The sequence below is a fragment of the Microbacterium sp. LKL04 genome (assembly GCF_900102005.1).
GTDB lineage: Bacteria > Actinomycetota > Actinomycetes > Actinomycetales > Microbacteriaceae > Microbacterium.
The window spans coordinates 1-112929 of the sequence record NZ_LT627736.1 but is presented as its reverse complement, the minus strand read 5'-3'; the positions used below and the strand labels follow the sequence as shown (position 1 = coordinate 112929).

109 protein-coding genes and 3 tRNA genes (1 of these 112 only partly in view) are annotated in these 112929 nt (G+C 69.7%); 36 read left to right on the top strand and 76 right to left on the bottom strand.

Annotation, left to right across the window (positions count from 1 at the left end):
- On the top strand, nucleotides 1–747 hold the 3' portion of the coding sequence (locus BLP38_RS00550; RefSeq protein ID WP_091351725.1) for a hypothetical protein. The gene continues 111 nt to the left of window position 1, outside the view; only the last 747 of its 858 coding nucleotides appear in the window; the start codon falls outside the window, past its left edge; its stop codon occupies nucleotides 745–747.
- 86 nt (nucleotides 748–833) lie between these two features.
- On the opposite strand, the gene aztD is transcribed toward BLP38_RS00550, so the two are convergent.
- The 4 genes from aztD to aztB are packed head-to-tail and all read right to left on the bottom strand — an operon-like array spanning nucleotide 834 to nucleotide 4955.
- On the bottom strand, nucleotides 834–2012 hold the full coding sequence (gene aztD, locus BLP38_RS00545) for a zinc metallochaperone AztD (protein ID WP_091351724.1): 1179 nt from the start codon (nucleotides 2010–2012) through the stop codon (nucleotides 834–836).
- A 23-nt stretch (nucleotides 2013–2035) separates the two neighbouring features.
- Nucleotides 2036–2932 (bottom strand): metal ABC transporter substrate-binding protein, encoded by an 897-nt coding sequence (locus BLP38_RS00540; RefSeq protein ID WP_091351723.1) that lies wholly within the window; start codon nucleotides 2930–2932, stop codon nucleotides 2036–2038.
- Nucleotides 2929–4119, bottom strand: a complete 1191-nt coding sequence (locus tag BLP38_RS00535; RefSeq protein WP_091351722.1) for a hypothetical protein — start codon at nucleotides 4117–4119, stop codon at nucleotides 2929–2931. Before BLP38_RS00535 ends, BLP38_RS00540 begins: the two co-directional genes overlap by 4 nt.
- Nucleotides 4116–4955: a zinc ABC transporter permease AztB gene (gene aztB / locus BLP38_RS00530; protein ID WP_091351721.1), complete on the bottom strand. Its 840-nt coding sequence runs from the start codon at nucleotides 4953–4955 to the stop codon at nucleotides 4116–4118. The genes BLP38_RS00535 and aztB overlap by 4 nt, the downstream gene beginning before the upstream one ends.
- 54 nt (nucleotides 4956–5009) lie before the next feature.
- On the opposite strand from aztB, the gene aztA reads away from it, so the two are divergent.
- The 3 genes from aztA to BLP38_RS00515 all read left to right on the top strand — a co-directional run bounded on the left by aztA (nucleotide 5010) and on the right by BLP38_RS00515 (nucleotide 7729).
- A complete protein-coding gene (gene aztA, locus BLP38_RS00525; RefSeq protein WP_091351720.1) occupies nucleotides 5010–5711 on the top strand; it encodes a zinc ABC transporter ATP-binding protein AztA in 702 nt (233 codons plus the stop codon).
- Nucleotides 5708–7390: a glucose-6-phosphate isomerase gene (pgi, locus tag BLP38_RS00520; RefSeq protein ID WP_091351719.1), complete on the top strand. Its 1683-nt coding sequence runs from the start codon at nucleotides 5708–5710 to the stop codon at nucleotides 7388–7390. Before aztA ends, pgi begins: the two co-directional genes overlap by 4 nt.
- Nucleotides 7391–7501: 111 nt before the next feature.
- On the top strand, nucleotides 7502–7729 hold the full coding sequence (locus BLP38_RS00515) for a hypothetical protein (RefSeq protein ID WP_157681058.1): 228 nt from the start codon (nucleotides 7502–7504) through the stop codon (nucleotides 7727–7729).
- A 7-nt stretch (nucleotides 7730–7736) separates the two neighbouring features.
- On the opposite strand, the gene BLP38_RS00510 is transcribed toward BLP38_RS00515, so the two are convergent.
- Nucleotides 7737–8960 carry an HNH endonuclease signature motif containing protein gene (locus BLP38_RS00510; RefSeq protein ID WP_231916531.1) on the bottom strand — a complete coding sequence of 408 codons (1224 nt, stop codon included), beginning with the start codon at nucleotides 8958–8960 and terminating at the stop codon, nucleotides 7737–7739.
- 154 nt (nucleotides 8961–9114) lie between these two features.
- Between BLP38_RS00510 and BLP38_RS00505 the strand changes: the two genes are divergently transcribed.
- Complete coding sequence (locus BLP38_RS00505) at nucleotides 9115–9747, top strand: hypothetical protein (RefSeq protein WP_091351717.1); 633 nt, start codon at nucleotides 9115–9117, stop codon at nucleotides 9745–9747.
- A 320-nt stretch (nucleotides 9748–10067) separates the two neighbouring features.
- Entirely contained in the window at nucleotides 10068–10439 is a 372-nt protein-coding gene (locus tag BLP38_RS00500) for a VOC family protein (protein WP_091351716.1), read from the top strand.
- Nucleotides 10440–10442: 3 nt separating this feature from the next.
- On the opposite strand, the gene BLP38_RS00495 is transcribed toward BLP38_RS00500, so the two are convergent.
- Both BLP38_RS00495 and BLP38_RS00490 read right to left on the bottom strand, forming a co-directional pair.
- Nucleotides 10443–11024, bottom strand: coding sequence for a hypothetical protein (locus BLP38_RS00495; protein ID WP_091351715.1), 582 nt, complete (start codon nucleotides 11022–11024; stop codon nucleotides 10443–10445).
- Between the two features lie 31 nt (nucleotides 11025–11055).
- Nucleotides 11056–11607 (bottom strand): helix-turn-helix domain-containing protein, encoded by a 552-nt coding sequence (locus BLP38_RS00490; protein ID WP_091351714.1) that lies wholly within the window; start codon nucleotides 11605–11607, stop codon nucleotides 11056–11058.
- A gap of 67 nt (nucleotides 11608–11674) precedes the next feature.
- Here BLP38_RS00490 and BLP38_RS00485 point away from each other — a divergent pair, with 67 nt between their 5' ends.
- Complete coding sequence (locus BLP38_RS00485) at nucleotides 11675–12598, top strand: NAD(P)/FAD-dependent oxidoreductase (RefSeq protein WP_091351713.1); 924 nt, start codon at nucleotides 11675–11677, stop codon at nucleotides 12596–12598.
- On the opposite strand, the gene BLP38_RS00480 is transcribed toward BLP38_RS00485, so the two are convergent.
- Both BLP38_RS00480 and BLP38_RS00475 read right to left on the bottom strand, forming a co-directional pair.
- The gene (locus BLP38_RS00480) at nucleotides 12581–13276 is read right to left on the bottom strand and encodes a YdeI/OmpD-associated family protein (protein ID WP_231916530.1); all 696 of its coding nucleotides are present in this window, start codon (nucleotides 13274–13276) and stop codon (nucleotides 12581–12583) included. The genes BLP38_RS00485 and BLP38_RS00480 overlap by 18 nt on opposite strands.
- Complete coding sequence (locus tag BLP38_RS00475; RefSeq protein ID WP_172824628.1) at nucleotides 13252–13953, bottom strand: NRDE family protein; 702 nt, start codon at nucleotides 13951–13953, stop codon at nucleotides 13252–13254. Before BLP38_RS00475 ends, BLP38_RS00480 begins: the two co-directional genes overlap by 25 nt.
- Nucleotides 13954–13995: 42 nt before the next feature.
- Between BLP38_RS00475 and coaBC the strand changes: the two genes are divergently transcribed.
- The 3 genes from coaBC (at nucleotide 13996) to BLP38_RS00460 (ending at nucleotide 17985) form a co-directional block, all read left to right on the top strand.
- Nucleotides 13996–15201 carry a bifunctional phosphopantothenoylcysteine decarboxylase/phosphopantothenate--cysteine ligase CoaBC gene (gene coaBC, locus BLP38_RS00470; protein ID WP_091351712.1) on the top strand — a complete coding sequence of 402 codons (1206 nt, stop codon included), beginning with the start codon at nucleotides 13996–13998 and terminating at the stop codon, nucleotides 15199–15201.
- Between the two features lie 95 nt (nucleotides 15202–15296).
- Nucleotides 15297–17066, top strand: coding sequence for an AMP-dependent synthetase/ligase (locus BLP38_RS00465; RefSeq protein ID WP_231916529.1), 1770 nt, complete (start codon nucleotides 15297–15299; stop codon nucleotides 17064–17066).
- Nucleotides 17067–17088: 22 nt separating this feature from the next.
- Entirely contained in the window at nucleotides 17089–17985 is an 897-nt protein-coding gene (locus BLP38_RS00460) for a DUF1295 domain-containing protein (RefSeq protein WP_091351710.1), read from the top strand.
- A gap of 72 nt (nucleotides 17986–18057) precedes the next feature.
- On the opposite strand, the gene BLP38_RS00455 is transcribed toward BLP38_RS00460, so the two are convergent.
- The 4 genes from BLP38_RS00455 to BLP38_RS00440 form a co-directional block, all read right to left on the bottom strand.
- Nucleotides 18058–20142, bottom strand: coding sequence for a S9 family peptidase (locus BLP38_RS00455; protein ID WP_091351709.1), 2085 nt, complete (start codon nucleotides 20140–20142; stop codon nucleotides 18058–18060).
- Between the two features lie 44 nt (nucleotides 20143–20186).
- Nucleotides 20187–20759 (bottom strand): cysteine hydrolase family protein, encoded by a 573-nt coding sequence (locus BLP38_RS00450; RefSeq protein ID WP_091351708.1) that lies wholly within the window; start codon nucleotides 20757–20759, stop codon nucleotides 20187–20189.
- A 67-nt stretch (nucleotides 20760–20826) separates the two neighbouring features.
- The gene (locus BLP38_RS14185; protein WP_157681057.1) at nucleotides 20827–21165 is read right to left on the bottom strand and encodes a DUF3885 domain-containing protein; all 339 of its coding nucleotides are present in this window, start codon (nucleotides 21163–21165) and stop codon (nucleotides 20827–20829) included.
- 320 nt (nucleotides 21166–21485) lie between these two features.
- Entirely contained in the window at nucleotides 21486–24371 is a 2886-nt protein-coding gene (locus tag BLP38_RS00440) for a carboxypeptidase regulatory-like domain-containing protein (RefSeq protein WP_091351706.1), read from the bottom strand.
- 102 nt (nucleotides 24372–24473) lie between these two features.
- On the opposite strand from BLP38_RS00440, the gene BLP38_RS00435 reads away from it, so the two are divergent.
- Nucleotides 24474–26129 (top strand): RecQ family ATP-dependent DNA helicase, encoded by a 1656-nt coding sequence (locus BLP38_RS00435; protein ID WP_091351705.1) that lies wholly within the window; start codon nucleotides 24474–24476, stop codon nucleotides 26127–26129.
- 239 nt (nucleotides 26130–26368) lie between these two features.
- On the opposite strand, the gene BLP38_RS00430 is transcribed toward BLP38_RS00435, so the two are convergent.
- From BLP38_RS00430 to BLP38_RS00420, 3 genes are all read right to left on the bottom strand, one after another.
- Nucleotides 26369–27253 carry an aldo/keto reductase gene (locus tag BLP38_RS00430; RefSeq protein ID WP_091351704.1) on the bottom strand — a complete coding sequence of 295 codons (885 nt, stop codon included), beginning with the start codon at nucleotides 27251–27253 and terminating at the stop codon, nucleotides 26369–26371.
- A 76-nt stretch (nucleotides 27254–27329) separates the two neighbouring features.
- Nucleotides 27330–29039: a long-chain-fatty-acid--CoA ligase gene (locus BLP38_RS00425; protein WP_091351703.1), complete on the bottom strand. Its 1710-nt coding sequence runs from the start codon at nucleotides 29037–29039 to the stop codon at nucleotides 27330–27332.
- Nucleotides 29040–29106: 67 nt separating this feature from the next.
- Nucleotides 29107–29721: a TetR/AcrR family transcriptional regulator gene (locus BLP38_RS00420; RefSeq protein WP_091351702.1), complete on the bottom strand. Its 615-nt coding sequence runs from the start codon at nucleotides 29719–29721 to the stop codon at nucleotides 29107–29109.
- Between the two features lie 74 nt (nucleotides 29722–29795).
- On the opposite strand from BLP38_RS00420, the gene BLP38_RS00415 reads away from it, so the two are divergent.
- The 3 genes from BLP38_RS00415 to BLP38_RS00405 all read left to right on the top strand — a co-directional run bounded on the left by BLP38_RS00415 (nucleotide 29796) and on the right by BLP38_RS00405 (nucleotide 32061).
- Nucleotides 29796–30407, top strand: coding sequence for a GNAT family N-acetyltransferase (locus BLP38_RS00415; RefSeq protein WP_091351701.1), 612 nt, complete (start codon nucleotides 29796–29798; stop codon nucleotides 30405–30407).
- 9 nt (nucleotides 30408–30416) lie between these two features.
- On the top strand, nucleotides 30417–30929 hold the full coding sequence (locus BLP38_RS00410; RefSeq protein WP_091351700.1) for a DUF2087 domain-containing protein: 513 nt from the start codon (nucleotides 30417–30419) through the stop codon (nucleotides 30927–30929).
- A gap of 64 nt (nucleotides 30930–30993) precedes the next feature.
- Complete coding sequence (locus BLP38_RS00405; RefSeq protein WP_091351699.1) at nucleotides 30994–32061, top strand: sodium:calcium antiporter; 1068 nt, start codon at nucleotides 30994–30996, stop codon at nucleotides 32059–32061.
- 10 nt (nucleotides 32062–32071) lie between these two features.
- Here BLP38_RS00405 and BLP38_RS00400 read toward each other — a convergent pair whose 3' ends face one another.
- Nucleotides 32072–33118 carry an LD-carboxypeptidase gene (locus tag BLP38_RS00400; protein ID WP_091359360.1) on the bottom strand — a complete coding sequence of 349 codons (1047 nt, stop codon included), beginning with the start codon at nucleotides 33116–33118 and terminating at the stop codon, nucleotides 32072–32074.
- A gap of 108 nt (nucleotides 33119–33226) precedes the next feature.
- Between BLP38_RS00400 and BLP38_RS00395 the strand changes: the two genes are divergently transcribed.
- Entirely contained in the window at nucleotides 33227–35293 is a 2067-nt protein-coding gene (locus BLP38_RS00395; protein WP_091351698.1) for a PhoX family protein, read from the top strand.
- Between the two features lie 13 nt (nucleotides 35294–35306).
- Here BLP38_RS00395 and BLP38_RS00390 read toward each other — a convergent pair whose 3' ends face one another.
- Nucleotides 35307–36188, bottom strand: coding sequence for a helix-turn-helix transcriptional regulator (locus BLP38_RS00390; protein ID WP_091351697.1), 882 nt, complete (start codon nucleotides 36186–36188; stop codon nucleotides 35307–35309).
- Nucleotides 36189–36289: 101 nt separating this feature from the next.
- Here BLP38_RS00390 and BLP38_RS00385 point away from each other — a divergent pair, with 101 nt between their 5' ends.
- Genes BLP38_RS00385 through BLP38_RS00375 form a run of 3 tightly spaced genes read left to right on the top strand, consistent with a single transcriptional unit; the run spans nucleotide 36290 to nucleotide 39114 of the window.
- Entirely contained in the window at nucleotides 36290–37531 is a 1242-nt protein-coding gene (locus tag BLP38_RS00385) for a multidrug effflux MFS transporter (RefSeq protein WP_018185501.1), read from the top strand.
- On the top strand, nucleotides 37528–38055 hold the full coding sequence (locus BLP38_RS00380; RefSeq protein ID WP_018185502.1) for a cyclophilin-like fold protein: 528 nt from the start codon (nucleotides 37528–37530) through the stop codon (nucleotides 38053–38055). Before BLP38_RS00385 ends, BLP38_RS00380 begins: the two co-directional genes overlap by 4 nt.
- 24 nt (nucleotides 38056–38079) lie before the next feature.
- A complete protein-coding gene (locus BLP38_RS00375; protein WP_091351696.1) occupies nucleotides 38080–39114 on the top strand; it encodes a zinc-binding dehydrogenase in 1035 nt (344 codons plus the stop codon).
- On the opposite strand, the gene sfnG is transcribed toward BLP38_RS00375, so the two are convergent.
- A complete protein-coding gene (gene sfnG, locus BLP38_RS00370) occupies nucleotides 39115–40263 on the bottom strand; it encodes a dimethylsulfone monooxygenase SfnG (RefSeq protein WP_091351695.1) in 1149 nt (382 codons plus the stop codon).
- Nucleotides 40264–40498: 235 nt separating this feature from the next.
- On the opposite strand from sfnG, the gene BLP38_RS00365 reads away from it, so the two are divergent.
- Entirely contained in the window at nucleotides 40499–41755 is a 1257-nt protein-coding gene (locus tag BLP38_RS00365) for an acyl-CoA dehydrogenase family protein (protein WP_091351694.1), read from the top strand.
- A 161-nt stretch (nucleotides 41756–41916) separates the two neighbouring features.
- Here the strand turns inward: BLP38_RS00365 and BLP38_RS00360 are convergent, their stop codons facing one another.
- The gene (locus BLP38_RS00360) at nucleotides 41917–43668 is read right to left on the bottom strand and encodes an acid phosphatase (RefSeq protein WP_231916528.1); all 1752 of its coding nucleotides are present in this window, start codon (nucleotides 43666–43668) and stop codon (nucleotides 41917–41919) included.
- 175 nt (nucleotides 43669–43843) lie between these two features.
- Between BLP38_RS00360 and BLP38_RS00355 the strand changes: the two genes are divergently transcribed.
- Complete coding sequence (locus BLP38_RS00355; RefSeq protein ID WP_091359351.1) at nucleotides 43844–44272, top strand: MarR family winged helix-turn-helix transcriptional regulator; 429 nt, start codon at nucleotides 43844–43846, stop codon at nucleotides 44270–44272.
- A gap of 70 nt (nucleotides 44273–44342) precedes the next feature.
- On the opposite strand, the gene BLP38_RS00350 is transcribed toward BLP38_RS00355, so the two are convergent.
- Entirely contained in the window at nucleotides 44343–44792 is a 450-nt protein-coding gene (locus tag BLP38_RS00350; protein WP_091351693.1) for an Hsp20/alpha crystallin family protein, read from the bottom strand.
- Between the two features lie 139 nt (nucleotides 44793–44931).
- Between BLP38_RS00350 and BLP38_RS00345 the strand changes: the two genes are divergently transcribed.
- The gene (locus BLP38_RS00345; protein WP_091351692.1) at nucleotides 44932–46983 is read left to right on the top strand and encodes a prolyl oligopeptidase family serine peptidase; all 2052 of its coding nucleotides are present in this window, start codon (nucleotides 44932–44934) and stop codon (nucleotides 46981–46983) included.
- Nucleotides 46984–47028: 45 nt separating this feature from the next.
- Nucleotides 47029–48459 carry a DUF3459 domain-containing protein gene (locus tag BLP38_RS00340; protein ID WP_091351691.1) on the top strand — a complete coding sequence of 477 codons (1431 nt, stop codon included), beginning with the start codon at nucleotides 47029–47031 and terminating at the stop codon, nucleotides 48457–48459.
- Nucleotides 48460–48471: 12 nt separating this feature from the next.
- Here the strand turns inward: BLP38_RS00340 and BLP38_RS00335 are convergent, their stop codons facing one another.
- On the bottom strand, nucleotides 48472–48894 hold the full coding sequence (locus BLP38_RS00335) for an organic hydroperoxide resistance protein (protein ID WP_020097977.1): 423 nt from the start codon (nucleotides 48892–48894) through the stop codon (nucleotides 48472–48474).
- A gap of 13 nt (nucleotides 48895–48907) precedes the next feature.
- The gene (locus tag BLP38_RS00330) at nucleotides 48908–49330 is read right to left on the bottom strand and encodes a MarR family winged helix-turn-helix transcriptional regulator (RefSeq protein WP_020097976.1); all 423 of its coding nucleotides are present in this window, start codon (nucleotides 49328–49330) and stop codon (nucleotides 48908–48910) included.
- Between the two features lie 100 nt (nucleotides 49331–49430).
- Between BLP38_RS00330 and BLP38_RS00325 the strand changes: the two genes are divergently transcribed.
- On the top strand, nucleotides 49431–50063 hold the full coding sequence (locus tag BLP38_RS00325; protein WP_091351690.1) for a ThuA domain-containing protein: 633 nt from the start codon (nucleotides 49431–49433) through the stop codon (nucleotides 50061–50063).
- Nucleotides 50064–50374: 311 nt separating this feature from the next.
- Here the strand turns inward: BLP38_RS00325 and BLP38_RS00320 are convergent, their stop codons facing one another.
- From BLP38_RS00320 to BLP38_RS00310, 3 genes are all read right to left on the bottom strand, one after another.
- Nucleotides 50375–50761 carry a hypothetical protein gene (locus BLP38_RS00320; protein ID WP_091351689.1) on the bottom strand — a complete coding sequence of 129 codons (387 nt, stop codon included), beginning with the start codon at nucleotides 50759–50761 and terminating at the stop codon, nucleotides 50375–50377.
- Entirely contained in the window at nucleotides 50751–51122 is a 372-nt protein-coding gene (locus BLP38_RS00315) for a hypothetical protein (RefSeq protein WP_091351688.1), read from the bottom strand. Before BLP38_RS00315 ends, BLP38_RS00320 begins: the two co-directional genes overlap by 11 nt.
- A gap of 334 nt (nucleotides 51123–51456) precedes the next feature.
- On the bottom strand, nucleotides 51457–51999 hold the full coding sequence (locus BLP38_RS00310) for a hypothetical protein (protein WP_157681056.1): 543 nt from the start codon (nucleotides 51997–51999) through the stop codon (nucleotides 51457–51459).
- A 1017-nt stretch (nucleotides 52000–53016) separates the two neighbouring features.
- Here BLP38_RS00310 and BLP38_RS14180 point away from each other — a divergent pair.
- A complete protein-coding gene (locus tag BLP38_RS14180; protein ID WP_157681055.1) occupies nucleotides 53017–53505 on the top strand; it encodes a hypothetical protein in 489 nt (162 codons plus the stop codon).
- A 256-nt stretch (nucleotides 53506–53761) separates the two neighbouring features.
- Nucleotides 53762–54907: a hypothetical protein gene (locus tag BLP38_RS00305; protein ID WP_157681054.1), complete on the top strand. Its 1146-nt coding sequence runs from the start codon at nucleotides 53762–53764 to the stop codon at nucleotides 54905–54907.
- Nucleotides 54908–55545: 638 nt separating this feature from the next.
- Here the strand turns inward: BLP38_RS00305 and BLP38_RS00295 are convergent.
- From BLP38_RS00295 to BLP38_RS00260, 8 genes are all read right to left on the bottom strand, one after another.
- Nucleotides 55546–55920 (bottom strand): hypothetical protein, encoded by a 375-nt coding sequence (locus tag BLP38_RS00295; protein ID WP_091351684.1) that lies wholly within the window; start codon nucleotides 55918–55920, stop codon nucleotides 55546–55548.
- A gap of 379 nt (nucleotides 55921–56299) precedes the next feature.
- On the bottom strand, nucleotides 56300–58630 hold the full coding sequence (locus BLP38_RS00290; RefSeq protein WP_091351683.1) for a hypothetical protein: 2331 nt from the start codon (nucleotides 58628–58630) through the stop codon (nucleotides 56300–56302).
- A 402-nt stretch (nucleotides 58631–59032) separates the two neighbouring features.
- Entirely contained in the window at nucleotides 59033–61000 is a 1968-nt protein-coding gene (locus tag BLP38_RS00285) for a hypothetical protein (protein ID WP_197672423.1), read from the bottom strand.
- Nucleotides 61001–61448: 448 nt separating this feature from the next.
- A tRNA-Arg gene (locus BLP38_RS00280) sits at nucleotides 61449–61521 on the bottom strand.
- Between the two features lie 64 nt (nucleotides 61522–61585).
- Nucleotides 61586–62230 carry an asparagine synthase gene (locus BLP38_RS00275; RefSeq protein ID WP_091359345.1) on the bottom strand — a complete coding sequence of 215 codons (645 nt, stop codon included), beginning with the start codon at nucleotides 62228–62230 and terminating at the stop codon, nucleotides 61586–61588.
- 49 nt (nucleotides 62231–62279) lie between these two features.
- Nucleotides 62280–63755, bottom strand: a complete 1476-nt coding sequence (locus tag BLP38_RS00270; protein ID WP_091351682.1) for a serine hydrolase domain-containing protein — start codon at nucleotides 63753–63755, stop codon at nucleotides 62280–62282.
- 25 nt (nucleotides 63756–63780) lie between these two features.
- Nucleotides 63781–64737 (bottom strand): aldose 1-epimerase family protein, encoded by a 957-nt coding sequence (locus BLP38_RS00265; RefSeq protein ID WP_091351681.1) that lies wholly within the window; start codon nucleotides 64735–64737, stop codon nucleotides 63781–63783.
- Complete coding sequence (locus tag BLP38_RS00260) at nucleotides 64734–65768, bottom strand: zinc-binding dehydrogenase (RefSeq protein ID WP_172824626.1); 1035 nt, start codon at nucleotides 65766–65768, stop codon at nucleotides 64734–64736. Before BLP38_RS00260 ends, BLP38_RS00265 begins: the two co-directional genes overlap by 4 nt.
- Nucleotides 65769–65820: 52 nt before the next feature.
- Here BLP38_RS00260 and BLP38_RS00255 point away from each other — a divergent pair, with 52 nt between their 5' ends.
- Nucleotides 65821–67059 carry an NAD(P)/FAD-dependent oxidoreductase gene (locus BLP38_RS00255; RefSeq protein WP_091351679.1) on the top strand — a complete coding sequence of 413 codons (1239 nt, stop codon included), beginning with the start codon at nucleotides 65821–65823 and terminating at the stop codon, nucleotides 67057–67059.
- Here BLP38_RS00255 and BLP38_RS00250 read toward each other — a convergent pair.
- The 3 genes from BLP38_RS00250 to BLP38_RS00240 form a co-directional block, all read right to left on the bottom strand.
- Nucleotides 67050–67892 carry a sulfurtransferase gene (locus tag BLP38_RS00250; RefSeq protein WP_091351678.1) on the bottom strand — a complete coding sequence of 281 codons (843 nt, stop codon included), beginning with the start codon at nucleotides 67890–67892 and terminating at the stop codon, nucleotides 67050–67052. The genes BLP38_RS00255 and BLP38_RS00250 overlap by 10 nt on opposite strands.
- A gap of 376 nt (nucleotides 67893–68268) precedes the next feature.
- Nucleotides 68269–68814, bottom strand: a complete 546-nt coding sequence (locus BLP38_RS00245; RefSeq protein ID WP_091351677.1) for a hypothetical protein — start codon at nucleotides 68812–68814, stop codon at nucleotides 68269–68271.
- A 295-nt stretch (nucleotides 68815–69109) separates the two neighbouring features.
- Nucleotides 69110–69733, bottom strand: coding sequence for a TetR/AcrR family transcriptional regulator (locus BLP38_RS00240; RefSeq protein ID WP_091359342.1), 624 nt, complete (start codon nucleotides 69731–69733; stop codon nucleotides 69110–69112).
- Between the two features lie 67 nt (nucleotides 69734–69800).
- Between BLP38_RS00240 and BLP38_RS00235 the strand changes: the two genes are divergently transcribed.
- The 3 genes from BLP38_RS00235 to BLP38_RS00225 are packed head-to-tail and all read left to right on the top strand — an operon-like array spanning nucleotide 69801 to nucleotide 73902.
- Nucleotides 69801–70835 (top strand): agmatine deiminase family protein, encoded by a 1035-nt coding sequence (locus BLP38_RS00235; protein ID WP_091351676.1) that lies wholly within the window; start codon nucleotides 69801–69803, stop codon nucleotides 70833–70835.
- On the top strand, nucleotides 70832–72544 hold the full coding sequence (locus tag BLP38_RS00230; protein WP_091351675.1) for an amidase: 1713 nt from the start codon (nucleotides 70832–70834) through the stop codon (nucleotides 72542–72544). The genes BLP38_RS00235 and BLP38_RS00230 overlap by 4 nt, the downstream gene beginning before the upstream one ends.
- Nucleotides 72541–73902 carry a pyridoxal phosphate-dependent decarboxylase family protein gene (locus BLP38_RS00225; RefSeq protein ID WP_091351674.1) on the top strand — a complete coding sequence of 454 codons (1362 nt, stop codon included), beginning with the start codon at nucleotides 72541–72543 and terminating at the stop codon, nucleotides 73900–73902. The genes BLP38_RS00230 and BLP38_RS00225 overlap by 4 nt, the downstream gene beginning before the upstream one ends.
- A 15-nt stretch (nucleotides 73903–73917) precedes the next feature.
- Here BLP38_RS00225 and BLP38_RS00220 read toward each other — a convergent pair whose 3' ends face one another.
- The 3 genes from BLP38_RS00220 to BLP38_RS00210 are packed head-to-tail and all read right to left on the bottom strand — an operon-like array spanning nucleotide 73918 to nucleotide 78106.
- Entirely contained in the window at nucleotides 73918–76776 is a 2859-nt protein-coding gene (locus BLP38_RS00220; RefSeq protein ID WP_091351673.1) for an ABC transporter permease, read from the bottom strand.
- Nucleotides 76773–77492 carry an ABC transporter ATP-binding protein gene (locus BLP38_RS00215; protein ID WP_091351672.1) on the bottom strand — a complete coding sequence of 240 codons (720 nt, stop codon included), beginning with the start codon at nucleotides 77490–77492 and terminating at the stop codon, nucleotides 76773–76775. The genes BLP38_RS00220 and BLP38_RS00215 overlap by 4 nt, the downstream gene beginning before the upstream one ends.
- A complete protein-coding gene (locus tag BLP38_RS00210) occupies nucleotides 77489–78106 on the bottom strand; it encodes a PadR family transcriptional regulator (RefSeq protein WP_091351671.1) in 618 nt (205 codons plus the stop codon). The genes BLP38_RS00215 and BLP38_RS00210 overlap by 4 nt, the downstream gene beginning before the upstream one ends.
- 93 nt (nucleotides 78107–78199) lie before the next feature.
- On the opposite strand from BLP38_RS00210, the gene BLP38_RS00205 reads away from it, so the two are divergent.
- Nucleotides 78200–78769, top strand: a complete 570-nt coding sequence (locus BLP38_RS00205) for a J-domain-containing protein (RefSeq protein ID WP_091351670.1) — start codon at nucleotides 78200–78202, stop codon at nucleotides 78767–78769.
- A gap of 3 nt (nucleotides 78770–78772) precedes the next feature.
- On the opposite strand, the gene BLP38_RS00200 is transcribed toward BLP38_RS00205, so the two are convergent.
- From BLP38_RS00200 to BLP38_RS00190, 3 genes are all read right to left on the bottom strand, one after another.
- Nucleotides 78773–79756, bottom strand: coding sequence for a Gfo/Idh/MocA family protein (locus BLP38_RS00200; RefSeq protein ID WP_091351669.1), 984 nt, complete (start codon nucleotides 79754–79756; stop codon nucleotides 78773–78775).
- Nucleotides 79757–79881: 125 nt separating this feature from the next.
- On the bottom strand, nucleotides 79882–81039 hold the full coding sequence (locus BLP38_RS00195) for a cystathionine gamma-synthase (protein ID WP_091351668.1): 1158 nt from the start codon (nucleotides 81037–81039) through the stop codon (nucleotides 79882–79884).
- Nucleotides 81036–82025, bottom strand: coding sequence for a pyridoxal-phosphate dependent enzyme (locus BLP38_RS00190; RefSeq protein WP_091351667.1), 990 nt, complete (start codon nucleotides 82023–82025; stop codon nucleotides 81036–81038). The genes BLP38_RS00195 and BLP38_RS00190 overlap by 4 nt, the downstream gene beginning before the upstream one ends.
- Before the next feature lie 223 nt (nucleotides 82026–82248).
- Here BLP38_RS00190 and BLP38_RS00185 point away from each other — a divergent pair, with 223 nt between their 5' ends.
- Nucleotides 82249–82794, top strand: a complete 546-nt coding sequence (locus BLP38_RS00185; protein WP_091351666.1) for a flavin reductase family protein — start codon at nucleotides 82249–82251, stop codon at nucleotides 82792–82794.
- A 20-nt stretch (nucleotides 82795–82814) separates the two neighbouring features.
- Here BLP38_RS00185 and BLP38_RS00180 read toward each other — a convergent pair whose 3' ends face one another.
- Nucleotides 82815–83321 carry a MarR family winged helix-turn-helix transcriptional regulator gene (locus BLP38_RS00180; RefSeq protein ID WP_091351665.1) on the bottom strand — a complete coding sequence of 169 codons (507 nt, stop codon included), beginning with the start codon at nucleotides 83319–83321 and terminating at the stop codon, nucleotides 82815–82817.
- 33 nt (nucleotides 83322–83354) lie between these two features.
- A complete protein-coding gene (locus tag BLP38_RS00175) occupies nucleotides 83355–83579 on the bottom strand; it encodes a hypothetical protein (RefSeq protein WP_091351664.1) in 225 nt (74 codons plus the stop codon).
- Between the two features lie 110 nt (nucleotides 83580–83689).
- Between BLP38_RS00175 and BLP38_RS14175 the strand changes: the two genes are divergently transcribed.
- Entirely contained in the window at nucleotides 83690–83845 is a 156-nt protein-coding gene (locus tag BLP38_RS14175; protein ID WP_157681053.1) for a hypothetical protein, read from the top strand.
- Nucleotides 83846–83880: 35 nt separating this feature from the next.
- The gene (locus tag BLP38_RS00170; RefSeq protein ID WP_091351663.1) at nucleotides 83881–84234 is read left to right on the top strand and encodes a DUF7882 family protein; all 354 of its coding nucleotides are present in this window, start codon (nucleotides 83881–83883) and stop codon (nucleotides 84232–84234) included.
- Between the two features lie 187 nt (nucleotides 84235–84421).
- Here BLP38_RS00170 and BLP38_RS00165 read toward each other — a convergent pair whose 3' ends face one another.
- Nucleotides 84422–84745, bottom strand: coding sequence for a DUF7882 family protein (locus BLP38_RS00165; RefSeq protein WP_065571547.1), 324 nt, complete (start codon nucleotides 84743–84745; stop codon nucleotides 84422–84424).
- 60 nt (nucleotides 84746–84805) lie between these two features.
- On the opposite strand from BLP38_RS00165, the gene BLP38_RS00160 reads away from it, so the two are divergent.
- A complete protein-coding gene (locus tag BLP38_RS00160) occupies nucleotides 84806–85135 on the top strand; it encodes a DUF7882 family protein (RefSeq protein WP_091351662.1) in 330 nt (109 codons plus the stop codon).
- A 60-nt stretch (nucleotides 85136–85195) separates the two neighbouring features.
- Here the strand turns inward: BLP38_RS00160 and BLP38_RS00155 are convergent, their stop codons facing one another.
- The 4 genes from BLP38_RS00155 to BLP38_RS00140 form a co-directional block, all read right to left on the bottom strand.
- Entirely contained in the window at nucleotides 85196–85744 is a 549-nt protein-coding gene (locus BLP38_RS00155; RefSeq protein ID WP_065571549.1) for a Dps family protein, read from the bottom strand.
- 109 nt (nucleotides 85745–85853) lie between these two features.
- The gene (locus BLP38_RS00150; protein ID WP_091351661.1) at nucleotides 85854–86093 is read right to left on the bottom strand and encodes a hypothetical protein; all 240 of its coding nucleotides are present in this window, start codon (nucleotides 86091–86093) and stop codon (nucleotides 85854–85856) included.
- Nucleotides 86094–86162: 69 nt separating this feature from the next.
- Nucleotides 86163–86480 (bottom strand): hypothetical protein, encoded by a 318-nt coding sequence (locus BLP38_RS00145; protein ID WP_091351660.1) that lies wholly within the window; start codon nucleotides 86478–86480, stop codon nucleotides 86163–86165.
- Nucleotides 86481–86583: 103 nt separating this feature from the next.
- On the bottom strand, nucleotides 86584–86874 hold the full coding sequence (locus BLP38_RS00140; protein ID WP_091351659.1) for a hypothetical protein: 291 nt from the start codon (nucleotides 86872–86874) through the stop codon (nucleotides 86584–86586).
- A 381-nt stretch (nucleotides 86875–87255) separates the two neighbouring features.
- Here BLP38_RS00140 and BLP38_RS00135 point away from each other — a divergent pair, with 381 nt between their 5' ends.
- On the top strand, nucleotides 87256–87447 hold the full coding sequence (locus tag BLP38_RS00135; RefSeq protein ID WP_091351658.1) for a hypothetical protein: 192 nt from the start codon (nucleotides 87256–87258) through the stop codon (nucleotides 87445–87447).
- Nucleotides 87448–87498: 51 nt separating this feature from the next.
- Here BLP38_RS00135 and BLP38_RS00130 read toward each other — a convergent pair whose 3' ends face one another.
- The 21 genes from BLP38_RS00130 to BLP38_RS00035 all read right to left on the bottom strand — a co-directional run bounded on the left by BLP38_RS00130 (nucleotide 87499) and on the right by BLP38_RS00035 (nucleotide 108746).
- Complete coding sequence (locus tag BLP38_RS00130; protein ID WP_091351657.1) at nucleotides 87499–88308, bottom strand: lytic transglycosylase domain-containing protein; 810 nt, start codon at nucleotides 88306–88308, stop codon at nucleotides 87499–87501.
- Nucleotides 88309–88399: 91 nt separating this feature from the next.
- Complete coding sequence (locus BLP38_RS00125; protein ID WP_091351656.1) at nucleotides 88400–88729, bottom strand: DUF7882 family protein; 330 nt, start codon at nucleotides 88727–88729, stop codon at nucleotides 88400–88402.
- Between the two features lie 187 nt (nucleotides 88730–88916).
- Nucleotides 88917–89492 (bottom strand): hypothetical protein, encoded by a 576-nt coding sequence (locus tag BLP38_RS00120; RefSeq protein ID WP_091351655.1) that lies wholly within the window; start codon nucleotides 89490–89492, stop codon nucleotides 88917–88919.
- A 20-nt stretch (nucleotides 89493–89512) separates the two neighbouring features.
- The gene (locus BLP38_RS00115; protein WP_091351654.1) at nucleotides 89513–90658 is read right to left on the bottom strand and encodes a zinc-dependent alcohol dehydrogenase; all 1146 of its coding nucleotides are present in this window, start codon (nucleotides 90656–90658) and stop codon (nucleotides 89513–89515) included.
- A 79-nt stretch (nucleotides 90659–90737) separates the two neighbouring features.
- Nucleotides 90738–91439 carry a response regulator gene (locus tag BLP38_RS00110; RefSeq protein ID WP_091351653.1) on the bottom strand — a complete coding sequence of 234 codons (702 nt, stop codon included), beginning with the start codon at nucleotides 91437–91439 and terminating at the stop codon, nucleotides 90738–90740.
- Nucleotides 91436–93919, bottom strand: coding sequence for a sensor histidine kinase (locus BLP38_RS00105; protein ID WP_091351652.1), 2484 nt, complete (start codon nucleotides 93917–93919; stop codon nucleotides 91436–91438). Before BLP38_RS00105 ends, BLP38_RS00110 begins: the two co-directional genes overlap by 4 nt.
- A gap of 2 nt (nucleotides 93920–93921) precedes the next feature.
- The gene (gene kdpC / locus BLP38_RS00100; RefSeq protein ID WP_091351651.1) at nucleotides 93922–94536 is read right to left on the bottom strand and encodes a K(+)-transporting ATPase subunit C; all 615 of its coding nucleotides are present in this window, start codon (nucleotides 94534–94536) and stop codon (nucleotides 93922–93924) included.
- Between the two features lie 17 nt (nucleotides 94537–94553).
- Entirely contained in the window at nucleotides 94554–96695 is a 2142-nt protein-coding gene (gene kdpB / locus BLP38_RS00095) for a potassium-transporting ATPase subunit KdpB (protein WP_091351650.1), read from the bottom strand.
- A 2-nt stretch (nucleotides 96696–96697) separates the two neighbouring features.
- Nucleotides 96698–98371 carry a potassium-transporting ATPase subunit KdpA gene (kdpA, locus tag BLP38_RS00090; protein WP_091351649.1) on the bottom strand — a complete coding sequence of 558 codons (1674 nt, stop codon included), beginning with the start codon at nucleotides 98369–98371 and terminating at the stop codon, nucleotides 96698–96700.
- Entirely contained in the window at nucleotides 98371–98460 is a 90-nt protein-coding gene (kdpF, locus tag BLP38_RS00085; protein WP_091351648.1) for a K(+)-transporting ATPase subunit F, read from the bottom strand. Before kdpF ends, kdpA begins: the two co-directional genes overlap by 1 nt.
- Nucleotides 98457–98603: a hypothetical protein gene (locus tag BLP38_RS14280; protein WP_165971305.1), complete on the bottom strand. Its 147-nt coding sequence runs from the start codon at nucleotides 98601–98603 to the stop codon at nucleotides 98457–98459. Before BLP38_RS14280 ends, kdpF begins: the two co-directional genes overlap by 4 nt.
- Nucleotides 98604–98686: 83 nt before the next feature.
- On the bottom strand, nucleotides 98687–99733 hold the full coding sequence (locus tag BLP38_RS00080; protein WP_157681052.1) for an acyltransferase family protein: 1047 nt from the start codon (nucleotides 99731–99733) through the stop codon (nucleotides 98687–98689).
- Nucleotides 99734–99850: 117 nt separating this feature from the next.
- On the bottom strand, nucleotides 99851–100828 hold the full coding sequence (locus BLP38_RS00075; protein WP_091351646.1) for a Gfo/Idh/MocA family protein: 978 nt from the start codon (nucleotides 100826–100828) through the stop codon (nucleotides 99851–99853).
- Between the two features lies 1 nt (nucleotide 100829).
- On the bottom strand, nucleotides 100830–101216 hold the full coding sequence (locus tag BLP38_RS00070; protein ID WP_091351645.1) for a DUF1304 domain-containing protein: 387 nt from the start codon (nucleotides 101214–101216) through the stop codon (nucleotides 100830–100832).
- Between the two features lie 86 nt (nucleotides 101217–101302).
- Entirely contained in the window at nucleotides 101303–102691 is a 1389-nt protein-coding gene (locus BLP38_RS00065) for an NtaA/DmoA family FMN-dependent monooxygenase (protein ID WP_091351644.1), read from the bottom strand.
- A 38-nt stretch (nucleotides 102692–102729) separates the two neighbouring features.
- Nucleotides 102730–103923, bottom strand: coding sequence for an acyl-CoA dehydrogenase family protein (locus BLP38_RS00060; RefSeq protein WP_091351643.1), 1194 nt, complete (start codon nucleotides 103921–103923; stop codon nucleotides 102730–102732).
- On the bottom strand, nucleotides 103920–105101 hold the full coding sequence (locus BLP38_RS00055; protein WP_091351642.1) for a hypothetical protein: 1182 nt from the start codon (nucleotides 105099–105101) through the stop codon (nucleotides 103920–103922). Before BLP38_RS00055 ends, BLP38_RS00060 begins: the two co-directional genes overlap by 4 nt.
- A complete protein-coding gene (locus tag BLP38_RS00050; RefSeq protein WP_091351641.1) occupies nucleotides 105098–105763 on the bottom strand; it encodes a methionine ABC transporter permease in 666 nt (221 codons plus the stop codon). Before BLP38_RS00050 ends, BLP38_RS00055 begins: the two co-directional genes overlap by 4 nt.
- The gene (locus BLP38_RS00045; protein ID WP_091351640.1) at nucleotides 105756–106820 is read right to left on the bottom strand and encodes a methionine ABC transporter ATP-binding protein; all 1065 of its coding nucleotides are present in this window, start codon (nucleotides 106818–106820) and stop codon (nucleotides 105756–105758) included. The genes BLP38_RS00050 and BLP38_RS00045 overlap by 8 nt, the downstream gene beginning before the upstream one ends.
- Nucleotides 106821–106863: 43 nt before the next feature.
- Nucleotides 106864–107850 carry a MetQ/NlpA family ABC transporter substrate-binding protein gene (locus BLP38_RS00040; RefSeq protein WP_091351639.1) on the bottom strand — a complete coding sequence of 329 codons (987 nt, stop codon included), beginning with the start codon at nucleotides 107848–107850 and terminating at the stop codon, nucleotides 106864–106866.
- Between the two features lie 191 nt (nucleotides 107851–108041).
- Nucleotides 108042–108746 (bottom strand): TetR family transcriptional regulator, encoded by a 705-nt coding sequence (locus BLP38_RS00035; protein WP_091359339.1) that lies wholly within the window; start codon nucleotides 108744–108746, stop codon nucleotides 108042–108044.
- Nucleotides 108747–108814: 68 nt separating this feature from the next.
- On the opposite strand from BLP38_RS00035, the gene BLP38_RS00030 reads away from it, so the two are divergent.
- The gene (locus BLP38_RS00030; protein WP_091351638.1) at nucleotides 108815–109129 is read left to right on the top strand and encodes a DUF7882 family protein; all 315 of its coding nucleotides are present in this window, start codon (nucleotides 108815–108817) and stop codon (nucleotides 109127–109129) included.
- A gap of 56 nt (nucleotides 109130–109185) precedes the next feature.
- Here BLP38_RS00030 and BLP38_RS00025 read toward each other — a convergent pair.
- From BLP38_RS00025 to serS, 5 genes are all read right to left on the bottom strand, one after another.
- Nucleotides 109186–109277, bottom strand: a tRNA-Ser gene (locus tag BLP38_RS00025).
- Nucleotides 109278–109350: 73 nt separating this feature from the next.
- Nucleotides 109351–110673: an LCP family protein gene (locus tag BLP38_RS00020; protein ID WP_091351637.1), complete on the bottom strand. Its 1323-nt coding sequence runs from the start codon at nucleotides 110671–110673 to the stop codon at nucleotides 109351–109353.
- A gap of 20 nt (nucleotides 110674–110693) precedes the next feature.
- Nucleotides 110694–110778, bottom strand: a tRNA-Ser gene (locus tag BLP38_RS00015).
- Nucleotides 110779–110878: 100 nt separating this feature from the next.
- Nucleotides 110879–111787 carry an HAD-IIB family hydrolase gene (locus BLP38_RS00010; protein ID WP_172824624.1) on the bottom strand — a complete coding sequence of 303 codons (909 nt, stop codon included), beginning with the start codon at nucleotides 111785–111787 and terminating at the stop codon, nucleotides 110879–110881.
- Nucleotides 111784–112929, bottom strand: a 1146-nt coding sequence (gene serS / locus BLP38_RS00005) for a serine--tRNA ligase (protein ID WP_091351636.1), incomplete at its 5' end; no start/stop codon positions are given. The genes serS and BLP38_RS00010, both read right to left, overlap by 4 nt.

The following is a 112929-nucleotide window of genomic DNA, read 5'->3' as shown; positions in this document are numbered from 1 at the left end:
GTCGGCGGCCTGCTTCTCCTCGGCACGCTCGTCTCGGGCGTCGGCTCGATCGCCTGGGCGGCCACCGATCGCGGCGAGGGCGGCCGCACGGCCGACGCGGCGGGGGTCACGGGCCTGTCGCTCGACGTCTCGGCCGGCCACCTCGTGGTCGAGTACGCCGACGTCGACGAGGCGATCCTCACCGTCGACGGGAACCGCGACTGGACGCTCGAACGACGCGGCGAGACCCTCTCGCTCTCGAACTCGCGCCCGTGGTGGGCACTGCAGGTGGGCTTCGATCCGACGGAGAACCGGGCCACGCTGACCCTCCCCGCGGCGATGGCGGACGAGAAGCTGGCTGCCGACTTCGACGTCGCCGCGGGATCGATCACGGCCGACGGGACGTACGGCCGCCTCGACGTCTCGGTCGGTGCGGGTGACGCCACCGTGACGGGCACCGCCGACGATGTGTCGGTCGATGTCAGCGCGGGCGATGCCGACGTCACGATCGACGGCGCGCAGCGCGCGAACCTGACGATCGGCGCGGGTCAGATCACTGCCGACCTCCGCGGCGACTCCCTCGACGCCGTCCGTGTGGACGTCAGCGCGGGCACCCTCCTGGCATCGCTCCCCGACGAGGCCTACCGCGTGACGTCCGACGTCTCCGTCGGGACGTTCGACAACCGCCTGCAGACCTCGACGAGCGCCGGCCGCACCATCGACGCCCAGGTCTCCGCCGGCACGGCCACCCTCCGCCCCGGCGAGTAGCCGTCACGCACCGCGAGCCGACGCGAAGTGCGCTCCCGAAAGCAGGGAGACAGCACTTCGCGTCGGCTCGACGACGTGCGGGGGTGTCAGCCGACGACGGCGATCTCGTTCGGGACGTGGTCGAGCTTGACGGTCTTCGCGATCTCGTCGCTCGTCAGGTCGACGACGACGATCTCACTGTCGGCTGGGTCGGTGACGTACGCGAAGTCGCCCGCGACCTTGACCGACGGGTGCGGGTCCTGCCACTCGGCCGGGCCCTCCCACGGGTCGACGACGGACAGGGACGAGACGACCTCACCCGTGGCCGGGTCGATCGAGTGCAGCTTGCCGTCGGTCCCGATCAGGACCGCCTCGGCGTCCGGACCGCGACCGACACCCCGGTAGGTGTACTCGACACCGTCGGGCAGCGCGACTTTCTCGAGGGTGTTCGCCTCGGTGTCGATCAGGGTGATGTTGCGCAGGAGGTACCCCTCGGCATCCGGATCGTCCTTGTAGTCCATGACCACCAGCGGGCTGTTCTCGGAGACGTAGGCATTGCCCATGCGGCCGTACTCGTCGGGCGAGGTGAGCTTGGTGATCTCGCCGTTCTTCACGACGAGCGCGCCGTTCTCGCAGCCGAACACGAGGGTCTCCTCCTTCGCAGTCCCCTCGCCGTGGACGCCGGGGCACTCGTCGTTCGACGCGATCTCGTTGCGGTCCTCGTCGAGGACGCGGATGCCGGTGCGCCCCGACTCGTCGCCGACGGTCGTGACCATGGTGCCGTCCTCGAGCTCGACCGAGACGCCGTGGTGAGCGGTGACGCCGGGGATGACCTCGGCCTCCGGAAGCGCATCCGTGGCCTTCGCCAGTTCGGCGGAGTCGAAGATCGTCGTGTCGCTCGTCGCGTCGTCGTACAGAACGGTCCTGCCCGCGTGCGACACGACGTGACCCGCGGCAGCGGCAGGAACGACGAGGTCGGTGAGCTCGGGCTGTTGCACGTCGAGCATCTGGAAGCCCTTCGACGTGGTGACCATCACGTGGCGACCGTCGCCGGCGGAGTTCAGGCGGATGAAGTCCTCGGAGTCGAATTCGCCGAGGTTCTCGTAGTCGTCGCCGCCGAGGACGAGCACGCCGCCCTCATAGGCGACCGCGACACGGGGCCCAGCAGGTGCGGTCTGCGCGGCGCTGTCAGCGGGGTCGGATGCCGGCTGCTCTGCGGACGCGCAGCCGGCGAGGATCAGGGCAGCGCCGCCCGCCAGGGCGGCGAACTGCAGGGTCTTCTTCATGGGTTTCCTTTCCAGGGAATGCCTCATGGGGTGAGGCCGTCGGCGATGCTCTGCAGGTTGCGTCGCATCATGTCGAGGTAGGTGCCGCCCGGCGAGCCTTCGGGGGCGAGGGATTCGGTGAACAGCGAGACGACGTCGACGTCGCGGCCGGCTTCGTCGGCGAGCACCTGCATGAGCCGGTCGGGCTGCGAGGAGTCGGCGAAGATCGTCGTCACCCCGGCCTCGTCGATCGCGTCGACGAGGCCCTGCAGGTCGGCGGCGCTGGGAGCGGCGAGGGTCGTGCCCCCGGGGATCGCGGCGCCGAGGATCCGCACGTCGTAGCGCCGCGCGAGGTAGCCGAAGACGTGATGGTTCGTGACGAGCGCGCGGTGCTCGGCGGGGATCGCGCCGAGGGTGTCCGCCATGTCGGCATCCAACGCGTCGAGCTCGTCGAGATACGTCGCGGCCGCGTCGTCGACGACGGATGCCTCGACCCCGTCGATGCGCGCGAGTTCGGGCGCGAGCGCCTCGACGACCCGGGCCGTCTGCGTGGGGTCCGTCCAGAAGTGCGGGTCGACGGCATCCGTGTCGACGTAGTCGAGCGGGTCGATGTGGGCTCCCGCGACGAACGAGGCGACCCCGTCCGCGACCGCGGCGTCGACGTGGTGCTGCACGCCCTCTTCGAGCCCGAGCCCGTTGGAGACGAGGAGGTCGGCGGTGCGGATGGTCGCCGCCTCGCGGGCCGACAGCTCGAACGAGTGTGGGTCGCTGCCGCGGGGCATGAGCGTGACGACATCGACCTGGTCGCCGACGAGGTTCGCCGTGATGTCGCCGAGCAGGTCCGTCGTGACGACGACGGTCGGTCGGTCGGGACCTGCGGCGGCGCAGCCGGTCAGGGCGGCGACGGCCGCGAGCACGACCGCGGCGAGCGCCCGCCTCATCGGCCGGTCTCCGCGACGAAGGCGGGCGCGTCGGCCTCGAACGTGCGCGCGATGCGCGCGGAATCGGCGTGGTCGATCTCGAACATCACGTTCTCGGCGGGTCCGTTCAGGTAGGTGCGGTTCGCGTCGATCTGCAGGGTCACGCCCGCCGCGAGGACGGGATCTGCGAGGGATGCCGCCACGAGCGGCTCCGTGCGGGCGAGAGCCTTGCCGCTCTCGCCGTCGATCACGAGGACCTCGCCCTTCTCCGTGAGAGCGACCACGTGCTGGTCGGCATCGTCGACCGCCGCGACACGGGCGAGAGGTTCGCCGGCGTCGATCCGGGTCCACGTGCGTTCGCGGGTGTCGAGCAGCCAGAACGCGTCGCCGTCCGTGGCGCCGGCGACGGTGGGACGGCTCTCGCGTGCCGCGAACGACAGCGCGCGGGCCTGGGCGCCGTCGGGGTACGGGATCCGCTCGAAGGCGGTGCCGTCGGCATCCGTCACCGCCAGGATCGCGCCGTCGGCGCACCCGACGACGACGCCGACGTTCGTGGCGATCGAGCCCGCGGGGTCGGTGCAGGGCACGGTCTCGATCTCGGCGCCCGCCGCATCGACGTGTCGGAGACGGTCGGCATCCGTCACGAGGGCGCCCGTCGGGAGGGGGACGACCATGCCGAGGCCTGCGGGAACGTCGAGGCGGAAGCGCTCTTCGATGCGTCCCTTCTTGAGCGCGTCGAGGTCGAGGAGCACGGCCTCTCCCCCGTCGAACCAGACGCCGGCGCCGAGGTCGCTCGCGACGACGGTCGGCTCGCCGTCACCGGCGAGGTCGCCGAGCACGGCCGCGGGAGCCTCGTAGTAGTGGAAGTGGTCGACGTGGTTCCACGTCCAGACGCCGCTGTCGACGATCCCCACGCCGCCGTCCCGGCCCGCGTAGAGGAAGCGGCCGTCCGTCTCGAGCGAGGTCGGCGGGGCGATCTCACCGAGGGTCTCGTTCGTCTCGTCGAGGAGGTCGAGGTGGTGCACCTCGCCGGCCGGGGTGACGCTCGTGAGGTGCAGCGCGGGTTCGGCGAGCTCGGCCGCGCCCGCGATGGCGCCATGGCCGTCGCCTGTCGGTTCCGGGGCGGTGGCAGGGGCCGGGGCCGACTGGCAGCCGGCGAGGGAGAGCGCGAGTACGGGCACGAGGGCGATCGGGACGCGGCGGTTCATGCGGTCCTTTCGTCGAGGGCGGGGCGGGTGGGACGGACGCGGATGCCAGTGGACACCGCGCCGGAGCAGATCGCCGTGAAGGCGACGGTGGCTCCCGCGGCGGTGCCGAGGTGCCACGAGAGGACGAGCCCGACGGCGACGGCAGCGGTGCCGATGAGCGCTGCGAGCGCCATGGTCGGCACGATGCGTCGTGTCCAGGCGCCGGCAGCGACCGCGGGACCGAGGAGCATGCCGACCACGAGGAGCGATCCGACCGCCTGATAGGCCGAGACGACCGCGAGGGTGACGAGCCCGACGAGCAGGATGTGCGCGAGGCGGGGCCGGAGGCCGAGCAGCTGCGCCTGTCGAGGGTCGACGGCGAGGGCGACGAAGGAGCGGTGGCCCGCGGCGGCGACCAGCAGGGTCACGACTGCCGCGAGGGCGAGGAGCACGAGGTCGCCCCGCTCGATCGCCAGGATGTCGCCGAAGAGGATGGCCGAGGCATCCGTCGCGAAGCTGCGCGAGGCCGAGATGACGATGACCCCGAGCGAGAGACTCGCGACGAAGAGCAGGCCGATGCTCGTGTCGGCCGACAGCCGCCCGCGGCGTTGGAGCGCGCCGACACCGACGGACATGACGGCGGCGCTCACGGCGGCGCCCGCGACGGGCGGGAAGCCGGTGAGGGTGGCGATTGCGATTCCGGGCAGCATGCCGTGCGCCATCGCTTCGCCGAGGAAGGCCATGCCGCGGAGGACGACCCAGGTGCCGACGACGGCGCAGACCACGGCGACCAGAGCACCGCCGAGGAGGGCGCGCTGGACGAAGGCGACGGCGAACGGGTCGAGAAGGACGGACACGGTGCCCGACTGTACACGTAATTGAGAACGGTTTTCATTTGCAATACTGGTGGGATGCACAGCTCAGGGGTCGTCGTCCGGTTGAGTGAGGTCTGCGTCGACATCGACGGGCACCGCGCCCTCGACGGCGTCGATCTCGACGTTCGCGCCGGCGTGCTCACCGCTGTGGTGGGCGCGAACGGGTCGGGGAAGTCGACGCTCGTCTCGGTCCTCGCGGGGCTGCGGCAACCGACATCGGGCACCGCAGAGATGCGCCACGGCACCGCGATCGCGCTCCTGTCGCAGCACACTGCCGACAGCGCGCGACTGCCGTTGACGGTCACGGATCTCGTGTCGATGGGTCGCTGGCGCGAGCGCGGTGCATTCCGGCCGCTGCGGCGGAGCGACCGGACGATCGTTGCCGAGGCCGTGGCAGCGGTCGGACTGTCGGCGCACGCTTCCCGTCCGCTCGGCGCCCTCTCGGGAGGCCAGCGTCAGCGGGCGTTCCTCGCACAGGCCCTCGCGCAGCATGCGGATCTTCTCCTTCTCGACGAGCCGACGAGCGGTCTCGACGACGCGTCGCGGCGAGCCGCGGCATCCGCTCTGCGCGTCGCGACCGACCGCGGCGCGGCGGTCGTCGTCGTGACGCACGATCTCGGCGAGCTCGGAGACGTCGACGCCGTCGTGACGCTCGCGGCGGGTCGGATCGTGGATGCGCCGACCGCGCAGGACACGCGGGCGCGGAGGGGGTGGAACGTGAGTAGCGTTGAGGGGTGACCAACGCTCCGATCGATGCCACCACCACGTCCGCCTGGGCTGAACTCGAGTCGCTGAAAGCCGGCTTCACCCCCGATCTGCGCGGCTGGTTCGCGGCTGACCCGGAGCGCGTCGCCAAACTGACGCACGACGTCGCCGACCTGCACGTCGACCTGTCGAAAAACCTCGTGACTGACGAGATCGTCGCCGCACTCGTGCGCCTCGCCGAGCAGACCGGCGTCGCCGAGCGGTACGCCGCGATGCTCGCGGGCGAGCACATCAACACGACCGAGGACCGAGCCGTGCTGCATACGGCGCTCCGCCGTCCCGCCGACGCGACGCCGAAGCTGACGGTCGACGGCCAGGATGTCGACGCCGATGTGCAGGGCGTGCTCGACGCGATGGCCGAGTTCGCCGGCCGGGTGCGCAAGGGCGATTTCACCGGCATCACCGGCAAGAAGGTCGAGACGGTCGTCAACATCGGCATCGGCGGATCGGACCTCGGCCCCGTGATGATCTCGGCGGCGCTGGAGCCGTACGCGGATGCCGGCATCTCGGCGCGCTTCGTCTCGAACATCGACCCCTTCGACATCGCGTCGAAGACGAAGGACCTCGACCCCGAGACGACGCTGTTCATCGTCGCCTCGAAGACCTTCACGACGCTCGAGACGCTGACCAACGCGCGCCTCGCCCGTGACTGGCTGTGGGAGGGCCTCGCGTCGGCGGGGGCCATCGACGGCAGCGACGAGCAGAAGAAGGATGCCGTCGCCCACCACTTCGTCGCGGTGTCTACGGCACTCGACAAGGTCGCGGACTTCGGCATCGACACCGCGAACGCGTTCGGCTTCTGGGATTGGGTGGGCGGCCGGTACTCGGTCGACTCGGCGATCGGACTGTCGCTCGTGATCGAGTTCGGGCCCGACACGTTCCGCGAGCTGCTGGCCGGATTCCACGCGGTGGACGAGCACGTGCGAACGACGCCGCTCGCTCAGAACGTGCCTGTCCTGATGGGCCTGCTGAACGTCTGGTACACGAACTTCCTCGGCGCGCAGTCGCACGCGGTGCTGCCGTACGCGCAGCAGCTGAGCCGGTTCGCCGCGTACCTGCAGCAGCTGACGATGGAGTCGAACGGCAAGTCGGTGCGGTGGGACGGCTCCCCCGTCACGACCGACACCGGAGAGGTGTTCTGGGGTGAGCCGGGCACGAACGGGCAGCACGCGTTCTACCAGTTGATCCACCAGGGCACGCGGCTGATCCCGGCGGACTTCATCGCGTTCGCGAACCCCGCCTACGCGCTGACCGACGGCGACCGGGATGTGCACGGCCTGTTCCTCGCGAACTTCCTGGCGCAGACGAAGGCACTGGCGTTCGGCAAGACGGCCGAGGAGGTCGAGGCCGAGGGCACGACCGGTGCGCTGGTCGCGGCACGGACGTTCCCTGGCAACCGTCCGACGACGTCGATCTTCGCGCCGTCGCTGACGCCGACGGTGCTCGGCGAACTGGTCGCCCTGTACGAGCACATCACGTTCACGCAGGGTGCGATCTGGGGCATCAACTCGTTCGACCAGTGGGGCGTCGAGCTCGGCAAGCAGCTCGCCATGCAGATCGCTCCGGCGATCGAGGGCGACAGCGACGCGTTCGAGTCGCAGGATGCCTCGACCAAGGCGCTGCTCGAGTACTACCGCGACCACCGCGCCTAGGCCGGCGGCTGGGAGCATGATTGCTGCGGCCCTGAGCTTTCGCGGTTCACGAGCGTGAAGTGGACGGTCATCCCCGTGGCTCACGGTCGCTTCGTCGAGACGCATCACGGCTTGGATGATTCTGAAGGCCTGAAGGTCGTCGAAGTCGTAGGCACGGTCGTGGAGCTGGAGGCCACCGAACGTGACGGCTCGCGCACGCCGATCACACGTATCCCCAGCGGGCGCGCCCAGCGCGGGATGGACGGAGAAGACGCGGGCGACGTCATCGGGATGCACACCGACCGCGTCGTCGTCGTGTCGGACGACGGTTTCATCGTGACCGTCGAGGTGCGGGACTGACCGTCGGCTAGAACGGTGGCGGGTCGGTGGTGAAGTGCGGGATGCGTCGTTCGGGGTGGACGAGGTAGACCCGGCCTGCGGGTGAGGTCCATTCGAGTGCGCCGCCGGGTCTTGCTGTGACCTGCCAGTCGGTGTGGTGTTTGAGGGTGTGATGGCCTCGGCACAGCGGTGCGAGGTTGGTCGCGTCGGTGTGTCCGCCGTGATGCCAGTCGACGGTGTGGTCGATGTCGCACCGATCCGCCGGGATTCCGCATCCCGGTGCCATGCGTCGTGCCGCCCGCCAGGTCACGAGGCGGCGCAGGTCCGCGGGCGGTCGGTACTGCTCGCGTCCGACGGAGAGGACGACCCCGGTTTCGGGGTGGGTGAGGACCCGCATCCACCCGGATGCCGCCCCGCACAACTCCCGGGCACGGTCCAGGGGGATGGGTCCGACGCCGTCGACCTGCGCGGCAGGGCCATCGCCGGTGAGGAGGGTCGGGGCGGGCACGGTGATCGCGACCGTCGGACGGATCCCTCGTGCGGCGTCGGGGAGGGACGATGTCTCGCCGTCGATGAGGAGGTCGCCGAACACGTCGGCACGCTTCTGGTCGATCGTGCGCTCATCGTCGAGAGTTTTCGCAATAGCGGTCAGCCGCCCGTGGATCGCGTGGGCCTCCACGGCCGGGAGGTGGGCGGTCAGCCACGCCATCCCATCCACGCCGGGCTCCACACGCACATGCCGGTGGGTGACGGCATCCGCGTGCCGTTCCGCGATGGTCACCTCACGTTCCCGGTCGACAAGACGTCGCACCGCCCGCCGGAACGGCCCCGTCGGCATCTCCTCAGCCAGAGTGAGCACCTCCGACGTCAGCTCATCCCGGACGGTCTCGAGTTCGTCGAGGCCGTCGACGATGATCGTCGCGTGCGTGTCGGTGATCGCGGCGCGGCTCATCGCCTCCCACACGGCCGGGTACCGCTTCACCAACGCGCGTCCGAGGCCCATCAACCGGCCGGCGGCGTGCTCGGTGACCCGGAGCGCCGCCGCGACCTCCAGGCGCACCGACCGTTCCACGAGCAACGACGCACCCTCATCCCGGTTCGCGGCGCGGATCGCGTCATCCCACAACTCGACGATGCACCGGTAGCGCTGCGCCGCGTGGATGGTGGCCATGTCCGCGCTCATCACGACCCAGTCCAGGGTCGTCGGGATCCCCTCGGGAACCTCGTCGATGAAGGGAGCTGAACTGGACATAGTCCCAGACTAGAGGGGGGTTCCGACATCGCTTTTCGACGCCCGGCGACCACCGGCATCCACTCTCCTCGCCTGACACGAAGGACCGAAGTCCACATATTCTCCGACCGGCGAGCGCCCCGTCGCTGACCAGGCGACCCGGTAGCGTGCAAGCATGCGCGGACGCAGACTGACCTGGACCATAGGCGGCACCGGACTGATCGCATGCGGCGTGGCGGGCATCCTGCTGAGCGCGACCCTGGGCACATCGCTGACTGACGTGCTGGCGTTCTCGGTCGACCTGCTCTGGGCGGCAGCGGTCCTCGTCTTCGCGATCGGCACCTCCTCGCACGACAGCGTCGTCGCTCGTCGTCCGCTCGGGATGATCACGCTCGCGCTCGTCGCCATCTGCCCCCTCCTGGTGCGGGGCGTCGGCCTCTTCCAGAACCCGGACGACCCCGCGCCCCTGATCCCGTGGGAGGTCACGACGTTCGTCCCGCTCGCACTCAGCCTCATCGCCGTCGTGCAGATCGGCCGCGCGGACGTGGCGCCGAAACGCTGGCGCTGGGCTCCCGCCGTAGCCCTCGCCGTCTCGCTCGCATGCGACGCGCTGAGCATGATCATCGTCGCGGGTGCGGACCAAGCCACGGCGGTCCAGTTCGTCGGACTCTCATCCGCACTCGGCGTGATTGGATTCCTCGTCCGCACTCTCGGGCTCGGGGTCGTCGCCCTCCTCGCCGTCGCTTCGGAGCGACCGGCATCCGTTCCCGTCTTCTCGTCGCCCTCGGACCCCGCGCCGGGCGCCTGACCCTTCGCCTGCCGTCACGCGGAGATCCGCGTTCGCGAGGACGGCGAGACTGCACGTGGGGCTCGAGACCGCGGCCCCGCATCGCGGTCTCGCCGCATACGTGCAGTCTCGCCGCCCGATGGGCTCGCCCACCCGGACCGCCCGCCGCCGAGCGGAGATCCGCGTTCCCGAGGACGTTCGGAGCGCACAACCTCCGCTCGAACGCAGATCTCCGCGCGAGCGCAGCCCCGTGCGAGAACAGCATGGCCCGGCACCGTCCCCCTGGACAACCGCCGCCGAGAGCGCGACCCTGGTCGCATCCCCGGACGAAGGAGACGGCCATGTTCCAGAACGACGGCGCGTACAGCGGCTTCGCGGTCGACGACCTCGATGCGGCGCGAGCGTTCTACGCCGACACTCTCGGCCTCGAGGTGTCGACACTCGACAGCGGCTTTCTGCAGCTGCACCTCGCCTCAGGCGCGACAGTGCTCGTTTACGGCAAGCCGCACCATGAACCCGCGAGCTTCACGATCCTGAACTTCCCGGTCGACGACGTCGATGCCGCGGTCGACGACCTGAACGCGAAGGGCGTCGAGACCGCGATCTACGACGACATGCCCACCGACTCGAAGGGCGTCATGCGGGGCCACGGCCCGACCATCGCGTGGTTCCGCGACCCCGCTGGCAACGTCCTCGCCGTGCACGAGCGCTGAGAATCAGGGCTCCCAGAACCCGACCGCGCAGAGCAGCCGCGTCTCGTCGTCGGCACCCGCCGGCGGATCGATGGCGGGGGGGAACACGCCCCACTGGCGCCACTCGTCGGCGTGCGGCACGACGTTCTCGTTCAGCCCAGCGATGAGCTCGGGAGACAGGTGGAACGGGATGCCGAGATGCTTGGCGATCAGCCACGCCTGGAACGCGCGATACGTCGCCAGGTGCGCGAACCCCTCCTCGGCGGAGTAGTCGCCGTACTGGAACCGGAACACGGTCCCCGGCTCGACGCCGTCGCGCACCGCAGCCGCCGCGGTGTCATTCAGACGGCCGTAAGACGCGATCGGATCCTCGCCGAGAAGGTCGGCGTTCCGGAACTCGTCGCCGTCGGCGGGCGACTTCCCGGCGAGCACGTCGGGGATCCACGCCTCGTCGTACGCGTGGGCGAAGACGATGTCGCGGAACGTGGGATCGGGAGTGGACGTCCACTCCTTCGGGGCCGGCTTCGACAGGTCGGCCGGGTCGATGCGATCGATGACGGAGCGCAGCGCGGCATCCGCTTCGAGAAACAGTTCATCGGTTCTCATGCCGACACCGTACGACCGCCCGCCGACACTGTCACGAGCCGTGCACGTGGATGCGCTCGCCCGATGCGCTGAAGATGCTCACCACCTCGGCCGGACCGTCGTCGGTGGCGCTGATGCTGTGCGGCAAGCCCGTGTCGAACTCCGCCGCCTCCCCCGCGCCGATCCGGTGCTCCTCGCCGTCGAGCATCAGCCGGATCGTGCCGCTCAGCACGTAGAACCACTCGACCCCGTCGTGCACCTTCGGCGCCGGAGCGGCGGATGCCGCGGCGTAGCGGATCTTGTAGGTCTGCACCGGCGAGTGCTCGAGGGTCAGCGGCGCGACGACCATGCCGTGCCGACGCTCGGTCGCACGGCGCACCCGCGGGTCGACGGGCTCGCCGCGCACGAGGTCATCGAGACGCAGATCGAGGACCGACACGAGCGGCAGGAGCAGTTCGAGGGATGCCTGTCGTCGCCCCGCCTCGAGACGGGACAGCGTGCTGATCGACATCCCCGCCTTCTGCGCGAGGTCGGCCAGCGTCCAGCCGCGCTGCTGGCGCGCCGCGCGCAACCGCGGCCCCACTCGGGTCAGATCCGTCGTCATGACCTCGAGTTTGCCATTTCCGCAAAGACATTTGCCGTGATGACGACCGGCGAGGCACCGTGGAGCCATGACAGACACCCTTTACGACGCCGTCATCGTGGGCGGCGGCACCGCCGGACTCAGCGCCGCGCTGATGCTCGGGCGCGCACGCCGCCGCGTGCTCGTGATCGATGCCGGCGCTCCCCGCAATCGCTTCGCCGCGCACATGCACGGCGTGCTCGGCCACGACGGGCGCTCCCCCGCCGAGCTCCTGCGCATCGGCAGGACCGAGGCGGAGGCGTACGACGTCGAGTTCCTCGACACGACCGTCACCTCGATCGACGATGCCGGCGACCACCTCGCCGTCACCTACGACGGCGGCACGCTCGCCGCACGCGGCGCGGTCCTCACGACCGGCGTCGTCGACGACCTCCCCGACGTCCCGGGCCTGCGCGAGCAGTGGGGCCGCGGCGTGATCCACTGTCCGTACTGTCACGGTTACGAGGTCGCCGGGCGCCGTCTCGGCGTGCTCGCCACCTCACCCGCGAGCCTGCATCAGATCGAGCTCGTTCGACAGTGGAGCGACGACGTCACAGCCTTCACCGCAGGTCTCGGCGAGATCGACGACACGGTCACCGCACGCCTGGCGAGCCGCGGCATCCGCCTCGTCGACAGGCCGGTCACAGAGCTTCGCGCCGAGGACGACGTGGTGTCCGCAGCGATCACGGCGGACGGCACCGCGCACCCGATCGACGCGCTGTTCACCGCGCCGACGCCGCGCCTGCACCTGGACTACGCGGCGAACCTCGACCTCGCCGTGTCGACCGAGCCCGGCGAAGGCCTCCGCGTCGACATGCGCGGCGCAACGAGCCATCCGCGCGTCTTCGCCGCCGGCAACGTCGTGACCCCGTTCGGCAACGTCCCGCTCTCGATGGGCCAGGGCTCGATGGCCGGCGCCGGCCTCAACGCGGCGCTCGTGATGGAGGACGCCGCGTCAGCCCTGCGCAGCTGAGGCGGCCGCCGCGGCGCGGGCGAGCCACGCCGGCGGTTCGCCGTACCGCTGGAACGGCACGAGCCTGCCCGCCGCGCAGTCCTCGACCAGCGTCGCGAGCCGGTCGATGCGGGTCTGCTCGCGCTTGGCGCTCTGCAGCCAGTTCGCCACGGCACGGCGGTACGACGGGGTCGCTTCGTCCCAGAACGCCCGAGCGGCCGGGTTCGCGGCGAGGGATGCCGCCTGCTCGGGCGTGAGCTCGTTCCGCTGCTCGTGCGAATAAACGCCTGTCAGATCGGGGGTCCGCCGCTCGAAGGCGGCTAGCCCGGCGGGATGCATCCGCCCCTCGGTCTGCAGCCGCTCGATGTGCGCGATGTTGACGGCGCTCCAGATCGACCGGGACTTCCGCGGCGTCCAGCGCTGGATGCGGGCGCCGTCGCCGATGCCGCGGCTGATCGAGTCGATCCACCCGAACCGCAGCGCCTCGGGCACCGCGTCGGCCCACGTCAGACCGAGGCGCGGGTCGCCCTTCCGGTAGAAGACGGTCCAGACCTCGGGCGCCGTCGCGTGGTGCGCTTCGAGCCAGTCGCCGAACTCCGCCGCCGAGGCGAAGAAGATCGGGTCGGATGCCGGTTCCACCATGGTCGCGACGGTACCACCGGCATCCGACGCGGTCAGCGCAGCTGCAGGCTGTTCCACGCCCCGGGCTCGTCGAACTCGCCGTACACGACCTCGGCACCTTCGGCGGAGACCGATCCCGCGCAGACGAGGAGTGACAGCGTCGGGTAGCCGTGGGGGCGGTTGTCGCGGATGATGGCGCGGTCGTCGGTCGGTTCCAGCGCCGTGGTGCGTTCGAGCGCGCCGAGCCATTCCGCGATCCAGTCGTCTCCCGACGGCGCCGCGAACGCGTCGTGCCAGGCGACGATGCGCGCCGTCTTCGGGTCGTCGACGTCGTCGTGCGCGATCATGTGGACGCCCGGTGCGAGATCGACTGCGCGTACCGACTCGCCGTCCCACATCGAGACGCGGGCGCGACCCGGCGTGACCGTCAGCAGGTTGAAGCCGTGCGTCGGCGGCGCGTCGGACAGCCCGCGTCCGGCCGCCGCGTCGAGCACGATGTGCCCGCGGGAGCCGGTCGCGAGCGAGTCGTCGATGAGGTCGGCCCGGTTGAGCACGACGGCGAGGCGGGATGCCGACGGGTCCGCCGCCAGCCACGCGCCGCCCGCGCGGGTGTCGCGCACGCCGATCACCCCGGGAAGGTCGGGCCACCACGGCCCGAGCGGATCCCACGCACGGGCGGGATCCTCGTCGCGGACGGCCAGGACGCGGATCGCCGCCGTGGTGTCCTCGGGAACGTGGACGATCACGGTGCACATCGGGGTGGCCTTTCGCGTCCGACCCCGTGGGAGGATCGGACCATGTTCGTCGTCGTGGGCGTCTCGGGCGGCATCGCCGCGTACAAAACGGTGCAGGTGGTCCGCGCACTGGTGACGAACGGGCACGAGGTGCACGTTGTTCCCACGGAGGACTCGCTGCGCTTCGTCGGGACCGCCACATGGGAGGCGATCAGCCGCCATCCTGTCACGACGAGCGTGCACGACGACGTCGCCGAAGTCCGCCACGTCGCCCTCGGCACGCAGGCCGATCTCGTGATCGTCGCGCCGGCGACCGCGAACACGCTCGCCAAGATGGCCGCCGGCATCTCCGACAACCTCCTCGGCGTGACCCTCCTCGCCACGACCGCGCCCGTCGTCGTCGCACCCGCCATGCATACCGCCATGTGGGACCACGCCGCGACGCAGGCCAACATCTCGACGCTCCGCTCGCGCGGCGTGCACATCGTCGGCCCTGCGGACGGCCCGCTGACCGGCGGCGACAGCGGACCCGGGCGCATGGTCGAGCCCGACGAGATCGTCGCGGCCGCCCTCGATGTCGCCGGCGCCCCGGCATCCGATCTCGCCGCCCTCCGCGTCGCGGTGTCGACCGGCGGCACGCGCGAACCCATCGACCCCGTCCGCTTCCTCGGCAACCGGTCCAGCGGAAAGCAGGGGGCGGCCGTCGCCCTCGCCGCCGCCGACCGCGGCGCGTTCGTCCACCTCGTCGCGGCTCACGTCGACGAGGGTGTGCTCGACAAGGCTCTCCACCACCCGCGGATCGCCGTCGAACGTGCGTCGACCGCCGTCGAGATGGATGCCGCGATGCGCGCCGCGAGCACCGAGGCCGACGTCGTCGTGATGGCCGCCGCGGTCGCCGACTTCTCGGTCCCCGAGGTCTCGGACGTCAAGATCCGCAAGGAGGACGGCACCGTCACCCTCGATCTCGTCGAGAACCCCGACGTGCTCATCGGGCTCGTCCAGGCGCGCCGTCCGGGTCAGACGATCGTCGGTTTCGCGGCCGAGACGGCCGCCGACGACGCGGAGCTGCGCGAACGCGGCATCCGCAAACGCGCGCGCAAAGGCGTCGATCTGCTCGCCGTGAACCGCGTCGGCTGGCAGGAGGGCTTCGAGACGGCCGAGAACCGCGTGCTCTTCGTCGACGCCACCGACGAGGTCGCATCGCAGGCGGCGGGTACCAAGCGCGTCGTCGCCGACGCCCTGTGGGACGCGGTCCTGCGCCTGCGCTGACCCTCTCGCGCTCGCGCGGAAGATAGCGGCATCCGATCCGGTTCGGGCTCCGAATCATCTGTGTGCCGCAGATACACACTCCTCTTCTCGCGCCCGTGGACGGGCATCGCAACGTCACGGACCTCCTCGTCCAGCGTGCCGAGAAGGCTCCCCACCACGCCGCGTTCGACGTCGCCATCGGCGACGGTTCGTGGAGGCAGATATCCACCGTCCGATTCCTCGGCGAGGTCCGCCGGCTCGCGAAGGGCTTCATCGCCGCGGGTGTCGCCCCCGGCGACGCTCTCGCGATCATGGCTTCGACCCGCTACGAGTGGGCCGTCACCGACCTCGCCGCCTGGTTCGCCGGTGCCGTCGTCGTGCCGGTCTACGAGACGTCGTCGCCCGTCCAGATCGCCGGTATCGTCAGTGACGCCGGCGTCGTGCTCGGCGTCGGGGGCGCCGAGGCCCAGACCCGCCGTCTCGCCGACGCCTTCGCCGAGACCGGGGCCGGACGCCTCGGCGCCTACGCGATGGACCGGGCCGACCGGGTGGCCGGCGGCATCCGGACCCTCGACGACCTGCGCTCGCGGGCCGACGACGTGACGGATGCCGACCTCGAGCGCCACCGCACGGCGGCCGACCTCGATTCACCCGCGACGATCGTCTACACCTCCGGCACGACCGGCGAGCCCAAGGGCGCCGTGCTCACGCACCGGAACTTCCTCGGCCAGGTGCTGAACATCGCCGCCGCGTACGGCGAGGTCGTCCACGAAAAGGGCAACACGATCATCTTCCTGCCCCTCGCGCACGTCCTCGCGCGCGGACTGCAGCTCATCTGCCTCGCGAACGGCATGCGCATCGCGCACCTCAGCGAGCCGAGCACCGTCGTCGAGACGCTGTCGGTCCTCCGGCCGACCTTCCTCGTCGTCGTCCCCCGCGTTCTGGAGCGCATCCAGGCAGCCGCCGCGCAGAAGGCGGATGCCGCGCACCTCGGCCGCGTGTGGCGCGCCGCCGTCGCGACCGCCGTCTCGGGTGGACGCGCGGCCGAGCAGAGCACGGACGGGCGGGCACCGGCATCCGTTCGTCAGCGCCTGTTCGAGGCGCTGTTCTTCCGCAGGCTGCGCGCGGTCATGGGCGGACGCGTCGACTACATCCTGTCGGGCGGCGCCCGGCTCGACCCCGAGGTGTCGCTGTTCTTCCGCGGCATCGGGGTTCCCGTCATCGAGGGCTACGGCCTCACCGAGACGACCGCGCCGCTCACCGGCAACCTGCCGGGCGACATCCGCGCCGGAACGGTCGGGCGCCCGCTGCCCGGCTCGACGGTGCGCATCGGCGAGGACGGCGAGATCCTCGCGAAGGGGATCGGCGTCTTCTGCGGCTATCGCGACCCCGCGCACGACGCCGACGCATTCGTCGACGGGTTCTTCCGCACCGGCGACCTCGGCCGCTTCGACGCCGACGGCAGGCTCATCATCGAGGGCCGCTCGAAGGACGTGATCGTCACCTCGACCGGCAAGACCGTCGTCCCGGCGCCGTGGGAGTTCGCGGTCGAGACCGACCCGCTCGTGTCGCACGCCGTCATGGTCGGCGAGGGGCGGTCGTACCTGAGCGCGTTGATCGTCCTCGACCCCGAGGAGGTCGCGCGGCAGGGCGATGCGCCCGTCGCCGGCCAGCTGCGCGAGATCGCGGACGAAAGCCTGCGGGCACGGATCCAGCGGAGCATCGACGCGGCCAACGCGCTCGTCTCGCGCAGCGAGCAGGTGCGCCGCTTCACGCTCATCGCCGCCGATCTCGCCGACACGACCATCATCACGCCGACGCTCAAGATCAAGCGCCGCGTGCTCCTCGAGCGCGGCTCCGACGTCGTCGCCGCCCTCTACCGCTGACTCCCCGCCTCGAAAGGCCCCCATGTCTTCGCAGAACCGTTCCGCCCTCATCACCGTCGTCGTCGGGCTCATCGTCGGGGCGCTCGTCGCGCTCGCGGGCAGCCAGGGAGGCGCCACCGTCGGCGGCTTCCCCGTGTTCGCCCTCGCCGTCGCCGCCGCGTTCGCCGTGCAGGTGCTGGTCTACATCCCGTCTGCGATCGCTCGCACCGAGCGCTTCTTCGACGCCACCGGAAGCGCGACCTTCATCCTCGTCACGCTCGGCGTGGTGCTGCTCTCCCCGTCGCCCGACGCCCGCTCGCTCGCCCTGGCGGCGATGGTGATCATCTGGGCCGTCCGCCTCGGCTCGTTCCTCTTCATCCGCATCCACCGCTCCGGCAGCGACGACCGCTTCGACGACATCAAGGTCAACCCGCTGTCGTTCCTGCGCGTCTGGATCATGCAGGGTCTCTGGGTCAGCATCACCGCGGCCGCGGCATGGATCGCGATCGCGACCGAACCCGCCGACCGCGTCTCGTTCGACGTGTTCGCCGGCGTCGGCATCGCGCTCTGGATCATCGGCATGCTCTTCGAGGTCGTCGCCGACCTGCAGAAGAACGCCTTCAAGGCCGACCCCGCCAACAAGGGCCGCTTCATCCGCACGGGCCTGTGGTCCCGCTCGCGCCACCCCAACTACTTCGGCGAGATCCTCGCCTGGGTCGGCGTCGCGATCGTCGCCGCTCCCGTCTTCGACGGCTGGCAGTGGATCGGTCTGCTCTCGCCCGTGTTCGTGCTCCTGCTGCTGACCCGGGTCAGCGGCATCCCGCTCCTCGAGAAGAAGGCCGACAAGCGCTGGGGAGGCGACGCCGACTACGAGGCGTACAAGACCGCGACGCCCGTGCTCGTGCCGACGCTCGGGCGGGTCAGGGTCACCGCGCGCTGAGGCGGCTTCCGGGGACGCGGGATGCCGCGGCGCGGCATCCGTCGCGACGCATCGCGTCCCCGGAACGGGACCTCAGCCGAGCCCTGTGACCTTCGGCGCGGGCTCACCGTGCACGTGCTCGCCGAGGAAGCCGAACACCGTCTCGTACCAGACGACGGCGTGCTGGGGCTTCAGCACCCAGTGGTTCTCGTCGGGGAAGTACAGGAACCGGTGCACGGTCGACCCGTCGTCCTCGCCGAAGTGCTCGTTGAGCTCCGACCACAGCCGCAGGCTCTCGCCGATCGGCACGCGGTAATCGCGGTCGCCGTGGATGACGAGCAGCGGTGTGGAGATGTTCTCGACGTAGCGGTGCGGTGAGTTCTCCACCATCGCCTCGGGCGTGAAGATCTCCTGCCAATAGGACGACGCGTCCGTGGTCCCGGCGAACTGGTCGAGCGCCCACAGGCTCGCGTGGGTCACGATCGCGCGGAACCGGTCGGTGTGCCCGGCGACCCAGTTCGCCATGTAGCCGCCGAACGAGCCGCCCATCGCGGCTGTCTTGGTCTCGTCGATGTCCGCGCGCGCGACGACCTCGTCGGTGATCGACATGAGGTCGGTGTAGGGCTTCTCGCCCCAGCTGTTCCACCCGCGGGCGATGAACTCGAGCCCATAGCCGGTCGACAGCGCCGGGTCGGGCAGCAGCACGGCGTAGCCGCGGGCGAGCGCGAGCTGCGGACTCCAGCGCCAGCTCCAGGCGTTCCAGCTGTTCAGGGGCCCGCCGTGGATCCAGAGCAGCAGAGGAGCGGGGGATGCCGCGTCCGCGCCTTCCGGCAGCAGCAGCCAGCCGCGCACCCGCGCACCGTCCTCGGCCGTCGTCTCGACCTCGGCCATCGTGCCGGCCGGTGTCGGCAGCGGAGCCGGCGTCGCGAGAGCGGTCACGGTGCCGTCGGGGTCGATGCGGACCGGGTGCGGCGGCACCATCCACGACGAGCGAAGCGCGACGAGCGCGCCCGTCGCGCGGTCGACCGATACGTTCGAGTACGCGTGGTCGTCGGTCGTCAGCTGCACGGGCGCGCCGCCGTCGAGAGGCACGCGGAACACCGGACCGCGCCCGTCCTGGTCGGCGGTCACGATGAGCGCGGTGTCGTCGTGCGCGAAAGCGATGCTCGTCGGCCAGCGGTCCCAGCCCTGCGCGAGCCGGCGCGGCTCGGAGCCGTCGATCCCGGCGATCCAGAGCTCCTGATCAGCGGGACCGGTGGGGTCCGAAAATGCCGCCCGGCCGTACGCGATCGACCGGCCGTCGTGACTGATCGCGGGCGACTCGAAGTACGTCGACCGCTCCTCGAACAGGGTCGTGTGAGCGCCCGAGGCGACGTCGATCGAGACGATCGCGAACCGCTCCGCGCGGCCCTGCGGCAAGCGCATCGCGGCGATGAGGGTGCGTCCGTCAGGGGTGAGCGCCGCGCCGGCGGTGTCGGCCGTCCGGCCGGGCGCGGGTGTCAGGTCGCGCGGGCGCGGAAGCGACGCGGGGTAGGGGGTCGTGGCATCCGGTTCGTCCTCCGCCGTGTCCGAGGCGGCGAGCGACCCGATCGTGTCGGCGAGCGCGTCGAGGTCGAGCGAGAGCAGGTGCGGCTCGGCGGGTCCGAGATCGTGGTCCCAGTAGCGGACCGGGTAGGTCGTGTGCAGGATCGCGGACAGCTTGCGCTTCTTCCGCTCGGCGCGCAGCTTCGCGTCGGCCTCGAACGAGTCCGCGGACGGCAGCAGATCGGCGGCGAGGACGGCGACGGATGCCGCGTCCGCGACGGCGGCGATGCCCGACACTCCCCCGGCCAGGCGCGTGATGGCGCGCGCGTCGCCGCCGTTCGCGGGTAACAGCCAGAGCTGCGCCGACTCGTCCTCGCCGTCACCCTCCGCGTCGGGACGGGCGCTGACGAACAGCAGGTCGCCGTCCGCCGTGAACGCGGCGCCCTGCTCGCCCTTCGCCGAGCGGGTCAGACGACGGGGCGTGCCGCCGCCGGTCGCCGGGACCTCCCAGAGCGCCCGGTCGTACCCGGTCTTATCCTTATTCAGCGTCGCGACCGTGAGGACGGCTCGCGTGCCGTCGGGCGAGAGTGCGACGGCGTCGATGCGGGGCAGGGCGATGTAGTCCTCGAGCGAGGCGAAGGGGTTCTGCGGCATCCCTCCACGCTAACCGCGGACCCCGCCGCGGCGACAGGGCGCGTTCAGCGGAGGATGTCGGCCGTCGAGCAGACGGTGGCGAACTCGCCGTCGAGGTTCGTCGCCGTGATCGCTGCAAGGGTCGCCGCGGGGATGACGGTGCCGTCGGGCGCCGTCCGGTCGAACGAGTGGGTCGCGTCGAGGGCGAAGTACACGTCGTAGCCGAGGTTGCCGCCCACCCGGGCGGTCGTCTCGCAGCAGTGGTTCGTCGAGATTCCGGTGACGACGATCCGCCTTATGTCATTCGCGCGCAACCACGCGTCGAGGTCAGGCGAGCCGTGGAACGACGAGTTCACGCTCTTCGTGACGAGAAGGTCCGGGATGCCGGTGACCTCGGGTTTGAGGTCGTTGCCCGCCTGGCCGGGACGCAGCGGTGAGGCATCCGAGGTCGAATCGTGCCGGACGAACACGACCGGCCACCCGCGCTCGCGCCAGCGGTCGAGGAGTGCGGCGATGTTCGCCTCGCAGTCGGGGTTGTCGCGCTCGCCCCAGTGCGCGGTGTCGTCGAACCCGCGCTGCACGTCGATCACGACGAGCGCAGCGCGGCCGAGGGCGAGGTCTCGCGGCGGGATCTGCACGCATCGAGCCTGGCACGCGGCACTCCCCCGCGACGGTCAGGGAGCGGCGGGATCCTGCCAGGTGGCGTCAGAGGTCGGACGGATGCGGCGCCAGCAGGTCGCGATGGGCGTTCACGAACTCGTCGCGCTCCTGCGACGACGGGAAGATGATGTCGACTCCGGCCCAGTACGGGACGAACGCCCAGGTCACCTCCTTGTCCGTGAAGACGGCGTACCCCTCCTCCGCCACGATCTTCAGGAAGGCCTGGTTGACGGCTTGCGGGGACGGCCACTCACTGGCCCAGTAGTAGGCGACGGCGATCCCGTCCTCGTCGACGGGCAACTTCCGCCAAGCGAAGCTGTCAACCGGTACCGACTTCGACCATCCACCGGCCATGTCCAGGACGCCGTAGTCTTCCACGATCATCCGCAGATCCGAGTGGCCTTCCCAGGGCAGATCATCGAGCAACCCGCGCAACGTCTTGGCTGCGTCGATGTCGAACGCGGCGTCCGCGGGACCGCGCGTGTGGAATCGAGCCCAACGGTCCGGGAAGAGGTCTCGAAGCAGACCGGTGGGCGGCGCGTCTCCGAAAGCGCGCGTCCAGAGCTCGTCCAGCTCCCTGCGACGAGGGCTCGATTCAGGTACTCGGAACGTGCGGTGGCGGCCTCGTGCGGATCGAACGGCGAGACGCGTGAGATGCAGAGGATTCGGGATGTACACGGTGCAGGTCCTATGACCATGATGCCTTATCGACGCACGCGGGCGGTGGCCGCGCTGGACCGCGAATGCGTGGCGTACCCGCTCTTGCTGCCCGTCACCTTCACCGAGATCTTGTCCCCGACGAGGCCGGAGGTGAGCGTCAGCGACGAGCGAGTCGCTCCCTTGATCCGAACTCCGTCGGCATACCACTGGTACGTGAGCGACGTCCCACGCGTCCAGGCGCCGGGCTGGACGGTCAACGTCTTGCCGCGAGCGGTCGCCCCGGTGATCCGCGGGGTCGACGAGGTCAGGGTGCCGTAACCGACCGCCTTCGCCGCGCTCGTGCGGGACGCAGTGGCGTAGCCCGCCTTCTTCCCTGTCACCGTGACGGTCAGCTTCGCACCACGGTCGGCTGCGACCGGCGTGTAGGACGACTTCGTGGCCGAGGCGATCGGCTTTCCGTTCCGGCGCCATTGATACGTGACGGTTGTCCCGGACGTCCAGCCGGTGGTCCTCGCGGTCACGGAGCGTCCGACGGTCGGCGCCGCGGAAAGGGTCGGTGTCGGCGTCGCGAGCACCCGCGTGAGGGCTACGTCCAGCGTCGAGATCCGGCGGTTCACACCGGTCACTTGCGTCGAGTACTTCACCGTCGTGGTTCGGGCGGCGACCTCGACCGTCGTCTTGTGCCCGCCTTCGAGCCACGCCTCGAACCGTCCGGATGAATCCGTGCGCACCGTCACGGTCTCGGTGCGACCCCTCACAGTCACGACGGCCCCCGGAACGGGAGCACCGCTCTCCCTGACGATCCCGCGCAGGGTCGCGTGGTTCGGCTGATCCGTCTCGTCCGGCATCTTCTCGTCGACCCGGACGGTCTGCCCCTCGGCGAGGGTGAACACGCGCGAGGTCCTCCAGTCACCCTCCGAAGCCAGCCACACGGGGGCCACACCGTCCGTCCAGCGGGGATGATCGTCCATCTGCAGGTGGTACCGGCCGGGGAGCAGGCCGACTATCTGGAAACGTCCCTTGGCATCGACGATGCCGGTGCCGGCCCGTGCGACGGAGTTCCTGGTCTCCGCCCACGCGATGACTCGCGCGCCCTCGAACAATTCAGGCAGCTTCGAAGAGAGGGTGCCGACGATCGTTGCCGACTCCGACGGGAGCGTGCGCGCAAGCGTCGGCCTGACAGCCGTCGTCTTGCCGGCGTCGACGTGGATGAGGATGGCATCCGCGAGGTCGCTGCCGCCCCACCAGGTCGTCGTGTAGCGGTAACGATGTTCCGACGTGCTGTCCGCGAAGCGCAGGCGATAGTCGCCGGGCGGCAGGGCGGGGAACGTGACCGGGTCGACCTGCAGAAGATCGCGCCCACGAACCACACCGTCCGCGTCGTACAGCCAGACGGCCGAGCCTGTCACCGGTTCGCCCCGCGGGCCGACAGCGGCGACGGAGATGCTTCCGCTGTTCGCCGCCGTCGCCACACTGAGCCGGTAGTCGACCGGCGTGACCTCTCCGGGCACAACGGTCACGGTCCGCGCTCCCGCGCTGGTCGATGCGCCGTCGTACCAGCCGCCCAGGATGTCGCTGCTTCCGTCCGCGCCCAAGAAGTACTCGCCGGCGTCGAGGTCGTCGAACGTCACTGTCTCAGACAGGCCACGCTCACTGAGCTGCCGCTTGGCGATGAGTTTCAGGTCGCCGTCGTAGAGCGACACGGTCCGGCCGACGATCATCTCGTCAGCGCTAACGGTCACGGACAGAGCACCCCGCGGCGAGAGGGCGATGTCGAGGGGCGTCGTCTCGCCGAGCTGAACCCGCGCGGTCGTCGACAGACGTGAGTGGCCATTGCCCGACGACGTGATCCGGTACTCACCCGACCGCAGAGCGAGGATCCGATACCGGCCGTCACCGTCCGCCTGCGCCCATCCCGCTTCGACACCCGCGCTCGTGTATGCCGTGACGTAGGCTCCCGCAACCGGTGCGCTCGTTCCTGCGGATACGACCCTGCCCTCCACGACGCCACCCCGAACGAGGTCGGCCGTGATCTCGGTCGTCTGCCGAGAACGGATCGTGATGATCCCGGCATCAGCCCGCGTTTCGCCGGCGGGCCACCAGGTCTCGACGAAATCGTGCACGCCGCGCTCGGGGCTGATGCGCAGGTGATAGTCGCCTGGCGGGAGGTCCTCGGCGTTGACGACGTTGCTGCCGGTAGGTGCGTGGATCTCCCGCTCCTCGCCCACGGGGATCAGATCGGCCCGTACCGAGGAGTATCGCCCCGTGGTCACACGCAAGGTGCCCGTGGGCTCGGCGGAGACGGACCACGTCGTGAAACCTTCCGACACGGTGAGCGACGTGGTCGCGACGACGTAATCGCCGTCAGAGGGAGAGTCGACCCTGACGTCGTACTCTCCGGGCGGCAGCATCGAGAACCGGTAGCGGCCGTCACGGTTCGTGGTCTCCCATGTACGAAGAGGCCCGTCCAGCGAGACGCTCGCCCCCGCGACCGGCTGTCCCGTCAGCGCATCGGTCACGATTCCTGTGACCCCCGGGCCGACGGCTCCGAGCTGCCACGACGTATCGACCGTGCGGCCCTCCGTGAGAGACACGATCTGAGCCTCTCCCGCGGTCCCCACGCCCGGGTACCACAGGGCGCCGTACGCCTCGCGCGCCGGATCTTGATGCGAGGACGCGGACACCCGATAATCGCCCGCGGGCAGAGTGCTGCCGAACCTCCCGTCGACGTCAGGGGACGTGTCCGACACGCGCCCGGTGTCGACGTTCTCGAACCGGACGGTCACGTTCCGGACCACGTCGCCGTCGATGTTGGTGAGCACCCCGGTGATACGCGTCGGTGCAATCTCGGCGGCCTGAGCGGGGAGACCGGTGAACACGAGCGCCACGACGGCGATCAGCGCGCCGACGAACCGAAACTGAAACCGCATGCGTCCCCCAGGATGACGTGCCGAACCCCTCGACCGGCATCTGAATACTACGGGCGTGTCAAGGGTGTCCGCGGATGCCGTTTCCTCGACGACCGTGGAGGGATGCCACGCCGCTCCACCCCTGCATCGTCCGCCCCCGATCGCGCCGAGGTCGAGCGCGTCGCCGCCGAGCGATTCGGCCTGACGCACCTACGACCGGCGCAGCTCGACGCGATCGAAGCGGCAGCCGGTGGGCGCGATGTGCTCGTCGTCTGGGCGACGGGATCGGGCAAGTCCGCCGTGTATCAGGTGACCGCGGCCCTGCGGCCGGGCGTCACCGTCGTGGTCTCTCCGCTGATCGCGCTGCAAGAGGACCAGCTCGCCGGTCTCGAGCACGCCCCCGATGCGCCGAAGGCCGTGGCCCTCAACTCCGGGCGGGGCGAGAAGGCCCGCGCCGAGGCGTGGCGCCGCCTGCGCGAGGGCGAGGCGACCTACGTGCTCCTCGCACCCGAGCAACTGGCCAACGACGAGGTCGTCGCCGACCTCGCCACCCTCGACATCGCGCTCCTCGCCGTCGACGAGGCGCACTGCATCGCCTCGTGGGGGCACGACTTCCGTCCCGATTACCTCGGTCTCGGCGAGGTCGCCGAGCGCCTCGGGCGACCACCGATCCTCGCGCTGACCGCGACGGCATCCACCCCCGTCCGCGAGGAGATCGCGGCCCGCCTCGGACTCGACGACCCCTCCATCCACATCGGCGACGTCGACCGACCGTCGATCCGCCTCGGCGTCCGACGGCACGGCGACGACCGCGAGAAGCGCGCCGCCGTGGTCGACGAGGTCGCCTCGCTTCCCGTCCCGGGGCTCCTCTACACATCGACGCGGCGCTCGGCGGAGCAGTACGCCGACGACCTGACCGAGCGCGGCAAGCGGGCGCGGGCGTACCACGCCGGTCTCCCGTCGAAGGAGCGGGCGGAGGTGCACCGGCAGTTCCTCTGCGACGAGCTCGACGTCGTCGTCGCGACGAGCGCGTTCGGCATGGGCATCGACAAGGAGAACGTGCGATTCGTCATCCACGCCGACGTCCCCGAGTCGATCGACGCCTACTTCCAGGAGCTCGGCCGCGCCGGCCGCGACGGCGAGGAGGCCCACGGCACCCTGCACTACCGCGCGGAGGATCTCGCCCTGCGGCGCTACTTCGCGACGAAGAATCCGGATGCCGCCGAGCTTCGCGCCCTCATGCGGGCGATGTCGACGCGGGCGCGCCTGAAGTCCGCTCTCGCGAAGGAATCCGGGCTGTCACCGCGCCGCGTGACGGGACTTCTCACGCTGCTGATCGACACCGGCTCGGCGCGCGCGTCGAAGTCCGGGGTGTCGCTGCGGCGGAACCTCGACGAGCGTGCCGCCGTGACGGCGGCACTCGAGCGAGTCGAGGAGCGCGAGCGGATCGAGCGCTCCCGCATCGAGACGATGCGCGAGTACGCCGAGACGCGGCGCTGCCGGCGCCAGGTGCTGCTCGGCTATTTCGGGCAAGACCTCGACGAGCCGTGCGGCAACTGCGACACCTGCGCGGCGGGGGCAGCCGACGTCGTTCGGGAGCCGGCATCCGCTTCAGACGCGGGGTTCGAGATCGATGAGAAGGTGTCGCACCGCGAATGGGGCGCCGGCACCGTCGTCTCGATCGACGACGACCGCATGCGGGTGTTCTTCGACAGCGAGGGCTACAAAGTGCTCTCGCTCGAGATCGTCGAGCGAGAGCACCTGCTCAAGGCCGGCTGACGTGCCGAGTGCAGGTTCACCCGCAGCTTCGGGCCGCTACGGCTACCGCTGCGCGCGCTGAACCTGCATTCGGCGCAGCAACCAGGCGCCAAGGTCGAGCGGACCCGAGGCCTCGGCGCCGATGGCGCAACAGCCGGCGACGAAGCCTGAACGTGCCGAGTGCAGGTCAGAACGCCGCATCAGACCCGTATGGGCCGCTCGGTGCGCACCGAACCTGCACTCGGCACAGCGGCCGACCCTCAGACCTCGATGCCGACGGCGGCCGAGCAGCGAGCGAGCTCGTCGGCCGAGAGCTCGAGGTTCCGGGCCTGGAACGAGTCGGTGATGGATGCCGGGCGGCTCGCCCCGGGGATGGGGATCACGGTCTCGCCGAGCGACAGCTCCCAAGCCAGGACGACCTGCTGCGGGCTGACGCCGTGCGCCTGGCCGATCTCGGCGAACGCGCTGAACCGCTCGCCGATCGAGCCGGCGCCGCCGATGCCGCCGAGCGGGCTCCACGGCAGGAAGGCGATGCCGTTCTCGACGCAGTACCGGAGTTCGCCGTAGCTGCCGGGATGCCGCGGGGAGAACTCGTTCTGCACGCTCGTCAGGTTGCCCTCACCGAGGACCTCCTGTGCGATCTGGATCTCCTCGACGCTGGCGTTCGAGATGCCGACCGTGCGGACGAGTCCCTCGTCCTGCAGCGTCTTGAGGTTCTGCATGACCTCGCCGTAGACCATCCAGCGGTCGGGGCGGTGGTACTGGTACAGGTCGATGACGTCGACCTGCAGGTTGGCGAGCGACTTCTGGACGGCGCTGCGGAGGTACTCGAGCGATCCGTCGCGGCCGAAGTCCTTCTCGGCCGTCCGGGTGATGCCGCCCTTCGTGGCGACGACGATCGATGACCGGTCGCCGTCCCAGCCGGCGAGTGCGTCGGCGACGATCCGCTCGTTGTGGCCCATCTCGTCCCAGCTGGGGGCGTAGATGTCGGCGGTGTCGATGAGCGTCACGCCCGCGTCGAGCGCCGCGCGCACCGTCGCGACGGCGTCGTCGTGCGAGGGCAGACCGTTGCCGTTCATCGACACCGGCATCGCGCCGAGTCCGATGGCCGAGACGGTGAACGGTCCGAGTGTGCGCTGCGACATGAGTCTCCTTCGACGGGGTGGGGTGCGGCATCCACCCTGCCAGTCGACACCGCCCGGCGCGACGACCCTTGACAGATCAGCGCGCGGTCAGCTGCTCCCGCACCTGTCGGCGCAGCACCTTGCCGATCTGCGAGCGCGGCAGATCGTCGAGTTGCACGACCTTGCGGGGCACCTTGTAGGCGGCGAGGTGCGAGCGGGCGAAGTCCTTGAGGGCGGATGCCTCGAACGCCGTCCCCGGCTTCATGACGACAGCCGCGACCACGTCCTCGCCGCCGGTGGCCCGTGGGACGCCCACGACCGCGGCGGACTCGACGTCGGGGTGCAGCGTCAGAACCTGCTCGACCTCGCTCGGGCTGACGTTGAACCCGCCCGTGATGATGAGCTCCTTGACGCGGTCGACGACGGTGACGAAGCCATCCTCCGAGACGGTGACGATGTCGCCGGTGCGCAGCCATCCGCCGTCGAGGAGGACCGCGGCGGTCTCCTCGGGGCGGCGCCAGTAGCCCTGGAACACCTGCGGCCCGCGGATGAGGAGCTCGCCCGCCTCACCGGCGGGACGGTCGACGTTCGGGTCGTCGGGGTCGACCACCCGGATGTCCGTGCTGGGGAACGGCACGCCGACGGTGCCCGGGCGGCGCGTCGGGCCGATCGGGTTGCCGAGGGCGACCGGCGAGGTCTCGGTCATGCCGTAGCCCTCGACGAGCAGCCCGCCCGTGACCTCCTCCCACCGGGTGACGGTGGGGACCGGGAGGCTCATGGCACCCGAGATCGCGAAGCGGATCGTCGAGAGGTCGACGCCCTTGCGGGTGCTGGCCCGCGACAGCGCGTCGTAGATCGGCGGAACACCCGGCAGGAACGTCGGCGGCGACTTCTTCAACGCGCCCACGACGAGGTCGACGTCGAACTTGGGGAACAGCACGATCCGTGCCCCGATCGACACCGCGAAGGTGAGGCAGAGGGTCAGCCCGTAGGCGTGGAACATCGGGAGGACGGCGTAGAACGTCTCTTCGCCCTCGGTCAGCCCCGGCACCCACGCGCGCCCCTGCTCCGCGTTCGAGCGGAGGTTCCGGTGCGAGAGGACGGCGGCCTTCGGCATCCCGGTCGTCCCGCTCGTGAGCTGCAGGAGCGCGGTGTCGTCGAGGACGGGCCGCGCGTACTTGCGGGGCAGCCGGCGGGCGTTCGTGAACTGCGACCACCGGATGATCCCACGCGCGGTCGGCTTCGAGGTCAGCGCCTCGCGTCGCTCGCGGAGGGCGGGGACGGGCAGGCGCAGGGCGGTGCGCGATGCCCAGGGCAGGGCGTCGGTCATGTCGACGGCGACGATCGCGGCGGGCGCGATGTCGCTCGGGAACTCGGCGACCATGTCGGCGATCTTGTCCCAGACGATCGCGACGACGGCCTCGTGCACCTCGAACTGGTGCCGCAGCTCACGGGCCGTATAGGTCGGGTTGTGCTCGACGACGATCGCGCCGATGCGCAGCGCGGCGTAGAACGCGACGATGTGCTGCGGGCAGTTCGGGAGGACGAGCGCGACGCGGTCGCCGGCGCTGACGCCGAGCTTGCGCAGGGCGTTCGCCGCGCGCGAGACCTGCTCGCCGAGTTCGGCGTAGGTGGTTTCGGCGCCGAAGAACTCGGTCGCGACCTTTGACCCGTAGCGCGCGACCGAGTGGTCGAGCAGGTCGACGAGCGTCTCGTCGACGGGGTCGATGTCTGCGGGGACGCCGGGCGCGTAAGCGGCCAGCCAGGGGCGTTCCTGCAGATCGGATGCCGGCGGTGTCGAAGTCATCGTCGTGTGTCCTCCTCGGTGTCCCGCCAGCGTAGGGCGGTTTCTCGATGGGTCTGCTGTGCGTCCGCTACGCGCGTTCGAATGCGGCGAGCCCCGCGGCGAACACCCGGATGACATCGTCGACGTGGTCGTCGTCTCCGGTCGCGAGCCACCACGCGGCGAGTCCCTCGGCCGCCGCATGCACGACGGCCACGAGCGTCGCCGTCGGCGCGGTCAGCACACCGTCGCGGGACGCGATCCACGCCTCGACGAGCCGCTCGATCTCCCCGCGGACTGCCTCGGTCTCGGCCCGTGCGGCACCGGCGAGCGCCTCGGATGAGCGGGCCATCGCGGTGAGCTCGGCGAGGCGTTCGTGACGTACGCGCTCGCGCCGCAGCTCGGCGACGAAGGTGTGGAGCGCCGCAGCGACGGCATCGCCGAGGGGGAGCGGTGCGAGCGGCTCGGCCCACAGCCGGCGCGTCAGCAGCCCGGACTCCCGCTCGAGCAGGGCGGTCACGAGATCGGCCTTCGACCCGAAGGCGTAGCTCACGACGCGGTGGGCTACGCCCGCTCGCTGCGCGACGCTGCGGAGCGACAGCGCGGCGACCCCGTCGTGCACCATCACCTCGACCGCGGCGTCTAGCAGCTGGCGTCGGCGATCGTCGACGTCGAGATAGGTCCGGCGAGGTGACGGGTCGTTCACAGTGATCTCCGAGCGTGCGGCGCGTGGTGGCATCCATACTAGTTTTATCCACCCGGACCAATTGAGGAGATCTCATGATCAGCGTGACCCCCGCCCGCTCCACCGACCTCGCTCCCGCCGCCACGATCCTCGCCGAAGCGTTCGCGCAGGACCCCGTCATGGCGGCTGTCGTGCCGGGCACGCGGCGTCGGCACGAACGGCTCACCGATCTGTTCCACGGCCTGCTCGCCAGTGGGCCGTACGCGACGGGCACGGTCGATCTCGCGCGCGATGCGGACGGCACGATCCTCGGCGTCGCCGCGTGGGAGGGGCCGCACGCCGAGCGGGGGGCGCTCGCACGCCAGGCGTCGGAGCTCCCCCGCTTCGCGCGGGCGCTCGGCTGGCTCGGGATGCCGCGGGCCCTGTCCCTGCTCTCGCGCCTCGCGCGCCACCGTCCGCGCGCCCCGCACTGGTACCTCGCCGAGATCGGGGTGAGCGCCGCGGCGCGGGGCAGAGGTGTGGGCAGGGCGCTGCTGTCGGCGCAGCTCGACACCCTCGACACCACCCGACAGACCGCGTACCTCGAATCCTCCACTCCCGACAACCGTCGCCTCTACCGACGCCTCGGGTTCGAGGAGCTCAGCCCGATCGAGGGCGTGCCGGGGGCGCGGCCGGTCGCGATGCTGAGGCTGCCCGCCGCGCGATAGCGTGCTGGCATGGACCGATCGGGCGATGACCAGTGGCGTCCGCTCGTGGCCGCGCTCGCGAACGACCGCGTCCGCGAAGCGTTCGCCCGGCTGACGCTCGGCGCCCGTGCCGACGACGCTCTCGGCGGCCTGTCGCCGTCGCGGCGGCGCCACGTGGTCGAGACGATGCGGCGCGCCGGACTGGTCACGGACGACCTGCGGGCGGACGGCGAAGCGTTCGCCCGCGTCCTCGCTTCCGCACCCGCCGCGGTGAGGCCGACGGGTGTCGCCCGCTACCTCTCGCGCGAGGGACGTGTGATCGGGTACCCGTCGAATCCGGACGAACGCCGCGAACTGCTGACGCTCCTCGCCGCCCGCATCCTCGTCCCCGGCGAGGTCCTGGACGAACGCGGGATCAACGAGCGGCTCGAAGCCCTCACCGACGACGTCGCCGCCCTCCGGCGGCACCTCGTCGACCACGACCTCGTCGAACGCACGCGGTCGGGTACCGAGTACGCGCTGGTCGTCGACCCGTCCTCGTAGGAGACGCTCTGCCGGCGCCGTCAACCGCTAGGCAGACGGCCGCCTCCGGGTGTGCAGTGGTGCGGTGAACTCGCTCCCGTTCTGGCTGGTCGTCGTCGTCTTCGTCGCAGCCGCCGCCGTCGTCTGGGTCGCCGGCATCCAACTCTCGAAGACCACCGACGTGCTCGACGCGCGCTGGCACATCGGCAGCGCCTTCGGCGGGCTGATCATCCTCGCCGTCGCGACGAACCTGCCCGAGATCGCCATCACGGTCAGCGCCGCTGCGGCGGGCAACCTCGGGGTGGCGGTCGGCAACATCCTCGGTGGCATCGCACTGCAGACCGTCGTCCTCGTCGTGCTCGACGCGTTCGGCCGCCGGGGCCGCGGGGTGAAGCCGTTGACCTACCGCGCGGCATCCCTCGTGCTGGTCCTCGAAGGGCTCGTCGTGGTGGCCGTGCTCGCGGCCGTCGTGGCCGGCAGCCAGCTGCCGGAAGGACTCGTCGCCCTGCGCCTCACGCCGGACGTCGTCCTCATCACCGCGCTCTGGATCGCGGGTCTGCTGCTCGTGCGGCGCGCCGGTCGCCACCTGCCCTGGAGCGGCAGCGGAACCGTCGACAACGCGTCGCCGCACACCCCCGGACACCGCCGCTCGAAGCCGCAGCACCCCCACAAGAGCCGGCCTACATGGCTGGTCGTCACAATCTTCCTGGTCGCCGCCGCGGCGACGCTCGGCGCCGGTGTCGTCCTCGAGCGCGCCGGCGACGCCATCGCAGAGGACATCGGGCTCTCGGGCGTCCTGTTCGGCGCCACGTTCCTCGCCCTCGCGACCTCGCTCCCCGAGATCTCCACGGGCCTGCAGGCGATCCGGCAGGGCGACGACAACCTCGCGATGAGCGACATCTTCGGCGGCAACGCGTTCCTCCCGGTGCTCTTCCTCGGCGCGACCGTCATCTCTGGGCAGGCCGTCCTGCCGCGCGCGGGCGCGACGGACATCTACCTCACCGCCCTCGCCGCCCTGCTGACCCTGGTCTACGTGGTCGGGCTCATCTTCCGTCCTCCGCGGCGGGTACTGGGGATGGGCGTCGATTCGCTGACGGTCCTCGTGTTCTACGCGGTGGGGGTCGCGGGCCTGTTCCCGGTCGCCTCCGGCTGAGCCCGCCCGGTCAGTCGTACGAGGCGAACACGCGCCGCTCGACGCCGTCGAGACGCATCGTCCCGCCGTACGGCACGATCCACTGCGGACGCGTGTGCCCGAAGGGCACGCCGACGCAGACGACGACGTCGGGGTTGTAGCGGGCGACGAGCCCGGTGACCACCTCGCGCTGCGCCTCGCGGCGCGCGCGCCGGGTCTCGGCATCCGGTTCGTCGCCGAATGTGCTGACCGGCGGCCGCGCGACGACGACGCCCGCGACGACGCCGAGCACGCCGCGCTCGCCCAGTGCGCGGACCCAGCGCGCGACGAGGCGGGGCGAGGGCAGTTCCTCACTCGTCTCCAGCAGGAGGATGCCGCCGCGGAGGTCCTCGAGCTCCGGCATCCGCCCCGCCAGGGCGATCTCGTCGAGCACGTCGAGGCACCCGCCCCACGTGCGACCTTCCACGACCCGCGCCGGTCCGGACCACGACCACGGCTCGGTCGGGATCCGGTCGCCGAACGAAGTCAGCGCCCGCGGGTCGAGCCAGTCCACACCGGTGTCCTCGGACTCGCCCGGTTCGGTCAGCTCGAGCTCGCCGCCGTCGAACAGCGCGGCGCGCAGCGACTGCAGATGGATGCCGTCGACCCCCGGCCCCGCGCCGATGTGCACCTGCGTCGACCCGCCGTAGAAGCCAGGGACGCCCGACTGCCACAGCGCGTTCAGCAGGTGCGTGTTGTCGCTGTACCCGACGAAGGGCTTCGGGTCGGCGAGCGCGCCCGCGAGGTCGACGTGCGGCACGACGGTGATCTGGTCGTCGCCGCCGATGCTCGCGAAGACGGCACGGACGTCGGATGCCGCGAGCGCCGCCTCGACGTCGGTGGCGCGGGCGCGCGGGTCGGCCCCCAGCATCCGCGTCGTCGGATACTCGACCGGCTCGAGCCCGAGTTCGTCGCGGATGCGGCGGAGCGCCTGCTCGTGCACCGCGGGGGCGAAGCCGGGCGCCGCGAACGACGGCGAGAGCACGGCGACGCGGTCGCCGGGGCGGAGCTTCGAAAGGGTTCGGAATGAGCGGGGCACGCCCTCATCGTGGTACCCGAGGACCGTCACGCGCTGTTCACCGGTGATTCACCCCGTCGCAGGAACGCCGACGGATCCTGGAACCGATCTGCACGAGAGGACCCCCCTGTGACCACTGTGGAACCCCCCACCACCCGCACGACGCTTCCCCTCGCGGCTCACGCCGTCGGAAAGCGCTCCGCCGTGACCTGCCAGTTCAAGTGCGCGAACGCGTGCCTCGGCCCCGAATGCAACGGGTCGGACAACCCGACGTTCCGCAGCATCGCCGAGCTCGCTCTCTCGCGCCGCATGCTCATCGGCGCCGCGGCCGCGGGCGCCGTCGTGGTCGCGACGGACGCGGTCGGCATCCTCACCCCCCAGGCCGCATCCGCCGCCACGACGGGCGGGGCGGTCGAGTCCCACTGGGGCTGGAATCACCACAGCCTGCCGTTCCAGCCGATCGCTCCCGTCCCGGCATCCGTCGACGCGCTCACGGTTCCCAAGGGCTACACGTGGTCCCCGATCATCCGCTGGGGCGACCCGCTGTTCTCGGACGCGCCGAGGTTTTCGCTCGAGGCGCAGAGCCGTGCCGCGCAGGAGCGGCAGTTCGGGTACAACTGCGACTACCTCGACATCCTCGCCGACCGCAGCGGCAAGACGGGCGTGCTCGTCAACAACCACGAGTACGTGAACCCGAACATCATGTTCCCGCCGTCGACGGATGCCGCCGAGCTCCGCCGCCGCGGCGAGGTCTACAAGGCCGCCCAGGGCATGTCGGTCGTCGAGATCAAGCGACGCCGGCGCGGCGCTCCGTGGCGCTACGTGGTCGACGGGCGACGCAACCGACGGATCACCGTCGAGACGGTGTTCGAGCTGACCGGACCCGCCGCAGGATCGGACCTCGTGAAGACGGCCGCAGACCCCGAGGGCCGATGGGTCAAGGGAACGCTAGGCAACTGCGCGGGCGGCACCACGCCGTGGGGCACGATCCTCTCGGGTGAGGAGAACTTCAACGGCTACTTCGCGTGGGCCGCCGACACCGCCGGGCAGAAGCGCTACCAGGCGAGCGCCTCGCGGACGACCTCGACCGGGTGGGAGGCGTACGACCCCCGGTTCAACTCCTTCGACCCGGGATACGTCAACGAGCCCAACCGCTTCGGCTACATCGTCGAGATCGACCCCGAGGACCCCACCTCGACGCCGAAGAAGCACACCGCGATGGGCCGCTTCAAGCACGAGGGTGCGAACGTCATCGTCGCCGAGGACCGTCGCGTCGTCGCCTACATGGGTGACGACGAGCGCAACGACTACCTCTACAAGTTCGTCTCGAAGAACCGCATCAGCTCGTCTCGCAAGAAGAACATGACGCTGCTCTCGGAGGGCGACCTGTACGTCGCACGCTTCCGCGGCGACTCCCCCGCCTCGCAGATCGACGGCTCAGGGAAGCTGCCCGCCGACGGCGCCTTCGACGGATCCGGCGAGTGGATCGCGCTCACCCGCCACGGCCGGAGCGTCGTCCCGGGCATGACGACCGAAGAGGTCCTCGTCTACACGCGCCTCGCCGCCGACAAGATGGGTGCGACGAAGATGGACCGCCCCGAGGACGTGCAGCCGAGCCTGCGCACCGGCAAGATCTACGTCGCCCTCACCAACAACTCCGACCGTGGCAAGACCTCGATGGTGGATGAGGCTAACCCACGCACGGGCAACCGGTTCGGCCACGTGCTCGAGATGACCGAGCGCCGCGGGCAGGCGGGAACCTCCTTCGGCTGGAGCATCCTGCTGCAGTGCGGCAACCCGTCCGACCCGAGCACCTACTTCGCGGGTTATCCCAAGGACAAGGTGTCGCCGATCTCGTGCCCCGACAACCTCGCGTTCGACGAGGACGGCAACCTCTGGATCTCGACCGATGGCGCCCCCAGCACCATCGGGTTCAACGACGGCCTGTTCCGGGTCCCGCTCACCGGTCGGGAGCGCGGACGCGTGCAGCAGTTCCTCGCCGTCCCCCGCGAGGCTGAGACGTGCGGGCCCGTGATCCACGCGCGCGAGAAGCTCGTGTTCGTCGCGGTGCAGCATCCCGGCGAGAACGGCACCGTCGCGGCGCCGACGTCGCTGTTCCCCGACTACGGTTCGACGCGACGCGGCGACATCCCGAACGCGCCGCGGCCGTCCGTCGTGCAGGTGTACCGGAGCTGATCGAACTCCCGCGTCAGCCCGCCGGCGGGCTGACGCGGGAGCGATCGTCCGCCGCCAACGACCCGAGCAGCCCCAACCGCTCCGCCGAGGGTGAGCCGGGCTCGGCGCTGTAGATCAACAGGACACGACCGGGCTCGGCGGTGACGGCGAGCTCCTCGTACACGAGGGTGAGTTCGCCGACCGCGGGATGCCGGAAGCGCTTCTTCCCGGAACCGTGGGCCCGGACGTTGTGGGCGGCCCACAGCTTCCGGAACTCGTCGCTGCGGGTCGACAGTTCGCCGACGAGATCCTGGATGCCCTTGTCGTGCGGGTCGCGGCCGGCCTCCGCGCGGATGACGGCGACGCACATGTCCGCGAACAGATCCCAGTCCGGATAGAAGTCCCGCGCGACGGGATCGAGGAACTGGAAGCGTGCGAAGTTCGGGACGCGTCCGCCGTCACCGATGAGAGGCGAGTAGAAGGCTCGGCCGAGATCGTTGAACGCGATCAGGTCCTGACGCTGGTCGCGCACGACGGCCACCGCATCCGTGATCGACGACAGCGCCCACTCGAGGCTCGGACGGACCGGCCCCGACTTCGAGGCGCGACGACGGTGGCGCCCCGAGGCGGGAATCCCGTCGGCGTTGCGTGCGAGGTCGAGAAGGTGCGCGTGCTCGGCGTCGGAGAGTTGCAAGGCGCGGGACAGGGACTCCAGCACCGCACCGGACGCGCCCGCGATCGCTCCCCGTTCGAGCTTGGCGTAGTACTCCACGCTCACGCCGGCGAGGGCAGCGACCTCGCTGCGCCGGAGCCCCTCGACCCTTCGGCCCGGTCCCGCGGAGATCCCCGCCGCATCCGGCGTCACGCGTGCCCGACGCGTCATGAGGAACTCACGGACCTCAGCTCGATTGTCCATGCCCACAGGCTAGATCGGCCGAGCCGGATCAGGGATGCCCTCTCGGTACACCTTCCGGCAGGGACTCCCGCCCGCGCCCGAGCGCGACGACGCTGAAGGACATGACCGCATCCGCTCTCACGCAACGCACCGGCTCCCGGAGGGCGCTGCCGACCCTGCTCCTGCTGCTGACCGTGTTCGGCCCGATCTCGATGGACCTCTACCTCCCGGCCCTCCCCGCGCTGACGGCGGAGCTCGACGCCGTCACCTCCGTGGCTCAGCTCACCGTCACCGCCTGCCTGATCGGGCTCGCCGCCGGCCAGCTGATCGCGGGCCCCCTCTCGGACCGGTTCGGACGCCGCGGCATCCTGCTCGTCGGCATCGCCGCGTACATCCTGATGTCGGCGGTGTGCGCGCTGAGCCCAACGGTCGAACTGCTGATCGCGGCCCGGTTCGTGCAGGGGCTGGCCGGCGGGGTCGGCATCGTCATCTCGCAGGCCGCGGGCCGCGATGTGTACACGGGCGGCGCGTTGATCCGGTTCTACGGGCGCCTGACGGTCGTCGGCGGCCTCGCCGCGATCATCGGGCCCCTCCTCGGCGGACTCCTCGACGCGGTCACGGACTGGCGCGGCCTGTTCGTCTTCCTCGCCGCGATCGGGGCGGCCATCCTGGTCGTCACGCTAAGGATGTTCCCCGAGACGCTGGCACCCGAGGAGCGGACCGCCGGCGGCTTCGCGCACACCGTCGCCGACTTCCGGACGCTCCTGCGGGACCGGGCATTCGTCGGGGCCGTCCTGAACCAGGGGTTCCTCTACGCCGCCCTGTTCGCCTACCTCGCCGGATCGACCTTCGTCCTGCAGGACGTCTACGGGCTGTCCCCGCTCGGCTACGCGCTCGCTTTCGGGCTGAACTCGGCGGGCTTCATGACCCTGGGACACCTCGCCGGGCGCTCCGCCGAGCGGTGGAGCATTCCCGGCACCCTGACCGCCGGCGTCCTGACGTCAGGTGTCGGCGCGATCGGACTCCTCGTCGCCGGCCTCACCGCCCTTCCCCTGTGGGTCGTCATCGTGTCGCTGTTCCTCCTGGCGGGCGGGGTCGCGATCTCGTCTCCCCCGGCGACGACCCTCGCCCTCGCCGACTATCCGCGGATGGCGGGCACGGCCTCATCCCTCCTCGGGATGGTGAGGTTCGGGTTCGGGGGGATCGCGGCTCCGCTGGTCGGGGTCGCCGGTGCCCTCAGCATCCTGCCGCTCGGCATCGTCACAACGGTCTCCGTCCTCCTCGCGGGCGCCTCCTTCCTGTTCCTCGCCCGCGGACGCACCGCATCGGCGGTCCGCTCCCCGCAGGTCGGGAGCGCCTCGTGATCGGCGACCCCCGCGGACGGATGCCGCGCCGCAGGGCAGCTGTCGGCTTCGGGCTGCTCGGCGTGGCCCTGCTGGGCGGCTGCGCCGCCGAACCCACTCCGCAGCCCGCGGCGACCCGCCCGGACGCGCCCTCGGCCTCGGCATCCGTTCCGGCGGAGGTCGTGGGGACGCGCATCCGGTTCTCGTCCGACCGCACCACGATCGACGTCACGATCGGCGAGGACAGCCCGGCGGTGCGCGATCTCCTATCCCTCCTCCCGGCCGAGCTGTCGTTCGAGGACCTGAACAGCCGGGAGAAGATCGCCTCCCTGCCCCGCGAACTCGCCTGGCAGGGATCACCGGGCTCCGACCCGGAGGACGGCGACCTCATCTACTACTCGCCCTGGGGGAACCTCGGGTTCTACTACGACGCCTCCGGGATCGAGTACTCCGACGACACGCTCCACATCGGCACCTACGACGCCACCGAAGAACAACTGGCGCTCCTCGTGGGCGGACCCGTCACCGTCGAGATCATCGACTGACCACTGAGACAAGGAACAGAAGTCATGCGCGCAACCCTCATGTACTCCGCGGGCGACGTCCGCGTCATCGACGTACCCGAGCCCACCCTCGAAGCGCCCACGGACGCGATCATCCGCGTCACCTACGCGTGCGTCTGCGGCTCCGACCTGCACCCGTATCACGACCTCGAGGACACCCCCGAGGGACGCCGCATGGGGCACGAGGCCGTCGGCGTGGTGGAGCGGATCGGCGAGGACGTGACGACCCTCCGGGTCGGCGACACCGTCATCGTCCCCTTCGCCTGGTCCGACGGCACCTGCACGTTCTGCCACGACGGGATCACGACCTCCTGCATCCATGGGGGCTTCTTCGACGGCGCCGCATCCGCCACCCAAGCCGAGAAGCTGCGGGTGCCGTACGCCGACGGCACCGCCGTCGCCATCCCGGCCGGCACCGACGAGGCGCTCATGCCGTCGCTGCTGACGCTGTCCGACGTCTACCTCACCGGCTACCACGCGGCTATCCGCGGCGGCGTCGAGACGGGCAAGACCGTCGCGGTGATCGGCGACGGAGCGGTGGGCCTCTCCGCCGTGCTGGCTGCGCGGCAGCTCGGCGCCGAGACCATCATCCTGATGGGCCGGCACACCGCCCGCACCGACCTCGGCCGCGAGTTCGGGGCGACACACGTCGTCGCCGAGCGCGGCGAGGACGGCGTCGCGAAGGTGCTCGAGATCACCGGCGGCGAGGGCGCCCATGTCGTCCTCGAGGCGGTCGGCCACATGCCGGCATACGAGCAGGCTTACGGCATCGTCCGCCCCGGCGGCGTCATCTCGCGCGTCGGCGTCCCCCAGTACGAGGATGCCGCGGTCGGGTTCACCTCGCTGTTCGGCAAGAACGCGACCCTCACCGGCGGGCCGGCCACCGTCCGCGCCTACCTCGAGGGCGCCATCCCCCAGGTGCTCGACGGCACCATCGAGCCGGGCAAGGTCTTCGACCGCGAGCTCCCCCTCGACGACATCGCCGAGGGCTACCGCCTGATGGATTCGAGGGAAGCGCTGAAGGTCCTCATCCGCCCCTGATCAGCGGGCGACGCCGATCGGGTCGCCGGTGCGGGCGAGGTCGGCCTCCAGCTCGCGAACGATCGGGATGACCTTCTCGCCGAACGCCTCGAGCTCCTCCTGGAAGTGCAGGAAGCCGAGCAGGAACAGGTCCACCCCGCGCTTCTTGTAGGCGATGATGCGCTCGGCGACCTGCTCGGGCGGACCGAACAGCTGGGTGCGGAAGCCGTCGTTGTACTGCACGAGGTCCTCGAACGAGGAGTCGGCCCACATCCCCTTGCGGTCCGCAGTGGATGCCCCGGCCTGCTGCACCGACTTGCGGAAGCCTTCGACGGACGCCGGATCGGCCTGCGCGATGATCTCGCGCAGTTGCTCACGTGCTTCCGCCTCAGTGTCGCGGACGATCGCGAACCCGTTCAGACCGAACCGCACGGTGCGCCCGTGCTCAGCGGCGACCCGGGTGACGTCGTCGTACTGCTCGGTGAACCCGTCGAAGTCCTTGCCGTTCGAGAAGTACCAGTCGGCATGAGCGCCGCCATTGAAGCGCGCGGCCGTCGAGTTGCCGCCCTGGAAGATGTCCGGATGCGGGCGGCCGGGCACCGGGTAGGGGCCGGGGCGCAGCGTGAAGTCGTTCACGCGATAGAAGTCGCCGTGGAACTGCACGTTCTCCTCAGTCCAGAGCTTTCGCAGCACCTCGATGAACTCGGCGGACCGGCGGTAGCGCTCGTCGTGCTCGAGCCACGGGAGGCCGAGCTTCGTGTACTCGTCCTTGAACCAGCCCGAGACGACGTTGACCGCCGCACGCCCCTTCGAGAACTGGTCGGCGGTGAGGATGAACTTCGCGAGCACCGCCGGCTCCCAGAGCCCCGGGTGGACGGCGGCGATGACCTTCAGCTTCTCGGTCGCGAGCAGCAGAGCCAGGCTGATCGACGTCGACTCGTGCTGCTGAGCAGCGCCGTAGCTCGACAGGTAGCGCACCTGGCTCAGGGCGTACTCGAACCCGACGCGCTCGGCCGTCTGAGCGAGCTTCACGTTGTAGTCGTAGTCCCAGGACGTCCGCTGCTCGATGTTCGAGACCACGAGGCCGCCGCTGACGTTGGGCACCCAGTACGCGAACTTCAGCGGCTCGTGGGACGAGGCCTGGTCGAACGAGGATGTCTGCTCGGTCATGGTGTTCTCCGTGGGCTGGCGACGCGGTCGGGCGACGCGATCGGATGGGTTCCCCGGAACCTTCCGCCCGGGCGCCGGGCAGTGTCAATCGATGTGAACGCGTGTGTCGAGGCGTGACGGTGTGTGTCGGCCCGTGACGACGGGATGCCGCGATTCGCGTCACAAACGCGCCCCGCGCGGATTCGGCGAGTAGCAAGGGTGCGACGACCACGACCCACTGCTGAGAGGCGACGACATGACCCGGCATCCCGACCCCGCACTCCACGACGGGCTCTCGCTCGGCACCGACTACGAGACGCTCGCGGCGCGGTTCCGGCCGTTGTTCGCGCAGATCGCCGACAGCGCGGTGGACCGCGAGAACGACCGTCGACTGCCGCACGAGGAGATCCGGCTGCTCACCGATGCCGGGTTCGGCGCCGTACGTGTGCCGCGTGCGTACGGCGGGTCAGGGGCATCCCTCCCCCAGCTGATCGAGCTGCTCACCGAGCTCGCTGCCGCCGACTCCAACATCCCGCAGGCGCTGCGGGGCCACTTCGCCTACGTCGAGGACCGCCTCAACCAGCACGCGACCGTCGACCAGTCGGCCTGGTTCACGCGCTTCGTCTCGGGCGAGATCGCCGGGAACGCCTGGACCGAGATCGGCGAGGTGAAGGTCGGCGACGTCAACACGAAGGTCACCCGTCGCGGCGACGACCTCGTCGTCAACGGCACCAAGTTCTACAGCACCGGGAGCATCTTCGCCGACTGGCTCGACGTGTACGCAGAGCACGACGGCGTCCCCGTGATCGCGATCGTGCGCGCCGATCAACCCGGCGTGACCGTCCACGACGACTGGGACGGCTTCGGGCAGCGCACGACCGGCAGCGGCACGACGATCCTCGAGGACGCCCGCGTCGATCCCGAGGACATCACCGTCTTCTCCGAACGCTTCCGCTACCAGACGGCCTTCTACCAGCTCGTCCACCTCGCCACGCAGGCCGGCCTCGTCGCGGGCGCGGCGCGGGAGGTCGCGGCACACGCCCGCGCCCGCACGCGTGTCTTCAGCCATGGCTCCGCCGGAACGTGGTCGGAGGATCCGCTCGTGCAGCAGACCGTCGGGGTCGCGACCGCGCAGGGGTTCGCGGCCCGGGCAGTCGCGGTGCGGGCAGCCGAATCCGCGCAGGCCGCCTACCTCGCACGCTTCGCGGGCGACGCCGAGGCCGAGGAACGCGCCAATCAGCGCGCCGAGCTCGAGTCGGCCCAGGGACAGATCGTCCTCACGCCCCTTTCCCTCGAGGCGACGAGCACGGTCCTCAATGCGCTGAGCGCGTCCGCCGTCTCCGAGACGAAGCGCCTCGATCGGTTCTGGCGGAACGCTCGGGCCGTGTCGTCCCACAACCCGGTCATCTTCAAACAGCGCATCGTCGGGGACTGGGCGATCAACGGCACCCCGGTGCCGTACGTGTGGGCCATCGGGCAGCAGCGCACACCAAGCTCGCTCATCACAGATTGATAACAGGAATCCCTTGCCACCGTTATCTCGTCGTTATACAGTCATTGCCAGGTAGTTGTTTTGCTGTGGCAGCTACCGACATGTGATTGCAGGACACTCTTGGTGCAAAGGGACAAGGGCCGGCTGGATGCCTCTCCAGCCGGCCCTTACTGCGTGACGAGTCAGACGATGCCGCTCCGGCGACGTCGCATCGTCAGGACGATGCCAAGGGCGAGCAGAGCCGTCCCGGCGCTTCCCGCGATCCACAGCGGCGCACTCTGACCGCCGGCCGCGGCCAATTCCTCATCGCCGATCGCGGCGGCCTGGCCGCGGCCGATCGTGACCGCAGCCCAGCCGATGAGGTCTCCGGCTGCATCGACCACGGCGACGCGATGCGTCCCCGCCTCGAGGCCGCTCGGCAGGGCAAAGGTGGCGGAACCCGCGGCATCCGCCGTCGACTGTCCGAGGGACGTCGGAGTCGAGTAGATGAAGCCGTAGTACGTCTGCCCTGCCGTGAGTCCGGAGACGACGATCCGGTCACCACGGACGGATGCCTGGATCGTCCCCTCCGCCGCGGCAGGCAGGTCGTCACCGTTCACGGCGGGCGCGCTCGGTGCGCCGCCGGTTGCGGGCGGAGTGGGCTGCGGAGCGGGGGTCGGCTGCGGGGCCGGCGTCGGCTCGGGGTCGGGCGTGGGCTCGGGGTCCGGGGTCGGCTCGGGGTCGGGCGTCGGCTCCGGATCCGGAGTGGGCTCGCTACCGCCGTTGCCGATCACGACGGAGCCGTCGGAGCGCACGGTCACCTCGGCCGCCATCGCGGCGGCGAGGTTCATCCGCTGCCAGCTCTCCTGCTCACCGACGTCGAGCGGGTTGCCCGAGTCGACCGCGGTCAGCGCGAGCACCTGACGGCGCTGTTCCGGCGTCAATCCCGGGTGAGCCGAGACGAGCAGCTCCTCCGCGCCGTCGGGCACCACGACGGGAACCCCCTTCGGGCCGGTGGCCGGGAATCCGTAGCCCAGGTGCTCCTGGTAATAGGCGAGCGCCTTGTCGGTCGTCAGGTACGGGACGTCCTTCTCGATGCAGTTCGCGAGTGTGTCACCACAGCCGCGCTCGAGGACGCCGCGCAACTCCTCGGCGGCTTCGCCCACCAACGACCGCATCGCGGGATCGGCGAGACGGAGCGCGATGATCTTCTGGCCCATCATCCGCCCGCTGATGACGTCGAGCGGGTAGTGCGCCCCCATCACGATGCGGTTGTTCCCGGCCTCGGCGGTGCGGGCCAGGATCTGCGGTGCGAGCTCGGGCAGCATCTCGGCGAGCGCCGTTCCCTGCCAGTACGCCTGCGACGTGTGGCCGGAGGGGAAGGAGCCGCTCGTGGAACCCCACGCGTCGCCGCCTTCTTTGTCTCGGTAGACGAGGTCCTTCGTCGTGTCGAGGCGGAGGTACGGCCGGTCGTAGTCGAAGAAGTTCTTCGGCGGATTGCTCGATGACGTCGAGCCGAGCTTGCCGCCTGCCTTGCTGAGGAGCCACGTGAGCTTGGGCAGCTCGCCCGCGGCCACCGCGTCGGCGTAGATCGCCCCGAGGTTCTCACCGAAGGCATCGCCCATGCTGACGGACATGTCGTCGTACTGGTCGACGATGGCCCGCTGAACCTGGGCATCGGATGCGGTCCGGTTGATCTCGCTCGTCAGCGCGTCGTTGTAGTCCATGACGGCCGCGTTGCCCGCCGGGCCGCGATCGATGCGGAGGCCGTCGAAGACGTCCATCATGCGGACCGACCAGTTGTCGGCACTGGGCGCCTTCGCGTCACCGGTCGACGCGGCGGCGTCCGACGCGTAGGTCGCCGTCTTCTGCTCCTCGGTGAAGCCGGCGGCCGCGAACGCGGGTCCGGCGGTCAGGGTGCAGGCGACGAGGACGCCGAGTCCACCCATCGCCATCCCGGCACGAGTGCCTCGTCGTCTTGTCTGTCTCATCACGCTCACGGGCGCGCCTCGCTTCCATCGGGTGAGCCAGAATGCTTTCCTGAACGCGGGAACGGCGCGTGACGTCCGGGTGACCACGAAGCGACGAACCGCGCTCGTCGTGCGGGCACGCGACGATACAGTGGACGCCATGACCGATCGACGCCTCGCCATCGCGGCATGGGAGAGCCTCTTCCGCGCGCAGCACGAGGTTTTGGCCGAGATCTCACAGGACTTCGACGACGACGACCTCTCCAGCGCGGAGTACGACGTCCTCCTCACCGTGACCCGATGCGACGAGCACACGGCGCGACTTCGCGACGTCACCGCGAACATGCTGATCAGCCAGCCCAGCGTGTCCCGCCTCGTGGATCGGATGGTAGCTCGGGGTCTCGTCGCCAAATGCCCGGACCCCCAAGACGGTCGCGGCGCGATCCTGCGCGCCACAGAGAAGGGCGCGGCGACGTTCCGCCGCATGGCCACTGCTCATGGCCGAACGATCGCCGAGCGGATGTCGGTGCTCACCGACGACGAACTCGCCCAGCTCGAGAAGCTGACGGCGCGTCTGCGCGGAGTGTGACCGCAGACGAATCGCCCCGCATCCGACACGGGATGCGGGGCGATTCGTCAGAGCGGGAGCGCTCCGCCGATCACTGGTCGATCGGCTGCGGCTCGCTCTCGTGGCTCGCGATGGTCGGGGCCGACCCCTCAGCGACGACCTCGACCTTGCGCGGCTTGGCCTTCTCGCTCACCGGGATCGTGACGGTCAGGACGCCGTTGTTGTAGGTCGCGGTGATGGCGTCGGTGTCGATGCCCTGGCCGAGGTTCAACTGGCGCAGGAAGCTCGCGGTCTCGCGCTCGCGCGTGATCCACTTCACCCCGTCGGCAGCGCCCACCGTGCGCTCGGCGCGGATGGTAAGCAGCTGGCCGTCGACGTCGATGTCGACCGAGCCCGGGTCGATGCCCGGCAGGTCGGCATTCAGGACGTAGTGGTCGCCGTCGCGGTACAGGTCCATCGGCATCCGTCGCGGGCCGCGGCGCGTGTCGAAGAGGGTCGACGCGATGCGGTCGAGGTCACGGAACGGGTCGTAGGTTGCCATGATTCTCTCCTTCGATGTTGTGGTCTCAAAGTTGAGCCCCAGCGGCTCAAGTACACTCAGATTAGCACTCTGCCCCATCGAGTGCCAACGGTTCTCGGACGGCGAACGCCCCCGGCGGCGACGGCCGTAGGCTGGCGACATGAGCGCCTCCGAGACCGCCCCCGAGCCCGCCGACCCGTTCCTCTGGTTGGAGGACATCGACGGTCCCGACGCCCGGGCCTGGGCGGCCGATCGGACCGCCGAGACCGAGGCGGCCTTCTCGGGCGACACCCGCACCGCGCTCGAGCGCCGCCTGACCGGCATCCTGCAGGACCCCGATCGCCTCGTCGTCCCGAGCCGCCACGGCGATCTCATGTACGACCTGTGGCGGGATGCCGCGAACCCCCGTGGCCTGTGGCGCCGGACATCCCGCGCCTCCTTCGCCGCGGGTGAGCCCACGTGGGAGGTGCTGCTCGACGTCGACGCGCTCGGCCGCGAGGAGGGCGTCGCGTGGGCGTTCGCGGGCGCGGCGCACGGACCTGCCGGCAGCGGCCGCGCGCTCGTGCGGCTGAGCCCAGACGGCGGCGACGCCACCGTCGTGCGCGAGTTCGACCTCGACGCGGGTCGTTTCGTCGACGACACCCCGTTCACCCTCGACGCCGAGAAGACGATGATCGCGTGGGTCGACCGCGACACCCTCCTTGTCGCCACCGCCCTGCACGGCGGCGGCGTGACCGACTCGGGGTATCCCATCAGCGCCCGCGCCTGGCGACGGGGCGAGTCCCTCGACGACGCGCCGCCCATCGTGACGGGTGTCGCGTCGGATGTCGGCGTGTTCGCGCACGTCGACCGCACCGGCGGGGCGGCGACGCCGATCGTGGTCATCGCGCACGACTTCTTCCACTCCGAATCGTGGGTGTGGGACGGCGGCGAGCCGCGTCTGATCGCCGTCCCGCAGGACGCGAACGTGGACGTGCACGGTGACCTCGTCACCGTCCGGACCACGACCCCGTGGCGCATCGGCGACACGACGCATCCGTCGGGCACCCTCCTCATCGGTCCGCTCGAGACCGTCACGGAGGGCGACGGGTCGGGCCTCCGCGTCGCGTTCGCCCCGTCCGACACCGCGGTGCTCGAGGCGTGGACGTGGACCCGCACCCGCCTCGTCCTCACGATCCTCGATCGCGTGCAGAGCCGGCTCGTGTCGCTGGACCCCGAGACGCTCGTCGGTGTCGACATCGAGCTGGGTCTCGGCGACGCCGACCTCTTCAGCGCGAGTGTCGCCACCGCCGACGACGACGAGGACGACGAGCTGTGGGTGGTCGCTCGCGGCTTCCTCACTCCCCCGACGCTCCTCGTCCTCGAGCCGGGTGCGGAGCCGCGCGTCGTCGATCGCAGCCGCGCCACCTTCGATGCCTCCGGACTCGTCGCCGAGCAGCACTGGGCGACGTCGGCCGACGGCACTCGTGTGCCGTACTTCGAGGTCGGCCCGCGCGAGCGCTCGGGCGCCCTTCCCGTGCTTATGAACGGCTACGGCGGGTTCGAGCACGCGCTGACGCCCGAGTATCCGACGATCGTCGGTCCCGCCTGGCTCGAAGAGGGCCGGGTCTACGTCGTCGCGAACATCCGCGGCGGCGGCGAATTCGGACCCGAATGGCACCTGGCCGCCCTCCGCGAGAACCGCCACCGCGCGTACGAGGACTTCGCCGCCGTCGCGCGCGACCTCGTCAGCCGCGGCGTCTCGACCCCCGACCGGATCGCCTGCCACGGCCGCAGCAACGGTGGCCTGCTCGTCGGCAACATGCTGACGCAGTACCCCGATGACTTCGGCGCGATCGTCTGCGGCGTGCCTCTTCTCGACATGCGGCGGTACACGCGACTGTCGGCGGGTGCCAGCTGGATCGCGGAGTACGGCGACCCCGACGACCCGGCCGACTGGGAGTTCGTGAAGACCTTCTCGCCGTATCACCTGATCGAGCCCGGGCGGCGGTACCCGGCATCCCTCATCTACGCGGCCGCGAGCGACGACCGGGTCGGCCCCGTGCAGGCGCGCAAGATGGCGGCACGGCTGGCGGACGAGACGGATGCCGAGGTGCACTACCTCGAGCCCATCGAGGGCGGTCACTCCGGAGCGATCGACGCGGCCTCGACCGCCGCACTGCACGCGACGATCCACGCGTTCCTCGACCGCACGGTGGCGCGCGCCGACTGAGCGGCGGGGGCCCGCCCTCTACGCTGGGGGCGGGAGGTCCACCGCATGAGCACCATCGGGGCCGTCGAGGATGACCTCGCGGCGACGCTGTCCGCTGTCGCGGAGCGCGTCCGCATCGACGACGCCGCGGCCGAGCGGGTCCGCCAGCACGTCCCCGGGCTGCGCGCGGCGCTGGCCCGACGCGGATCGTCTGCCGATCTCGTCGACCTCGTGACGGCGGCGGTCGTCGCCGCGAACGGTCGCTCCCTCGACCTCAAGGTGCACGGCGAGCAGCGCGCCGCGAACCCCGTGCGCACGAGTTCGCGGTTCGCCCTCGGCGCCGCCTGCTACGCCGACAGGTACGCCGGCAACCTCGCCGGGCTCCGAGACGAGATCCCCGCGCTCCGCGACCTCGGCGTGAGCGTGCTGCACGTCCAGTCACCGTTCGCCCGCCGGGAGGACGGCACGATCGACCTCCGTCGCGGCGACCCCGGCCTCGGATCGATCGACCGCCTCTCCGACCTGGCGGGCCGGCTTCGGCTGTCGGGGATCTCGCTCGCGGTAGACGTCCCCGTTCGCGATGATCTCGCCGGGCTCGTCGACGACCTTCTCTTCCTCGCCGGGCGCGGTGTCGAGTTCTTCCTGATCCCGGATCGCGACACGGTGGACGTCATCGCCCCCGTGCTGGCGATCGGTGCACCGGGGGTCGATGTGCTCCCGGCATCCCCCGGTTCAGCTCCGCTCTGGCACGCACTCGCCACAGGCGACGCCACGCCCCTGCAACGCGCGCTCGAGGCACGTGACGGCAGTATCGACGTCGCCGCCGTGCGGGATGCGGACGCCGTGGTGTGGCGGACGGATGCCGCCGAGCTCACCGCTCGCTACACGGACGGCTCGTCGTTCGGCCGCGGCCTGCCGACGGCGGACGGCGTGGCCGGGACGACCGCGTCGCTCGCCGGGGTGGAGGCCGGCGACCCGCTCGGCGAAGCTCGCGTGGCCCTCGCGCACGCGTTCGTGCTGAGCGTGCCGGGCCTACCCATGCTGTGGCTGGGCGACGAGGTCGGGCAGCTGAACGACCCGACGTTCCGCGACGATCCGGAGCGTCGTGACGACCCGCGATGGACGCACCGAGGTCAGAAGCCGCGCGATCGCTACGCGCAGCGGACGGATGCCGCCACCTCGGCCGGCCGCATCCACCGCGACCTCACGAAGCTCATCGCCGTCCGGCACACGACCCCGGAGTTCGACGGGTCGCGCCTGGTCGGTTTCGGGGTACCCGCGGCATCCGTCGTCGGGTACCAGCGCCCCGGGAACGGCACCGTCGTGCTGGTGCTCGCGAACGTCGGCGCAGAGCCGGCGCACGTCCCCGCGGTGACACTGTCGGGCTTCGCCCATGTGGCTCTCGACCTGGTCGAGGGTGTCGAGGTCGGAATCGACGAAGGGCTCACGCTGCCCGCCTGCGGTTTCCGCTGGCTGCGCGTGAGCCCTGTCGTCTGAGTCAGGCGGAGGTCAGTCCTCGACGACCGTGACGGTGACCTCGATGTTGCCGCGCGTGGCGTTCGAGTAGGGGCACACCTGGTGTGCGGCGTCGGCGAGCGCCTGCGCCTGGTCGTGCGGGAGGTTCGGGATGACGACCTCGAGCTGGACGGCGAGACCGAAGCCACCCTCGCCGTTGGAGCCGATGCTGACGCGCGAGCCGACGCTGGTGTCCTCGAGGGTCACCTTCTGGGCGCGGGCGACGGACTGCAGGGCGCTGTGGAAGCACGCGGCGTAGCCCGCGGCGAAGAACACCTCGGGGTTCGGAGCGCCACCGGCGCCGCCCATCTCCTTGGGGACGCGCACGTCGGTGTCGACGAGGCCGTCGACGGTGCGGACGTGACCGTTACGGCCGCCTCCGGTAGCGAGTGCTTCTGCGGTGTAGAGAGCTTCCATGATGTCCTTCGGGTCAGGAGGCGATTGCCTCGTCGGTGGTACGCATGACGCGGTTTAGGTCGTGGACCACGTCGAGCAGCATCCGCGCCTTCTCCTCGTCGAGTCCGGTGCAGCGCGCGATCTCCGCGCCGACGACGGACAGCTCCGAGCGGAGCGCACGGCCGTCGTCCGTCAGCGAGACCTCCACGACGCGGTCGTCGTGAGGGCTGCGCGAACGGGAGACGATGCCGCGCGCCTCGAGGCGGCGGATGAGCGGCGAGAGGGTGCCCGAGTCGAGGAAGAGCTCTGCGCCCAACTCCTTGACCGACCGGGGCTCCTGATCGCCGAGAGCGACGATGACGAGGTACTGCGGGTACGTCAGCTTCCACGGCGCGAGCACGCGCCGATACGCCTGGCCGAAGGCGTGGCTGGCCGAGTACACCCCAAAGCACACCATCTGGTCAGTCGCTCTCATATGAATATCGTTGCATGCAATTGAGTTGCGCACAACTTAACTAGGAGTGAACGGTCGGCGGGATCGCTCGTAGAGTAAGCGGATGCGTCGTGTACTCGTCTTCTCGGGCGGTGCGGATTACGCCGACCCGTGGCATCCGTTCGCCGAAACCTGTGCGATCGTGGCCGAGGTGCTTCGCGAGGACGGCGGTGACGTCACGGTCGTCGACACGCTGGACGACCTCGCCGCGCGGATCGACGCTGCGGACCTGGTCGTGATCAACGCTGGCGGCGGCACCGCGCCGCATCCGCTCGACGCACGCCTCGCTGAGATCATCGCGGGGTACCGCGGACCGCTGCTCGTCCTGCACGTCGCGGCGACGTTGCTGCCGGAGCACGCGGCGTGGGAGGCGCGTCTCGGCGGACGCTGGGTGCGCGACGTGACCTTCCACCCCGAGCGCGGCCCTCTGCGCGTGCGTGCCCTCTCGGCATCCGTTGCGGATCTGGCCGACCTCGACACCGTGGACGAGGCGTACTCGGCGCTGCGGGTCTCTCCCGAAGCCGACGTTCTGCTCGTGCACGACGACGCCGACGGCGTCGCGCACCCGCTCGCCTGGACGCACGAGAGCGACGGATGCCGCGCCGCCTACAGCGCGCTCGGCCACGACGCGGCGGCGTACGCGTCGCCGCTCGCTCCGGAGGTCGTCCGGCGGCTCAGTCGCTGGCTGCTCGCCTGACGCTCCCAGAACAAGAACAGCCCCGCCGAAGCGGAGCTTTTCTCTGACTGTCACAAACAGTCTGTGCCGAAGGAACTCGAACCCCTAACGTTCTGATCCATGCGCACAGCCGCCCGACAAGAAGCGCGCGGTCCTGCATCTTGGATGCCGACCGCAAATGCATGGCGCATACTCCAGCATCGGCCTGAAGCGCATCGCCGACTCCGCGCGCGATGAGGATCCTTTTGCGGGCAGTGTGCGTTTGACGGACGTCCTGGGCAGGATAGGTCCACCGCGTTCAACAGAGCGGCTGCTCGGGTGAGCCGTCCGATCTACTGTGCTTCAGCCTCTTCCTTCATATCGTCTAGATCATCCTGTAGCTCCGGGAAATCCTTGACCGTTGCATCGTTGATTCCGCATGCGACTTCACGCGGGTCGTCGAGCGGTAGCAGGTAACTGCTGCCGTCTTCAGCCGAGTCACGGAGCTCCTGACTGATGCTGATGCAGTCGAACAGCGGAGGGGTGAACGCATCGCTAACCACTTCGACCGTGGGCGCGGCAAAGGCCGCCGAGGTCGCGACTAAGACGGCCGCGGTTGTCGTTCGGATCCAACCCCGGAACCCGCGCTCCTCTGGCTTGGCTGCGTCTTCCGCGCGCTTGGCGGCGGACTCCGCGCGTTGTCGAGCGGCCTTCGCTCTCCGCTTCGGGTCAGCCCCCATGCGCAGCAGCAATCTCGGCTGTCAGGGTCCGCAGTTCCCGCGCGGCTTGCCTGCCTTCCTGCTCGAGTCGCGACAACGTCGTCAGTCGCCAGATCGCCGTCGAGATGACCAGCGTCACGATGACTATCAGCGCGACGACATAGGCGACAGACGGCAAGCTCCCCGGGAGGAGTGCTGAGGCGACCAGAATCAGGCCGAGAATTGCCACCACGAAGTTTGATGCGCCCGACCACTTGTCCACTTGTGCGACCCGCTGACCTATGCGGCTTGCCAGGACCTCCGTGTGGGCGGAGTGTTCGTCCAATACCTCATACAGCGACGCGGACCGCTCGTCCTCTGCATCGTAGAAGTTCTCAGGCATGGCGCCGAACGTATCGCTGCTCCTAGAACCGCCGCAAGAGCTCGCGCGTCGTATCACCCGAGCACCGCCCGCGGGGGGACGAATCGTGCTTGAGCCTGCCCCCCATCGCCTTACGGGCAACGGCGCGTCAAGCTGCGAAGCGCGCATCTCGGCTCAGCCGGGAGTGGCCGGTCGGCTGGCGAGCCGTCGACTGCGATCTACGACGCTCTGGTGCATGTCCTCTCGCGACCGCTGCTGATGCGCAACGATTTCGAGGAACACCGCGAGGGTCTCATGCAATGGCCTCGATCAGTCCCACGCCGTGAACGCGGCGCCCGTCAGCTCGCGCGGTAAGTCACGCCTCTTGTCCTGGACGGGGCACTCGCCATGCCCATTCCTTCTTGCCTTTGCGGCGGGAGAGTCTCACCGCCTTCTGCGAACCGAGGTCGCGCGTCGGCTCCGAAAGCACGATCGTGCGCTGGATCAACCATGGAACGAACGGGTGCTGCCAATAGAACTCGATGATGATGCCCTCGCCGACCGCGGAGACGATCTCGTTGGTGTAGCCGTCGTGCGTCCCGATTCCGAGATCGTTGGGATCATCAGAGCTGCGGAGGAACATCCACCGTCCGGTCCTCGGGGGGATGTCCTGACCCCACGGGTCCGCCCCGGTGCCAGAGTGAGCCGTCCCGTCCGCCCGCAGGATGTGCCATCCCAGGCGGATGTTCTTGATGGACTGATTGCTGCCCGTGTTGTGTACCCCGACGACACCGTGCTCATTCAGGCGCAGATCGGCCTTCGGGCGCGTGCAGACGTAGGCGATGACCGACAGCAGGGTAATCAAGCCCGCCGAAAGCGTAACAATCGTACTGGCCTGCGCTAGTCCTTCCCATGTCATTGAATCAATGTAACGGGGCGATGCTAGCTCTCCTCACAGCCGCGACGAGCGAACGCCGATAGCGTCGGTCACGCGTTGCGGCGGTCGTCGGCGATCGCGTGGCACCTCGGGGGGTGTCGGAAGACTCCGACGTGACGCCGGAAAGGGCCGGGTCGTTAACGATGCTGTCGACGGCGACCTTCGGCTGTTAGCCGATCACCATCCCTAATCGGGCGATGCCCGGTGACGGAGTCTGACCGTGCGCTGACGATCGCTAGCTCTCGCGCGCAGGCGGAGTTGGGCTGAAGGCGCCTTGCAGCCTTCGAGTCACACTCGCCCGCGTGCGCGCGTCGCGAAGTTCCATTCGCGCCTTCAGCAACCTAGAGCGAATTCGACCGACGTACCGGTTCCGACGTACGTCGCGGACCCAGCGGCTGCCACGCGAATCTGAGAAGAATAGGAAGAGCCGGTCATCGACGCGAGCGCTAGAGCCTTTGGCCCCAGGGAGCATCGGTGGCGACGCGCCATAGAGGAGAGTGATCGACGCGCGGGCGCCTGGCCGCAACCCGAATTCGTCAGTGTCGTTGAGCACTCCCCGCGATTGCATCCGGGCGTGCGGGTGCGAACGAATGTAGATATCGGGGATCGTTCGATCGCTCACGTTCTCAAGATGGAGGACGACTCGCCAACCCGTCTCGCGGCTTAGAGCAGATTCTGTCCAGGCGTTGAGGTCATCTGCCTGTGCTCTTCGCGCACGGCGTCTATCCCAGGCGTAAATGACCGCTGTTGCAGCGAGCGCGCCCACGGTCCCTACAGCCGCGAACCAATCCGCCCAACTCCCTGGTCCAATCTTTCTAACGAAATCGGCGACCGAGCTGATCGCCTCGGTGGCCCACTCAATCACCCTAGAACCCTAGCGGCGCGGCGCGACCTTGTTGGAAACCGATCCCTCAGCGGGCGCTGCTCGTTGAGGGATCGCCTCTATGACCGCGTCGCGAAAATCGCGAGAGCATCGCCACGACGCGATAGCTTCAGGTAGTGAGTATCGAACTCGGATCCGTGCTGAGCGCGGTGGCAGCGTCGCTCATCGCTGTTGTCGGTTGGGTTGGTCCACGCTGGCGCAAGGAGGGTCGACTACTCGCGCGCATCAGGAAGCTCGGTCAAGCTCACGCCGCGCTACCTGATTCAATCGAACGGACAGAACTCGGTGTCACTCTCACCGCACTGGCGAAAGACCTGAACGCGTGGAACGCGACGGATCAACGACTCGTCCGCCGCTGGCGAATCTGGACGACGACCGCAGCTCTCGTTGCTTCGTACGCGGTGGTTCTCGTTGTGTGGCCGCCGACCAGCCACAGCCTCGGCAGTGTCTGGCTGTCATCGCTCTTGGTCGGAACGATCGCTGGCGCCGTATCGGTCGTGATCATGGAAGTCGCCGAGTGGGTCATCGCGCAACGCACGGCTGGCGCGCTACGTGATGAACGAGAACTGGCGTTCCGGGAAGGCCGTCGCCCGCACAGCGCCTGACTCCGCCGAGCGGTCGATCCTTAGCCGATCAAGGCGCCATCGGTACGCCGCCCGGCAGCTTCGTTCGTGGTCGATTTCCGGGCACTGCCCATCGGGGTGGTTCGCGAGCGGGCTACATCTCGTGCGCTGGATTCTGGAGCGTTCGTGGTCAACGCCGCCGCCTGCAGGGGTTTTCGGCTCGATCGGCCAAGAACGTGATCGGGGAGGTCCCCGCGCGCTGGGGTAGACGCTCGCGGGGCACAAATACGCTGGACTTGTGCCTGCGCCCATGTTCTGGTTGCCCGACCATCAGACCCATGCGCTCTACACCGCTACTCACGTGGACTCGACCATCGAGCAATTGTCGATGGTGCTCGAAACCTATCTCCGTCCCCCTGGGCCGCTCGACATTCGCTCCCGCCTCACGCTCACGACGGAGGACGTCATCCTCGTCGGTGTCGCACCATTGCCTCAGTCTGTACCGCGCCTGCTCGCGGACGCTCTCAACCAAATGCGAAACGTCCTCGAGCACTCGCTCAAGGCGGAGGTGGACCACCGACTCGCGCGCGGCATCACGACCGACGAGGCTCGAGCGATCGAGGTCCCGGCGACCGGCTCAGAGGAAGCGTTCGACGCTTGGACGCGGCACAAACACCGCAAATCGCACGGATTGTTCGCGAGGGGGTCTGACCTCGGTGAGCGGCTGGCTCGACTCCAGCCCTGGAACCGCAAAGATTCCGACCTGCATCCACTACGGCGGCTCGTCGCGCACACCAACGCGGCTAAGCACCAGGCGCCGGCGCTCACGACCGTCCGTGTCGGGAAGGTGCAGCTCGACTCGGCCCCGCGGGATCTTCAAGAGACCGGCATCGGTGATATCGGCTCAGTAATTGTTTCTGTGCCTCGGGGTACGCGGGAGGGCGTGTCAGTGTGGCCGCAGGTGGCTGTGCGCCGTCCCCACACAGGCGAGCTACGAACCCTCATGTGGGAAGTGCGCGAGATAGAAGAGTGGGTTCGTCGCATCGCTCTGCCCATCCTCATCGCTGGGCGAACCGACCTCCCCGAGCTCCGGCCGCACCTCGACACGAACCGCGGATACAACCGCGCGAAGGACGCGTGGACGGCAGCTAGACCCATGTCCGCGGCAGTCAGAGCAAACGTGCGTATGCAGGCAATCGCGCTGCGAAGCGACATTGCGGACATGATGGTGGCCGAAGACGGCGAAGAGAGCCGAAATGCATACACCAAGTGGTTGGAAACGCTCGACGATGCGCGCGTCGTGACGATGTTCGAGCCATTAGGGGAGGCTGCAAAGGGGCGCGACTTCGAGAGCATTGCTCGTATTACTGGGCAGTGGCGAGTCGATGCTGGCGTGGAGTTGGGAGAGGACAATCGGGTGCCGACCTCGCAACACCCTCGCTGACCGCCCAGAGACCGCGGGAACCGGTTCATGAGACAGGGGAACTGCGGGGGAGGAATTTGGTCGCCCCGGGCGGGCCAAGCGCGACCCGAATCGCTATTCGGGCAACGAAAAGCAAGCGGGGCCGTCGTGGGCGATTGCTACTGTCCGCCGCGCTGGTCGCCCTCGCGTACCATACCGCGCCCTAACGCGATAACCACTCGGATCCTCATCTGGGCGACGATCGCTTGCGGCTCCCCGCTGTGCTCGTAGCGTTGCGGTGCGGTCGTCAGCCGGGAGCCGTCGATGGCACCCAAGCCGCGCATTGATACCGAGGGCAAGGCGATCACTACGAAGGGGATCGGTAGGGCGCGTGCTCCCGCCCGCAGCGCAGACGGCCTTCTGAAACATAGTCGCTAACATGCGCGAGTGAGCGCATCGTCGTCACTGCCTCGATCGTCCATAAGGAGCTGGTTCGCGCTCTGCGTCTCCTTCGTCGTCTTCGGTGCCTCGGTCGTGGAGGCGTGTGGGTGGGTTGGCAGATTCGGCTCGGAAGATGGCTTGCCCATCTCGTGATCACGAACATAACCTTCGGACGATGGGCCGCTGAGGTGTTCGGTACAAAGCTCTGCAAAGAGGCCAGCGCCCTGCTTAGGCCGGGATCACTCGCGGGGGTCGATACTCGGGTCGCCGAAGAACCCGACGACGACTGCGTCGAGCTCTTCGGAGAGTGCCCGCACAGCTGCTGGGTCGAGGAGGTGCGTGACGCCATGCACGGTGACGGCGGCGGCCCGGTCGCCGTGGGCGTTAACCATGTGCAACAGAGCCTTGGTCGTCTGAGCATGCAGGAAGTGGTCGTGCACCCCGAGGCGCACCACCATGCACTCATCGGCGTCGGCATCGGTGCGTGCGGCCGCTACCTTGGCAGCGTTCAGCCGCCCAAGCGGGTCTGCGCCGTCGGCCTCCTCGGCGACACCAACGTGACCGTGCGGCCAGTTCGCCTCGAAATCGGGCTCGTGGGTCTCGTGCCTGCTCACCTCAGCGACGCTAGTGCACAAGAGGCGATCGTCCGGGTGTTCGCTATCGATCGTTGGCTCAAGTCCATGCTCCAGACGCCGATAGTGCCAGCGTTGAGGCTGACCAAACATGAATTGCTTCATTCATACGCGTGACCACCTTCCGCAGATTGGGGAACCGAGTTCCGAAACAGCGAATTGCGAGGAGTGCGACGTAGAGGAGGAGGAATCCTCCGACCAACCAGAAAAATGCGCCCGGAGCTGGGGCTCCCGCGATGGGCTTCAGCCAACGATCATTTCGACGCTACCAGCGGTCGGGTCATGGCCGCGACTGCTCAAGCCTGCCTCGGGCGATCCCAATACGGGCGTTGCCCGGAGATGCGACGCTGACGGTCGCCTGCTACCTCCGCTTGCGCTTCTTATCCTTGCTTCGGGTCGCGGGCCGGCGAGTCGGAGGTGGAGGGCTCGACATCTTGTCAGGCGGAAAGAGCCCAACTATCAAGCGATCCATTTCGGGGTCGGGTGTTGGGAGAGTGCCATCGTAAATAACCTCGACGAGGGCCGCCGTTTCCTGGTCGAAAATGAAGACGGCGCCCCGATTGAACTTCAATTGGTATTTCTTGGCCCGTACATAGTCGCGGGCCAAGTCCGCGACCTGCTTGAGTGCTTGGGGTGCCGGGTTTGTCATCCACACCAGCAACCAGGCGTCACTCAGTCTTGTGCCGAGTGGCACCGTCTGCGTGCGTTCCCGTCCCCTCGCGTCGGGTGCAGCCAGCAACTTCTTTGGAATCCGAACCATGTCCGCTTGAGCCTTCGTCGACGCGGATAGCAATGTTGCACCGGTGCTGAGCCAGCCGAACGACTTGCGGCTCTGCAGCTCGTCCACAAACTCGGTCATCGGGGACCCGGTGAGGCGGGGCTTAGCGATAGGGGGACGGTCTGGGTCAAGTTCGGCGTAGTGCCAAGCATCGAGCGGGTCGGTTCGGCTTGTGATGAGGGTCGGTCGCTGCTGCGTGCGTCGTCGAACGTCCGCGGTGCGTGGTGCGGTGACGTACGGAAGCTCAGCGACCATGATGTTCGGGTCGGGTGAGACGTACAGACCAGCCTCGTAGAAGTAGAGGAAGAGGTCGAGTTCGTCTGGGGCCGTGTACGCGAGCGATACCTCCGGGTCGCGTCGACGGCGAAGGTATAGAAGGAACTCAGCTGGCCGCTCCACGATTCGAGCGATCAGCTGGAGGTCGTGAATAGATACGACCCAAGGGATGTGCTCTGCGTGGAGCACGCTGGCAGCGACGAGGTCGCTGGTCGCTGTCGCGACGCCGGAGAGGTCTTCGAGGCTCAGCGCCACGGTGTGGATTTCGCGGACGTGGGCGAGGTCCAGCCATCCCTCTTGGTGCAGCCTTACACCGTCGTCGTTCTCGAGGCGTTCCTGTAGACGACTGGCCTGCTCCGAGGCTTTGGTGATGATGCCTGTGAGATCACGACGCAACCGGCGTGTCTCGCCGGCACGGGTCTCGGGAGTGATGGCTACGGCTTTGGCTTCGACGATGATCGCGACGTCATCCAGCAGGAACAGGAGGTCACCTTCGACCTTCTTCGTGTATCCCGTCGGTGGGCCTGCGGCCTCTGTGTCGCTTGCCGGTGCGAAGTAGTCAAACGAAGCGTAAGTAGTGACTCCCGGTAGCAGCCCTTCGAAGGCGGCTCTCCCGAGATTTTCAAGGAGCGTGCCACGCCACTTCTGGTACCGCTCCCATTCGGGAAGCGCCTTCAGTTCCTGCTCCAGGTTCTCGCGGACGGCGGGCAGGACGAGTGCGTCGTGCACGAGCATGAAGGTTCCCCGTCCGGTGCGCACCACAGGGTTGGTTCGTAGCGGATTGTCGCCGCCGATGAACGCGTCCAGCCTCTCGCGAGCATTGGATCCCCCGAGATCGAGCGCGAATCGGTTGAGCACGGCCTCGACAACCCCGATGTCCCGTCCCAGAGAGTCAGCGATTTCTGACGCCGGGATGGCGACCAGATCTGCGGTCGGCTGCCACCCGACATTGTGCGCAGCCCGCGCCCGGTTTCGAGTCTCAGCGTCGGGGGAGGTTGCTCCTCGCTTCGACGCCTCGTATGCGTCAAAGAGTGACTGGAATCCTGCCTCCAAGCGGTCGTTCATTCTTGCGACCTGCAAGTCGTGCAGACGCGTGAGGACGGCTACTGCGTCGCCCTCGTTGAACCCAAGATGGGCTGTCAGTGCATCCCGCACTTCCTCCTGCCCAAACAATGCGTCGTAGGTGGCTTGCACCATGTCCGGGTAGGACGTGCTCCGTATCCAGACCGACGTGGACCGCGCGGAGAACGCGAGAAAGTCAAGATCGTCTGCTGGGCGATCGCGAAGCGTGATCAGTGTCCGCGTCTGCACTAGCTCGATCAGCAATCCCACCGACTCGGCCCAGTCGTGGGCAGCACGATAGAGGGAGTTCGGCTCTTCATTCGCAGCCGAACCGTCACTATCCCCGACACTGGCCGTTTGCGCCAGAAGTGTTAAAAGCTCTGCCTTGACGATGCCGCCCTCAGTGTCAGGCTTGACCTGTCCTGCCATTGACCACGGTAGGCAAGCGATGCGCGCGAGCTCCACGATCCTTTCGGGCTTATGGGGGGCGAGTGCGTCGCAGAGCCCCGTCAGTTTGGCATCGATGCGACGGTCGAGTTCGTCCAGCGGTGACTCGTGGTCCGCCAGTTCCATCATCAGCGCGATCTGACGATCGACGGACTCCGCAATGGACTGACCGTGGGGGTCGAGCGAGCTAGTTCGAGCTCGTGCCGCGCGTCGGTTGGGCTTCTGCCTCCGAGACTTTCGTTGCGTCATGCGTATACCCAACCATCTGTCCCCGACATGCCCGAGCTTCAGCGACGCACGCGTTACTCACATATAGCCGGGCGCGAGCGCCCGATCCACGGTCCTCTTGAGGGCGGTCGTGACTGCTCGCGTCCCAGCCGTCGGTGGATCCGCTCGGGATCGCGCCTAACCGCTTTCACCACCGTCCACCAGTGAGCCGATCGGTCGGCGAGATAGGACCCACGATCGTCCGGCATCATTGCCGATCGTCCTAGCGTGACGGAAGGGTCGCGAAGCGCCAGAGTGAAACTCTCACGCGTGGAAAGGGTTCGCCTGCTGGTGGGAGGACGCGATGCAGAAGTCATCGTTGATCTTGACGACCAACGCAATGGTCAGTCGCAGCGCGTTGATGTAAGTCGCGAAGTGTTCGTCTTCGCTGTCACGGTTGGCTTGCGACCCGTGGAGGTATCGGTTTCGTAAGCGAGGTCCGTTGCTGAAGTCCACTGAGTTGAGCATGTAGTTGAAGTAGTCGGCTTCGGCGTCCGTGAGAAGAGACGAGCGGCGCGTGGTCCAACCCTTGGCGACCATGGCGCCAGCTTGTGCGCGCCCCGCCTCCGAGAGATGGAAAAAGTTTGCCGCTTCTGTCGAGAACAGTGCCGCGAGAATCTGGAACCGCTCCGGGTTGATGATGCAAACCCGGGATCCCGTGTTGCGCACAACGTCCTGTTCGATCAGGAAGTCGATGCTCGGCCGCTGGTAGTCCTCGAAGTCGTCGTAGGCCACCTCATTCTCGACGAGGAGTCTCGCGGCAGAGTCCGACTTCAGGTCCTCGTTGATGTAGGCCAGAGAGGACTGGTCTGAGAACAGCAGGTGGATGATGGCGTTGAGGTCGTCGCTGCCGGTCGGGTAGAGGTACTTTCCGGTCACCAGACTCGGGATTTCCCGGTATCGAACTTGCTCGGATGCGACTTCGAGCAGTTCGCGATCGAGTTCACCCTCCTGGACGTACTGGTTGTACTGGTTCGCCGCGCTCTCCATCTCCACGAACAGATGTCTGACCCGCTGAAGGTGCGAAGCATTCCTGTCTGACGGGGTGAATGAGAAGCCCTTCGCTCCGAACTGCTCGACAAGGTACTTCTCGAAGAACCACGCGATCACCCACTCCAGCTCAATGCCTTTCGAATCGAGAAAGAAGTGATATAGCCGTGTCTGCAGCATTGTTCGTATGTCTGTTGACTGGAACTCTGCACCGACTTTGTACTCGTGCTTTCCGGTCGTGCCAATGATGCGCTCCATGACCCCGAGCTGCGCGGGGTAGGACGGCAACACCAGGAGCGCTTGCTGATCGACGAAGCCGAAAAGGTGTTGAAAGTTGTTGAGGATACTTGGGTAGTCACACGATTCTTCCAGCCACCGCCTGCTGTACCGATAGCGAGCTATCCATCCGTCAGAGGTGTCGACCTCGGACGTGACGGGCGCGTTCTGGGTTTCAGAGATGCCGACGTCGCATCCTGTCTTGAGGCCCGAGTTCTCAGCGAAGAAGGCCTCGGTCATCTGTTTCGACCGTCGCCTTGCTCGAAGCCTGAGTTTGGCGTCCACTCCAACCTGCGGAGTGTTCTTGGCAGTCGCGATTAGCCCGACGTAGTTGGGGTTCGCGTCGACGCCGTCTATGTACCGCTCGATAACCGCGCGCGCGGCGGCTGGTGTCAGACTCGACGGGAGATGCACTTCCTCGCGCACGTCGGCTTGCAGGTAACGTCGGATCAAATGCTCGGCGCCTCGCGGAGCATTGCGCAGTTCGTCGAACATCTCGGCGTCGTAAGCGTCTACGAGCTTCTTGCTCGCGAGCATGTCGCCGAGGTGAGCACCGGCGGCATAAAGCGCTGGAAGCACCGTCGTGCTGGGAATCCGTCGAAACACCCCGTTCCGGCCGAGCAGGTCAATGAGGTCAGCGCTGTACTCGCGGCCGACGCCATGGACGGCAACCGCAAACCCGACTTCGTCCATTGCGGAGAAGTGGCGGGCGACTGCGCTTCGGATTGCGGGGATCCGCTCAAGCGCTCGATCCCGCTCTTCATCGGTGTAACCCAATGGGAGGAATCCGTGTTCGAGGTACTGCTGCACGTTGTGAAGTTCGAGGATGTCCGCCGTACTCCGAGGCGGTTCGTCTGGATCAAATGCCTTAACTAACTCGGCAACCCGCTGAACAAACAACCCCGTTGCCATGTCGTTCGGCCCATAGAACCGCACCCGGCGCACTTCCTCGACCTGGTCACTCACGCGTACCTCTTCCCCTGGCAAGCACAGTATGAGGGATCCGACAGCGCCGCATCCGCGATCGGCCGTAACGCTCGTGCGGCGTCGACAGTGAATAGCGCGCCTCGGGCGGCTGTGGGTAGGTGAGCGCGCGTAGGCCGGTCCTCTCTCGACCGCAGCAGAGTCGAGGTTCGCGACGCCGTCGCAGGGGCCTCGCCTTCGTCCCGGATAGCCCGCCCGGGCGATCGCGCGATGACGGTACGACCAGCGCACACCAGCCGGAGTCGCTCCGGTGTCCACCTGCGTGCTCGCATTGCGGAGCTCGGACGCGCGCTGACCAGCCTGTGTCAGACGAGCACTGGCGACGAGCGCCGCGTCACTAACCAAGCGCCGATCAGACCGCGTGGAGCAGCCGCTCAACAAGAAAAGCCCCGCCGAAGCGGGGCCTTTCTCAGACTGTCTCAACACAGTGTGCGCCCGAAGGGACTCGAACCCCTAACCTTCTGATCCGTAGTCAGATGCTCTATCCATTGAGCTACGGGCGCATGGCCTGTTTCCGGGCCGAGGAACAGCATACGTCACGTCGGGCCCCAATCCGAAATCGAGCCGCTACTCCAGCTCGCCCGGGTCGATACCGGCGGGATCGGACTCGAGGATCGGCTCGGGTTCGACGCCGCCATCGCGGAGCGCCTGCTGCTTCGCGACGCTCCGACGGTGCGCGCGGAGCTTCGGCAGGTCGACGAGGCGCAGCGCCTGCATCCGGGCCACCCGCATCCGCTCATAGTCGGCGTCGAGGTCGGGGCGCGCCGCGGAGATGCGCAACGAGCGATCGATGTTCTTCGAGACCTCGGCCCAGGCGGCGTCGCGGGCGTCGGCGATGAGCTTGCGCAGCTCGTCCTCGTCATCCGCACGAGCTCGCAGTTCCTTCGCGACGTGCAGGGACTGCTTGCGCCGGCGCCTCAGATTGCGGACGTCCCGACTGCGGTAATCGTGCGTCCCGCTCGAGTCGGAGTACCGGGTGCGTGCCGCTTTGCGCTCGCGCTCGGTGCGGGCGGCATCCGCTTCGGCCTCCTCGGCGAGCGAGACCAGGATGTCGCGGGCGTCGCCCAGAAAGCGATCCGAATCGAAGTCGTCGCCCTCGACGAGGATGTCGACCAGGATGCGGTTCTTCAACGCCAAACGTGTCGCCGCGGACGCGATGTAGAGCCCCTCGGCGACGACGTCTCGGGTCTTGACCCGCTCATTGTCCGTCACGCTCACCCCTCGCCTCCCAGTCTACCGAGCAAGGGGTGCCGGATGCCGGTCAGTCGAGCGACCGCAGTGCGTGCCCTGCGGGCCCGTCACCGCGCAGCGGCGGGAACCGCCAGGCGAGCGATGCCATGCCGTCGGGAGAAATGCCGACGTGCAGCGTGTGCGGCGTCTGGATCATGCGCAGCCGCGCGTACCACGCACCGTCGGCGTCCACGCCGGCGACGGAGCGGAACGGCACCGCATCGAGGTCGCCGGCCGGAGCCGGCCACTCCCCCGCGGCCCAGCCGCCGCGGCCGACCGGCAGCTCGACATCGACGCCGTCACCGACGAAGCGGATGGTCCAGCCGTCACCGGTCTCGACGACCTCGACCCGCTCCGCACCCGGCACCGGGCCGCCGCTCGTGAACGGTCCGGGCGGGTAGGAGGTCGCATCGACGTCGAAGGTGCCCGCGAATCCGGCACCGCTGTCGTCGGGCACGGGGAGCGCCAGCGACGACAGCCGCTCCGCGAGGGCGGCATCCGCCTCCGCGGACCCCGCACCCGCCATCGCCGGACGCAGGTGCTCGGTGATGAGGCTCAGAAGGGTCTGCATGTCGATCGTCTCGGCCGTCGTGATGATGACGGCGTCCTCTTCGGGCCACACGATGATGAACTGCCCGTACGCTCCGTCGCCGCGGAACCCGTGCCGGTTCATCCAGTACTGGAAGCCGTACCCCTGCTGCCAGTCGATCGGGTCGGGGGCGCCCGGCCCGCGGTGAGCCGTGTCGTTCTGCATCTGCGTCGAGGTGGCCGTGGCGACCCACTCGGGGTCGAGGATCTGCTCGCCCTGCCAGCGCCCCTTGTCGAGCATGAGCTGACCGGTCTTGGCGAGCGACTCGGTGAAGACGTGGATGCCGCTGAAGCCCATCTCGACGTCGCCCAGCATCATCCACTGCGCCTCGTCGATGCCGAGCGGCTCGAGCAGACGCGGGCGCAGGTAGTCGAGGATCGTTCCACCGGTCGTCTTCGCGACCAGGCGCCCGACTCCATAGATCGTGGGCTGGTTGTAGGCGAACACGGTGCCCGGTTCGCGGTCCGGCGCGACGCGGAAGAAACCGCCCAGCAGGTCGCCCCCCACCTCACGCGAGGCGGCCGCCGCACGGTCGAGGGCCTCGCCCTCATGGCCGCTCGACATGGAGAGGGCGTGCCGCACGAGGTAGCGGCGGTACTTCTCGTCGAGGTCGTCGGGAACCAGCTCGGGGAAGTGATCGACCATCACGTCGTCGAGCCCGAAGCGCCCCTCCGCGATCGCGAGGCCCGCCGCTGCCGAGGTGAACGTCTTCGACAGCGAGTAGACGAGATGCTTCAGGTCGGGCGCGAACGGCGCCCACCACCCCTCGGCGATGACGTGTCCGTGGCGCACGACCATGAGGCTGTGCATCTCGGTGTCGGTCTGCCCGATCGCATCGATCAGGCGGTCGACACCGGCGGCATCCACCCCCTGCTCTGACGGAGTGGACCGGGGCAGGGAGGAGGACGTCGACGTCATGCCGCCATCCTAGGGACGGCCGCTATCAGAGGGCCGAGATGCGCCAGGATGCCGCGAACGTCGCGCCGGGCGCCAGCACGAGCAGTCCCGCGTCGTAGTCGTAAGCGCTCGCGTTGAAGGCGTCGGGCGCGCACGTCATCGGCTCGACGGCGAGACCCTTCCGGTGGCCCGGGTGGGCTGCTCCGGCCGGCTTGTCGGCGGTGTGCACCTGCACCCACGGGCACTCGGCGCCCCAGGTGACCGCGACGCCGACACCCGACGGGTCGGTGACGCGGACCGTGGCGGTGCCGTCGGCATCCGCCTCGATCCCGGTGAACGCGTGGTCGAGCTCGACGTCGCCGAGGACGCGCGGCGCGCGTCGGTCGAAGCGGTCCGGCTCGTAGTCGGTGACCGCGTGCACGGCGACGGGGCTGAGCCGGTCGGGTGTCACCTCGAGGACGGATGCCGCGGGCAGCGCGAGCGTCCATTCGTCGAGTGGCGCGGGGCCGGCGACGACGTAAGGGTGCGGGCCGGTGCCGAAGGGCGCGGGCGACGTGCCGAGGTTGCGCGCCCGGACCGTCTGGGTGAGACCGTCGGCGGCGAGCGCGAACGTCGTCTCGACGCGCACCCGCCACGGATAGCCGGTCTGGGGCTCGATGACGGCCGCGAGGGTCACGCTGTCATCGGAGCGCTCGACCTCGGCGAACTCGAGCCAGGCGACGAGCCCGTGGAGGGCGTGCGAGCGATTCGGCTCGGTCAGGGCGGTGACGAGTTCCTCGCCGTCGAACGTGTACGTCCCGTCGACGATGCGGTTCGGCCAGGGCGCGAGGGTTGCACCTCGGAAGTCGGGCCGCACCTGGTCGGCCTCGAACGGGACCACGAGGTCGCGACCGTCGTGGCGCAGCTCGCGGAGCGTCGCACCGACCGAGGCGATGACGGCGTCGTAGGCGCCGGAGCGCAGCGAGAACTGGACGCCCGAGAGCGGGGCGGGGGCTGAGGTCACGGGCGGAGCATCACTTTCAGGGCGGCGCGGTCATCCATCAGGCGGTAGCCGTCGGCGGCCTCGCCGAGGCCCAGCTCGCGATCGAAGACGGCCCCGGGGTCGACTGTACCGTCGAGCACGCCCGGCAGGAGACGGTCGATGTACGCGCGGACGGGAGCCACGCCGCCCGTGACGGTGACGTTCTTCTCGAACTGCTTCCGCTGGAGCGGAGCGTCGGTGTACTGCGGAGCGCCGACGCGCGACATCGTGCCGCCCGGGCGGACCGCACCGAGCGCCTGCTCGTAGGCCGGGAGGTGGCCGACGGCGTCGATGACGACGTGCGCGCCGAACCCGCCGGTGAGCTCGCGGACGGCGGCGACGCCCTCTTCGCCCCGCTCCGCGATGACGTCCGTCGCGCCGTAGCGGCGGCCGAGGTCGGTGCGCGCCTCGTGGCGCCCCATGAGGATGATGCGCTCCGCGCCGAGCTGTCGCGCCGACAGGACGGCGAGCAGGCCCACCGCGCCGTCACCGATGACCACCACGTCCTTGCCCGGTGCGGCGCCGCCGGTCACCGCGGCGTGCCAGCCGGTGCCGTACACGTCGCTCAGGGTGAGGAGCCCCGGCATCCGCTCATCGTCTTCGGCGACATCCACGCGGTACAGCGTGCCGTCGGCGAAGGGGGCGCGGCGCCGTTCGGCCTGCGCGCCGCCGGCGCCCGTGGGCTTCGTGGTCCCCGCGTTCACGCACGAGGTCTGCAGACCCGCGCGGCAGAACTCGCACTCGCCGCACGAGAAGACGAACGGCACGATGACGACATCGCCCGGCTTCACGGTGCGGACGTCCGCGCCGACCTCTTCGACGACGCCGATCATCTCGTGCCCCATCGACCGGCCCGCGTCGCTCGGCTGCATGGAGTGGTACGGATGCAGGTCGCTGCCGCACACGCACGCCACGACGGTGCGGAGCACGGCGTCGGTGGGCTGTTCGATCCGGGGTTCGGGGGCGTCGACCACGCGAACGTCGCCGGGGCCGTACATGTAAGCAGCTCGCATCCTCCGATTCAACTACGGATGCCGCGCCCGCGCGCCGTGCCAGGCTGTGGGCATGAGCGCGGTCCATGATGTGGCGGTCGTCGGCGCGGGCCTCGCAGGGCTCCGCGCCGCGACCCTGCTCGCCCGTGCCGGACGCGACGTCGTCGTGGTCGAGGCGCAGGACGAGGTCGGGGGCCGGCAGCGCACCGATCGCGTCGACGGGTTCCTGCTCGACCGCGGGTTCCAGGTGATCAATCCTCGTTACGACGCGCTGGCCCGCGCGGTCGACCCCGCCGACCTCGATCTGCGCTCCTTCCCCGTCGGCGTCCGCGTCGTGCGCGGCGCCCGGTCGAACGTCCTCGCTCACCCCGTGCGCCACCCCGGGATGCTGCCCGCGACGGTCGCGGGCGCGCTGTCGGGACTCGTGGCGCCGGCGGACGTCGTGGGCGCCGTGCGGTGGCTGCTGCCGGCACTCGTGCGACCGGCATCCGTCGCCCACGGCCCGGATGAGACGCTGCACGAGGCGTGGGGTCGCGCCGGCCTCACGGGGCCGCTGCGGCGGTCGGTGCTCGAGCCATTCCTGACCGGGGTGCTCGCCGACGACGGCGGCGAGACCTCGGCGGCTTACGCGACGCTGATCGCGCGGTTGTTCGCGGTCGGGCGTCCCGGCGTTCCGGCGGCGGGCGTCGCCGTGCTGCCGCGACGGCTCGCCGAGCTCGCCCGCGCAGCCGGGGCGGAGATCCGACTGTCGCATCCGGTCGACGGCGTGACGGTGCGCAGCGACCGGGTCGAGCTCGAGGGCGGCGTGTCGGCGCGCGAGGTGATCGTCGCGGTCGGCGGCGAGCACCTGTCGCAGCTGACGGGCGAACCGGCGCCGCCGATGCGCGGGCTGCAGACGTGGTGGTTCGGGACGGGAGCGGAGGCACCGGCATCCGCTCTGCTCGCGGTCGACGGCGAGCGCGCGGGTCCGATCGTGAACAGCGTCGTGATGTCGCGCACCGCTCCCGGGTACGCGCCCGAGGGACGGCACCTCGTGGCCGCGAGCTGCCTGCTGCGGGATGCCGCCGACGAGGCGGCCGTGCACGCGCAGCTCGCGCGGATGTGGGGCGACGAGGCGGCGTCGTGGGAGCTGCTTCGACGCGACGACATCCCGCACGCGCTGCCCGCACTCGCGCCGCCGATGCGGCGCGCGTCCCCGGTGAGACTGTCGGAGCGCGTGATCGTCGCGGGGGATCACCGTGAGACGCCGTCGATCGCGGGCGCGCTCGTGTCAGGCGAGCGGGCGGCTGCGGCAGTGCTCGGTCAGGGCTGATCGCCGGTCGCGACAGGGCGGTCGGGGTGGTTCGACCACTGGCTCCACGATCCGCCGTACAGCGCTGCGTCGATACCGGCGAGGCTGAGCGCGAACGCCGCCTGCGCGGCCGACACCCCCGAGCCGCAGCTCACGCCGACGGTCGTGTCGCCCGTGACCCCGAGCGCCTCGTACCGCGCACGCAGCTCATCCGGAGAGCGGAACCGCCCGTGGTCGTCGACGTTCCCGCCGGTCGGCGCATTCACCGCGCCCGGGATGTGACCGGCTCGCGGGTCCATCGGTTCGACGTCGCCCCGGTAACGCTCGGGTGCGCGGACATCGAACAGGATGCCGGTGGCCGGCAACGCGGCGGCCTCGTCGATGTCGAGGCGGGCCAGGTGCCCCGGGGTGAGGGCGACGTCGCCGCGGGCGGCGTGCACGGGTCCGGATTCGAGCGGCAGTCCGGCGTCGCGCCAGGCCTGCAGGCCGCCGTCGAGGACGCGGACGTCGGAGACACCGGCATCCGTCAGCACCCACCAGGCACGGGCGGCACCGAATGTCTGCCAGTCGTCGTAAACGACGACCGAGTGGCCCCGGTCGATGCCCCAACGCCGCGCCGCGGTCTGCAGGTCGGCGATCTCGGGCAGCGGATGCCTCCCGTCCTCCGGTGCGCCGTGGGCGGCCAGTTCGTCGTCGAGGCTCACGTAGACCGCCGTCGGGACGTGACCCGCCTCGTAGTCGCTGCGGCCGTCGGGTCGGTCGAGACGCCACCGGACGTCGAGGACCGTCAGCGGAGCGGCATCCCGGATCAGGTCGTCGAGCTCTGCGGGGGTGATCAGTCGCGCACGCGTCATGCCCCTGACTGTACGACGGACGAGCTGCGGCGGGGCGCTGCGGCGGGGGCGCTTCGGCGGGGGCGCTGCGGCCAGCATGCGAAGACCCCTCGCCCGGCCGCCTCCTCGCCGAATCACCACACACGTGCCGAATCACCACCCGCTGGTGCGCACCTCGATGGTGACTCGGCTCCTGAGTGGTGATTCGGCGACAGGGGGCGCGCAAGACAGCGGATGCGGCCTCCCACCCCCCACCTCGAGGGGTCGCGGATGGTCGCTCTGCGCCAGGTGGGGTGACCATCCGCGACCTCTCGACGGCGCCGAACACGACGATGCCGGGACCCCGATGAGGGGCCCCGGCATGTGTCAGGGGTGCGGCACTACCGCATGCGGGCGATCAGTTGCCCAGAACGCCGTCGACGAGGTCGTTCACGCTCGAGGAGACGTCGCCGACCGTGTTGTCGACGTCGCTCGTGATGTCCTTGACCAGGTCGCCGGTCTTCGACGAGACGTCGGTCTGGGGCGCGACGTCCGTGTCCGGCGAGACGTTCGTGTCGTTGCCCGAGCCGACGTCGTTGCCGTTGCCGACCTCGTTGCCCGAGCCGACGGGGGCGTCGACCGAGGTGTCGTTGCCCGAGCCGATGGGGGCGTCGACGCTGTTGCCCGAACCGATAGGAGCGTCGTTGCCGGAGCCGATGTCGCCGACGGAGAGGTCACCGGTGGAGACGTCGCCCAGCAGCTGGCTGTCGAGGAGCGACGAGACCGACGCCGCGAGGTCGTTGTTGGCGTTGAGGAAGTCGGTGAAGCCCTCTGCCGCCGTGGTGGTCGTGGTGGTGTCCTCGCTCTGCGCGGCGTTCGCCGGAAGGGCGAATCCCGCGGTGAGGGCGACGGCCGCGAGGCCGGTCGAGCCGAGGACGATGGTCCGCTTCAGGTTGGTACGCATGGGGTGTTTTCCTTCCTTCAGTGCGGCTTTCGCACGATGGGTTTTCCGGACACCCCCCGAGATCGGATTGGACCGGATGCCGCCGGAGCCGCCGACCGGAAGGTGATCAGCTCGTGTCTCCCGCGTGTTTCCGGGCGACGATCGGCATCCTGAACGTTTCTTATGAGGTGCCCCTCGACCCGACGCAAACGGCATCCATCTCTCTCGAATGGCCGCCGTTCCCGTCGGCTCGGGGCGTCTCAGATGGTCGCGTCTGCGGCGGTGGGACGACCAGGTGCGACGGCTCGGCGTCGGGTCAGGGGCGCAGCGCGTCGGGCGTGACGCCGAGCAGGGCGGCGAGCGCGCGGCGGGTCAGGTCGGTCCGGGACGGGTCGGCGCGCCAGCGGACGAGACCCTGCGCGCCGAGGCCATCGATGATCGCGAGCAGGTGCCAGGCGATCGCGTCGGCGTCGACGGCGCCGAACTCGCCACGCGCGCGGCCGCGGTCGATCTCGGCGGCGAGCGCGCGCTGCCACGCATCCATCTCGGCGCGCACCCGCACGGCGAGCTCCTCATTGCGGGTGCCCAGCGCCCACCCCTGCACCCAGACGAGCGTGACCTCGTTCGGCTCTTCACCGAAGACGGTGTCGAGCAGGATGCCGAGGCGCGTCGTCGCGGCATCCGTCACCCGCATCGCGGCCCGCACCGCGCGCAGCTCCTCGGCGACGACGGCACCGAAGGCCTCGGCTACGAGCGCGTCCATGCCGTCGGCGTGATGCGCGACGAGCCCGGGCGCCACACCGACGCGGGCGGCGACGGCGCGCAGCGTGACGGCGTCGAGACCGTCGGTGAGCGCGATCTCGCGGGCGGCGAGCGCGATCTCCTCCCGTCTCTCGGCGGGGGTCTTCCGCGCCCGGCGGACGGTTGACGTCTCGGTCATCTCCTCGGTAGCCTCCCCCTTGTTGATCAAACGATCAATAAGCTACCCGACACCCGAGGGAGACGCCATGGCCTGGCGGATGCCGAGCGAGACCGCCTCTCACGAGCGCACCTGGATGGCCTTCCCCCGTGAGGGCTTCACCCTTGGCGACACCGATGCCGCCCGCGACGAGGGCTACGCCACCTGGACGGCCGTCGCCGCCGCGGTAGCGCGCTTCGAGCCGGTGACGATGGTCGTCGACCCGACCGAACTCACCCGCGCGCGGCGCATGCTCCCGGGCGACGTGACCATCGTCGAGGCCCCCGTCGACGAGTTCTGGATGCGGGACCACGGCCCCACCTTCGTCGTCGACGACGAGCGGCCAGGCGTCCTCGGCGCCGTCGATTGGATCTTCAACGGCTGGGGAGCGCCCGACTGGGCGGAGTGGCAGAAGTCGGCCGCCCACGCCCGGCTGATCGCCGGCGAAGTCGGCGCCGAGCTGATCCCCTCCGACATCGTCAACGAGGGCGGCGGCATCCACGTCGACGGCGAGGGCACCGTCCTCCTGACGCAGACGGTGCAGCTCGACCTGCGACGCAACCCCTTCGCCGACCGGGCACGCATCGAGGCGGAGATGGCCCGGACGCTCGGCGCGACCCGCGCCGTCTGGTTGAGCCAGGGGCTCACCCGCGACTACGACGACCTCGGCACCAACGGTCACGTCGACATCGTCGCGACGATCCCCTCGCCGGGCCGCATCCTGCTCCACGACCAGCGCGACGCGTCCCATCCCGACCACCCCGTCAGCGCGCAGCTGCGCACGGAGCTCGAGGAGCAGACGGATGCCGCCGGCCGCCGCTTCGAGATCGTGTCGCTCCCCGCACCCGAGACCCTCACCGACGCACACGGCCCCGTGGACTGGAGCTACGTCAACCACCTCGTCGTGAACGGCGGCGTCATCGCCTGCGGCTTCGGCGAGGAGAAGGCCGACGCGCACGCCCGCGCGATCCTCGCGGACGCCTACCCGGGGCGCGAGGTCGTCACGGTCGACGCCCGTCCGCTGTTTGCCCGAGGCGGCGGCATCCACTGCATCACGCAGCAGCAGCCGGCGGTGACTCGATGATCGACGTCGTCGAGGCGTCCATCGCCGACCTTCGCGCGGCGCTCGACGCGGGCGACGCGACCGCGGCCGAGCTCGTCGACGCGTACCTCGCGCGCATCGACGCGTACGACGGGCCGGGCACCGAGACCGCACTGAACGCCGTCGTGGTGAGGAACCCCGACGCGCGCGCCGAGGCCGCGGCATCCGATTCCCGTCGCGCCCGTGGCGAGACCCTCGGACCGCTCGACGGCATCCCGTACACGGCGAAGGACAGCTACCTCGTGCGAGGGCTGACCGCCGCGGCCGGCTCCCCCGCCTTCGCCGAGCTCGTCGCCCAGCGCGACGCGTTCACGATCGAGCGACTGCGCGCCGGCGGGGCGATCTGCCTCGGCCTCACCAACATGCCGCCGATGGCCAACGGCGGGATGCAGCGCGGCGTCTACGGCCGCGCCGAGAGCCCCTACAACGCGGACTGGCTCACCGCGCCGTTCGCCAGCGGCTCGTCGAACGGGTCGGGCACGGCCACCGCCGCGAGCTTCGCCGCGTTCGGCCTGGGCGAGGAGACCTGGTCGTCGGGACGCGGTCCCGCCTCGAACAACGCGCTCTGCGCCTACACGCCCTCGCGCGGCGTCATCTCCGCGCGCGGCAACTGGCAGCTCGTCCCGACGATGGACGTCGTCGTGCCGCACACCCGCACGATGGCCGACCTGCTCGAGGTGCTCGACGTCGTCGTCGCCGACGACCCCGAGACGCGCGGCGACTTCTGGCGCGTCCAGCCCTGGGTCCAGCTTCCCGCTGCGTCGATCGTGCGGCCCGAGTCGTACCCGGCGCTCGCGCAGGGCGCCTCGCTCGACGGGGTGCGTCTCGGCATCCCGCGGATGTACGTGAACGCCGATCCGGATGCCGGGACCGGCACCGGCATCGGCGGCCCGACCGGCCGGCGCATCGAGACCCGGGAGTCGGTCCTCGAGCTGTGGCGCTCCGCGCGCGCAGACCTCGAGGCCGCGGGAGCGACCGTCGTCGAGGTCGACTTCCCCGTCGTGAGCGACTACGAGGGCGACCGGGCCGGCGCATCGACGATCGCCGACCGTCTGCCCCAGGGATACCTGCACCGCGAGATCGTGGACCTGTCGGCATGGGCGTGGGAGGACTTCCTCGAGGCGAACGGCGATCCGGCGCTCAGCACCCTTGCGGATGTCGACGGCGCGACGATCTTCCCGCACCCGCCCGGCGCCCTGCCCGACCGCTACACCGGGTTCGACGACGACATCGCCGAGTACCCCGAGTGGGTGCGCGCGCACCCGGGCGCGACGCTCGACGACATGCCCGAGCTCGAGGCGGGCCTGCGCGCCCTCGAACGCATCCGCCGCACCGATCTCGAGGAGTGGATGGATGCCGCCGGCCTGGACGCCGTCGTGCTCCCCGCCGTCGCCGACGTGGGCGCCGCCGACATGGACGTGAACCCGGCCTCGGCCGACCTCGGCTGGCGCAACGGGGTGTGGATCGCGAACGGCAACCTCGCGATCCGGCACCTCGGCATCCCCACCGTCACCGTCCCGATGGGGACGATGACCGACACCCGGATGCCGGTGGGCCTCACCATCGCCGGTCGCGCCTACGACGATTCCGCCCTGCTGCGCCTCGGCGTAGCCTTCGAACGTCTGGGTACCCGCCGGACGCCGCCACCGCGCACACCCGCGCTCCCCCGCACCACCTCGGAGACCCGATGACCCAGCCCGCACGCATGCACGACGTGACCGACGAGACCCGTCAGATCGTCGACCTCGTCCTCGACTACTCGCGGCAGCGGCTGCTCACCGACGACAACCCGCTCGACAAGCCGCTGCCCCCGGCCGAGCTCGCCCGCCTCGCCGGCGTGACGATCAGCGAGCAGGGCATCGGCGCGCGCAAGGCGTTGGGCGTCTTCGAGCACGTACTGGCGCCGGCCTGCATCACGACCGACGACCCGCGGTACCTCTCGTTCATCCCCAGTGCGCCGTCGAAAGCGGCCGCGGCGTTCGACCTCGTCGTCTCGGCAAGCGCACTCTACGGCGGGTCCTGGCTCGAAGGCGCGGGCGCCGTACACGCCGAGAACGAGGTGCTCCGCTGGCTGGCGAACGAGTTCGGCCTGCCCGCGACCGCCGGTGGCGTGTTCGTGCAGGGCGGGACGCTCGGCAACCTGTCGGCGCTCGTCGCCGCGCGGGAGACCGCCCGGGAGCGCGGCATCCGTCCCGACCGCTGGCGCGTCGTCTGCTCGGCGGAGGCCCACTCGTCGATCGCGTCGGCGGCGCGTGTCATGGACGTCGAGGTCGTCCCGGTCGCCCCGGATGCCGGGGGTGTGCTGCGCGGAGATGCGGTGCGCGCCGCGCTCGAGGAGCACGGCGACAGCGTGTTCGCCGTGGTCGCGACCGCCGGGTCGACGAACTTCGGGATCGTCGACGACATCGCGTCGGTCGCCGATGCGACCCGGGAGTTCGGCGTGTGGCTGCACGTCGACGGCGCCTACGGGCTCGCGGCCGCCCTCTCGACCGAGGCGCGGCACTACTTCTCCGGGTTGGAGCACGCCGACTCGCTCATCGTGGACCCGCACAAGTGGCTGTTCGCACCGTTCGACGCGTGCGCACTGCTCTACCGCGATCCCGAGCTCGGCCGCCGCGCGCACACGCAGCACGCCGAGTACCTCGACACCCTCACCGAGACGAGCGACTGGAGCCCGTCGGACTTCGCCGCGCACCTCACGCGCCGGGCCCGTGGCCTGCCGCTGTGGTTCTCGCTCGCGACCTACGGCGCCGAGGTCTACCGCGAGGCGATCACGTCGTCCATCACGCTCGCCGAACGCATCGCCGCCGAGATCGAGTCGCGCGACGAGTTCGAGCTCGTGCGCCGCCCGCAGCTGAGCGTCGTCGTGTTCGAACGGCGCGGGTGGACGAAGGACGACTACACCGTTTGGTCGAATCGCCTGCTCGACGACCAGCACGCCTTCGTCACGCCGTCGAGCCACGCGGGCCGCACCAACGCCCGCTTCGCGATCCTGAACCCCCGCACGACGTTCGAGGACCTCGTCGGCATTTTGGACACGATGCGCTGAGCCGGGCTCCCGGGCTCAGGCGATGACGTTGCGTCGCGTGAGCTCGGGCTCCCGCGGCGGCACCAGCCAGTTGACGGCCGCGATCCCCAGCGGCAGCGCGACAGCGAGTACGCCGAGCAGCCACCACGGGATATCGGCCAGGCTGAGCGGCTCGTACCCGGTCTGCGACTGCAGCCAGAACCCGATGGGCGGAAGGATGCCGGCGGTCGCCCCCGCGAAGGTACCGAACCCCGCGATCACGAGGCCCTGCCACAGACCGATGCGGCGCCGGAGGCCAGGCGTGCCGCCGACCGCGGCGAGCGTCGCGTCGTCAGGGCGCCGCTCGAAGCGAGCGAGCCCGAGGGCGACGGCGCTCGCGCCGAGGACGAGGACGGCGACGGCCGCGAGCAGGGGGACGAGCCAGACGGCGGGGCTGGCGGGGCCCGTCTCGCGGTAGAGGGAGATCTGGTAGTCGTCGGTCGTGAGAGCCTCTGCGAGTTCGGAGAGGTGGTCCTGCGAATTCATCTGCGACCCCTCGGGGAATGTCGCCAGGACGTGGCGCGGAACCACACCCATGCCCCAGGCGCGAGCCGTCGAAGGAGCGACTGCGCTGATGATCCTCTGATGCGGCGCCGCGACCGGGATCGCCGGCGCACTGCGCTCCCATCGCGGGTCGGCCATACCGACCTCGTCGTGCCAGACGTTGCTGGGGACGCTGCGCTCGAAGTAGTCCCGGGCGCTCCATGCAGCCGCCTCGACGCGGCCGCCAGTGATGTACGTGTCATCGGTGACGATCACGGCCCCATCGTTGTACGCCTCGCGCTGCGCTGGAGTCAGCGCGATGCCCATGGCGGTCTCGAGGCCGTCCACGTCCACCACCGCGATGTTGTCGGTGGGATCACCGGAGTAGGAGACTCCCCGCCCGCCGTCCTCCTCGGGCGAGAGCAACGACCTGGCCGGCTTGACGAGCATCGCGTGATCCAAATCGGCCGGCAGATCCGCGGAGGTCTCGACGTAGAACACGTCCGGCTGGGAGCTCACGACGCGCAGCTCGAGCGCTCCTGATGACTCGAACAGCCGCTCAGCCTCCTTCGCGGCCTTCTCGGCGACCTGCGCGCTGAGAAGCGGGTCGTCCATGGGGCCGATGTCCGCGACGACCGTTCCCACCGGCGCGCTGTAGCCGTAGTTCCGCGCCGACTGCTCGGCACTCATCATCCCCATCGCGACGGCGAAGACGCCGACGAACACGGTTGCACCGATCGCCGCGAATGCCGGGACGGTCCGCGCGCCGTTGGCGACTGCATCCCGCGATGCCAGCCGTGCAGCGAGCCCGACGCGGGAGAGCAGGCGCGAGGCAAGCCAGAGGAGCCACCGTCCCGACACGAGGATGCCGACCTGCGCCAGAATCGGGCCGCCCACGATTCCCACGATCGGAAGCCACCGCAGCGGCGAATCCCACGGAATCGTGGTGCTGATCGCGACGGCGCCGGCAGCGATGCCCGAGACGATGGTGACCGCGATGCCGACGATGATCAAGAGGGATCCCCACAGCGGTCGCGCGGCCGTCACCTTCATCGGCCGACGCGCCCCCCGCAGCGCGGAGATCGTGTCGGACCTACCTACCGTCCGCGCCGGCATCCACGCCGATGCCGAACCGACGAGGACCGCGAAGACCAGAACCCCTACGAGCAGCAGCCAGGGCACGTGGAACCCCCAGAACGCCGTCGCGGATCCGTTGGCCAGGAGCGGCATGAGGATCGCCGCGCCGGCCACGCCCACCGCGAGACCGACACCACCGGCGATGAGACCGAGGACGGCCCCCTGGAAGAGGACGATGCGGCGCAGGTCCCGGGGCTCGGCACCGACGCTGGCGGCGATCGCGAGGGCGCGCTGCTGTCGGCGCGCACTGACGGCGAAGGCCGCAGCGGCGAGCATGACGACCATGTACCCCGCCGCGAGTCCGCCACCCCCGATACCCGCCGCGAGGCCGAGCTCGCGCTGCTGATCGAGCTCGGCGGTTGTCGGAATGGAGTAGTCGTCGAACGGCTGATCGAACGGAGGCGGATCCACGACGAACTCTCGCGCATAGACACCGAAACCGGCCGCGTTCAGCGCGCTCAGCAGGTCCGTGTCGATGTCGATATCCGGCAGAAACGATCGGACCGGGCTGTACCTGTCCGCGTCGAAGAACGCCAGCACGGGGTCGGCGTTGGCGGCGGTGGCGTCGTCGAACGTTCCCGTGATGGTGAACTGCTCGCCATTGGTGAGTGTCAAGGTCCGGCCGATGGTGAGCCCCGCGCGCTCGAGCACGGCGGGGGACACCAAGACCTCACCGTCGCTCGACGGCGCCCGGCCGTCGATCAGCGCATATGCGCCCGCGAAGCGCTCGTCCGCCACGTCGCCCGCTATGGCGCGGGCACCGGCGCTTCCGGCGACCGTCTCGATACGCTCGTCGCCGAACGACAGCGGCACGATCTCCGTGCCCGGATCGAGCACACGCGCCGGGTCGGCAGTCGGATCCGGTTCCGTCGATCCGTCGGACCCGCCCCACTGCGACTCGTTGCCGTACTCGTAAGGGTCCTCCGGGTCCTGCCAGAAGCCGGCGTCGGCCGCCCAGACAGGCTCCACCCACGCCGACATCCTCCCCAGCTGCACGGTGACCCGCTCCGCGGGCGTGGCGAATGTGCTGGAGACCATCACCGCGACCCCCGCCATCCCGGCGATCGGCAACGCGATGAGCGACATGATCAGCAGCGACGACACCCACGCGCGGCGCACCTGACGCCGCGCGATGCGCGCAGACACCCGCAGACGCGCCGTGCGCGACGGCTTCGGTCGTTCGGCGCGACGCCGCGCCCCGGCATCCGCTCGGGGCCGGTCCTGCACCGCGGTCATCGCGCGTCCGACAAGAGCGCGTCGGCACCGCGGCGGGCGGACTCGTCGACGATGCGGCCGTCGCGGAGGAACACGATGCGGTCCGCCCACGCCGCGTGGCGCGGCTCATGCGTGACGAGGATGCCGGCGGCCCCCTGGTCGACGCGGTGCCGGATCATCTTCATGACCGCCTCCCCCGTCACCGAGTCGAGTGCGCCGGTCGGCTCGTCGGCGAGGATCAGCCGGCGCCCGCCGACCACGGCGCGGGCGATCGCGACGCGCTGCTGCTGACCGCCCGACAGATCGTCGGGGTAGGCGTCGAGTTTGTCCTCGAGGCCGACCGAGGCGAGGGCATCCCGGCCCGCACGGCGCGCCACCCGGGCTCGGAAGCCGTCGAGCTCGAGCGGCAGCGTCACGTTCTCGACGGCCGTGAGGGTCGGGATGAGATTGAAGTCCTGGAAGACGAACCCCAGGGAGCGCCGCCGGAGCTGCGCGAGATCGCGACGTGTCGCCGTCGAGAGGTAGGTCCCCTCGACGACGACTTCGCCGCTGGTGGGCTTCTGCAACCCGCCCGCGATCGACAGGAGCGTGGATTTGCCCGAACCGGACGCTCCCATGATCGCGACGAGCTCACCCTTGTCGACCGTCAGATCGACGCCCGACAGTGCTGAGACGCTCGTCTCGCCCTCGCCGTACTGCTGCGTGACCCCCACCAGCTGCAGAACGGCGGCGCTCATCCGACGACCGCCTCGGTGTTGCTCGCCTCGGATTTGGCGGGCCTCCCCCGTTTGGGAGTCTCTGTGGACAGCTCGAGCCCCATCGTACGATGCGGATGCCGCGCGAGCCGCTGCTCGGTGTGGTCGAGCCATCGCGCCTCGGCCTCGGCGGCGAAGATCATCGAGTCCACGACGAGAGACCAGGCGAGCTCTTCGGGACCGTCCGGGTTGGCCCCGGCGTACTTGGCCCGGTTGAGCTCCTGAAGCTGGCGCAGCGATGCGGACCGCTGTCGCTGGATGACGGCGCCCAGGTCGACGCCCGGCAGGGTCGCCGCGACGGCGAGCTTGATGGCGAGCTCGTCGCGCGTCCCCTGCGCGCGCTCGACGGGTGCGTCGAGCCAGGCCTGCACCTCGGCGGATCCGGCATCCGTGATCTGCCAGTACACGTGACCCTGCTCGTCGACGTCGCCCTTTTCGACGAGGCCGTCGCGTTCGAGCCGGTCGAGCGTGTTGTAGATCTGCCCCACGTTGAGGGGCCAGGTGGACCCGGTGCGGCGGTCGAACTCCGCGCGCAGCTGATAGCCGTAGCAGGGACCCTGATCCAGGATCGCCAGCAGGCTCTGTCGTACCGACATCGGGACTCCTCGCTGCATACCGGGTATGTGTTTTCTGAGTATATGCATACCGGGCAACGCCGTCGCAACGCCGTCTCGTCTTACGCTGGAGCAATGGTCGAACGAGCCGACGACGACCCCCGTCTGACCGCCGCGCGCTACCGCGTCGAGAAGGCGGCGCAGGAGAACGGCGAGGAGCGACCCGCCGAACCCGAGCGTCACGCGGGCACCCCGACCGGCCTCGAACGCGCGATGTACGTCGAGACTGCGATTCAGCAGGCGATCCGCCGCGGCGATTTCGATGACCTTCCAGGAGCGGGCAAGCCCCTCGAGGGACTCGGCGGCTCGCACGACCCGGACTGGTGGATCAAGCGCAAGATCCAGACCGAGCAGCTCAGCGGGCTCGGTCCACCCGCCCTCCGCCTGCGGATCGAGCACGCCGAGTTCGAGGACCGCGTCGACGCCTTCCACCGCGAGGAGGACGTCCGCGAGTACACCGCCGACTTCTCGCGCCGCGTCGTCGAGGCGCGTCGGCAGCTGCAGGGCGGGCCTCCCGTCGTCACCCCGACGCGCGACCCCGACGCCGAGGTCGCGGCGTGGCGGGAACGGCGCGCGGCGCGGGCCGCGGCATCCGATCCTCCCGCCCCACCCGAGACCAAGCGTCGGCGCTGGCGGCGGCGGTAGGGCTCAGCCGATCGCTGCGCGCCACTCGGCGAGCAGGCGCGCGATCGTGCGGGTCTCGTCCCACGGGACCTCCGGCGCCTCGGTGCGCCCCTCGCGGAGCGCAAGGATCGTCGCATCCGCCTCGGCCGCCATCGGCTGCACCGTCGGCACCTCGATCTCGTCGCGCGTGCCGTCGGTCCGGATGAGGGTCGCCGCCTCCGTGCTGTCGGTGCGGCTCCCCCACGCGTTCGGGATCTCGAGCGTCGCGTCCCGCCCGACGATGCGCGTCAGACGCGGCAGGTCGTGCACGATCGCCGTGCGGATGTTCGCCGACGCACCGCCCAGATTGATGGATGCCGCCGCGCTCACGTCGACGCCCGTCTCGCCGATCGTGCCCGCCGCCGCCTGCACGGCCAGTCCCGAGAGGTCGCGTCCCGTCCAGGCCGCGACGCCGACGACGAGCGACAGCGGGTAGCAGCCGACGTCGAGGATCGCCCCGCCCGCCGTCGCGGGGTCGAACAGCCTGCCCGTCTGGGAGCCGGCGGCGAAGCCGAGCGACGACTCGATCTCGACGAGGTCGCCGAGCGCGCCGCCGCCGACGAGCTCCCGCAGGCGGTCGGCGAACGGGCCGAAGCGGTACTTGAACGCCTCGATGAGAGGGAGTCCCGCCTCGCGCGCGGCGCGGACCGCGGCATCCGTCTCCTCCGGCGAGACGCCGAGCGGCTTCTCGCAGAGGACGGCCTTGCCCGCGGCGAGCGCCCGGTGGACGAGCTCGGTGTGCGTCGTGTGGACCGTGCCGATGTAAACCGCGTCGATGTCGTCGCGGTCGAGGATCTCGTCGTACGTGCCGACGACGGCTGCGCCGTGGGCCGCGGCGAACTCCTCCGCACGCGACACGTCGCGCGCGCCGACCGCGTGGAGGCGTCCGGACTCCGAGTCGGGGAGCGCGTGGGCGAAGTCGCCGCTGATCGCTCCGGCACCGATGATGGCCCAACGTGCGTGTGTCATCCGGCCACGCTATCGCCCGCGCCGCGGACCGAATGCAGGTTCAGCAGCGCTTCGGATGCCGGAGGGGACCCGATGGCACCGTTCTCCCTGCACTCGGCACGCGCAGCGCCGTGGCGCCGCCGCCGTCAGGCCTCGAGCGCGTGCTGGATGTCGGCGAGCAGGTCGTCGATGTCCTCGATGCCGACCGACAACCGGACGACCTCGACCGGCACGGCCGCCTCGGTGCCGCGCACCGAGGCGTGCGTCATCGCGTCGGGGTAGTTCACGAGCGACTCGACGCCGCCGAGCGACTCGGCCAGCGTGAACAGCCGCAGCGACTCGGCGAAGCGGCGCGCCGCCTCGCCCGATTCGAGCGCGAGCGAGACGATGCCGCCGAAGCCGGTCATCTGCCGCGACGCGAGCTCGTGCCCGGGGTGCGACGACAGGCCGGGGTAGTACACCCGCGCGACCCGATCGTGTCCGTCGAGGAAGGATGCCACGGCGAGCCCGTTCTCGCTGTGCTGACGCATCCGCACGGCGAGCGTCTTGATGCCGCGCGTCGTCAGCCACGCGTCGAGGGGTCCGGACACGGCGCCGACCGCGAACTGGAGGAAGCCGATCTTCTCGGCGAGCTCGTCGTCGTTCAGCACGAGCGCACCGCCCACGACGTCGGAGTGGCCGCCGAGGTACTTCGTGGTCGAGTGCACGACGACGTCGGCCCCGAACGAGAGGGGGCGCTGCAGCGCGGGCGTGGCGAAGGTGTTGTCGACGACGACGAGCGCGCCGGCGGAGTGGCCGACCTCGGCGAGGCCGGCGATGTCGGTGATGCGCAGCAGCGGGTTGGACGGCGTCTCGACCCAGAGGATGCGCGGCGCCTTCTCGGCGACCGCGGAGCGGACGGCGTCGAGGTCGCTCATGTCGACGACGCGGAGCGTCACGCCCCAGTCGCCGAGCACGCGGGAGATGAGACGGAACGTTCCGCCGTAGACGTCGTTGCCGAGGAGGACCTCGTCGCCGGGGCGCAGCACGGCGCGCAGCAGCGCGTCCTCGGCGGCGAGGCCCGAGGCGAACGATAGGGCGTGCGCACCGCCCTCGATCGCGGCGAGCTGAGTCTGCAGCGCCGTTCGGGTCGGGTTGCCGCTGCGGCCGTACTCGTACCCGCCGCGAAGGCCGCCGATGCCGTCCTGGGCGTAGGTCGTCGAGAAGTGGACCGGGGGGATGACGGCGCCGGTCGCCTCGTCGGGCTCTTGACCTGCGTGGACGGCGAGGCTCGCGAAGCCGCGAGCGGAGGACTGTGCACTCATGCGAGGCTCCCGGTGGTCTCGGATTCGGTGGCGATGGAGAAGCCGTGGTCGGTCATCCAGTCGTCGTCGTAGATCTTGCTGAGGTAGCCGCGGCCGTGGTCGGGCAGGATCACGACGAGGACGGCATCCGCGGGCAGGTCGCGGGCGACGCGCAGGGCCGCCACGACCGCCATGCCCGAGGATCCGCCGACGAGCAGTCCCTCCTCGCGCGCCAGGCGACGCGTCATCGCGAACGCCTCGGCGTCCCCTACCCGCTCGTACGCGTCGACGACCGTCGGGTCGAAGGTCGCGGGCATGAAGTCCTCGCCGACGCCCTCGACGAGGTAGCCGTGGATGTCCCCACCCGAGTAGATCGACCCTTCCGGGTCGGCTCCCACGACGGTGACCTGCCCGGAGGACGCCTCCTTGAGGAACCGTCCCGTGCCGCTGATCGTGCCGCCTGTGCCGACGCCGGCGACGAAGTGGGTCACCGTACCGTCGGTGTCGCGCCAGATCTCGGGGCCGGTCGTCTCGTAGTGCCCGCGCGGCCCGTTGTGGTTGGCGAACTGATTGGGCTTGAACGCGCCGGGGATGGATGCCGCGAGGCGATCCGACACGCTGTAGTAGGAGTCGGGGTGCTCGGGCGGGACACTCGTGGCCGTCATGACGACCTCGGCGCCGTACGCCTTGAGGACGGCGACCTTCTCGCCGGCGAACTTGTCGGGGACGACGAAGATCATCCGGTAGCCGCGCTGCTGCGCGATGAGAGCGAGACCGACGCCGGTGTTGCCGCTCGTCGGCTCGACGATCGTGCCACCGGGCTTCAGGTGGCCGTCGCGCTCCGCGGCATCGATGATGTTCCGCGCGATGCGGTCCTTCGCGGAGCTGCCGGGGTTGAAGTACTCGACCTTCGCGAGCACCGTGGCGGCGATGCCTTCGGTGACCGCGTTCAAGCGGACAAGCGGGGTGTTGCCGACGAGATCGGCGATGGAGCTGGCGTAACGCACGTGATTCTTCCTGACGGGATGCCGCACTCGCAGAGGTGCGGTCGCTGTGTGGGGTCGCGGAGGTCGCCGGGGAACCGGCGGTCAGCGACGACAACAGCGAAGAGTCAGCACCCGATCAGAATAGCGGACGCCCGGCATCCGCGGCGGTCGTCATCTGCCGCAACAGAAGGAAAGGTTCGGACACATGGCCCTCGCTGCCGCTGCGCGAACGTAGGTTCGTCGTATGACTTCCCCCGCACACGCCGCACCGGACGACCGGGCCGCCTCCGGGTTCTCGGAGTCGCTGTCCCCCGACGAGTTCAAAGCCGTGTTCCGCGGTCACCCGGGCGGCGTCGCCGTCATCACCGCCGACGCCGGGGACGGCCCCGTCGCACTCACGGCGACGTCGGTGTCGTCGGTCAGCGCCGACCCGCCCCTGCTCATCTTCTCGGTGTCCGCTCAGTCGTCGGCCGCGCCCGTCCTGGCCGCGGCGGAGACCGTCGTCGTCCACCTCCTCGATTCGGACGACCTCCGGGTCGCCGAGGTGGGCGCCACGAGCGGGATCGACCGCTTCGCCGAGCTCCCCTGGTCGCGCCTCGTGACGGGCGAGCCGGTGTACAACGGGGTGCGCGCATGGGTGCGGTGCGCCGTCATCGATCGGATGGATGCCGGTGGCTCCACCGTCATCGCCGCGCACGCCGTCCAGGCGAACATCGCACGCGAGTCGACCGCGCCGCTCGTTTACCACAACCGGACGTGGCACCGGCTGGGACCTGACACCGCCCTCTGATCAGGCGTCACCGCCCGGCCTCAGGCCCGGCGGGCGAGCTCCTCGAGAGCTGAGGCGATTCGCCGGATGGTCTCCGCGGTGGTCGCCGCGTCCTTCTCGTCGAGGCTGTCGATCACGGAAACGACTGCGGCGTGGTGAGCCCCGTACACCTCGTCCACGAGGTGGTTCGCGGATTCCGTCGGCAGCAGGTAGTGCGCGCGCCGGTCGGTGGGGTGCTGCTCGCGAAGGACGTAGCCCTTGCCGACGAGGCGCTCGATCACATTGGTCACCGTTGCGCTCGAGGTACCGAGCATCACGATGAGGTCTTTCGGGCTGATCTCGCGCTCTTCGCGGCGGGCCTGCACGAGATAGCGGAGCGCCGTCAGGTCGATGCCGCCGAGACCGGAGATGCGCTGCGAACGGTCGGCTTGCACCTGCTCGGCGTGACGGAGCTCCAAGATCGCACTGCTCAGCCGCCGGCCTGCCTCGGACTGGGGCTCAGCGGCGTAGAGGTGGGTGTGCTCGTGCCGGACGATGGACTGAGGCATGTCAACTCCTCGGCTCGTGAAGATTCATCGACATCATCCGACTGCCGCCCGAGCCTCGGCTGCATCCGGATACGTTCCCACGAGACGCCTGGCGTGATCTCGGGCGATCCAACCGGAGCGGCTCTTCTCGACGGTTCCTACGAACCGTCCATGGGTGTTGCCGACCCAGAAGCCCTTCTCCACTTCGTGCCACGTCGCGGTCTCCTCACTGACGTCCACGGAGCTGAACAAGTCGAGCACCTCCATCGGCTTCACCACCTTACATGTCTAAGTCTGTGACAGTTCGTGTCCTTGTCGAAATCAATGATAGACATGACTTGTGAAATCTACTAGATGTATTGTTTAGCTAGTAATTCAGGAACGGATCGATGACACCTACACCCGCACACCCCATCCCGGCGCCTTTCGCGGCGATCGGCGTCGCGCTCATCCCCGAGCCGCGCACGGGTCTGCGGGCGCGCATCCTCGATGCGCTCACGCGACAGCGCCCGCACCGCACAACGGCACGGGCCGTCGGCCACTGACCCCCACTCACCCGCACCCACACCAGGAGAACGTCATGGGAAGCCTCTACTACGGGAACGTCGAATCCCCCATCGTCATGCCCGACCGCATCCTCGCCCACCTCGCTGCCATCGCGACGACCAAGCTGCGCCGGAGCGAGAGCTTCGTCGTCTCCTGGAAGGGAACCGGCGAGGACGGCGAGGGCCGCACCACGCTGTGGTTCCAGCCCGCGATCCCGCTGCGCTTCGTCTACGAGCAGTCGGCAGCGATCGCTCTGAACCCGGCAACGCTGCGCGAGATGGCCGACCAGGCCACCTCCAACGGCGGACTCGTCCTCGACGCTGACCTCGACATCCCCGAGATCTCCGCCGCACGACCCGAGTCCCGCCGTCCGGTCGCAGCGGCATGAGCCACCCCGACCTCATCGACGAGGCCGACGCCTACGAGGACGCGCTCGCCGCGGACTTCACCGAGCGATTCGGTACTCCGCCGTTGCTGGTGTGACACCGCCTCGGCCGACGACTCGTGCCGCCCCATCCACCGCCCCCCACGGTGTCGATGGGGCGGCATGTTTTTTTGCGAGCGGATGCCGCGCCTCAGGCGCCGGCGTCTGCCTCTCCCGCGTCCGCGGGCTCGGGGACCAAGTGGAGGCCCGCCGGCGAGTTCGCGGCGTACATGAGGGCCTCCGACCACGCGCGGTTGATGCGCGACTGACGGCTGCCGTAGTACTTGAAGACGAGCGACGCGTGCGGGTGCAGCCACACCGAGGTGCGGCCCTCGCCGATGCTCTTGTCATCGCGCCACGTGAAGTGGAACGACTCCCCGCGACGGAGCTTGTTGCCGATCACCTGCTGCAGATGCGCGAGCGTGCGGTCTTCGAAGTCCACCTTGATGGAATCCTCATAGATGAACTTGCCCACAGCGGCTCCTCGTCTCGTCATCTCGGTTTCGAGACGGCGCCCTCCCATTATGGTGTCCCCATGGGCTTGATCTACTACGGCGGCTCGGCGATGCCCATCCGCATCGACGACCGAGCGCTCGCTCATCTGAAGGTCGTGGTCGCGACCAAGCTTCGCCGTGCGGAGAGTTTCACGGTCTCCTGGTCGCACCCGGACGACTCACCGGCCGGGCGCACCACCATCTGGCTGCACCCCGCGATCCCGCTCCGGTTCGTCTTCGATGAGGCGGAGCCCCCGACGCTCGACCGGCAGTGGATCGAGGAACTCGCGGCATCCGCCAGCTCCTCCGGGGGAATCCAGCTCACCGCGCGCATGTTCGAGGACGACGCGAAGCGCACGACAGCGGAATGACGACGGCGGTGACGGCCTCAGCCGTCACCGCCGTTCAGCCGCTGGCACGCTGCCCCGGGGTCACCGAGGGGTGCGGTTCTCCGCACTGATCATCCACGCGAACTGCTCGAGGCTTTCGAGGATGCTGTGCAGGATGTCCGCGCTCGTGGGGTCCTCGTCGTCGACCTCATCGTGGACCTCGCGGCACGTGCCGATGACGGCCTCGAGACGTTCGGTGACGAGATCGATGACGTCGGCGGTCAGGACCTCGCCGTGGGGGAACTCGGGGAGGGTGGTCGTCTCGGCGACCGTGTCACTGCGGCCGTCGGGGACGGCGTGGAGCGCCCGCATCCGCTCGGCGACCGTGTCGCTGAACTCGCGCGCCGCGTCGATGATCTCGTCGAGCTGGAGGTGCGTGTCGCGAAAGTTCTTGCCGACGACGTTCCAGTGGGCCTGCTTGCCCTGGATCGCCAGTTCGAGGAGGTCGACGAGGACTGCCTGCAGGTTGTCGCTCAGCTTCTTCGAGGCGGTGAAGCCGCGCTCGGCGTTCTGCTCGTCGGTCAGCTGCGCACCCGACTTTGCGGGGCGGCGCTTGTTGCGGGTGGCGGGCTTCGTCTGCGTGGTCGTCATGGGACACACCCTTCTGTAGCGGAACGTGGTGGTTCCACGCTAGATCGGAGGCACGGGGGTCGTCAGCGGGTTGCGCGACCCCGGTACCGGTGATAATTCGGAGTCTGGATCAGGCCTGGACGCGGGCGACGGCGGCGGCCATTTCGTCGTCGGTGAGGTCGATGCCCGCATCCCGCAGTCGCTGGGCGAGCACGCTCGCGCCATCGAGCCCGTGCTGGCCGGCGAGGTCCGCGCGCGTCTGCACCACGATGCCGTCGAGCTTCTGCGTGGCATCGGCGGGATTCTGCGACATGGCGGGCTCGGACTGGATCGCTTCGCCGGGACGACCGGCATCCTGTGGATCACTCATGACGCCAGTGTGCGCGCAGGCATGCGCGGCGGTCATCCCCTTGACCGGTGCCGGAGGGGTGGATATGTCTCAGTGGAGGCGAGGCCGGTCGGGGTGGATGGTCGGGCCGTTCCACAGCGGCGCGACGCCCTCGTGCTCCGTGTCCTCGAACGCGGCGACGTGTCCCTCGGCGGGCGTCTCGCGGGGTTCCGGCACGGGGATGACGGCGATGGGCACGCCGGGGGTGATGAACAGATACGCCGGGCTGGCGCTCCCTTCGCCGTCGTTGACGGCGAGCCAGTGCTGGCCATCGCGAGCACCCTCTTGGATCTCGCGGTGCACGTCCTCGAGGGTCCGGTCGCCGACGCTGTACCACTGGCCGCCGTAGGAGATGTCGATGCGGGTCATCGCGTCCTTTCGACTTCCGTCGGATTTCCGGCATCCAGCTTCCGGCCTCTCCGGCCGCGTGTCACCTTCTTGACAGGTCGCGGGGCTCGGGCTTAAGGCTGCCTCACAGAGCCGCGAGGGGCGGCCGATGAGCGATCGGCTTCGGCTTCCGGCGCCGCGAGGCACACGCGGCGAGGTGTTGGACTGCGCCGACCAGCAGCTCGTCCATCCCGCGGAACCACGCGGTTCCCGCACCGCCGTGGACCCATGTGACGTCATAGCCGCCGCGATCCGATTCTTCGACGTAGGCGAGAACGCTCGCGGCGTCCGATCGGGCGACACGCGTGTCGCAGAGTCGCCACGTCGTGGGAGACAGCGGCTCCAACGACAGGTGTGGGACGGGGTCCGCACTCATGATGCACCTCCGAGGTGACGCGAGCAGCGATCGACGATGACCGCTGCAGGGCGAGGCTTGTACGACCCTCACCATCGCTCCGCCGAGCTCGGGATCTGAGGGGCTTGACACCGCGCGGGAGCAGAGTTACCCGCGGCGAATCAAGTAGCAGACGGCGACTCTCGCAGTCAATGCCCCCATGGCGATTCCTTCGCGCACGTACGGTGATAACCGCAAGGTAAATAGGCGAACGGTCGAGACGTGAGGTGTTCGGGTCACCGATCCTCTCCCACGCTTATGACAGGCCCCGGCGATCGGGCTTATCGCCGGGGCCTCACCTTTGCAAGGGGCTCGGACCGGTCCAGTCGGCGACGTAGGTTCGCGGGAACGAGAGGAGCACTCATGACCGATCACCAGGCCGTTCCCGACTCGGAGGCCCCCGTCCCCGGTGGCGACCTGCCCGATGAAGACCCCATCGAGGCGGTGTCGCAGGCTGCGGCAGACGATGAGGCCGTCCCGATCGAGCGGGTGGAGCCAGGCGTCGACCCCGACTCCGCGGACTCGAGCAGATCACTGAACCGCACGGACGACTGACCCCGACCGCGACTCCGAAGGCCGCACCTCACAGGTGCGGCCTTCGTCGTGTCAGCTGACGGCGACGCTCTGCGCGTACTGGTTGGCGCGGGTCGCGACGTCGTCGATATAGCGGGTCAGCGGGTTGTACGTGAACACGGCATCCCGCCAAGCGGTCTCGGTCGCCAGCGGCCCCCGGCGGCAGAGGTAGCGAGCCGCCGCGAGCGCCGCGTCGTCGATCTGGTTCGGATCCCGGGTGCCGTCGGCGTTACCGTCCGCGCCCCATCGCCGCCAGGTCTCGGGAATGAACTGCAGCGGACCGACGGCACGATCCCACCGGTCGTCGCCGTCGAGGTCACCACCGTCGGTGTCTTCGATGGCCGCGACCCCCTCACCGGTCAAGCGGGGTCCGAGGATGCGGGGCGACACGAGACCGTCGTCGCCCAGCCGCGCGCCGCCGTAGGAGCCGTGCCGGGACTCCACCCACCCGATCCCGGCGAGGGTGTTCCAGGCGATCGCGCACGAGGGTTGCTCGTGCGCGACGGTGAGATCGGCTGCCGCGTAGGCGATGACGGCGCGACGCGGGATGCCGGTGGCATCCGAGACCCGCGACGCCCAAGCGCCGTCGACGAGGTCGACCGCAGGCGCGCGCGACGGGTCTGCTCCCGCGACGGCGACCGCCGGCGGCGGCGGGCTATCGGCCCACCTCGAAGACACCGGCGGTAGCGGGGTCCCCCGCGGCTCGGACGACGTGGTGGCTGGGGGCAGACAGGCAGCGAGGAGGATGACGACCGTGGCCGGTGCGACGCCGATCCCGACGGCGAGCGCCGCCGTCCGTCGCCTTGCGGCGCGCGTCGCGGAACGCGTGCGGCGTGCCGCCATGTGCGCCTCCCCGATTCGATGCCGGATCAACGCTAACCCGCCTCCGTCGGCGCGCATCGCACATGACCGCAGGCACCCTCGAGGTGACGCCTCAGATGGTCTCCACGGAACCCGTGGACACGTCGTCCGCGGGTTCGGACATGATGAACAGCCCGCCCGTCGAGTTCGCGGCGTGCGCCAGCTTCTCGAGCCACGTTCGGTTCATGGTCGGCGCGCCCGAGCCGTAGTACTTGAAGTGCAGGTCCGCGGACGGGTGGATCCAGACGGATCGCCGTCCGTCGCCGACGCTCACGTCATCACGCCACGTGAAGAAGAAGGATTCACCCCGGCGGAGCTTGTTGCCGATGACGACCTGCAAATGCGCGAGCGCCCTGTCCTCGACCTCGGTCTTCACCTGACTGCTGTAGTTGAATCGGCCCATGAGGCGGCCCTCCGGTCGAGGAGCCCTCCACCGACTGCGAACACATCGCGTGGGCGGTGCTGCGGATCCGCGGGGCGGCGCTCCTCCGTTGAAGAGCCACGTTCCTCGCTTGCACCGCCGGGCACAACCTCGGACCCGTACGCACGGCGGTCCCGATGTCGCCCCGGGCGTGTCGAATGCGGCGCCGTCAGCGGCGGGATGCCGGGACGAGCGCCGCGCGTGCGATCCGGAACACGACGACGGCGGCCACGACCCACGGACCCAGGACGAGGAGGGGATCCAGCCAGGCGTGCTTCATGTCGACGCGGCCGCGACCGAACCGCGACGCGAGCGGGCGCCGCCCGCGTTCGCCGAACACCCCGGACTGGGTGATCGGGTCGTCAGGATGCCGCGAGAACAGGGACCTCACGTGCGCGCCGGCCGACTCGACGCGGTCGCCGAAGATCAGCAGCATCCAGTGCGGGGTCTGCCCCTCGCTGTAACGCGCGTAGGCGATGCGCCGGATGACGCCCGAGAGACCGTGGAGCGGCTGCGCGGTGCCGAAGACCGGCGTGAGGCGCTGGTGCTCGATCGAGCGCTCGCGCCCGGCGCCCTCCGGCTGCTGCTCGGGGATGTCCCAGTGCGCGCCCGTCTCGATCCCCGGCTGCTCGCGCGGGAAGGCGGGGCGGTCCGCCGGATCGAGGTCCGCACCCCACCCGGGGATGCGGCGACGGAGCTCGTCAGGATCGGGGGTCTGGCCGGGCTTGTCTGCGGTGTACGGCATGGTTCCTCCTCGGGTGCCGGTCAGGCGCCGAATGTGACGACGGGCTTGACGATGCCGTCGAGTTTCGACGAGAACACGTGGTACCCCTCGGCGATGTCGTCGAGGTCGAAGCGATGGGTGATGAGGTCGCGCGGGGCGATGTGCCCTGCACGGATGTGGTCGAGCAGCCGCGGCCACTGCCGCTTCACCGGCGCCTGGTTGGCGCGGATCGTGAGCCCCTTGTTCATCGCGTCGCCGAACTTGATTGCACTGAACAGGGGACCGTAGGCGCCCATGACCGAGACGGTGCCGCCCTTCCGGACCGCGTCGATGGCCCAGTTGAGCGCCACGGGCGAACCGCCCTGGAGCTTGAGCTTCGCAGCGGTGACGTGCTGCAGGACGTGCCCGTCAGCCTCAGCGCCGACGGCCTCGATCACCGCGTCGGCGCCGAGCCCGTCCGTCATCTTCTTCAGCGTCAGCACGATGTCGTCGACCTCGCCGAAGTGCACCGTCTCGGCGAACGCGAATTCGCGCGCCTTCTGAAGGCGGTAGTCGAGGTGGTCGACGACGATGACGCGCCCGGCACCCATCAGCCAGCTCGAGCGAGCGGCAGAGAGACCGACGGGGCCTGCACCCAGCACGACGACGGTGTCCCCCTCGACGATGTCGGCGAGCTGCGACCCGAAGTAGCCCGTCGAGAACGCGTCGGTGAGCAGCAGTGCGTCCTCCGAGGCGATGTCGCCCGGGATCACCTGCGGGCCCACGTCGGCGAACGGCACGCGCACGAGCTCGGCCTGGCCGCCGTCGAACCCGCCGGTCGAGTGGGAGTACCCGTAGATCCCGCCGATCGCGGTCGCGTTGGCATTGACGTTGTGGCAGTTCGAGTACAGCCCTCGGGCGCAGAAGAAGCAGGAGCCGCAGTAGATGTTGAAGGGGACCATGACGCGGTCACCGGGCTTGAGGTTCCGCACAGACGGACCGACCTCCTCGACCCAGCCGATGAACTCGTGCCCGAAGGTGTGCCCGACACGCGTGTCGGGCATCATGCCGTGGTACAGGTGCAGGTCGGAACCGCAGATCGACGCCAGCTCGACGCGCACGATGGCATCGTTCGGATGCGCGATCACGGGGTCGGGCTTGCGGTCGACGCGGATCTTGTACGGTCCGCGATAGGTCATCGCCTTCATCGATCCTCCTCAGGTTCCGGGCGAGCCTGCTCGGAGGAGTCCGGAGGAGGGAGGGGGTTGCGCGTGCGGAGAGGACGTGTCAGTCCCGGATGGGAGCCCCCAGCTCGAAGCGGTAACCCATGCCCGCCTCGGTGAGGATGTGCCGTGGGTGCGTCGGATCCTCCTCGAGCTTGCGGCGCAGCTGCGACACGTACAGCCGGAGGTATCCGGTGTCGCTCACGTGCTCGCTCCCCCAGATGGACGTGAGGATCGTCTGCCGGGTGACGAGCTTGCCGGGGTTGCGCAGCAGGATCTCGAGCAGCTGCCATTCCGTCGGGGTCAATCGGACGCGCTCGGTGTGATCGCCCGTCGTCTTCGTGACGCTGCGGGCGGCGAGGTCGACCGAGATGGCACCGAACTCGGTGACGGGGTCGGGCTCCTGCTGCGGGGCCCGACGCGTGAGCGCGCGGATGCGCGCCAGGAGCTCATCGATCGAGAAGGGCTTCGTGACGTAGTCGTCGGCGCCGGCGTCGAGCGCGTCGACCTTGTCGGCTGCTCCGGTACGCCCCGACACGACGAGGATCGGCGCTTCGGACCAGCCGCGGATCGCGTGGATCACCTCGATGCCGTCGAGCTGCGGCATTCCGAGATCGAGGAGGAAGATGTCGGGGTGGTGATCCACCGCGGCGGAGATCGCCTGCGCGCCGTCGGCTGCCGTGAACACCTCGTAGCCACGCGCGGCGAGGGTGATGCGCAGTGCCCGGACGATCTGCGGGTCATCGTCTGCGATGAGGATCCTCACGCGTGCTCCTCCTCTTCGGCGACCGGCAACGAGACCACCATCGTCAGTCCCCCACCCGGGGTGTCCTCGGGGGTGAGCGTACCGCCCATCCCTTCGACGAATCCCTTCGAGAGAGCGAGCCCGAGCCCGAGCCCGGTGCTGTTGTCGGTGTCGCCGAGGCGCTGGAAGGGAACGAAGACGTCATCGCGCCGCTCGGCGGGAATGCCCGGACCGTGGTCGATGATCCGGATCTCGACGACCCGACCGAAGCTGCTCGTGGCAACGCGGACCTTGCGCCCCTCCGGCGAGTGCCGCAGGGCGTTCGCGAGGAGGTTCACCACGACACGCTGCAAGAGGACGGGGTCGGCGAGGACGGCGGCATCCGGTTCGAGATGGATGTCGACGGACGCGGGTCCCGCATCCAACTCCTCGAGCGCGGGGAGGATCGCGTCGGCCGGATCGATCGCGAACAGCGAGACGGCGAGCGCGCCCGCCTGCAGTCGGCTGACGTCGAGGAGGTCCGTGACGAGCGACGCGAGCGTGCCGAGGGATTCGTCGGCGGTCTGCAGGAGCTCGTCGCGGTCTCGATCGCTGTAGGTCCCGCTGCGGAGGCCGCCGACGGCGGCGGTCGCGGCGGCGAGGGGGCGGCGCAGGTCGTGGCTGAGAGCGGACAGCAGCGCACTTCGCACCCGGTCGGACGCCTCGAGGGGCGCGAGCCCGCTCGCGACCTCGGCGAGGTCCTGCCGTTGCAGCGCGGCGTCGAGCTGCGAGACGATCGCGGCGAGGATGCGGCGCTCGGACGACGGCAGGTCGTGCCCGTGCAGCTCGAGCACCGCTCGGTCACCGACCGGCATCGCGGTGTGCCGCCCGTCGCGCAACGGCTCTCCGCTCGAGGCGAGCGTCGTCTCGCCCGAGACCAGACGGACACCGGCCAGCCGGAACGCCTCTCGGGTCCACTCGACGAGCGCCTCGATCGCGCCCCCGCCGCGGAGGACGCTGCCGGCGACGGTCTGCAGGAGTTCCGCCTCGGCCGCCGCGCGTCGCGCGACCCGCGTCGTCCGGGCGGCGCGGTCGACGACGACGCTCACGAGGATGCCGGTGATCACGTAGAGCGCGAGGGCGAGCACTTCGCGCGGGGATTTGACCTGCACCGTGTAGAGGGGCTCGACGAAGAAGAAGTTGAGGGTCACACCGCTCAGGACCGCAGCCCACAGCGCCGGCCACAGCCCGCCGATGAGGGCGACGACGACGACGAGCAGCTGGTAGCTGAGGACGTCGCTCGTGATCGACTCGGTCGACCGGAAGGCGACGAGGAGCCACGTCAGCAGCGGCCCCCCGAGGAAGGCGAGCGCGAAGCCCGCGATCCGTCGGCGCATCGACAGGGCGCCACCGAGCCGCGGCAGCGCGAACCGACCGCCCGCGGCGGAGTGGGTGACGATGTGGACGTCGATGTCGCCCGATTCGCGGATGACGGTCGCGCCGATGCCCGGGCCGGTGACGAGGGCCGCGAGACGGCTGCGGCGGCTCACTCCGAGGACGAGCTGCGTCGCGTTGACCGACCGCGCGAACTCGACGAGGGCGGTGGGCACGTCGTCCCCGACGACCTGATGGAAGGTGCCGCCCAGCTTCTCGACGAGGGCGCGCTGCTCGGCGAGGGCGCCCGGGTCGGCGCTGCGCAGCCCGTCGTTGCTCGTGACGTGCACGGCGAGCAGCTGACCGCCCGCCGATCTCGCCGCGATGCGGGCGCCGCGGCGCAGGAGCGTCTCGCCTTCGGGACCACCCGTGAGGGTGACGACCACCCGCTCGCGCGCCTCCCACCGGCTGTCGATCCCGTGCTCGGCGCGGTAGGACGTGAGCGCCTGATCCACCTCGTCGGCGAGCCACAGGAGCGCGAGTTCGCGCAAGGCCGTGAGGTTGCCGAGGCGGAAGTAGTTCGAGAGGGCGGCATCCACCCGCTCCGCCGGGTAGACGAGCCCTCCCGCCAGCCGATCGCGGAGGGCCTGCGGGGCGAGGTCCACGACCTCCACCTGATCGGCGGTGCGGAGGACCTCGTCGGGGACCGTCTCGCGCTGCGGGGCGCCGGTGATCTGCTCGACGACGTCGTTGAGGGATTCGATGTGCTGGATGTTGACGGTCGAGATGACCGAGATACCGGCATCCAGCAGCTGCCGCACGTCCTCCCAGCGCTTCTCGTTCGTCGAACCCGGGGCATTGGTGTGGGCGAGTTCGTCGACGAGGGCGACACCCGGGTGCCGCGCGATCACCGCGGCGAGGTCCATCTCGGTCAGCGTGACGCCGCGGTGGGTGACCTCGCGACGGGGAACCTGCTCGAGCCCGTCGGTCATGCGCGCCGTGGCCGCGCGACCATGGGTCTCGACGACCGCGATGACGACGTCGGTCCCCTCCCCCGCGAGGCGCCTACCCTCTTCGAGCATCGCGTAGGTCTTGCCGACACCGGGGGCCGCGCCCAGCAGCACGCGCAAGCGCCCCCGTCCACCCACTGTCAGCCTCCTAGCCGGTCGAGGGCGAGATTGAGCTCCACGACGTTCACGGTCGGGTCGCCGAGGTACCCGAGATCGGGTCCCCGAGTGTGCTCCGCGACGAGTCCGCGGACCTCCGACGCCGGGAGCTTCCGGGCCGCGGCGACGCGCTCGACCTGGATCGAAGCGTACGCGGGGCTGATGTCGGGGTCGAGTCCGGATGCCGAGGCGGTCACCGCGTCGGCGGGAACGTCGGACTCCGCGACGCCCTCGCGCGCGGCGACGGCCTCCCTGCGCTCCCGGATGGCGGCGACGAGGTCTGCGTTCTCGGGGCCCAGGTTCGAGCCCGATGACGCTCCGGCGTCGTAGCCGTCACCGGCCGCGGAGGGCCGGGACTGGAAGTACTGCGGGAGCGCGGCACCGTCGGCATCCGTGAAGGACTGACCGATCAGCGACGAGCCGACGACCTCGCCCGAGGCGCTTCGCAGGAGGGAGCCGTTCGCCTGTGCGGGCAGGGCGACCTGTCCGACGAGGGTGATGAGCGCCGTGTAGCCGAGGCCGAGGATCACGGTCAGGACGGCCAGGGCGCGGACGGCGACGAGGACGGTGCGCCCAGTGGCGCGGGAGGAACTGTTCATGACGGCGAGTCCTTGAGTCAGAAGCCGGGGATGAGGCGGACGAGGAGGTCGATCAGCCAGATGCCGAGGAAGGGGGCGACGACGCCGCCGAGACCGTAGACGGCGAGGTTGCGGCCGAGGATCGACGAAGCACCGCCCGCCCGGTAGCGCACGCCACGGAGGGCGAGCGGGATGAGGACGACGATGATGAGCGCGTTGAAGACGATCGCGGAGAGCACAGCGGATGCCGGTGAGTGCAGGCCCATGATGTTGAGCGCCCCGAGCTGTGGGAAGACACCCATGAACATCGCCGGGATGATGGCGAAGTACTTGGCGATGTCGTTCGCGATCGAGAACGTCGTGAGCGCGCCGCGCGTGATGAGCAGCTGCTTGCCGATGCGGACGATGTCGATGAGCTTGGTCGGGTCGGAGTCGAGGTCGACCATGTTGCCGGCCTCCTTCGCGGCTGATGTGCCCGAGTTCATCGCGACGCCTACGTCCGCCTGTGCGAGCGCGGGCGCGTCGTTCGTGCCGTCGCCGGTCATAGCGACGAGGTTGCCGCCCTCCTGCTCGGTGCGGATGTAGGCGAGCTTGTCCTCGGGGGTCGCCTCGGCGAGGAAGTCGTCGACACCGGCCTCCTTCGCGATCGCCGCGGCGGTCAACGGGTTGTCGCCCGTGATCATGACCGTCCGGATGCCCATGGAACGCAGCTCGGCGAAGCGCTCGCTGAGCCCGTCCTTGACGACGTCCTTCAGGTGCACGACGCCGAGCACGCGCCCGGCACCGACGGCATCCTTCGTCGCCACCACCAGCGGGGTGCCGCCCGACTGCGAGATCTGTTCGGTGCGTGCGGTCAGATCTGCCCGGATGCCGTCGGGCAACGGCGTGCCGCCCTGCTCGAGCCAGCCGATGATCGCGGAGCCGGCGCCCTTGCGGATCGATGAGCCGTCCGGCAGGTCGAGACCGCTCATGCGGGTCTGCGCGGTGAACGGGACGATGACGCCCTGGGTGTCGCCGGTCACGTCGATGCCGCGGCGGGTGGCCAGGTCGACGATCGAGCTGCCCTCGGGAGTCGGGTCGGCGAGCGACGACAGCGCCGCCGCACGGGTGAGCTCGACCTGCGCCATCCCCTCGAGCGGGACGAACTCGGACGCCTGGCGGTTGCCGTAGGTGATCGTGCCCGTCTTGTCGAGGAGCAGCGTGGTCACATCACCGGCGGCCTCGACCGCTCGGCCCGACATGGCGAGGACGTTCCGCTGCACGAGCCGGTCCATGCCGGCGATGCCGATCGCCGACAGGAGGGCGCCGATCGTCGTCGGGATGAGGCACACGAGGAGCGCGACCAGCACGGGGATGCTGACCGGTGCCGCGGCGTAGGACGCGACCGGGTTCAAGATGAGCGCCACGACCACGAAGATGATCGACAGGCTCGCCAGCAGGATGTTCAGCGCGATCTCGTTCGGTGTCTTCTGCCGTGCGGCGCCCTCGACGAGGGCGATCATCCGGTCGACGAAGGTCTCGCCGGGCTTCGACGTGATGCGCACGACGATGCGGTCCGAGAGCACCCGGGTGCCGCCCGTGACGGCGCTGCGGTCGCCGCCGGATTCGCGGATGACGGGGGCCGACTCTCCCGTGATCGCGGACTCGTCCACCGAGGCGATGCCGTGGACGACGTCACCGTCACCCGGGATGAGGTCGCCGGCCGCGACGACGACCACGTCGCCGAGGGTGAGGTCCGCCGACGAGACGTCGTCGATCGCGACGCGGTCGGCCGCGGCATCCGTCCGCTCGTCGTACCCGGTCACCCGGTGGGCCACCGTGCTCGTGCGGGTCTTGCGCAGCGTCTCGGCCTGCGCCTTGCCGCGACCCTCTGCGACGGACTCGGCGACGCCTGCGAAGAGGACCGTGAGCCACAGCCAGGCGGCGATGACCCCGGTGAACGAGACGGGGACGGGCGTGCCGCCCGAGTCGGACGGTCCGCCCGTGAAGGGCTCGACGATCGCGAGGACGGTCGTGAGGGCGGCGCCGAGCCAGACGATGAACATGACGGGGTTCCGCCACTGCGCGCGGGGGTCGAGCTTCCGGAACGCCCCCGGCAGGGCCGCGGCGATCGCGGCGCCGTCGATGCCGCGACGGGGCGCGGACGCCGTGGCGGGTTCGGGAGTGGTGAGTGTGGACATGGTCAGATCAGTCCTTCTGCCAGGGGGCCCAGCGCGAGTACGGGGAAGTAGGTGAGAGCGGTGACGATGACGATCACGCCGACGAGCAGCCCCACGAAGAGGGGGCGATGGGTCGGGAGCGTGCCCGCCGTCGCGGGTACCCGGTCCTGCGCGGCGAACGAGCCGGCGAGAGCCAGCACGAGCACGATCGGCACGAAGCGGCCGAGCAGCATCGCGACCCCGAGGGCCGTGTTGAGCCACGGTGTGTTCGCCGTGAGCCCCGCGAAGGCGGACCCGTTGTTGTTCGCCGCCGAGGTGAAGGCGTACAGAACCTCGCTGAAGCCGTGGATGCCGGGGTTCCAGATCGAGGTCGTCGTGACGTCCTCACGCACGCCGGGGATGGCGAAGCTGAGGGCCGTGCCGCCCAGGACGAGGATCGGCGTCACGAGGATGTAGATGCTCGCGAGGGTGATCTCGCGGGGGCCGATCTTCTTGCCCAGGTACTCCGGGGTGCGCCCGACGAGGAGCCCCGCGATGAAGACGGCGATGACCGCCATCACGAGGATGCCGTAGAGCCCCGACCCGACACCGCCGGGAGCGAGCTCGCCGAGCATCATGTTGAGCATCGGCATCATGCCGCCGAATGCCGTGTACGAGTCGTGCATCGAGTTGACGGCGCCGGTCGAGGTGAGCGTGCTCGTGGATCCGAAGAGGGTCGAGCCGACGATGCCGAACCGGATGTCCTTGCCTTCCATCGCCGCGCCCGCGAGCTCGGGAGCCGTGCCGCGGCCGGCGAGTTCGACCGCAGTGAGGATCACCGACGAGGCGACGAAGAGGACACCCATCGCGCCGAGGATCGCGTAGCCCTGACGCCTGTCGCCGAGCATCGTGCCGAAGGTCCGCGGCAGCGAGAACGGGATGATCAGCATGAGGACGATCTCGAACAGGTTCGTCCAGCCCGTCGGGTTCTCGAACGGGTGCGCCGAGTTCGCGTTGAAGAAGCCGCCGCCGTTGGTGCCGAGGAGCTTGATCGCCTCCTGCGATGCGACAGGGCCGCCGGGGATGCTCTGGGTCGCACCGGCGACGGTCGTCGCGTCGCTGAAGCCGGCGACGTTCTGGATGACGCCGCCCGCGAGCAGGACGACCGCCGCGATCACCGAGAGAGGCAGGAGCAGACGGAAGGTGCCACGGGTCAGATCGACCCAGAAGTTGCCGATCGTGCCGGTGCGGCGGAAGACGAGACCGCGGACGAGGGCGACGGCGACGGCGAGACCGACGGCGGCCGACACGAAGTTCTGCACCGAGAGCGCCGCGAACTGCACCGTGTAGCCGAGGGTCAGCTCGGGCGAGTAGGACTGCCAGTTCGTGTTCGTCACGAACGAGACGGCCGTGTTGAACGACAGGGCTTCGCTCGGGGCGGGGAGCCCGAGCGACCAGGGCAGCCACTGCTGGATGCGCTGCAGGCCGTAGACGAGGAGGACACCGATCGCGGAGAACGCGAGGACGCTGCGGGCGTATGCCTGCCAGGTCTGGCCGGATGCCGGGTCGACGCCGATCACGCGGTAGAGGCCGCGCTCAGCCCGGGCATCTTTCGGCGCACCGTAGACCCAGGCCATGTAGTCGCCCAGCGGACGGTAGGCCACAGCCAGGATCAGGGCGAGAGTGGCGAGGGTGAGGACCGCGGGGAGCCACGCCATCAGAACTTCTCCGGCTTCACGAGAGCGACGAAGAGGTAGACGAGGACGGCGACGCCGAGGACGGCGGCGACGATGTCGAAGACGCTCACAGCCGATCCACCGCCTTGGCGAACAGACCGATGATCACGAACAGGGCGAGGACGCCCAGGACGTAGACGATGTCGAGCACGAGGGAGGCTCCGATTTCGAGGGACGCGGGCCCTGATCGGACCGGCACGCCGGTGGGGCGCATCCCTGATGGAACACCCCGGCGAAGACCCTTCCCGCTGTGCTCACGGAATCCATACGCCCGCGTGAGCACTCCTCACGGGATCCTCACACCGGCGGCGCCGGGCGCAGCGCGCGAATCAGCCACGCCGGCCGCGCGTACAGCCCCGGAACGGCCCGGGTCAGGCGGTGCACGAGAAGGCATCCGGCGATCGTGAGGGCCGTCATCACCGGAGCGAGCACGTCGGTGAAGACACCGGCGCCGCGAGGGAACACCGTGTTGACGACGGCGTAGACGAGCAGCAGGACGTACCAGTGCAGCAGGTAGACGGGCAGGGTGTTGCGCCCGAGCGCGGACACCCACGCGAAGCCTCGGAGCGCGGAGATCTGACGCGCGACCAGGCACCCGGCCGCGACCGCCAGCAGCCCCAGGACGAGCCGCACACCGACGATGTCGAGCAGGGAGAACTTCGCCACGACAGCCGCCCCGGCGCCGAAGCCGACGACGGCCGCGACCGCCCACCAGATCCCGGTGGAGGCCACGGCCGGCCGGACCCAGGCCGAGATCTGCACAGCCAGCAGGAAGAAGACGAGGTGGTACAGCGTCTTGTCGATCTCCAGCGTCCCCGTGGTCAGCAGGCCCGAGGCGAAGGCGAGACTGACGACCGTCGCGACGCCCAGGCCGATCGCCGGCGGAACGCGGACGGCGAACCACGCCAGGACGAAATGCACGATCAGCGCCCAGATGAACCATGTGGCAGGGGTGGGCAGGACGGGGATCAGGAGCAGGGCGAGCGCCGGCGGCCGGTCGGTTGCGCCGGTGAGCGGCAGATACAGGACGGCGATGACCGCGACGATCGACCAGATGACGTAGATCCAGGTCAGGTGCGAGATGCGCTCACGCAACAGCACCGCGAGCGGTCGGCGGAGGACCTTGCCGGCGAACAGACCCGCCGTGAAGAAGAACAGCGGCAAGCGGAAGGCGTCGAGCAGGCCGACGAACGGTCCCCAATGACCGGTAGCGCCGCTGCCGGCATGGTTGAAGACGGTGTGCAGGAACACCACCATGATGATGGCGATCGCCTTGGCGGCATCCACCCATTCGACTCGTGCGACGCGCGTCGCGTCCGCCTCGTCGGCCGGCGCGTGCGCCACCGTGCGTCCCCAAGATCTGTGCATTGTCCGGCTCCCCAGCCCGAAGTCAGCCGAGGAGATCGACTGCGACAGTTGTCCGCCAGCGTAGCGAGGATCGTGCCGTCGCGCTCGCGAAGCTCAGCCGAGGCGGATGCCGGCCGAATCGAGCGCACGGACGGCGACGTCGAGCACGGCGGCACTGTGATCCAGGCGACGGTCCCGCTCGGCGATGTCGTGGTCGGCGATCAGCCGGACGAACGACCGGAACTCCGCCACCATCCGGTGCGGATCCTCGTCGAGTGCGATGCGCTCGTGCGTTCCGTCCCGCAGCTGCAGCTCGACGGCCGGCACCTCGTTGGGCGGCCCGTCGAAGACCATGGTGCCGTCGGTGCCCTGGATCTTGGTCCGCGAGGGTCCGGGCGAATCCTTGGCGGCCACGCACACGGCGGTCAGATCGCCGTAGCCGAGGACCGTCACGCCCGAGGTGTCGACGCCGCGTTCCATCCGCGGCGTGTACGCCACCGTCGCGGGGGTGCCGAGGAGTCCGACCACGAGGTGCAGCGTGTAGATGCCGAGGTCCATCAGTGCACCACCGCCCGCCGCCGGGTCGAAGGCGGGTGCGATCGTCCCGGTGCGGAACGCGTCGTAGCGCGAGGAGTACTGCGAGTACTCGCACTGCACGAGCCGCAGCTCACCGAGGCGGGACAGGTTCTCGCGCATCCACTCGACGTTCGCGAGGTACTGGTTGCTGATCGCTTCGACGAGGATGAGGTCGCGCTCCGCGGCGAGAACGCGGAGTTCCGCGAGCTCCTCGAGCCGGAGCACGAACGGCTTCTCGCAGATCACGTTCTTGCCTGCGAGCAGGGCACGACGGGCGACGTCCGCGTGCAGGGAGTTCGGCAACGCGACCCACACCGTGTCTACACGGGCGTCGGCGAGGCATTCGTCGAGGTCGGTGAAGACGAGGGGGATGCCGTGGGTCGACGCCACGTCGTCGAGGTTGGCACGGCTGGACTCGCGACCGACGATCGCCGCCACGGTCAGCCCGGGGACGCCGGAGGCGTGCGGGAGGAACTCGGCGACGATCTTTCCCGCGCCGACGACAGCGAGGTTCACGTCAGACGGCCAGCCCGATGGCGAGCAGCACCACTCCGACCAGGGGCGCACTCAGCTGGATGAGCGCCGCGCGCGCCTTCGAGCGATCCGACAGGAGCAGCACGAGGCCCGCCGCGACCATCGAGCCCGCCCCGACGAACACAAGGGTCGCGCCGACTGCCGTCGACCCGGTGGCGACGAACACGATGCCGAGGAAGACCGCGATCGCGAGGAACAGGTTGTAGAAGCCCTGATTGAAGGCGAACGGCTTCGTGACGTCGACCGTCGCGTCCGTCGTCCCGAAGGTGCGCCGCGCCGCGGGCCCGGTCCAGGCGATCGACTCGAGGAAGAAGATGTAGACGTGGATGGCGGCGCCGAGCGCCGCGAACACCAACCCGGCGATGATCATGGCGCCATCCTCTCAGACCACGCGCGAAGCGCGAGGGCGGACGTGCCGGAGCGCGATCGAACGACGCGGGGCCCGCTCCCGGCCCTTCAGCCGAACAGGGGTGCCACCGGGGTGTCGAGGTTCGCTCCACCTCGGTAGCGCGTGGCGATGTGGTTCTCGGGCAGCAGCGGTCCGCGCTCGAACAGACGCTCCCGCAGCGTCGGGCCGCCTTCCAGCAACCGTCCGCGTCGCCGCAGCTCGGGCACGACGAGTTCCGCGAAGTCTCGAGCGGTGTCGAAGGAGTGGTACTGCCGGAGGTTGATGCCGTCGATGCCGTCCTCGTCGAGCCACCGCTCGATCTCGTCGGCGACGACCGTCGGTGTGCCCGCGACGAAGAAGCGGCCCTCGCGTCCCGTGGCGATCCCGTCCAGAAGCTGTCCAATCGTCGTGTCGGGTCCGGCGGTCGGCACGGAGCCTGCGGCGACGCCCACCTGCGCCAGGGCGTCGGTGACGAGTGTCTCGCGGGAGAACGCGGTCGGGTCGAACGGGAACCCGGCGTGGGCGAGGATGCCGTCGACGCTCGTGTTCTCGCGGTACGTCCGCCACTTTTCGGCCGCTTCGTCCTCGGTGCGACCGACGACGACGCCCGCCTGCACGATGAAGCGGAGGTCGTCTGCGCCGCGCCCCTGGCGGGCGGCCGCCGCCCGCATCTGCTCGACGTTGCGGATGAAGTCCGCCGTCGAGCGCCCGCCGGTGAAGACGAGCTCCGCGTGGCGACCGGCGAACTCGATGCCGGCAGGCGACCCGGTCGCTTGGTAGAGGACGGGAGTGCGCTGCGGCGAGGGCTGGCTCAGATGGGGACCCGCGACGCGGAAGTTCTCCCCGGAGTGGTCGATGTACCGGACCTTCGACGGGTCCGTGTACGTTCGGGTCGCGGCATCCGCGATGACGGCGCCGTCATCCCAGGAGCCCTCCCACAGCTTGTAGACGACGTCGAGGAACTCGTCGGCGATCGCGTAACGGCGATCGTGCGGGATCTCGTCGGCCAGCCCGAAGTTGCGCGCCGCGTTCGGCAGGTACGAGGTCACGATGTTCCAGCCCACCCGGCCACGGGTGAGGTGGTCGAGGGTCGACATGCGGCGGGCGAACGAGAACGGCGGCTCGTAGCTCGTCGAGAACGTGACGCCGAAGCCCAGTCGCTCCGTGACGGCGGCCATCGCCGGGATGACGAGGAGCGGGTCGTTCGAGGGGATCTGCAACCCTTCGCGGATCGCGGTCTCGGGGCCGCCCCGGAAGACGTCGTAGGCACCGACCACGTCCGCGAGGAAGACACCGTCGAATCCGCCGTGCTCGAGGATCTGCGCGAGCTCGATCCAATACGAGATGTCGTTGATCCGGTGCCGGTTGTTGCCCGGCAGCGACCACAGCCCGTGCGTGATGTGGCTGACCGTGTTCATCTCGAAGAGATTGAGGATGAGCTTCTTGCGCTCCGCCATGCGGGTCCTTTCTGGAGACGTCGGGGTTCTCTGCGGCGTCAGGCTTCGCCCGTGCTCCACCACCCGGGCACGGGGGTGTCGTTGAGCAGCAGGTCGCCGAGCGCGCGCGCCTTGAAGGCGAGCGGATTGTGGGATGCCAGGGTTCGAGCGTTCCGCCAGTGCCGGTCCAGCGCGAGGTCGGTGTCGACGGCGCTCGCTCCGCCGACCTCGAAGAGCAGAGTAGCCGCCTCGAGCACGGCCGGGAGGACGACGAGTTGCGCGCGAGCGGTCGCCGCCTCGACGGGGGCGATCACCTCGCGGAGCGCCTCTCCCGCGACACCGGCCGATTGGGCCGCAACCGACTCGTCGAGTCCTACGACGGCGGCGGTGAGTGCGGCATCCGCCGTGAACGACAGCGCCGACAGCCGACCGACGATCTCCTGCACGAGCGGATCCTCGCGGGCCGACGCGGCCGAGGCATGACTGTACGTCCGGGTGCGCTTCTGAACGAACGCCACGGCGTCGTCGACGATCGCCCGCCCGATGCCCGCGGCAGCCGCCAGCAGGACCAATTGAACGAACGCCCCGCCGTGTGACGGCCCGGCGACGGCGCGGCGGGCGACGGCATCCTCGTCGATGACGACCGAGCGGAAGACGGTCGTCCCGCTCCCGGTCAGGCGCTGCCCGAAGCCCCGCCAGTCGTCGATGACGTCGACGCCCTCGGCCGTCGCCGGGACGAGCGCAGCGACGAGGGCGCCCTCGTCGTCCTGCGCGGCCACCGATACGAGGTCGGCGAAGAGCGTCCCGGTGCTGTAGTACTTCGTGCCGTCCAGACGGAGCCCGTCGCCCGAAGCGGTCACCGTCGTGGACAGCGAGCCGACCTTCGCCCCCGACCGCTCGTGGGTCGCGTTGCCGATGATGGCGCCGTCGGCGACGAGGGCGAGCCTGCGCGATCGCTCGGCGGACGGCGTCGCGAGAACCGTCCGATCGACGAACGAGAAGTGCGACCGCAGCAGCTGGGCGAGGTTCGGATCGCGACGACCGAGCTCGGCGAGGAGGGCGAACAGCACCGACGGCGGCTCACCGCCTCCGCCGAACTCCTCGGGCACCGTGACCCGTGTGAACCCCGCGCGCCGGAGCAGCGCGACCTCCTCGTGCGGCAGTCTCCGCGCGAGTTCTCGGGCGACGGCATCCCGGCCTACCTCGTCGAAGACGGGCGCGAAACGCGCCACGGCGTCGGTGATGCGGCTCATGCGAGCGCAGCCTCGGCGGGCCGTGGGGCCTCAGCTCCCGGCGCCTGCCACTCCGGCAGGGTCCCGGTGAGTGCCACCTGACCGAGCGCACGCGTGCGCTGGATGACCGGATTGTGCGAGGCGATCGTGCGGACGTTGCGCCAGTGCCGGTCGAGCGCGCGGCCCGTTCCGACCGCCGACGCGCCGCCGACCTCGAACAGGCGCGTCGTCGCGTCGAGGACGAGGCGGGGCACGAGCTCCTGGAGCCGGAAGACCTCGAACTGGATCTCACGCATCTCGGCCGCGGTCGCCCGACGATCGGATGCCGCACCCAGGTCGGCGGCGACCGACAGCACCAGCCGTCGCGTCGTCGCCGCCACGACGTCGAGCTCGCCGACGACCAGCTGCACGAGCGGGTCCTCGCGAGGAAGCGTCTCGCCCGCGAATCCGAAGGTCCGCCGCCGCGGGGTGACGAAGCCGACGGTGTCGTCGAGGGCGCGTTGCGCGATGCCGGCGATCACCGCGAGCAGGGTGAGCTGAAGGATCGCCCCCAGGTGATGCCCGCGCACGTCGGCGCCCTCGGCGGGCGACACGAGGATGCCGTCCTCCCCCACCGCCGCCCGGTCGAACACCGTGGTGCCGCTTCCCGTGAGCAGCTGGCCGAATCCGTCCCAGTCGTCCGTGGATCGGACCCCCGGGTGGTGGGCCGACACCGTGACCGCGACCCGCTCGTCGCCGTCGAGGGCGGCGAGGTGGATCCAGTCCGCGTAGATGCTGCCGGTCGTGTAGTACTTCGTCCCCGACAGCAGCGGTTCGCCGCTCGACCGGTCGAGGCGGGTCTCGAGGTGCGCCGTGTCGTGCCGTTCGGACTGCGCGTTGCCCACGAAGTCCCCCGCGAGGATCCGCTCGAACCACGGCTGGGCCTGCTCGATCGGCTGCAACCGGAGCGACTCGACGAACGCGAGATGCCCGCGCCAGACATGGCCGAGGCTGGCGTCCGCCGCCGACAGCCGGATGAGACGGGCGAACTGCTCCTGCAGCGTGATCGGCGAGCCCCCGGATGCCGCCGGCACCCGCCACGTGCCGAAGCCGATATCGCGCAGCTCGGCGAGCTCCGCGGTCAGCAGGCGCCGCTCGCGCTCACGCTGCGGCGCGTCCGGTGCGATGCGGGCGAGGAACTCGTCGAAGCGCCCGGTCACCGGTGCATCACCTTCCGGGCGACGGTGTTCCCCAGCAGCTGCGCGAGCTGCACCAGGACGATGAGGGCGAGGACGACGATGCCGACCGAGATCCAGTCGAAGCGCTGGTACCCGTAGTTCATGGCCAGCGACCCGAGCCCGCCACCGCCGAGCACCCCCGCGACCGCGGTCGCGTCGACGAGTGCGACGAGGATGTAGGTGAGCCCCAGCGTGAGCGGACCGAGGGCCTCGGGCACGACGATCGTGAACAGCACCCGCGCCGGGCTCGCGCCCATCGCGGCACCCGCCTCGATCGACCCCGGGCTCACGGCGACGAGGTTGGATTCCGAGACACGGGCGATCGCGACGCACGCGACGATGATGAGCGGGATCGTCTGGGGCAGGGGGCCGAGCCCCGTGCCGAAGAGGAACCGCGTGAACGGGATCAGCGCGATCGCCACGATCAGGAACGGGATCGGACGGACCACGTTGATGATGAGGTTCAGGACCGAGAAGACCACGCGGTTCTGCAGCAGATTGCCGGGCCGGCTCGCGTAGAGCAGGAGGCCGAGGAGCACTCCGATGACGGCGGCTCCCGCGAAGGCGACGACCACCATGAGTCCGGTCTCGCCGACGGCGTTCCAGAACCGGGGGAAGAACGCATCCGGGTCGAAGTCACGCATGGACGGCCTCCTTCTCGATCGTCCGGGCGTCCGTGGCCGGCAGCTCCGAGACGGTCGTCGTCTGGCGGAGACCCTCGATGGCGGCATCCACTGCGGCATCCGTTCCGAGGAGTTCCACCGTCAGGCTGCCGAACAGACGCCCCTGCAGCTCGTCGACGCCGCCGAAGACGACGTTGACGTCGACGTCGTGCTCGCGGGCGACCTGCGAGAGGAACGGGTGATTGGTGTCGCGGTCCTCGACGTGCAGTTGGACGAGGCGGCCGCGATGGACGGCGCGGATCTTCGCTAGGGCGTCCGCCGACGGGATGTGATGAAGCACCGACGACACGAATCGCCGCGTGGTGGGATGCTGCGGCGACGAGAAGACGTCGTAGATGCTGCCGTGCTCGACGACCGCACCGTCCTCCATGACCGCGACCTTGTGAGCGAGCTCGCGGACCACGTCGATCTCGTGGGTGACGAGCAGGATGGTCACGCCGTACTCCTCGTTCACCCGCCGGAGGAGGGCCAGGACCTCGCCCGTCGTCTGCGGATCGAGCGCGCTCGTCGCCTCGTCGGAGATCAGGACGTCGGGCCGGGTGGCCAGTGCGCGGGCGATGCCCACGCGTTGCTTCTGGCCACCCGACAGCTGCGACGGATACGCGAGTGCCTTGTCGGTGAGACCGACGAACCGCAGCAGCTCCTCGACGCGATCGAGGGTCTCCGCCTCGGACAGGCCCGCGAGCCGCAGGGGGTAGGCGATGTTCTTGTAGACGTTCCGCGACTCGAGCAGATTGAACTGCTGGAACACCATGCCGATCCGCTGCCGCGCCGCGTACAGCGCACGACCCTGCAGGGCCGAGATCTCGCGACCGTCGACGACCACCCGGCCGCTCGTCGGCCGTTCCAGCGCATTCACGGTGCGCAGCAGCGTCGACTTGCCGGCGCCCGAGAAGCCGACGATTCCGAAGATCTCCCCCTTCTCGACCGTCAGGCTGACGTCGCGGAGGGCGTCGACCGTGCGGCCCTTCGACCTGAAGGACTTGGAGACGTTCTCGAAGGCGATGGCGGTGCTCATGGATTCCTCATCTGGGGCCGGGTGCAGTCGCGAGTAGCCGCGGTCAGTTCTTCGCGGCCTGCTTCTCGAGGTCGGCGAGCTTGGTCCGGAGCTGCTCCACCGGCACGTCGACGAGCACCACGGAGCCCTGGTTCTCCTTCTCGTTGGCGGCCGCGACGCGCTCATCGGCGTAGACGTCCTTGAGGATCTTCCACGCGGGGTTGTCCTTGTTGTCCTCGCGGGTCGCGATGACGTTGACGTAAGGCAGGTTCTGCTCGGAGAGCGCCTTGTCGAGGAAGAGCGCGTCGTCGGAGCCGATGTTCTGGCTCGGGTCGAAGTACGACGTGCCGACGACGACCGCAGCCAGGCTCGGGTCGGTGAACTGCTGAGCGATCGACGTCGCCGGGATCTCCGCGAACTGCAGCTTCTTCGGGTTGGCGGTGATGTCCTCGACCGCCGGGAAGTCGCCCTTGTCTGCCGAGAGGGTGATGAGACCGGCGGCTTCGAGGATGTTCAGCGCGCGGCCGCCGTTGGAGGGGTCGTCGGGGATGGCGATCTTCGCACCGTCGGCGATGTCGTCGAGGGACGTGGCCGTCGCGGAGAAGATCCCCCACTGCGTGATGAGCGTCGAGAAGACGGGGGTGAGGTCCGCGCCGTTCTCGGTGTTGAAGGCGCTGAGGTACAGGATGTGCTGGAAGGCGTTGGCGTCGACCGTGCCGGCGGCGAGCTCGGTGTTCGGCAGCACCCAGTCCTCGACGTTGACCCACTCGATGTTGAGGCCCTTCTCGGCGGCGACCTCCTTGACGGCGTCTTGGAACGGGCTGTCCTCGGACACGGCGATCTTGACGCTGATCGGCTTCGCGGGGGCGTCACCGCCGGACGCGGCGGCATCGGCGGGGCGGAGCGCGGGAATCAAGAGCGCGGCTCCGCCGACGATCGCGGCGACCGCAACGATCGCGATGGCGACGGTCAGGCCGATGCGCGTGCGCTTCTTGTCACCCGCGACGGCGGCGCGAAGGTCGCTCTGCGGGGTCTGGTTCTGGTCGGACATGGGGTGGTCTCCTCGTGGTGCGTCGGGCGTGGATGTTCGCAGTGACTGCGACATTCCTAGCCCGACGCACCCTGGACGACGAGTTGCGAGACGCTCCATGACCGGGCGTTACCTTCCTTGACGCGCACGCACGGCAAGGGTCGAAACGTGGCCCCGGATCGTGGTAGATGCGCGTGCGCGCGCTGCGACCGCTACAGGGAGAGATCGACCTCGAGCCGGTCGAGCAGGATTTCGAGGGCGGTGTCGAACTCCTCCTTGCTGTGGTCCTCGCTCAGCAGGGGACGGAGTCGCCGCACTTCAGGGGCATCGTCCAGCGAGGACGTCTGCGCCTCCCCGGTGGGGACCGGCCCGGTCTCCCCTTGCCCCGCAATCGTTCCACCGACGTCGGCGCCGCGGACGGCCGCTTCGAGCAGCAGCTGACCGATGAGGAAGCTGCTGAACCCCCGGTAGGCGCCGACGGCCTGCTCATCGCTGAAGCCCTGCGCCAAGAGCACGCGGAGGAAGATGTCGACGGCCTCGATGCTCCGCAGCGGTGGCCGGAGCCACGGAGCGGCGGGATGCCTCGTGGCGATCAGCGGGAAGGCCCGCGGATGCTCGACGGCGATGTCTCTAACCGCATGGGCGACGTTCTGCAGGAACGTCTGCCAGTGCGCCTGGGCCTCGCGCTCCATGACGACCACGAGCTCGGCCGTCAACTCATCCACGACACCCTCGAGGAGATCCTCCTTGCCGTGCACGTGGCGGTAGAGCGACATCGCCTCGACGCCCAGCTCGTTGCCCAGGGCCCGCATGGAGAGTCCTGCGGCCCCCTTGCGGTCCACGAGGCTCAGCGCGGCATCGATGATCGCGTCGCGACTCAACCTCGACCCGATCGATCGATCAGACTGACTGCTCATGGGAGCCTCCACTCCGATCCTCCCCCGACTCGCACTCTTTTGTCTGCTTACGCCGTAAGCTTGGTGGAATGGGACGCTTGGCCTTCGGCAGCGAAACGGTCACGCTCGATGACCGTCTCCTCGGTCATCTCGAGGTCGTGATGGTGACGAAACTGCGGCGGCGTGAGCCGTTCATCCTCACCTGGACCGTTGACCCCAGCCTCGGCAGCGGGCGGGTCTCGCGCTGGGTCGGAGTGTCGACGAGCTGGGACATCCGCTACCACTCGCGCGCGATCGGGCCGCTCAACCCGGCATGGATCGACGCGCTCATGTCGACGGCGAACTCGCCGGGCGGGCTGCGGATCGTTCCCGAGCCCGATCAGGACGACGCCGCCACCGGCTGAGGCCGACGCACCCCCGCACTCAGACGAAAAGCCCCGGATATCCGGGGCTTTTCTCGTGGCGGAGACGGAGGGATTTGAACCCTCGGTCCCCGTGAGGGGACTCCACCTTAGCAGGGTGGTGCACTAGGCCTGACTATGCGACGTCTCCAGGCATCCGACCGCGAACGGCGCGAACGCACCACGCAAGCATAACGGGTACGGGACGCTGATCCGAACCGATGTCACTGCTGCGCGACGGTGCAGGTGACCTCGTTCGCCGACTGGCCCGTGATCTGGCTTGGAAGCTCGACGGTGCCGGCCTCCTCGCCGTCGTCGGGCGCATCGGTTTTGTCGGGGGTGGCCTCGCCGGTCGGCGTGCCGGTGGCCTCCGGGGTCTCCGTCGGCTTCGCGCCACCCGGCTCGTCGGCCTCGCCGACGACCTCGACGCCGTTCCCGCCGCTGGCGGAGCCCGTGATGCGGATCGGCTTGTTCTCGGACAGGGCCGTGAACAGGACATCCGCTGCCGATGTGACCGGCAGAACGCGCTCGCCACCGGGGGCGTAGACCGTGGGGTACTGCACGAAGACGATGTCCTTGTACGGCACGTCGGCGACGGCCATCGCGATCTGGGCCATCCGCTGCGGGTTGGCGAGCGACTCGCTGAGGACCAGCTGCTTCTCGTTCACCTGGCGGACGGCGGTGTTCGCCAGGTTGAGCAGTGCGGGGTAGTCCGAGAGGACCGCGCCCGACTGCAGCTTGCGCACGAGGGAACTCATGAACTGCTGCTGGTTGGAGATGCGTCCGAGGTCCGACCCGTCGCCGATGCCGTGACGGATGCGGAGGAACTGCAGAGCCTGGGCACCGACGAGGTTCTGCTCGCCCTTCTTCAGGTGCAGACCCGTGTGACGGTCGTTGATGTCGGCGCTGAGGCAGACATCGACGCCGCCGATCGCATCGGACATGTTGATGACTCCGGTCCAACGGATGGCACCGGCGAACTGGATGTCGACGCCCGTCAGTGCCTCGACCGTGGCGACCGTGCAGCCGAGTCCGCCGTACGCGTAGGAGTTGTTGATCATCTGCGCGCTCATGGCCGAGTACGACCCGCCCTCGGGTTTCGTGCAGGAGGGGATGGGCACGATCATGTCGCGCGGGAACGAGACCACCGTCACGCGGCGGGGCGCGTCGCTGATGTGCACGAGCATCGTGACGTCGTTGCGCTCGCCCCCTTCATCGTCCGCGCAGCGCGGGAAGAGTTTGAGGTCCTGCCCTTCGCACGAGTCGGTTCCGGCGATCAGCATGTTGACGCCGCCCTCGATCTCGCCGATGTGCGGCGGGAGGGGCTTGTCGTCGTCTCCGATCGAGACACCGTTGTCGCTGAGGCTGCGCGCGGCATCCCACACGTAGAATCCGCCGATCGCCGCGGTGCTCACGAGCACGACAGCGACGACCGCAGCCAGGATCGTGAAGACCTGACGGAGCGGATGCGGCGACCTCAGCGCTCCGTGACGGGCTACGGGTTGACGGCGGAACTTCGTCGCCTTCGCGTCGTGCCTTGCGCTCACGGATCACCTTTCGGACAGTGCGGAGGGTGTGGGATTCGAACCCACGGGACATTGCTGCCCACCGGTTTTCAAGACCGGATCCTTCGGCCGCTCGGACAACCCTCCCGACCGCACCGAGTGGCACCGGTCGAACAGGCCGAGTCTAGCCGACCCCAGAACCCATTCATTCTTGCGGGATCGCCTGGGCGAGCCCTGAACGAGCCGGTCAGAGGGCCTTCAGCACCGCCGTGACGCCACCTTCGGTGACGGATGCCGTGAGCTCCGACGCCTCCGACAGCACCTCGTCGGGGCCTTGGCCCATGGCGATCGCGCGCCCGCCGTGGGCGCGCGCCCACCGGAACATGCCGATGTCGTTGCGACCGTCGCCGATGACGACGACCCGTGCCGCGTCGATGCCGAGCCAGTCGCGGACCAGCTCGAGCCCCGTGGCCTTGTCGATGCCCTGCGGGGCGATGTCGAGCCACGCCGACCAGCCGACCGCGTACGACACCTCGTTGAGGCCGATCCGCGAGACCAGGTCGACGAAGTCCTCGTCGGTGTCGTCCTCCGAGACGACGACGACGCGGGAGACGGGTTGGGCGGAGAGCTGCTCGAAGGGCACCCGGTCGGCGCGCGAGACGTTCCACTCGTCCATGTGGTCGGTGTACAGCCGTCGCCCGTCGGGCAGCTCGACCATGTACCGGGCCGAGGGCAGGTGGTCGCGCAGCAGCTGCAGCACCTCGGTCGCGTCGAATTCCTCCGTGTGGAAGCGCTCGTAGGACGCGCCGGCGTCGGCGGCGCCGACCCGCTTGAGGATTACGGCGCCGTTGGAGCAGACGACGTACTCGGGCGTGATGGCGAGGTGCTCGAGGATGTGCCGGGTGCCCTCCCACGAGCGTCCGGTCGCGAGCATCACCTCGTGCCCGAGTCCCTGCGCCTCGGCGACCGCGTCGACGACGCCGGGGCTGTAGGTCTCGTCCTCGAGGAGGATCGTGCCGTCGATGTCGAGCGCGATCAGCAGCCGCTCACGGGGGGCGGATGCGGCATCCTCGACGATCTCCTCGACGACGTCGGCGGCCTCATCGAACGAGACCGCCTCGATGCTGCCGGTGGCGGGGGCGCTCTCGGACGTCACGCGACGGGCTCCGCCACCTCGAGGCCGCCCAGGTAGGGGCGGAGGACCTCGGGGATGACGACCGAGCCGTCTTCGCGTTGGTGCGTCTCGAGCAGGGCCACGATCCAACGGGTCGTCGCGAGCGTGCCGTTCAGCGTCGCGACGGGAGCGGTGCGGCCGCCCTCGGGACGGTGGCGGATGTCGAGACGGCGCGCCTGGTACGTCGTGCAGTTCGACGTCGAGGTGAGCTCGCGGTACGCACCCTGCGTCGGGACCCACGCCTCGACGTCGTACTTGCGGGCGGCCGACGATCCCAGGTCGCCCGCGGCGACGTCGATCACCCGATATGAGAGGCCGAGATCCTGCAGCATCCGCTCCTGCATCTCGACGAGACGCAGGTGCTCGGCCTCGGCGTCGGCGGGCGTCGTGTAGACGAACATCTCGAGCTTGTTGAACTGGTGCAGACGGATGATGCCGCGGGTGTCCTTGCCGTACGACCCGGCTTCGCGGCGGTAGCAGGTCGACCAGCCGGCGTAGCGCTTTGCGCCGCGCTCGAGGTCGAGTATCTCGTCCATGTGGTAGCCGGCGAGGGGCACCTCGCTCGTGCCCACGAGATACAGGTCGTCGTCATCGAGGTGGTAGACCTCGTCGGCGTGCTGACCGAGGAAGCCGGTACCGCGCATGACCTCTGCGCGCACGAGGGTCGGCGGGATCATCGGGATGAAGCCCGCCTCGAGGGCGCGCTGCATGCCGAGGTTCATGAGGGCCAGCTCGAGGCGCGCCCCGATGCCGGTGAGGAAGGTGAACCGGGCGCCCGAGACCTTCGCGCCGCGCTCGGTGTCGATCGCGCCGAGCATCTCGCCGAGGGCGAGGTGGTCGCGCGGCTCGAAGTCGAACGCGACGGGTTCGCCGTGCGTGCGAAGGGTGACGAAATCGTCCTCGCCGCCGGCCGGGACACCGTCGATGACGATGTTCTCGATGCGCGCGAGCGCGGCGGATGCGGCATCCTCCGCCACGGTCACGGCCTGCTGCGCGGCCTTGACGCGCTCGCTCAGGTCCTTCGCCTCGGCGACCAGCGCGGCCTTCTCGTCCTTCGGGGCCTTCGCGACGCGCTTGCCGTGCGCGTTCTGCTCGGCGCGGAGCTCTTCGAAGGCGGTGATCGC

Coding starts and splice junctions, on each gene's coding strand:
- aztD (WP_091351724.1), bottom strand. CDS start 2,012: ATGAAGAAGACCCTGCAGTTCGCCGCCCTGGCGGGCGGCGCTGCCCTG.
- BLP38_RS00540 (WP_091351723.1), bottom strand. CDS start 2,932: ATGAGGCGGGCGCTCGCCGCGGTCGTGCTCGCGGCCGTCGCCGCCCTG.
- BLP38_RS00535 (WP_091351722.1), bottom strand. CDS start 4,119: ATGAACCGCCGCGTCCCGATCGCCCTCGTGCCCGTACTCGCGCTCTCC.
- aztA (WP_091351720.1), top strand. CDS start 5,010: ATGCACAGCTCAGGGGTCGTCGTCCGGTTGAGTGAGGTCTGCGTCGAC.
- BLP38_RS00510 (WP_231916531.1), bottom strand. CDS start 8,960: ATGTCCAGTTCAGCTCCCTTCATCGACGAGGTTCCCGAGGGGATCCCG.
- BLP38_RS00505 (WP_091351717.1), top strand. CDS start 9,115: ATGCGCGGACGCAGACTGACCTGGACCATAGGCGGCACCGGACTGATC.
- BLP38_RS00500 (WP_091351716.1), top strand. CDS start 10,068: ATGTTCCAGAACGACGGCGCGTACAGCGGCTTCGCGGTCGACGACCTC.
- BLP38_RS00495 (WP_091351715.1), bottom strand. CDS start 11,024: ATGAGAACCGATGAACTGTTTCTCGAAGCGGATGCCGCGCTGCGCTCC.
- BLP38_RS00490 (WP_091351714.1), bottom strand. CDS start 11,607: ATGACGACGGATCTGACCCGAGTGGGGCCGCGGTTGCGCGCGGCGCGC.
- BLP38_RS00485 (WP_091351713.1), top strand. CDS start 11,675: ATGACAGACACCCTTTACGACGCCGTCATCGTGGGCGGCGGCACCGCC.
- BLP38_RS00475 (WP_172824628.1), bottom strand. CDS start 13,953: ATGTGCACCGTGATCGTCCACGTTCCCGAGGACACCACGGCGGCGATC.
- coaBC (WP_091351712.1), top strand. CDS start 13,996: ATGTTCGTCGTCGTGGGCGTCTCGGGCGGCATCGCCGCGTACAAAACG.
- BLP38_RS00460 (WP_091351710.1), top strand. CDS start 17,089: ATGTCTTCGCAGAACCGTTCCGCCCTCATCACCGTCGTCGTCGGGCTC.
- BLP38_RS00455 (WP_091351709.1), bottom strand. CDS start 20,142: ATGCCGCAGAACCCCTTCGCCTCGCTCGAGGACTACATCGCCCTGCCC.
- BLP38_RS14185 (WP_157681057.1), bottom strand. CDS start 21,165: ATGATCGTGGAAGACTACGGCGTCCTGGACATGGCCGGTGGATGGTCG.
- BLP38_RS00440 (WP_091351706.1), bottom strand. CDS start 24,371: ATGCGGTTTCAGTTTCGGTTCGTCGGCGCGCTGATCGCCGTCGTGGCG.
- BLP38_RS00435 (WP_091351705.1), top strand. CDS start 24,474: ATGCCACGCCGCTCCACCCCTGCATCGTCCGCCCCCGATCGCGCCGAG.
- BLP38_RS00430 (WP_091351704.1), bottom strand. CDS start 27,253: ATGTCGCAGCGCACACTCGGACCGTTCACCGTCTCGGCCATCGGACTC.
- BLP38_RS00425 (WP_091351703.1), bottom strand. CDS start 29,039: ATGACTTCGACACCGCCGGCATCCGATCTGCAGGAACGCCCCTGGCTG.
- BLP38_RS00415 (WP_091351701.1), top strand. CDS start 29,796: ATGATCAGCGTGACCCCCGCCCGCTCCACCGACCTCGCTCCCGCCGCC.
- BLP38_RS00410 (WP_091351700.1), top strand. CDS start 30,417: ATGGACCGATCGGGCGATGACCAGTGGCGTCCGCTCGTGGCCGCGCTC.
- BLP38_RS00390 (WP_091351697.1), bottom strand. CDS start 36,188: ATGGACAATCGAGCTGAGGTCCGTGAGTTCCTCATGACGCGTCGGGCA.
- BLP38_RS00385 (WP_018185501.1), top strand. CDS start 36,290: ATGACCGCATCCGCTCTCACGCAACGCACCGGCTCCCGGAGGGCGCTG.
- BLP38_RS00375 (WP_091351696.1), top strand. CDS start 38,080: ATGCGCGCAACCCTCATGTACTCCGCGGGCGACGTCCGCGTCATCGAC.
- sfnG (WP_091351695.1), bottom strand. CDS start 40,263: ATGACCGAGCAGACATCCTCGTTCGACCAGGCCTCGTCCCACGAGCCG.
- BLP38_RS00365 (WP_091351694.1), top strand. CDS start 40,499: ATGACCCGGCATCCCGACCCCGCACTCCACGACGGGCTCTCGCTCGGC.
- BLP38_RS00360 (WP_231916528.1), bottom strand. CDS start 43,668: ATGGCGATGGGTGGACTCGGCGTCCTCGTCGCCTGCACCCTGACCGCC.
- BLP38_RS00355 (WP_091359351.1), top strand. CDS start 43,844: ATGACCGATCGACGCCTCGCCATCGCGGCATGGGAGAGCCTCTTCCGC.
- BLP38_RS00350 (WP_091351693.1), bottom strand. CDS start 44,792: ATGGCAACCTACGACCCGTTCCGTGACCTCGACCGCATCGCGTCGACC.
- BLP38_RS00345 (WP_091351692.1), top strand. CDS start 44,932: ATGAGCGCCTCCGAGACCGCCCCCGAGCCCGCCGACCCGTTCCTCTGG.
- BLP38_RS00340 (WP_091351691.1), top strand. CDS start 47,029: ATGAGCACCATCGGGGCCGTCGAGGATGACCTCGCGGCGACGCTGTCC.
- BLP38_RS00335 (WP_020097977.1), bottom strand. CDS start 48,894: ATGGAAGCTCTCTACACCGCAGAAGCACTCGCTACCGGAGGCGGCCGT.
- BLP38_RS00330 (WP_020097976.1), bottom strand. CDS start 49,330: ATGGTGTGCTTTGGGGTGTACTCGGCCAGCCACGCCTTCGGCCAGGCG.
- BLP38_RS00325 (WP_091351690.1), top strand. CDS start 49,431: ATGCGTCGTGTACTCGTCTTCTCGGGCGGTGCGGATTACGCCGACCCG.
- BLP38_RS00320 (WP_091351689.1), bottom strand. CDS start 50,761: ATGGGGGCTGACCCGAAGCGGAGAGCGAAGGCCGCTCGACAACGCGCG.
- BLP38_RS00315 (WP_091351688.1), bottom strand. CDS start 51,122: ATGCCTGAGAACTTCTACGATGCAGAGGACGAGCGGTCCGCGTCGCTG.
- BLP38_RS00310 (WP_157681056.1), bottom strand. CDS start 51,999: ATGACATGGGAAGGACTAGCGCAGGCCAGTACGATTGTTACGCTTTCG.
- BLP38_RS00290 (WP_091351683.1), bottom strand. CDS start 58,630: ATGATGGAACTGGCGGACCACGAGTCACCGCTGGACGAACTCGACCGT.
- BLP38_RS00270 (WP_091351682.1), bottom strand. CDS start 63,755: ATGACGTCGACGTCCTCCTCCCTGCCCCGGTCCACTCCGTCAGAGCAG.
- BLP38_RS00260 (WP_172824626.1), bottom strand. CDS start 65,768: ATGCGAGCTGCTTACATGTACGGCCCCGGCGACGTTCGCGTGGTCGAC.
- BLP38_RS00255 (WP_091351679.1), top strand. CDS start 65,821: ATGAGCGCGGTCCATGATGTGGCGGTCGTCGGCGCGGGCCTCGCAGGG.
- BLP38_RS00250 (WP_091351678.1), bottom strand. CDS start 67,892: ATGACGCGTGCGCGACTGATCACCCCCGCAGAGCTCGACGACCTGATC.
- BLP38_RS00245 (WP_091351677.1), bottom strand. CDS start 68,814: ATGCGTACCAACCTGAAGCGGACCATCGTCCTCGGCTCGACCGGCCTC.
- BLP38_RS00240 (WP_091359342.1), bottom strand. CDS start 69,733: ATGACCGAGACGTCAACCGTCCGCCGGGCGCGGAAGACCCCCGCCGAG.
- BLP38_RS00235 (WP_091351676.1), top strand. CDS start 69,801: ATGGCCTGGCGGATGCCGAGCGAGACCGCCTCTCACGAGCGCACCTGG.
- BLP38_RS00230 (WP_091351675.1), top strand. CDS start 70,832: ATGATCGACGTCGTCGAGGCGTCCATCGCCGACCTTCGCGCGGCGCTC.
- BLP38_RS00225 (WP_091351674.1), top strand. CDS start 72,541: ATGACCCAGCCCGCACGCATGCACGACGTGACCGACGAGACCCGTCAG.
- BLP38_RS00220 (WP_091351673.1), bottom strand. CDS start 76,776: ATGACCGCGGTGCAGGACCGGCCCCGAGCGGATGCCGGGGCGCGGCGT.
- BLP38_RS00215 (WP_091351672.1), bottom strand. CDS start 77,492: ATGAGCGCCGCCGTTCTGCAGCTGGTGGGGGTCACGCAGCAGTACGGC.
- BLP38_RS00210 (WP_091351671.1), bottom strand. CDS start 78,106: ATGTCGGTACGACAGAGCCTGCTGGCGATCCTGGATCAGGGTCCCTGC.
- BLP38_RS00205 (WP_091351670.1), top strand. CDS start 78,200: ATGGTCGAACGAGCCGACGACGACCCCCGTCTGACCGCCGCGCGCTAC.
- BLP38_RS00200 (WP_091351669.1), bottom strand. CDS start 79,756: ATGACACACGCACGTTGGGCCATCATCGGTGCCGGAGCGATCAGCGGC.
- BLP38_RS00195 (WP_091351668.1), bottom strand. CDS start 81,039: ATGAGTGCACAGTCCTCCGCTCGCGGCTTCGCGAGCCTCGCCGTCCAC.
- BLP38_RS00185 (WP_091351666.1), top strand. CDS start 82,249: ATGACTTCCCCCGCACACGCCGCACCGGACGACCGGGCCGCCTCCGGG.
- BLP38_RS00180 (WP_091351665.1), bottom strand. CDS start 83,321: ATGCCTCAGTCCATCGTCCGGCACGAGCACACCCACCTCTACGCCGCT.
- BLP38_RS14175 (WP_157681053.1), top strand. CDS start 83,690: ATGACACCTACACCCGCACACCCCATCCCGGCGCCTTTCGCGGCGATC.
- BLP38_RS00170 (WP_091351663.1), top strand. CDS start 83,881: ATGGGAAGCCTCTACTACGGGAACGTCGAATCCCCCATCGTCATGCCC.
- BLP38_RS00160 (WP_091351662.1), top strand. CDS start 84,806: ATGGGCTTGATCTACTACGGCGGCTCGGCGATGCCCATCCGCATCGAC.
- BLP38_RS00155 (WP_065571549.1), bottom strand. CDS start 85,744: ATGACGACCACGCAGACGAAGCCCGCCACCCGCAACAAGCGCCGCCCC.
- BLP38_RS00150 (WP_091351661.1), bottom strand. CDS start 86,093: ATGAGTGATCCACAGGATGCCGGTCGTCCCGGCGAAGCGATCCAGTCC.
- BLP38_RS00145 (WP_091351660.1), bottom strand. CDS start 86,480: ATGACCCGCATCGACATCTCCTACGGCGGCCAGTGGTACAGCGTCGGC.
- BLP38_RS00140 (WP_091351659.1), bottom strand. CDS start 86,874: ATGAGTGCGGACCCCGTCCCACACCTGTCGTTGGAGCCGCTGTCTCCC.
- BLP38_RS00135 (WP_091351658.1), top strand. CDS start 87,256: ATGACCGATCACCAGGCCGTTCCCGACTCGGAGGCCCCCGTCCCCGGT.
- BLP38_RS00130 (WP_091351657.1), bottom strand. CDS start 88,308: ATGGCGGCACGCCGCACGCGTTCCGCGACGCGCGCCGCAAGGCGACGG.
- BLP38_RS00125 (WP_091351656.1), bottom strand. CDS start 88,729: ATGGGCCGATTCAACTACAGCAGTCAGGTGAAGACCGAGGTCGAGGAC.
- BLP38_RS00120 (WP_091351655.1), bottom strand. CDS start 89,492: ATGCCGTACACCGCAGACAAGCCCGGCCAGACCCCCGATCCTGACGAG.
- BLP38_RS00115 (WP_091351654.1), bottom strand. CDS start 90,658: ATGAAGGCGATGACCTATCGCGGACCGTACAAGATCCGCGTCGACCGC.
- kdpC (WP_091351651.1), bottom strand. CDS start 94,536: ATGAACAGTTCCTCCCGCGCCACTGGGCGCACCGTCCTCGTCGCCGTC.
- kdpB (WP_091351650.1), bottom strand. CDS start 96,695: ATGTCCACACTCACCACTCCCGAACCCGCCACGGCGTCCGCGCCCCGT.
- kdpA (WP_091351649.1), bottom strand. CDS start 98,371: ATGGCGTGGCTCCCCGCGGTCCTCACCCTCGCCACTCTCGCCCTGATC.
- BLP38_RS14280 (WP_165971305.1), bottom strand. CDS start 98,603: ATGCGCCCCACCGGCGTGCCGGTCCGATCAGGGCCCGCGTCCCTCGAA.
- BLP38_RS00070 (WP_091351645.1), bottom strand. CDS start 101,216: ATGATCATCGCCGGGTTGGTGTTCGCGGCGCTCGGCGCCGCCATCCAC.
- BLP38_RS00065 (WP_091351644.1), bottom strand. CDS start 102,691: ATGGCGGAGCGCAAGAAGCTCATCCTCAATCTCTTCGAGATGAACACG.
- BLP38_RS00060 (WP_091351643.1), bottom strand. CDS start 103,923: ATGAGCCGCATCACCGACGCCGTGGCGCGTTTCGCGCCCGTCTTCGAC.
- BLP38_RS00050 (WP_091351641.1), bottom strand. CDS start 105,763: ATGCGTGACTTCGACCCGGATGCGTTCTTCCCCCGGTTCTGGAACGCC.
- BLP38_RS00045 (WP_091351640.1), bottom strand. CDS start 106,820: ATGAGCACCGCCATCGCCTTCGAGAACGTCTCCAAGTCCTTCAGGTCG.
- BLP38_RS00040 (WP_091351639.1), bottom strand. CDS start 107,850: ATGTCCGACCAGAACCAGACCCCGCAGAGCGACCTTCGCGCCGCCGTC.
- BLP38_RS00035 (WP_091359339.1), bottom strand. CDS start 108,746: ATGAGCAGTCAGTCTGATCGATCGATCGGGTCGAGGTTGAGTCGCGAC.
- BLP38_RS00030 (WP_091351638.1), top strand. CDS start 108,815: ATGGGACGCTTGGCCTTCGGCAGCGAAACGGTCACGCTCGATGACCGT.